At 71.6% G+C, this 115,343-nt stretch carries 89 protein-coding genes and 4 pseudogenes (2 of these 93 only partly in view); 38 read left to right on the forward strand and 55 right to left on the reverse strand.

Annotation, left to right across the window (positions count from 1 at the left end):
• The 5 genes from O7595_RS06580 to O7595_RS06600 form a co-directional block, all read left to right on the forward strand.
• Positions 1 to 730: the 3' portion of a sulfate adenylyltransferase subunit 1 gene (locus O7595_RS06580; RefSeq protein WP_269727788.1), read on the forward strand. It extends 611 nt beyond the left edge of the window; the window shows 730 of its 1,341 coding nt (coding positions 612-1,341); the start codon falls outside the window, past its left edge; the stop codon is at positions 728 to 730.
• 226 nt (positions 731 to 956) lie between these two features.
• Entirely contained in the window at positions 957 to 2,066 is a 1,110-nt protein-coding gene (locus O7595_RS06585; protein ID WP_269727789.1) for an aliphatic sulfonate ABC transporter substrate-binding protein, read from the forward strand.
• Positions 2,067 to 2,109: 43 nt separating this feature from the next.
• A complete protein-coding gene (locus tag O7595_RS06590; protein WP_269727790.1) occupies positions 2,110 to 2,901 on the forward strand; it encodes an ABC transporter ATP-binding protein in 792 nt (263 codons plus the stop codon).
• Positions 2,888 to 3,802 (forward strand): ABC transporter permease, encoded by a 915-nt coding sequence (locus O7595_RS06595; RefSeq protein ID WP_269727791.1) that lies wholly within the window; start codon positions 2,888 to 2,890, stop codon positions 3,800 to 3,802. The genes O7595_RS06590 and O7595_RS06595 overlap by 14 nt, the downstream gene beginning before the upstream one ends.
• 10 nt (positions 3,803 to 3,812) lie before the next feature.
• On the forward strand, positions 3,813 to 4,616 hold the full coding sequence (locus O7595_RS06600) for a sirohydrochlorin chelatase (RefSeq protein WP_269727792.1): 804 nt from the start codon (positions 3,813 to 3,815) through the stop codon (positions 4,614 to 4,616).
• 270 nt (positions 4,617 to 4,886) lie between these two features.
• Here O7595_RS06600 and O7595_RS06605 read toward each other — a convergent pair whose 3' ends face one another.
• Positions 4,887 to 5,351, reverse strand: coding sequence for a hypothetical protein (locus O7595_RS06605; RefSeq protein WP_269727793.1), 465 nt, complete (start codon positions 5,349 to 5,351; stop codon positions 4,887 to 4,889).
• A 188-nt stretch (positions 5,352 to 5,539) separates the two neighbouring features.
• On the opposite strand from O7595_RS06605, the gene O7595_RS06610 reads away from it, so the two are divergent.
• A complete protein-coding gene (locus tag O7595_RS06610) occupies positions 5,540 to 5,731 on the forward strand; it encodes a DUF4236 domain-containing protein (protein ID WP_269727794.1) in 192 nt (63 codons plus the stop codon).
• Positions 5,732 to 5,880: 149 nt separating this feature from the next.
• Here O7595_RS06610 and O7595_RS06615 read toward each other — a convergent pair whose 3' ends face one another.
• The 3 genes from O7595_RS06615 to mgt form a co-directional block, all read right to left on the reverse strand.
• Positions 5,881 to 6,447, reverse strand: coding sequence for a DUF1697 domain-containing protein (locus O7595_RS06615; protein ID WP_269727795.1), 567 nt, complete (start codon positions 6,445 to 6,447; stop codon positions 5,881 to 5,883).
• Between the two features lie 77 nt (positions 6,448 to 6,524).
• Complete coding sequence (locus O7595_RS06620; RefSeq protein ID WP_269727796.1) at positions 6,525 to 7,727, reverse strand: S8 family peptidase; 1,203 nt, start codon at positions 7,725 to 7,727, stop codon at positions 6,525 to 6,527.
• Between the two features lie 480 nt (positions 7,728 to 8,207).
• Positions 8,208 to 9,407, reverse strand: coding sequence for a macrolide-inactivating glycosyltransferase (mgt, locus tag O7595_RS06625; RefSeq protein ID WP_269727797.1), 1,200 nt, complete (start codon positions 9,405 to 9,407; stop codon positions 8,208 to 8,210).
• A gap of 172 nt (positions 9,408 to 9,579) precedes the next feature.
• On the opposite strand from mgt, the gene O7595_RS06630 reads away from it, so the two are divergent.
• Positions 9,580 to 10,431 carry a phosphotransferase enzyme family protein gene (locus tag O7595_RS06630; RefSeq protein ID WP_269727798.1) on the forward strand — a complete coding sequence of 284 codons (852 nt, stop codon included), beginning with the start codon at positions 9,580 to 9,582 and terminating at the stop codon, positions 10,429 to 10,431.
• Positions 10,432 to 10,494: 63 nt separating this feature from the next.
• On the opposite strand, the gene O7595_RS06635 is transcribed toward O7595_RS06630, so the two are convergent.
• The 4 genes from O7595_RS06635 to O7595_RS06655 all read right to left on the reverse strand — a co-directional run bounded on the left by O7595_RS06635 (position 10,495) and on the right by O7595_RS06655 (position 15,230).
• The gene (locus O7595_RS06635; RefSeq protein WP_269727799.1) at positions 10,495 to 11,208 is read right to left on the reverse strand and encodes an exonuclease domain-containing protein; all 714 of its coding nucleotides are present in this window, start codon (positions 11,206 to 11,208) and stop codon (positions 10,495 to 10,497) included.
• 313 nt (positions 11,209 to 11,521) lie between these two features.
• On the reverse strand, positions 11,522 to 12,766 hold the full coding sequence (locus tag O7595_RS06645; protein ID WP_269727800.1) for an SAV2148 family HEPN domain-containing protein: 1,245 nt from the start codon (positions 12,764 to 12,766) through the stop codon (positions 11,522 to 11,524).
• A gap of 99 nt (positions 12,767 to 12,865) precedes the next feature.
• Positions 12,866 to 14,416 carry a copper amine oxidase gene (locus O7595_RS06650; RefSeq protein WP_269727801.1) on the reverse strand — a complete coding sequence of 517 codons (1,551 nt, stop codon included), beginning with the start codon at positions 14,414 to 14,416 and terminating at the stop codon, positions 12,866 to 12,868.
• 10 nt (positions 14,417 to 14,426) lie between these two features.
• A complete protein-coding gene (locus O7595_RS06655) occupies positions 14,427 to 15,230 on the reverse strand; it encodes a Tat pathway signal sequence domain protein (protein ID WP_269727802.1) in 804 nt (267 codons plus the stop codon).
• 140 nt (positions 15,231 to 15,370) lie between these two features.
• Here O7595_RS06655 and glgX point away from each other — a divergent pair, with 140 nt between their 5' ends.
• Both glgX and treY read left to right on the forward strand, forming a co-directional pair.
• Positions 15,371 to 17,491 (forward strand): glycogen debranching protein GlgX, encoded by a 2,121-nt coding sequence (glgX, locus tag O7595_RS06660; RefSeq protein ID WP_269727803.1) that lies wholly within the window; start codon positions 15,371 to 15,373, stop codon positions 17,489 to 17,491.
• A 145-nt stretch (positions 17,492 to 17,636) separates the two neighbouring features.
• Positions 17,637 to 19,952, forward strand: a complete 2,316-nt coding sequence (gene treY, locus O7595_RS06665; protein ID WP_269727804.1) for a malto-oligosyltrehalose synthase — start codon at positions 17,637 to 17,639, stop codon at positions 19,950 to 19,952.
• 214 nt (positions 19,953 to 20,166) lie between these two features.
• On the opposite strand, the gene O7595_RS06670 is transcribed toward treY, so the two are convergent.
• The 11 genes from O7595_RS06670 to O7595_RS06720 form a co-directional block, all read right to left on the reverse strand.
• Positions 20,167 to 22,563 carry a glycoside hydrolase family 65 protein gene (locus O7595_RS06670; protein WP_269727805.1) on the reverse strand — a complete coding sequence of 799 codons (2,397 nt, stop codon included), beginning with the start codon at positions 22,561 to 22,563 and terminating at the stop codon, positions 20,167 to 20,169.
• The gene (locus O7595_RS06675) at positions 22,560 to 23,303 is read right to left on the reverse strand and encodes an HAD family hydrolase (RefSeq protein ID WP_269727806.1); all 744 of its coding nucleotides are present in this window, start codon (positions 23,301 to 23,303) and stop codon (positions 22,560 to 22,562) included. Before O7595_RS06675 ends, O7595_RS06670 begins: the two co-directional genes overlap by 4 nt.
• A 188-nt stretch (positions 23,304 to 23,491) precedes the next feature.
• Positions 23,492 to 24,943: a glucose-6-phosphate dehydrogenase gene (zwf, locus tag O7595_RS06680; RefSeq protein ID WP_269727807.1), complete on the reverse strand. Its 1,452-nt coding sequence runs from the start codon at positions 24,941 to 24,943 to the stop codon at positions 23,492 to 23,494.
• Positions 24,944 to 24,946: 3 nt separating this feature from the next.
• The gene (gene gnd, locus O7595_RS06685) at positions 24,947 to 25,978 is read right to left on the reverse strand and encodes a phosphogluconate dehydrogenase (NAD(+)-dependent, decarboxylating) (protein ID WP_443071577.1); all 1,032 of its coding nucleotides are present in this window, start codon (positions 25,976 to 25,978) and stop codon (positions 24,947 to 24,949) included.
• Positions 25,979 to 26,039: 61 nt separating this feature from the next.
• Positions 26,040 to 28,106 carry a transketolase gene (gene tkt / locus O7595_RS06690; RefSeq protein ID WP_269727808.1) on the reverse strand — a complete coding sequence of 689 codons (2,067 nt, stop codon included), beginning with the start codon at positions 28,104 to 28,106 and terminating at the stop codon, positions 26,040 to 26,042.
• A 443-nt stretch (positions 28,107 to 28,549) separates the two neighbouring features.
• On the reverse strand, positions 28,550 to 29,416 hold the full coding sequence (locus O7595_RS06695; protein WP_269727809.1) for a universal stress protein: 867 nt from the start codon (positions 29,414 to 29,416) through the stop codon (positions 28,550 to 28,552).
• A 186-nt stretch (positions 29,417 to 29,602) separates the two neighbouring features.
• The gene (locus tag O7595_RS06700) at positions 29,603 to 30,238 is read right to left on the reverse strand and encodes an acyltransferase (RefSeq protein WP_269727810.1); all 636 of its coding nucleotides are present in this window, start codon (positions 30,236 to 30,238) and stop codon (positions 29,603 to 29,605) included.
• A 4-nt stretch (positions 30,239 to 30,242) separates the two neighbouring features.
• Positions 30,243 to 30,821 (reverse strand): histidine phosphatase family protein, encoded by a 579-nt coding sequence (locus tag O7595_RS06705; RefSeq protein ID WP_269727811.1) that lies wholly within the window; start codon positions 30,819 to 30,821, stop codon positions 30,243 to 30,245.
• A 5-nt stretch (positions 30,822 to 30,826) separates the two neighbouring features.
• Positions 30,827 to 31,774 carry an alpha/beta hydrolase gene (locus O7595_RS06710; protein WP_269727812.1) on the reverse strand — a complete coding sequence of 316 codons (948 nt, stop codon included), beginning with the start codon at positions 31,772 to 31,774 and terminating at the stop codon, positions 30,827 to 30,829.
• Positions 31,771 to 32,880, reverse strand: a complete 1,110-nt coding sequence (locus tag O7595_RS06715; protein ID WP_269727813.1) for a hypothetical protein — start codon at positions 32,878 to 32,880, stop codon at positions 31,771 to 31,773. Before O7595_RS06715 ends, O7595_RS06710 begins: the two co-directional genes overlap by 4 nt.
• On the reverse strand, positions 32,877 to 35,627 hold the full coding sequence (locus tag O7595_RS06720; RefSeq protein ID WP_269727814.1) for an AfsR/SARP family transcriptional regulator: 2,751 nt from the start codon (positions 35,625 to 35,627) through the stop codon (positions 32,877 to 32,879). The genes O7595_RS06715 and O7595_RS06720 overlap by 4 nt, the downstream gene beginning before the upstream one ends.
• Positions 35,628 to 35,949: 322 nt before the next feature.
• Here O7595_RS06720 and O7595_RS06725 point away from each other — a divergent pair, with 322 nt between their 5' ends.
• A complete protein-coding gene (locus O7595_RS06725) occupies positions 35,950 to 36,237 on the forward strand; it encodes a hypothetical protein (RefSeq protein ID WP_269727815.1) in 288 nt (95 codons plus the stop codon).
• A 155-nt stretch (positions 36,238 to 36,392) separates the two neighbouring features.
• Here O7595_RS06725 and O7595_RS06730 read toward each other — a convergent pair whose 3' ends face one another.
• Both O7595_RS06730 and O7595_RS06735 read right to left on the reverse strand, forming a co-directional pair.
• Complete coding sequence (locus O7595_RS06730) at positions 36,393 to 36,944, reverse strand: DUF1707 and FHA domain-containing protein (RefSeq protein ID WP_269727816.1); 552 nt, start codon at positions 36,942 to 36,944, stop codon at positions 36,393 to 36,395.
• Between the two features lie 221 nt (positions 36,945 to 37,165).
• On the reverse strand, positions 37,166 to 37,447 hold the full coding sequence (locus tag O7595_RS06735; RefSeq protein ID WP_269727817.1) for a hypothetical protein: 282 nt from the start codon (positions 37,445 to 37,447) through the stop codon (positions 37,166 to 37,168).
• A 504-nt stretch (positions 37,448 to 37,951) separates the two neighbouring features.
• On the opposite strand from O7595_RS06735, the gene O7595_RS06740 reads away from it, so the two are divergent.
• Entirely contained in the window at positions 37,952 to 38,842 is an 891-nt protein-coding gene (locus O7595_RS06740; RefSeq protein ID WP_269727818.1) for a GNAT family N-acetyltransferase, read from the forward strand.
• Positions 38,843 to 38,897: 55 nt separating this feature from the next.
• Here O7595_RS06740 and O7595_RS06745 read toward each other — a convergent pair whose 3' ends face one another.
• On the reverse strand, positions 38,898 to 40,274 hold the full coding sequence (locus tag O7595_RS06745; protein ID WP_269727819.1) for a GH1 family beta-glucosidase: 1,377 nt from the start codon (positions 40,272 to 40,274) through the stop codon (positions 38,898 to 38,900).
• A gap of 179 nt (positions 40,275 to 40,453) precedes the next feature.
• On the opposite strand from O7595_RS06745, the gene treZ reads away from it, so the two are divergent.
• Both treZ and O7595_RS06755 read left to right on the forward strand, forming a co-directional pair.
• On the forward strand, positions 40,454 to 42,205 hold the full coding sequence (gene treZ / locus O7595_RS06750) for a malto-oligosyltrehalose trehalohydrolase (RefSeq protein WP_269727820.1): 1,752 nt from the start codon (positions 40,454 to 40,456) through the stop codon (positions 42,203 to 42,205).
• A gap of 154 nt (positions 42,206 to 42,359) precedes the next feature.
• The gene (locus tag O7595_RS06755) at positions 42,360 to 42,557 is read left to right on the forward strand and encodes a hypothetical protein (protein WP_269727821.1); all 198 of its coding nucleotides are present in this window, start codon (positions 42,360 to 42,362) and stop codon (positions 42,555 to 42,557) included.
• A gap of 49 nt (positions 42,558 to 42,606) precedes the next feature.
• Here O7595_RS06755 and O7595_RS06760 read toward each other — a convergent pair.
• From O7595_RS06760 to O7595_RS06775, 4 genes and pseudogenes are all read right to left on the reverse strand, one after another.
• Positions 42,607 to 43,512 (reverse strand): annotated as a pseudogene (locus O7595_RS06760) (RNA-guided endonuclease InsQ/TnpB family protein); the annotation flags it as partial.
• A 314-nt stretch (positions 43,513 to 43,826) separates the two neighbouring features.
• A complete protein-coding gene (locus tag O7595_RS06765; protein ID WP_269727822.1) occupies positions 43,827 to 44,963 on the reverse strand; it encodes an aminopeptidase P family protein in 1,137 nt (378 codons plus the stop codon).
• Between the two features lie 195 nt (positions 44,964 to 45,158).
• Positions 45,159 to 46,118: a hypothetical protein gene (locus tag O7595_RS06770; RefSeq protein ID WP_269727823.1), complete on the reverse strand. Its 960-nt coding sequence runs from the start codon at positions 46,116 to 46,118 to the stop codon at positions 45,159 to 45,161.
• Positions 46,119 to 46,371: 253 nt separating this feature from the next.
• Positions 46,372 to 46,953, reverse strand: a complete 582-nt coding sequence (locus O7595_RS06775; protein WP_269727824.1) for a TetR/AcrR family transcriptional regulator — start codon at positions 46,951 to 46,953, stop codon at positions 46,372 to 46,374.
• 191 nt (positions 46,954 to 47,144) lie between these two features.
• Here O7595_RS06775 and O7595_RS06780 point away from each other — a divergent pair, with 191 nt between their 5' ends.
• Both O7595_RS06780 and O7595_RS06785 read left to right on the forward strand, forming a co-directional pair.
• Positions 47,145 to 47,978, forward strand: coding sequence for an oxidoreductase (locus O7595_RS06780; RefSeq protein ID WP_269727825.1), 834 nt, complete (start codon positions 47,145 to 47,147; stop codon positions 47,976 to 47,978).
• Between the two features lie 50 nt (positions 47,979 to 48,028).
• Positions 48,029 to 48,565, forward strand: coding sequence for an SMI1/KNR4 family protein (locus O7595_RS06785; RefSeq protein ID WP_269727826.1), 537 nt, complete (start codon positions 48,029 to 48,031; stop codon positions 48,563 to 48,565).
• A 37-nt stretch (positions 48,566 to 48,602) separates the two neighbouring features.
• On the opposite strand, the gene O7595_RS06790 is transcribed toward O7595_RS06785, so the two are convergent.
• Positions 48,603 to 49,238 (reverse strand): nucleoside/nucleotide kinase family protein, encoded by a 636-nt coding sequence (locus O7595_RS06790; protein ID WP_269727827.1) that lies wholly within the window; start codon positions 49,236 to 49,238, stop codon positions 48,603 to 48,605.
• Between the two features lie 78 nt (positions 49,239 to 49,316).
• On the opposite strand from O7595_RS06790, the gene O7595_RS06795 reads away from it, so the two are divergent.
• On the forward strand, positions 49,317 to 49,706 hold the full coding sequence (locus tag O7595_RS06795) for a VOC family protein (RefSeq protein ID WP_269732397.1): 390 nt from the start codon (positions 49,317 to 49,319) through the stop codon (positions 49,704 to 49,706).
• 189 nt (positions 49,707 to 49,895) lie between these two features.
• Here the strand turns inward: O7595_RS06795 and O7595_RS06800 are convergent, their stop codons facing one another.
• A complete protein-coding gene (locus O7595_RS06800; RefSeq protein WP_269727828.1) occupies positions 49,896 to 50,372 on the reverse strand; it encodes an ATP-binding protein in 477 nt (158 codons plus the stop codon).
• Positions 50,373 to 50,488: 116 nt separating this feature from the next.
• Here O7595_RS06800 and O7595_RS06805 point away from each other — a divergent pair, with 116 nt between their 5' ends.
• The gene (locus O7595_RS06805) at positions 50,489 to 51,337 is read left to right on the forward strand and encodes a helix-turn-helix domain-containing protein (RefSeq protein ID WP_269727829.1); all 849 of its coding nucleotides are present in this window, start codon (positions 50,489 to 50,491) and stop codon (positions 51,335 to 51,337) included.
• Positions 51,334 to 51,582 carry a DUF397 domain-containing protein gene (locus O7595_RS06810; protein ID WP_269727830.1) on the forward strand — a complete coding sequence of 83 codons (249 nt, stop codon included), beginning with the start codon at positions 51,334 to 51,336 and terminating at the stop codon, positions 51,580 to 51,582. Before O7595_RS06805 ends, O7595_RS06810 begins: the two co-directional genes overlap by 4 nt.
• Before the next feature lie 57 nt (positions 51,583 to 51,639).
• Here the strand turns inward: O7595_RS06810 and O7595_RS06815 are convergent, their stop codons facing one another.
• The gene (locus tag O7595_RS06815) at positions 51,640 to 52,440 is read right to left on the reverse strand and encodes an alpha/beta fold hydrolase (RefSeq protein WP_269727831.1); all 801 of its coding nucleotides are present in this window, start codon (positions 52,438 to 52,440) and stop codon (positions 51,640 to 51,642) included.
• Between the two features lie 114 nt (positions 52,441 to 52,554).
• On the opposite strand from O7595_RS06815, the pseudogene O7595_RS06820 reads away from it, so the two are divergent.
• Positions 52,555 to 53,103: pseudogene (locus O7595_RS06820) on the forward strand (MerR family transcriptional regulator); the annotation flags it as partial.
• A gap of 4 nt (positions 53,104 to 53,107) precedes the next feature.
• Here the strand turns inward: O7595_RS06820 and O7595_RS06825 are convergent.
• The 8 genes and pseudogenes from O7595_RS06825 to O7595_RS06860 form a co-directional block, all read right to left on the reverse strand.
• Positions 53,108 to 53,635, reverse strand: coding sequence for an SMI1/KNR4 family protein (locus tag O7595_RS06825; RefSeq protein ID WP_269727832.1), 528 nt, complete (start codon positions 53,633 to 53,635; stop codon positions 53,108 to 53,110).
• Positions 53,636 to 53,920: 285 nt separating this feature from the next.
• Positions 53,921 to 56,721, reverse strand: a pseudogene (locus O7595_RS33820) (DNRLRE domain-containing protein); the annotation flags it as partial.
• A 417-nt stretch (positions 56,722 to 57,138) separates the two neighbouring features.
• Positions 57,139 to 58,311 carry an acyltransferase family protein gene (locus tag O7595_RS06835; RefSeq protein WP_269727833.1) on the reverse strand — a complete coding sequence of 391 codons (1,173 nt, stop codon included), beginning with the start codon at positions 58,309 to 58,311 and terminating at the stop codon, positions 57,139 to 57,141.
• A 138-nt stretch (positions 58,312 to 58,449) separates the two neighbouring features.
• Positions 58,450 to 58,788 (reverse strand): XRE family transcriptional regulator, encoded by a 339-nt coding sequence (locus tag O7595_RS06840; protein WP_269727834.1) that lies wholly within the window; start codon positions 58,786 to 58,788, stop codon positions 58,450 to 58,452.
• A gap of 46 nt (positions 58,789 to 58,834) precedes the next feature.
• On the reverse strand, positions 58,835 to 59,242 hold the full coding sequence (msrB, locus tag O7595_RS06845; protein ID WP_269727835.1) for a peptide-methionine (R)-S-oxide reductase MsrB: 408 nt from the start codon (positions 59,240 to 59,242) through the stop codon (positions 58,835 to 58,837).
• 36 nt (positions 59,243 to 59,278) lie between these two features.
• On the reverse strand, positions 59,279 to 60,673 hold the full coding sequence (gene murC / locus O7595_RS06850; RefSeq protein WP_269727836.1) for a UDP-N-acetylmuramate--L-alanine ligase: 1,395 nt from the start codon (positions 60,671 to 60,673) through the stop codon (positions 59,279 to 59,281).
• 42 nt (positions 60,674 to 60,715) lie between these two features.
• On the reverse strand, positions 60,716 to 61,186 hold the full coding sequence (locus tag O7595_RS06855) for an indole-3-glycerol phosphate synthase (protein ID WP_269727837.1): 471 nt from the start codon (positions 61,184 to 61,186) through the stop codon (positions 60,716 to 60,718).
• A 102-nt stretch (positions 61,187 to 61,288) separates the two neighbouring features.
• Entirely contained in the window at positions 61,289 to 62,068 is a 780-nt protein-coding gene (locus O7595_RS06860) for a pyrimidine reductase family protein (RefSeq protein ID WP_269727838.1), read from the reverse strand.
• Positions 62,069 to 62,677: 609 nt separating this feature from the next.
• On the opposite strand from O7595_RS06860, the gene zapE reads away from it, so the two are divergent.
• The 4 genes from zapE (at position 62,678) to O7595_RS06880 (ending at position 67,368) form a co-directional block, all read left to right on the forward strand.
• The gene (gene zapE, locus O7595_RS06865) at positions 62,678 to 63,733 is read left to right on the forward strand and encodes a cell division protein ZapE (protein WP_269732398.1); all 1,056 of its coding nucleotides are present in this window, start codon (positions 62,678 to 62,680) and stop codon (positions 63,731 to 63,733) included.
• A 61-nt stretch (positions 63,734 to 63,794) separates the two neighbouring features.
• Positions 63,795 to 64,220: an OsmC family protein gene (locus tag O7595_RS06870; protein ID WP_269727839.1), complete on the forward strand. Its 426-nt coding sequence runs from the start codon at positions 63,795 to 63,797 to the stop codon at positions 64,218 to 64,220.
• A 263-nt stretch (positions 64,221 to 64,483) separates the two neighbouring features.
• Positions 64,484 to 65,920, forward strand: a complete 1,437-nt coding sequence (locus O7595_RS06875; RefSeq protein ID WP_269727840.1) for an alkaline phosphatase PhoX — start codon at positions 64,484 to 64,486, stop codon at positions 65,918 to 65,920.
• Between the two features lie 458 nt (positions 65,921 to 66,378).
• Positions 66,379 to 67,368 (forward strand): PPK2 family polyphosphate kinase, encoded by a 990-nt coding sequence (locus O7595_RS06880; protein ID WP_269727841.1) that lies wholly within the window; start codon positions 66,379 to 66,381, stop codon positions 67,366 to 67,368.
• A 216-nt stretch (positions 67,369 to 67,584) separates the two neighbouring features.
• On the opposite strand, the gene O7595_RS06885 is transcribed toward O7595_RS06880, so the two are convergent.
• Entirely contained in the window at positions 67,585 to 68,697 is a 1,113-nt protein-coding gene (locus O7595_RS06885) for a S1 family peptidase (protein WP_443071578.1), read from the reverse strand.
• Between the two features lie 281 nt (positions 68,698 to 68,978).
• Between O7595_RS06885 and O7595_RS06890 the strand changes: the two genes are divergently transcribed.
• The 5 genes and pseudogenes from O7595_RS06890 to O7595_RS06910 all read left to right on the forward strand — a co-directional run.
• Positions 68,979 to 69,767, forward strand: a complete 789-nt coding sequence (locus O7595_RS06890) for a peptidyl-tRNA hydrolase (RefSeq protein WP_269727842.1) — start codon at positions 68,979 to 68,981, stop codon at positions 69,765 to 69,767.
• Between the two features lie 109 nt (positions 69,768 to 69,876).
• Positions 69,877 to 70,656: a DUF4142 domain-containing protein gene (locus O7595_RS06895; RefSeq protein ID WP_269732400.1), complete on the forward strand. Its 780-nt coding sequence runs from the start codon at positions 69,877 to 69,879 to the stop codon at positions 70,654 to 70,656.
• A 148-nt stretch (positions 70,657 to 70,804) separates the two neighbouring features.
• Positions 70,805 to 72,319, forward strand: coding sequence for a DUF692 domain-containing protein (locus O7595_RS06900; protein WP_269727843.1), 1,515 nt, complete (start codon positions 70,805 to 70,807; stop codon positions 72,317 to 72,319).
• 6 nt (positions 72,320 to 72,325) lie between these two features.
• Positions 72,326 to 73,408 carry a TIGR04222 domain-containing membrane protein gene (locus O7595_RS06905; protein WP_269727844.1) on the forward strand — a complete coding sequence of 361 codons (1,083 nt, stop codon included), beginning with the start codon at positions 72,326 to 72,328 and terminating at the stop codon, positions 73,406 to 73,408.
• A 445-nt stretch (positions 73,409 to 73,853) separates the two neighbouring features.
• Positions 73,854 to 75,383: pseudogene (locus O7595_RS06910) on the forward strand (alpha/beta hydrolase); the annotation flags it as partial.
• 114 nt (positions 75,384 to 75,497) lie between these two features.
• Here O7595_RS06910 and hemQ read toward each other — a convergent pair.
• Together hemQ and hemG are read right to left on the reverse strand one after the other, a co-directional pair.
• Positions 75,498 to 76,217: a hydrogen peroxide-dependent heme synthase gene (gene hemQ / locus O7595_RS06915; protein WP_138052550.1), complete on the reverse strand. Its 720-nt coding sequence runs from the start codon at positions 76,215 to 76,217 to the stop codon at positions 75,498 to 75,500.
• Between the two features lie 4 nt (positions 76,218 to 76,221).
• Positions 76,222 to 77,667: a protoporphyrinogen oxidase gene (hemG, locus tag O7595_RS06920; RefSeq protein ID WP_269727845.1), complete on the reverse strand. Its 1,446-nt coding sequence runs from the start codon at positions 77,665 to 77,667 to the stop codon at positions 76,222 to 76,224.
• 78 nt (positions 77,668 to 77,745) lie between these two features.
• Here hemG and O7595_RS06925 point away from each other — a divergent pair, with 78 nt between their 5' ends.
• Both O7595_RS06925 and O7595_RS06930 read left to right on the forward strand, forming a co-directional pair.
• Positions 77,746 to 78,060: a DUF4349 domain-containing protein gene (locus O7595_RS06925; RefSeq protein WP_269732401.1), complete on the forward strand. Its 315-nt coding sequence runs from the start codon at positions 77,746 to 77,748 to the stop codon at positions 78,058 to 78,060.
• A 28-nt stretch (positions 78,061 to 78,088) separates the two neighbouring features.
• On the forward strand, positions 78,089 to 79,492 hold the full coding sequence (locus O7595_RS06930) for an FAD-dependent oxidoreductase (protein WP_269727846.1): 1,404 nt from the start codon (positions 78,089 to 78,091) through the stop codon (positions 79,490 to 79,492).
• Positions 79,493 to 79,564: 72 nt separating this feature from the next.
• Here O7595_RS06930 and hemE read toward each other — a convergent pair whose 3' ends face one another.
• Positions 79,565 to 80,677, reverse strand: a complete 1,113-nt coding sequence (gene hemE / locus O7595_RS06935) for a uroporphyrinogen decarboxylase (protein WP_443071579.1) — start codon at positions 80,675 to 80,677, stop codon at positions 79,565 to 79,567.
• A 90-nt stretch (positions 80,678 to 80,767) separates the two neighbouring features.
• On the opposite strand from hemE, the gene O7595_RS06940 reads away from it, so the two are divergent.
• From O7595_RS06940 to O7595_RS06960, 5 genes are all read left to right on the forward strand, one after another.
• Positions 80,768 to 81,436 (forward strand): DUF3000 domain-containing protein, encoded by a 669-nt coding sequence (locus O7595_RS06940; RefSeq protein ID WP_269727847.1) that lies wholly within the window; start codon positions 80,768 to 80,770, stop codon positions 81,434 to 81,436.
• 457 nt (positions 81,437 to 81,893) lie between these two features.
• Positions 81,894 to 82,556, forward strand: coding sequence for a helix-turn-helix transcriptional regulator (locus tag O7595_RS06945; protein ID WP_093651875.1), 663 nt, complete (start codon positions 81,894 to 81,896; stop codon positions 82,554 to 82,556).
• An 80-nt stretch (positions 82,557 to 82,636) separates the two neighbouring features.
• On the forward strand, positions 82,637 to 83,920 hold the full coding sequence (locus O7595_RS06950; RefSeq protein ID WP_269727848.1) for a ribonuclease D: 1,284 nt from the start codon (positions 82,637 to 82,639) through the stop codon (positions 83,918 to 83,920).
• 565 nt (positions 83,921 to 84,485) lie between these two features.
• Complete coding sequence (locus O7595_RS06955; protein WP_269727849.1) at positions 84,486 to 85,736, forward strand: acetyl-CoA C-acyltransferase; 1,251 nt, start codon at positions 84,486 to 84,488, stop codon at positions 85,734 to 85,736.
• Entirely contained in the window at positions 85,733 to 87,862 is a 2,130-nt protein-coding gene (locus O7595_RS06960) for a 3-hydroxyacyl-CoA dehydrogenase NAD-binding domain-containing protein (RefSeq protein WP_269727850.1), read from the forward strand. The genes O7595_RS06955 and O7595_RS06960 overlap by 4 nt, the downstream gene beginning before the upstream one ends.
• A gap of 141 nt (positions 87,863 to 88,003) precedes the next feature.
• On the opposite strand, the gene O7595_RS06965 is transcribed toward O7595_RS06960, so the two are convergent.
• Positions 88,004 to 89,110, reverse strand: coding sequence for a hypothetical protein (locus O7595_RS06965; protein ID WP_269732403.1), 1,107 nt, complete (start codon positions 89,108 to 89,110; stop codon positions 88,004 to 88,006).
• A 172-nt stretch (positions 89,111 to 89,282) separates the two neighbouring features.
• Here O7595_RS06965 and O7595_RS06970 point away from each other — a divergent pair, with 172 nt between their 5' ends.
• Entirely contained in the window at positions 89,283 to 89,654 is a 372-nt protein-coding gene (locus O7595_RS06970) for an NTP pyrophosphohydrolase (RefSeq protein ID WP_269727851.1), read from the forward strand.
• An 18-nt stretch (positions 89,655 to 89,672) separates the two neighbouring features.
• Here the strand turns inward: O7595_RS06970 and O7595_RS06975 are convergent, their stop codons facing one another.
• The 10 genes from O7595_RS06975 to ngcE all read right to left on the reverse strand — a co-directional run bounded on the left by O7595_RS06975 (position 89,673) and on the right by ngcE (position 103,422).
• Positions 89,673 to 91,163 (reverse strand): ArnT family glycosyltransferase, encoded by a 1,491-nt coding sequence (locus O7595_RS06975; RefSeq protein ID WP_269727852.1) that lies wholly within the window; start codon positions 91,161 to 91,163, stop codon positions 89,673 to 89,675.
• Between the two features lie 135 nt (positions 91,164 to 91,298).
• Positions 91,299 to 92,810, reverse strand: a complete 1,512-nt coding sequence (locus O7595_RS06980) for an amino acid permease (RefSeq protein ID WP_269727853.1) — start codon at positions 92,808 to 92,810, stop codon at positions 91,299 to 91,301.
• Between the two features lie 170 nt (positions 92,811 to 92,980).
• Positions 92,981 to 94,936 carry a 1-deoxy-D-xylulose-5-phosphate synthase gene (dxs, locus tag O7595_RS06985; protein WP_269727854.1) on the reverse strand — a complete coding sequence of 652 codons (1,956 nt, stop codon included), beginning with the start codon at positions 94,934 to 94,936 and terminating at the stop codon, positions 92,981 to 92,983.
• A gap of 206 nt (positions 94,937 to 95,142) precedes the next feature.
• The gene (locus O7595_RS06990) at positions 95,143 to 96,438 is read right to left on the reverse strand and encodes a sugar ABC transporter permease (RefSeq protein WP_269727855.1); all 1,296 of its coding nucleotides are present in this window, start codon (positions 96,436 to 96,438) and stop codon (positions 95,143 to 95,145) included.
• Positions 96,435 to 97,223 carry an ATP-binding cassette domain-containing protein gene (locus O7595_RS06995; RefSeq protein ID WP_269727856.1) on the reverse strand — a complete coding sequence of 263 codons (789 nt, stop codon included), beginning with the start codon at positions 97,221 to 97,223 and terminating at the stop codon, positions 96,435 to 96,437. Before O7595_RS06995 ends, O7595_RS06990 begins: the two co-directional genes overlap by 4 nt.
• Positions 97,224 to 97,390: 167 nt before the next feature.
• Positions 97,391 to 98,503, reverse strand: a complete 1,113-nt coding sequence (locus O7595_RS07000; protein WP_269727857.1) for a substrate-binding domain-containing protein — start codon at positions 98,501 to 98,503, stop codon at positions 97,391 to 97,393.
• 120 nt (positions 98,504 to 98,623) lie between these two features.
• Entirely contained in the window at positions 98,624 to 99,823 is a 1,200-nt protein-coding gene (locus O7595_RS07005; RefSeq protein ID WP_269727858.1) for an ROK family transcriptional regulator, read from the reverse strand.
• Between the two features lie 213 nt (positions 99,824 to 100,036).
• A complete protein-coding gene (locus tag O7595_RS07010; RefSeq protein ID WP_269727859.1) occupies positions 100,037 to 100,963 on the reverse strand; it encodes a carbohydrate ABC transporter permease in 927 nt (308 codons plus the stop codon).
• Between the two features lies 1 nt (position 100,964).
• Complete coding sequence (locus tag O7595_RS07015; protein ID WP_269727860.1) at positions 100,965 to 101,888, reverse strand: carbohydrate ABC transporter permease; 924 nt, start codon at positions 101,886 to 101,888, stop codon at positions 100,965 to 100,967.
• Positions 101,889 to 101,970: 82 nt separating this feature from the next.
• The gene (gene ngcE / locus O7595_RS07020; protein ID WP_269727861.1) at positions 101,971 to 103,422 is read right to left on the reverse strand and encodes an N-acetylglucosamine/diacetylchitobiose ABC transporter substrate-binding protein; all 1,452 of its coding nucleotides are present in this window, start codon (positions 103,420 to 103,422) and stop codon (positions 101,971 to 101,973) included.
• A gap of 472 nt (positions 103,423 to 103,894) precedes the next feature.
• Here ngcE and O7595_RS07025 point away from each other — a divergent pair, with 472 nt between their 5' ends.
• A complete protein-coding gene (locus tag O7595_RS07025) occupies positions 103,895 to 107,725 on the forward strand; it encodes a GH92 family glycosyl hydrolase (RefSeq protein ID WP_269727862.1) in 3,831 nt (1,276 codons plus the stop codon).
• Positions 107,726 to 108,326: 601 nt separating this feature from the next.
• On the opposite strand, the gene acnA is transcribed toward O7595_RS07025, so the two are convergent.
• Positions 108,327 to 111,056 (reverse strand): aconitate hydratase AcnA, encoded by a 2,730-nt coding sequence (gene acnA / locus O7595_RS07030; protein ID WP_269727863.1) that lies wholly within the window; start codon positions 111,054 to 111,056, stop codon positions 108,327 to 108,329.
• Positions 111,057 to 111,549: 493 nt separating this feature from the next.
• Between acnA and O7595_RS07035 the strand changes: the two genes are divergently transcribed.
• Positions 111,550 to 113,079, forward strand: a complete 1,530-nt coding sequence (locus O7595_RS07035; protein ID WP_269727864.1) for a helix-turn-helix domain-containing protein — start codon at positions 111,550 to 111,552, stop codon at positions 113,077 to 113,079.
• Positions 113,080 to 113,356: 277 nt separating this feature from the next.
• Here O7595_RS07035 and O7595_RS07040 read toward each other — a convergent pair whose 3' ends face one another.
• Positions 113,357 to 114,337: a DUF5996 family protein gene (locus O7595_RS07040; protein ID WP_269727865.1), complete on the reverse strand. Its 981-nt coding sequence runs from the start codon at positions 114,335 to 114,337 to the stop codon at positions 113,357 to 113,359.
• A 608-nt stretch (positions 114,338 to 114,945) separates the two neighbouring features.
• A protein-coding gene (locus tag O7595_RS07045) for an MFS transporter (RefSeq protein WP_269732404.1) crosses the window boundary here: on the reverse strand, positions 114,946 to 115,343 show its 3' end. It continues 1,150 nt past the right edge of the window; only the last 398 of its 1,548 coding nucleotides appear in the window; the start codon falls outside the window, past its right edge; it ends in the stop codon at positions 114,946 to 114,948.

Here is a 115,343-nt window from a genome sequence, read left to right on the forward strand (position 1 = left end):
CGCGAACATGGACTGGTACGGCGGCCCGACGGTGCTGGAGCATCTGGAGTCCGTGCCGGTGAGCCACGATCTGACCAGCTGCCACGCACGCTTCCCGGTGCAGTACGTGATCCGTCCGCAGACCGCCGAGCACCCGGACTACCGCGGCTACGCGGGCCAGATCGCCGCCGGCACGTTCCGCGTCGGCGAGGGCGTGACCGTGCTGCCGTCGGGCCGCACGTCGAGGATCGCGGGGATCGACCTGCTGGGCGAGCCGGTGGACGTCGCCTGGACCCCGCAGTCGGTGACGCTGTTGCTGGAGGACGACGTCGACGTCTCCCGCGGCGACATCGTCGTGCCGAGCGACGACGCGCCCGCCACGACGCAGGACGTCGAGGCCACGGTCTGCCATGTCGCCGACACCCCGCTCACGGTGGGCGCGCGGGTGCTGCTGAAGCACACCACCCGCACGGTGAAGGCGATCGTGAAGGAGATCCCGTCGCGGCTGACGCTCGACGACCTGTCCCAGCATCCGGCTCCCGGGCAGCTGGTGGCCAACGACATCGGCAGGGTCCGGGTCCGCACCGCCGAGCCGCTGGCGCTCGACGCGTACGCGGACTCCCGCCGTACCGGGTCCTTCCTGCTGATCGACCCCGCGGACGGTACGACCCTGGCGGCCGGTATGGCGGGCGAGTCCTTCGCCACCGCCGATGCCGCGCCGGTCCAGGACGACGAGGGGTGGGACTTCTGATGACGATCGACGCGTACGCGACCTTCGCCAAGGAGGGCGGCCGCGTGGGCAGCGGTGTGCTCGGCGCGGGTTCGGGAGGTGTCACGCGATGTGTCCGATGACCGGCGCGACACCCCGACCGCGCCCCGGACGAAGACACAGACCTGCCGATCTCCCGGCCGCGTCCCGCACCACCCGGCACCACCGGGGGACGTGAGCACCGGGCCCCCGAGAGGAAACGCCTCCCGTGCCTGCATCCCGTACGACCCTGCGCCGCGGTCTCGCCGCCGCCGCGGCGCTCCCCCTGCTGGCCGTCGCGTCCACCGCCTGCGGCTACGGCTCCCAGGCAAAGGACGACGAGAGGCCCGTGGTGGCCGCCGAGGGCAGGAAGCTCTCCGCAGACACCGTCCGCGTCGGCTACCTCCCGAACCTGACCCACGCCACCGCCCTCGTCGGCGTCCAGGAGGGGATCATCCAGAAGGAGCTCGGCGGCACCAGGCTCACGCCGCAGGCCTTCAACGCGGGCCCGTCCGCGATCGAGGCCCTCAACGGCGGCTCCCTCGACATCGGCTTCATCGGCCCCTCGCCGTCCGTCAACGGGTACGTGAAGTCCAAGGGCAAGAACCTGCGGATCGTCTCCGGTTCCGCGTCCGGTGGCGTGAAACTCGTCGTCGACCCGGACCGGATCAAGACCCTGGACGACGTCAGGGGCAAGCGGATCGCCACCCCGCAGAAGGGCAACACCCAGGACGTCGCGTTCCTGAACTGGGCCTCCGGCAAGGGCTGGAAGGTCGACGCGGAGAGCGGCGAGGGCGACGTCTCGGTGGTTCGCACGGACAACAAGATCACCCCGGGCGCCTACAAGTCCGGCTCGATCGACGGCGCCTGGGTGCCGGAGCCGACCGCGTCCCAGCTGGTCTCCGAGGGCGCGAGGGTCCTCCTCGACGAGACGGCGCTGTGGCCCGGCGGGAAGTTCGTGATCACCAACGTCATCGTGTCGCAGACGTTCCTGAAGGAGCACCCGGACGTCGTCGAGGCCGTGCTCCGCGGCACGGTGAGGACGAACGCCTGGATCAACGCCAACCCGGAGAAGGCCAAGGCGTCCGCCAACGCGGCCCTGAAGGCCGAGACCGGCAAGGCGCTCGCCCCGGAGGTCATCGACCCGGCCTGGCCGAGCATCCGGGTCACGGACGACCCGCTGGCCGCCACGCTCAGGACGCAGTCCGAGTGGGCGGTGAAGGCCGAGCTCATCGACGAGCCCGACCTGAACGGCATCTACGACCTGACTCTGCTGAACAAGGTGCTGAAGGCCGAAGGAAGGCCCGGGGTCGCCGACGCCGGCCTCGGCGCGAAGTAGGCACGCGAGTCCCCGAACCGAAAGTTCCCAGGAGGTGACGACCATGGCCACCACGCTTGCCGAGGCCGCCGTGGACACCACAGCGGTGTCGCACGCCGCCAGGATCGAGCACGTCTCGAAGTCCTTCTCCGGTCCGGCCGGATCGCAGCTCGTCCTCGACGACATCAGTCTCGATGTCGCCGCCGGCGAGTTCGTCACCATCCTCGGGGCGTCGGGATGCGGCAAGTCCACGCTGCTCAACCTGGTCGCGGGGCTGGACCGGCCGAGCACCGGGTCCATCGAGACGCCCGGCGGACGGCCCGCCCTGATGTTCCAGGAGCACGCCCTCTTCCCGTGGCTGACCGCGGGCAAGAACATCGAACTCGCCCTGCGGCTGCGCGGGGTCCCCAAGGCCGGGCGCCGGGCCGAGGCCGAGCGGCTGCTGGAGCTGGTCCGACTCGGCGGCGCGCACGGCAAGCGCGTCCACGAGCTGTCCGGCGGCATGCGCCAGCGGGTCGCCCTGGCGCGGGCGCTCGCGCAGGACAGCGATCTGCTGCTGATGGACGAGCCGTTCGCGGCGCTCGACGCCATCACGCGTGACGTGCTGCACGGCGAGCTGACCCGGATCTGGCGCGAGACGAACGTGTCGGTCCTGTTCGTCACGCACAACGTCCGCGAGGCGGTGCGGCTCGCCCAGCGCGTGGTCCTGCTGTCCTCACGGCCCGGCCGGGTGGCCCGCGAGTGGGCCGTGGACATCCCGCAGCCGCGCCGTATCGAGGACGCCGCAGTGGCGGAGCTGTCCGTCGAGATCACTGAACAACTGCGTGGGGAGATCCGCCGACATGGCCAGCACTGAAGTCCGCGACGGCGTCACGAAGGCGGGCACGTCCCCCGCCGGGCGCGACGACCTCGCCGGTCTCGAGGCCGGCCTGGACGCGCTCGACGCCGTCGAGATCCGCCGCACGCCGGTGCGCGAGCTCCTCGTGAAGAAGGTCGTGCCGCCGGTCGTGGCGGTCGCCCTCGTCCTCGTGGTGTGGCAGGTCCTGGTCTCGGCACAGGTCACGACCGAGGACAAGCTGCCCGCGCCGTCCGCGGTGTGGACGGGTCTGTCCGACATGTGGCTGCAGGGCACCCTGTTCGACGTCATCTGGACCAGCGTGTCGCGCGGTCTCTTCGGCTTCCTGCTGGCCCTCGCCATCGGCACCCCGCTCGGTCTGCTCGTGGCACGGGTGAAGTTCGTCCGTGCCGCGATCGGACCGATCCTGTCCGGTCTGCAGTCGCTGCCGTCGGTGGCGTGGGTGCCGCCGGCCGTCATCTGGCTGGGCCTGAACGACTCGATGATGTACGCGGTGATCCTGCTCGGCGCGGTGCCGTCGATCGCGAACGGACTCGTGTCCGGCGTCGACCAGGTGCCGCCGCTGTTCCTGCGGGCCGGACGGACGCTCGGCGCCACCGGCCTGAAGGGCACCTGGCACATCGTCATGCCGGCCGCCCTGCCGGGCTATCTGGCGGGTCTGAAGCAGGGCTGGGCCTTCTCCTGGCGCTCGCTGATGGCGGCGGAGATCATCGCCTCCTCCCCCGACCTGGGTCTCGGCCTCGGCCAGCTGCTGGAGAACGGCCGCAACAACATCGACATGCCCGGAGTGTTCCTCGCGATCCTCCTGATCCTGATCGTCGGCATCGCCGTCGATCTGCTCGTCTTCAGCCCGCTGGAGCGCTGGGTACTCCGCAGTCGCGGGCTTCTCGTCAAGAGCTGAGCTGATCACCGTGTACGGCCCTCACCGCCCCTCCCGCCCCGCCGCCCCTCACCGGCCGGCGCTTCTCGTCGTCGCCCACGGGAGCCGCGATCCGCGGCACGCGGCGACCGTGCACGCCCTCGTACGGCACATCCGTTCGCAGGAGCCCGCGCTGCGGGTCGGCACGGCGTTCCTGGACTTCAACGCGCCGTCCGTGCCGCAGGTCCTGGAGCGGATGGCGAACGACGGGGTGGAGGACGTGGTCGCGCTGCCGCTGCTGCTGACCCGCGCCTTCCACGCCAAGGCGGACATCCCGTCCGTGCTGAACGAGGCACGGGCGCGGCATCCGCGGCTCCGGATCACCCAGGCGGAGGTCCTCGGCCCGTCCCCGCTGCTCCTGGACGCGGTCGAACAGCGGCTCTACGAGGCCGGGCTGACCCCGGCCGACAAGCGCTCGACCGGGGTCGTCCTGGCCTCGGCGGGCTCCTCCGACCCGGAGGCGATCGCAGTGGTCGCTGACATGGCGCGGGAGCTGCGGCACACCGGTTGGTGCGCCGTGCGGCCTGCGTTCGCCTCCGCCGTCACGGCCGCGAGCCCGCCCCGTCCCGAGGACGCGGTGCGGGCACTGCGCGCCGGAGGCGTGGCCCGGGTGGCGGTGGCACCGTACGTCATCGCCCCGGGCCGACTGCCCGACCGGATCGCGGACGGCGCCCGGTCGGCGGGCGCCGAGGTACTGGCCGGCGTCCTCGGCCCGTCTCCCGAGCTGGCCCGGCTGATGCTGCGACGGTACGACGAGGCCCGGCGGCCGGCACACCGCCTCGCCGCAGCGGGCTGAGCGTCCGCTCCCGACGGTGGTGCGGTGCGCGTCGGCGCGGTGGCCGCGATCGCGGTGGGTGTTCGTCCCGGGCGTGTTCGTCCCGGGCGTATTCGTCCCGGGCGTATTCGTCCCGTGCTCGTTGATCCCGGGCGCCTTCGTCCCGTGCTCGTCCACGCTGCGCTCGATGGGCTTGGTCATGCCTGTGAAGCCTGGGACCGGGGCGTCCCGTCCGCCCGGGCCAATGGACGCCGGTTCTCCTGAGCCATTCACCGCTACCGGCCCGGCCTTTCAGCCCTGAGGGTGCGGCGGACGGACCTCCAGGAAGCGGCGCCGGCTCCGCCCCCGGTACAACAGGGCGTCCCAGCCGAGGCGTTGCAGGACCCCGGCGCAGTCGGCGAGGGCGCCTTCCTCCTCGCCGGCGGCCCCGCTGCCGTGGGGTCCGAGCCACTCGACCGTGACCGTGCCCGGTTCGTCCGGGACCGGGCCCACCCGGTATCCGGTGGCCACCCGCTGCCCGGAATCGGCGTCGACGGCGGAGGGGGCGATGCCGGCCGCCTCCAGTGCGAGCGCCACGGCACGGACCATCCGGCCCCGTTCCCAGGGTGCGGGCACCGACTCGGGGTCGGGAGCGCCGGTGTTGGTCAGCCGCCGTATCTGCAGCATGCCTTCGAACGCGACCCGCACCTCGGCGGCCCGTGCCCGTGCCTCACGCGTACCGCCCGGGCGGGGCGGTCCGTCACCGTCGTCGTACATGGGACCGACGATAGGGCGAGGCACCGACAGGCACCTGCCTGCCCGCTTGCCCGGTGTCCGGCCGGTGTGCGCCGGGCGCCCGGTCGGGGCCGGTAGGACGACCGGACGGTCCCGAGGTGACACGACCGTGGCGCCGTCGTGACGGAGACGACGAGCCGGCGGTGCATGATGGCTGCGAGGAGGCCCACATGTCGCTCTACTACCACAAGCGGATCACGATCGTCCCGAAGCTGCTGCACCTGAACATCGGTACGCACGGCTGGTCCCTGAGCCTCGGCACGCGCCGGGCCCACATCACCCGGGGCAGCGGCGGCCACGGCAGGGCGTCGGTGCGGCTGCCGGGGGGCTTCAGCTGGCACCGGAACTTCCGGCGGCGCTGAGGCCGAAGGCGTGCCCGTGAGGCCGGGGCGACCGCCCGGCGGGCGGGACCGGAAGGGGCGGCCCCGCGGGTCCTCAAGTCGCGGCACACCACGGACGGTGGCCGGTCGGGGCCGGAGTCCGGGGGCGGCGAGGGCGGTCGCCTCCCGGCTCAGGCGGGGTTCCCGGTCCCGGTCATCTCCGCGAGCTTGACGACGGTGTTCCAGTTGCGGGTCGTGGCGACGAGTCCTTTGCTCACGCTCGACCGCGCCAGCACGTCGGCCAGCTTGGAGCGGCCGATTCCACCGGGTGTGTACAGGTACAGCGCACGGTCCCCCAGCCGGAAGTCCTCCGGCAGATGGGCGTCCCTGTCGACGCCTGCGAACCGGTCCGGGTCGACCCGCTCCGAGAAGTACGTGACGTGCAGCTGCCTCCCCTCGAGCCGGCTGGCCGGGAAGGGGCACTCCTCGACGACGGAGGCGAGGTACGGGCCGCCGCGGACGAGGCAGTCCACGGTGAAGCCGAAGCGCTCCTCGACGGCCCGTTCGATGCCGCGGGCGAGCGTGTCCTCGTCGTCCGTCTCGCTGGTGAACACGGCGTTGCCGCTCTGCAGGTAGGTGCGTACGTGGCCGTGGCCGAGATCCGTCACCAGGCTGTGCAGGTCGGCCATCGCGACCTTGCGGTGGCCGCCGACGTTGATGCCGCGCAGCAGCGCGGCGTACGCGTGGGTCTTCGCCATGCGCACACCATAGGACGGCCGCCGTGCCCCGTGGGGGAGGGCACGGCGGCCGCCGGATCGTGCTGTCGGCCGGTCGGCTACTCGACGACCTTCAGCAGCTTGTTGGGCGTGCCCTCGCTCGGGTTGCCGATCTTGTCGGGCGTGGCACCGTCCGTCAGGGCCTTGGCGACCTGGTCCGGCGTGGCGTCCTTGTGCGCGGCGAGGTACACCGCGGCGGCGCCGACGACGTGCGGGGTCGCCATGGACGTGCCGGAGATGGTCTTGGTGCCCTCGTCGCTGTCGTTCCAGGCCGAGGTGACGTCCGAGCCCGGGGCGTAGATGTCCACGACCGCGCCGAAGTTGGAGAAGTCGGACTGCTTGTCGTCCTTGGTCGAGGAGGCGACGGTGATGGCCTCCTCGACGCGGGAGGGCGAACCCTGACCGGCGTCACCGGACTCGTTGCCCGCGGCGACACCGAAGGTGACGCCCGCGGCGACGGCCTTCTGCACGGCCTCGTCGAGCGCGGGGTCGGCTCCGCCGCCGAGGCTCATGTTGGCCACGGACGGGCCCTGGTGGTTCTTGGTGACCCAGTCGATGCCGGCGACGACCTGCTCGGTGGTGCCGGAGCCGCTGTCGTCGAGCACGCGCACGGCGACGATCTTCGCCTTCTTGGCGACGCCGTGGGAGGCCCCGGCGATGGTGCCCGCCACGTGGGTACCGTGGCCGTTGCCGTCGTCGGCGGTCTCGTCGTCGTCGACGGCGTCGAAGCCGTGGGTGGCCCGGCCCTCGAAGTCCTTGTGCGTGATCCGGACCCCGGTGTCGATGACGTACGCCGTGACGCCCTCGCCGGCGCTGTCGGGGTAGGTGTACTTGCTGTCCCCGGCGGTGTCGGTCTGGTCGACGCGGTCCAGGCCCCACGAGGGGGGGTTGTCCTGGGTGGCGTTGGCCGTGAACTTCTTGTTCTGGACGACCTTGTCGACGGCCGGGTCGGCGGCGAGGCGCTTGGCTTCGGTCTCCGAAAGGCCGCTGGCGGAGAAGCCGTTCACCGCTGAGCTGTAATTGCGCTGAAGCGAGCCGCCGTACTCCTCGGCGAGCTTCTTCTTGTCCGTCTTCCCGTCCAGCAGAACGATGTAGCTGCCGGCGACGGCGCCTTCGGCGTTCGCACCGTAGATCTTGCCCTCGACGGGCGCGGGAGCCGCGCCGGCGAACGAGGTGTTGAGGACGGTCACTCCGGCGGCGGCCGCAACGGCGGTTATTGCCGCGGTCAGCTTCATCCTGTTGGTGCGCTTGTGAGATGCCATGAAGAGGGGGTCTCCTCGTCATCATTTGTGGGGGGATTCGCTCCCGGAAGGAAAATCTCCGGGGGCTGAGTCGAAACCCTGACCGATTGACGGGCTCAGATCAAGCCCTTCACCCAGGTGTGACTTGGTCAACAGGAGTTCGTAATACGAATTCGGCCAGGACTTCACAAGTCGGACCACTGGTCGAACTTCCCTCACAGGCAGGGAAGTTCTGTCGAGGAAATGTGCTCATGCGGTAATCGTGGCGTGCTCCCGCGGAATACGGGTATACACCGCCGCGCACACCGGAGCGCAGGGGAATCGCGCGCCGGAAGACGGGCGGCACGCCATCGGGGAAGCGTGCACCGCCTTTGCCCGGCGGGAGGATCGGCTTGATCCGCAAGGGAGGTTTGACGCCTCCTCAGACGCGTGGAGCGAGTACCGCGAGCACGAACGCACGGCGGGCGTGGCGGCCGGGTGCCGCCGCGCCGCCACCCGCCCTCAGGTCTGCGGCAGTTCCGCCTCGATGAGGTCGGCGGCGCGGCGCGTGCCGCCCTCCAGGCGCATCGAGCGGCGGATCTCCTCCAGACGGCGGGCCACCTCGGGGTCTCCCGACAGGGTGAGCACGGCCTCCCGGAGGTTGTCCGCGGTGGCCTCCTCCATCGGCAGACGGCGGGCCACACCGAGTGAGGCGAGCATGTCGGCGTTGCCGAACTGGTCGACCGCCTGGGGGACCGCGACCATGGGCGTGGCGGTGGCCAGCCCCTCCTGGCTGCCGCCCGCACCGGCATGCGTGACGAAGGCGTCCGCCTGCCTGAGGATCGCCTGCTGCGGCACCCAGCCGCGCACCTCGATGTTCGCGGGCACACGGCCCAGTTCCGCCGGGTCCACGAACTTGCCGATCTGCAGCACCACATGCCACCCGGGCAGTTCACCGAACGCCTTCACGCACCCGCGGTAGAAGCCGGGCTGCTTGGTGAAGGCCGAGCCGAGGGAGACCAGCAGCACCTTTCCGGCGTCCGTGGGCCGTCGCCACTCCCCCTGCTCCGTGCGGTCGCCCTGGCAGGCACCGACGAAGGAGTGGACGCCCTCGTCGACCCGGTCGGCGTGCGGCTGCAGCACCCTGGGGATCAGCACCAGGGAGCGGGCCGGGCGGCCGACGAAGGGGTCGGGGTGGACGCCGATCCCGTTCTCCGACAGCCAGGACGCGAACCGGGCGTAGTAGGCCCTGCCTCGCTCGGTGGCCCTGATCGCGGCGGTCATCGGCTCGCCGACCTCCTCCTCGTACCCCTCCCAGGCGACGAGGTTCGGCGAGAGGGAGATCGCGGGCACGCCCCAGCGATGGGCGAGGACGCGCGCAGGATAGGAGGTGATGTCGTGCAGGACGAGGTCCGGCTCGTCCCCCGCGAACGCCTCGGCGAGCTGCGGCAGCGCCTGGATCGCGTCGCTCAGGAACGGCTCGACGTGGTCGATCGGTTCGGTGCCCCAGGCCTCCGGCTCGTCGTCGGTCGGCAGCGTGGAGTTCCAGAGCACCGGTTCCGCGCCCGTCACGGCGACCTTCCCGGCGAAGGACGGCGGGATCGCGTAACTGACACGGTGTCCGCGGGCCACGAGCTCCCGGATCACTTCGATGCTCGGGTTCACGTGCCCGTGGGCGGCGATGGAGAACATGGCGATGTGGGCCCGCTTCACTTCGGTCATGCCCTCACACTAAACGAGACGATACGTCTCGTGCAATCCTGTTCCCGGCCACCGCCTGACACGGCATCAGTCGCGCTGGGGGCGGGCGGGGACCGGGGACACCTTCCTCGTCCAGCCGTTTCCTCAGTTCCTCCCTACCGACCCCACCTGCGAGGATGCAAGAATTCGCGCCATGGACGAGACACGTGCGCGGGAGGTGCTGGCGGCGGCCGGACTGCCCTGGACCGCGGAGCTGCTGGGGCTCGGCGAGAACGCGGTGTTCGCGACCGGCGGCATCGTGGTGAGGATCGGGCGGAGCGCCGAACTGCTGGAACGCGCGGAGCGCGAGCTGGCGGTGTCCGGGTGGCTGGAAGCCGAGGGTGTCCCGGCGGTACGGGCCGCGGAGCCGGAGGCACGACTGGTCGAGGGCCATCCGGTGACGGTGTGGCACCGGCTGCCCGAGGCCGTGCGCCCTGCGGAACCACGTGATCTGGCTCCGTTGCTGCGCCGGGTGCACGGGCTGCCGGAGGCGCCGTTCGCACTGCCGGGGCGGCAACTGCTCGGGGGTGTGGAGCGCTGGCTGCGTCTGGCGGGCGACGCGATCGACCCGGCGGACGCGGCCTATCTGCGGGAGCGCCGGGACGGCTTCGCGGCCGCGGCCGCCGCCCTGACGCCGCACCTGCCGCGCGGGCCGATCCACGGCGACGCGCTCCCCCGCAACGTGCTCGTGGGGCCCGACGGTCCGGTCCTCGTCGACCTGGAGACCTTCTCCTCCGACCTGCGCGAGCACGACCTGGTCGTCCTGGCTCTCTCGCGCGACCGCTACGGGCTCGACCCGGCGGCGTACGACGCGTTCATCGACGCCTACGGGTGGGACGTCCGGGCGTGGGGCGGCTGCGCGGTCCTGCGCGGCGCCCGGGAGACGGCGAGCTGCGCCTGGGTGGCGCAGCACGCGCCCACGAACCCCCGTGCCCTCGCCGAGTTCCGCCGCCGTGTCGCGTCGCTGCGCGCGGACGACCCCGAGGTGCGCTGGCACCCGTTCTGACGCTCCCCGCTCCCGCTCCTCGGCCGCGGGCCGGCCGGCACGGCAGCCCTCGACCCGCCCCGGTCATCGGCTCCGCGGAATGACCGGCCAGGCCGACTCGACGACCGCCGTCGGGTTCGTGGTCCGCCGCAGGTACTCCTGCAGTGAGGCGGACTGCGCGGCAGCCGCACGCACTTGGAGGTCGTGCAAGGCCGTCAGGGACATCTTCCCGACGGGCCGGTGCCGCTCGCCCATGCGCCGCACCACGCGGGCCGCAGCCACCGCGTCCGCCCTGGCATCGTGCGCGTCCTCGAGCGGAACGCCGTAGTGCGCGCACAAGGCGTGCAGGGCGCGTTTGCCCTTCCGGTACTTGTCGACGTGCTTGTCGATCACCAGGGGGTCGACGACCGGCACGGGCACGGTCCCCAGTCGCTCGGTGATCGACTCCAACCCGTGGCGGCGGCACTCGCGGTCCAGCAGCGACAGGTCGTAGCGCGCGTTCATCACGACCAACGGGGTCCCCGAGCGCAGGACCCCGGCGACGGTCTCCACGATGTCCTCGATCGCGGACGCGGCCGGAACTCCGTGCTCGCGGGCATGGGCCGTGGAGACGCCGTGGATCGCGGAGGCCTGTTCGGGTATCACGACCCCTGGATCGAGCAGCCAGATGCGTTCCTCCGAGACGTCCCCGCCCGGCTCCAGCCGCACGACCGCCGCGGTGACGATACGGTCGGTCTCGACGTCCGTACCGGTGGTCTCCAGGTCGAAGGCCGCCAGGGGCCCGGTGATCCAGCTCATCCCGCGGCACCCGCTCCGGCGCGGGCCCCGGCCCGGCGCCCGGCCCCGGGACGAGACGTCCGGGACACGTCGTCCGTACCGACCGCCGCCGTCACGGTCCGCGCCGGCAGCGGGTCCGTGCCCGTCGTCTCCGGAGCGAAGCCCACCAGTGGCTCGCGGTGCCAGGTCATCGTCCCCCCTCGTCCGTCCTGCTGACGGGAGAACTCTCGCACGCGGCACTGACATTCCTTGCACGGGGCCGTCCGCGACGTGCCGCCCCGTGGACGTTCCCCCCGGACCACCGGCGCACCCGGTCGGCCCGGGCGCCGCCTGTTCAGGACACCGGCCGGGAGTCCGCCCAGACCGACTCGAACTCCTCACGGTAGGTCTGGAACAGCCCGTGCTCGGTCTCCTGCCCGGATCTCACCACCGACCGGCCTCCGCCGCGCAGGACGAGCACCGGCGCCTCCATGCCGCGGGCCCGCCGGAGATACGTCTGGACGACGGCGAGCCCGTCCGCCCCGTCCCCGTCGACGAGATAGGCGGTGAAGCGCGGGGTCTCGTCGAAGACGTGGATCTCGAACGCCCCGGGGTCGCGGAGCCGTGACCGCACCCGCCGCATGTGCAGGATGTTCATCTCCACCGCACGGCTCAGCTCCCCCTTGCGCAGGCCGAGTTCGCGTTCGCGGCGCTTCACCGCGCTGCTCGCCGGATTGAGGAAGAGCAGCCGCACCCGGCAGCCGGATTCCGCGAGCCGCACCAGGCGGCGTCCGGAGAAGTTCTGCACCAGCAGATTGAGGCCTATGCCGACGGCGTCGAGGCGCCGTGCGCCGCCGAACAGGTCCTCCGCCGGAAGCTGCCGTTGCAACCGCACGCGGTCGGGGTGGATCGAGACCACGTCCGCGTACCGGTCCCCCACCAGGTCCTCGACCGCGTCGACCGGGAGCCGGTCGGCGGAGGGCACGCCGGCGCCGCTGCCGAGGATCTCCAGCAGCCGCGCCGAGGCCCGTTCGGCCTGGGCCAGCACCGTCTCGTTGAGCGCCCGGTTGCGGGAGACGACGTTTCGCGCGACCTCCAGCTCGTCCAGCGCCAGTTCCACGTCGCGCCGGTCGTCGAAGTACGGTTCGAAGCAGGGCCAGTGCTGGACCATCAGCTCCCGCAACTGCGGCAGCGTGAGGAAGCTGAGGACGTTGTCGTCGGCGGGATCGAGGAGATAGCCCTTGCGCCGGCTGACCTCCCGTACCGCGACGGCGCGCTGCACCCACTCCTGCCCGGCCGGTCCGGCCGCGGCGACGACCCACTCCTCGCCGTGCACGGGTTCGTAGATGGGCCTCAGCACGGCTGCAACCACCGCACGCAGCCGCTGTTCGACCAGATTCAGCCAGATGTACGCCCGTCCTGCCCGCTGGGCCCGGGTGCGCACCTCGCTCCAGGCGTCCGCGCTCCAGTCCAGTTCGGGCCCGATCTCGGATCCCATGTCCACCGGCCGGGCGAGGGAGACGGCGCCCGGCGGCGCGTCGGAGGAGTCCCCGTCGTGACCCGTGTCACCTGGGGGTAGCTCAAGCCCTCCCGAGCTCACCCGCGCACCGCCTTCTGCTCCCGCACACCCGTCTTCAACGATCAAGGAAGGGTACTCCGGGAGCGGGACGCGGTGCAGCAGGATCCACAGGCTCTTCGCTCAACTCCCCTCCCGCGGCGCACCGTTCTGGTCGGCGAGGTCGGCCGGGGTGAGCGGATTCATAGCCGTGACGTCCCTGGGTGCCAGCTGGAAGCCCTGCCAGTGGACGGGCATCGGCTGCTGGTCCTCGTCCCGGGCGATGTGGTGGAAGCCGATGTGGACCCACACGACCGGGTTGGCGAGCGTCTCGCCGTTGACCCATCCGTCCACGCTGTCGGGCGCGTCCCGGCCGCAGTCGAGGGTGTTGTTGCTGGCGAACTGCTCACAGGCGCGGTGCTGGGTGAAGTAGACGTCGTGACGGGTGTAGGGACGTCCGGCGTGCTTGGCGGTCGGGCCGGGCACGATCTCGTAACTGCGGGCGTGGCCGTCGGCGTTGCGGCCCTTCGCACTGACCACGCGCCACCAGCGCATGGCTCGGGCGTCCCCGGCCAGCTCCTTGGTGACGGGGGTCCGGGTGGTCCTGGTCGTGGGGCTGCCCTGGGCGGGGGGCGGGGTGACCGCGGAGTCGTACTGCTCGATCCGGTCCCCGGCCCCGCCGCCGAGTCCGAAATTCAGGCGCCAGAAGACGTTGTGGCTGTGGCTGACGGCGTGGTCCTTCGCGCCCTTGCCGACGGGCCAGCCCCGGCCGTCGCCGGCGTCGTAGTCCCCGGGGGAGAGGCTGCCGGTGGCGCCCACGTTCGCCGACACGGTGCCGTCGGAGGAGAAGCGCCACTCGGTGATGTACTCGTACCAGGAGACCTTGTTGACGGTGTAGAGGAGCAGGTCCCTGCCCTCCTCGTGCCAGACGCCGGTGCCGTCGTCCTTCGCCATCCGGTAGGCGTGGCCGCGGGAGCGGGTGGTGAGGCAGAGCCCGTCGACCCGGCCGGTGTCGGGGACCTTGACGGAGCGGATGGTCCCGCCGGGGCACTCCTCGGGCTTCAGGCCCTGCAGTCCGTAGCCGAAGCCGAAGCCGGTGAGGTCGTCGTACTCGGCCCGCCCGTCGTCGTAGGGGACGTGGACCTGCGCGAGCTTGGCGCTGGTCAGCACCCGGATCGGCCGGGCCTCACCGCGCGGCTGGTAGCTGACGTCGTCCAGGACGAGCCCGGCGGAGGAGTCGTAGCGCCAGCACATCCGCCAGGTGGTTCCGCCGGCGAGCTTCTGCGTGACCCGGTAGGGCGCACTGCAGCCCGGGGCGGGCGGCGGGGTGGGGCCCGCCGGCGGTGCCGCCCCGGCCGCGGTGGGGCCGGCCGCCGTCAGCGCGCCGCCGAGCAGCACGGAGGCGGCCACCACGGAGGCGGCCCTCCGGGCGCGCACCCGGGCTCGGCGCTCCGGGGCGGATGCGATTCCGGCCGCGGGGGCGCACCGGGTGTCCGTGGGGCAGGTGCCCCCTTCCGGGCCGGTACCGTCCTCCGGGCCGGCGACGGCCGTCGCCGCGGTCCGGGCACGGACCGCCGGCAGGGTCCTCTCTCCGGCCGAAGGGGCGGCGGCACCGCCCGGCGTCCCGGTTCCCGCGCCGTCGGCCAGGCGGCTCCGCCTGCGGGCATCCGGATGTCCGTTCCTGTCCATGCGCATGCGAACCCCCTCAGCCGGACGGCGCGACGACGACGGTGCGGGCGCTCAGGTCGACGGCGAGGTCCCTCGTGTCGATCCACGGCCCGCCGGTGATCCTGGCGATGACCCGCACGCACCGGTGCACGCCGCAGGAGCGGAGTCCGGGCGGCACCCGGGCCTCGCGCTCCCTGCGGTACGCGTAGCCGCTGAGCGTGAGCGGCGCCGGCGTGGTCAGATCCGCGCCGGTGGCGGCCCGGTAGTCCGCGCGGAGCCCGGCGCCGTGCGGACTCGCGAGGATCAGCTCGACCGCCTCCCGGAGCTCCGCCCGGACCGGGGAGGGCTGCACGCCCTGTCGGGCGCTGCGGCTCTCGACCCTCCCGCCGGTGACGTCGACGGTCGTCGTGACGAGCCGGTCGGTGCGGTAGTCGTAGTACGAGACGACCGCGCGGCGCGGCGCCGCGGCGGACCCGGCCTCGGACGGCAGGGATTCGGCCAGATCGGTGGTGAGGTGCTGCGGGCCCCGGCCGCCGGCCGCGTTCAGTGCGGTGCGCGCCGCGGGAGCGGCGGCGAGCCGCCGGGCGCGCTCCAGTTCGTCGTCGGTGAGCGGATCGCGTCCAGTGCCCCGCTTCCCCTCCGCGGGGGCCGCCGCGACGACCCCGGGCCCGGGTGGGGGCGGCAGGCCCGGCTCCCCGGACGCCCGCTCCCCGGCGGCGGCCCGAGCAATGGGGCCCGCCTGGGCTCCCGCCGTGTCCGGCAGGGTGACGGCGACCATCGCGGCCGTGCCCGTCACCGCAATGGCGGTGCCTGCCACCAGCTTCCCCAGGTGGCGGCGCATCAATGTGCGCACATTTCCCCCCTCGTACCCGTGGTCACCCGGTAGGACCGTGGTAAGTCCTAGGAGGTTGCCCAACTTTCGGGGAGGATCTGGCCGAAGAGGTCCCCAGCACCCGGATCAGAAGTGGAAGAGTCTTATCTATGCAGGTCTGGCCGGGACAGGCGTATCCACTCGGTGCCACGTACGACGGCGCCGGCACCAATTTCGCGGTCTACTCAGAGGCCGCGCACCGAATCGAGCTGTGTCTGCTCCACGACGACGGCTCCGAGACCGCGGTCGAGCTCCGCGAGACCGACGCGTTCGTGCGCCATGCCTACCTGCCGGGCGTGATGCCCGGACAGCGTTACGGCTTCCGCGTGCACGGACCGTACGACCCGGAGCACGGGCAGCGGTGCAACTCCGCGAAACTGCTCCTCGACCCGTACGCGCGGGCGATGAGCGGCCGTGTCGACTGGGGGGAGGCGGTCTACGGATACCACTTCGGCAGACCGGACTCGCGCAACGATCTCGACTCCGCGCCGCACACGATGGCGTCGGTCGTCGTCAACCCGTACTTCGACTGGGGAGACGACCGCCCGCCGCGCACCGACTACCACCGCACGGTCATCTACGAGGCCCACGTCAAGGGCCTGACGATGCTGCACCCCGCGCTGCCGGAGGAGCTGCGCGGGACGTACGCCGGGCTCGCCCATCCCGAGGTGATCTCGCATCTGACGGAACTTGGCGTCACGGCACTGGAGTTGATGCCGGTGCACCAGTTCGTCAACGACCACCGCCTGGTCGACGCGGGGCTGAACAACTACTGGGGCTACAACACCATCGGCTTCTTCGCCCCGCACAACAGCTACGCCTCCTGGGGCGACCGGGGCCAGCAGGTCCTGGAGTTCAAGTCCGCGGTGCGGGCGCTGCACCAGGCGGGCATCGAGGTCATCCTCGACGTCGTCTACAACCACACAGCCGAGGGGAACCACCTCGGCCCGACGCTGTCGTTCCGCGGTATCGACAACGCCTCGTACTACCGGCTCACCGAGGACCGGCGGTACTACATGGACACGACCGGCACCGGCAACTCGATGCTGATGCGCTCCCCGCACGTCCTCCAGCTGATCATGGACTCGCTGCGGTACTGGGTCACCGAGATGCACGTCGACGGCTTCCGCTTCGACCTGGCGGCGACCCTCGCACGGCAGTTCCACGAGGTGGACCGGCTGTCGTCGTTCTTCGACCTGGTCCAGCAGGACCCGGTGGTCAGCCAGGTGAAGCTGATCGCCGAGCCGTGGGACCTCGGCGAGGGCGGCTACCAGGTGGGCCGGTTCCCGCCGCTGTGGACGGAGTGGAACGGCATGTACCGGGACACGGTGCGGGACCTGTGGCGCGGGGAGCCTCGCACCCTCGCCGAGTTCGCGTCCCGGCTGACCGGCTCCTCCGACCTGTACCAGGACGACGGCCGGCGTCCGCTCGCCTCCGTCAACTTCGTCACCTGCCACGACGGGTTCACCCTGCACGACCTCGTCTCGTACAACGAGAAGCACAACGAGGCCAACGGCGAGGGCAACCGCGACGGGGAGAGCCACAACCGGTCCTGGAACTGCGGCGCGGAGGGGGAGACTGAGGACGGCGGGGTCCGGGAGCTGCGCAACCGCCAGATGCGCAACTTCATCGCGACCCTGATGCTGTCGCAGGGCGTGCCGATGCTCAGCCACGGCGACGAGTTCGCCCGCACCCAGCAGGGCAACAACAACGCGTACTGCCAGGACAACGAGCTGTCCTGGGTGCGCTGGCCGGAGTCGACGGCGGACCAGGACGGCACACTGCTCGCGTTCACGCGCGCGATGGTGTGGCTGCGCCGCGACCACCAGGTGTTCCGGCGGCGGCGCTTCTTCCACGGCCGGCCGGTGGAGGGCACGCACGACGAGCTGTCCGACATCGCCTGGTTCACGCCGGAGGGCTCGGAGATGACGTCGCGGGACTGGCAGGCGGCCCACGCGAAGGCCCTGACGGTCTTCCTGAACGGCCACGCCATCTCGGAGCCGGGCCCGCGCGGCGAGCGGATCTCCGACGACTCGTTCCTGCTGATGTTCAACGCGAGCGACGAGGACCTGGACTTCGCCGTGCCGGTCGACCACGGCCGGCAGTGGCAGGTCGTGGTGGACACCGCACGGCCCGAGGGCGTCCCTCCGGGGCAGGGGCCGAAGGTGGACGCGGGCGAGCGGATCAGGATGATCAGCCGGAGTCTGACGGTGCTGCGGCGGCCGGCGTAGTCCCTGACGGGCGTGGCGCGCCCCGGCCCGGGTCGTCCCCGGGGCCGGGGCGCGTTCGCCGTATCAGGTGAACGTTCGGGCGGTGACCGCCGCCGGTGCGGCGGCCGATGACACAGAGGGCCGCGATCCGGGTACGTACGTTCGCATGACGCCCACCGCCACGTACCGGCTCCAGCTGCAACCGGACTTCCCCTTCCGGGCCGCCGAGGAGGCGGTCCCCTACCTCGCCGGCCTCGGCGTCTCCCATCTGCACCTCTCCCCCGTCCTGGAGGCGGTGCCCGGCTCCCCGCACGGGTACGACGTCGTCGACCACGACCGGGTGCGGGAGGAGCTCGGCGGCGAGGAGGGGCTGCGCGCGCTGGCCCGCACGGCACGCGAGCACGGCCTCGGACTGGTGATCGACATCGTGCCCAACCACATGGCCGCCGTCCCCCGGTACAACCGGGCCCTCCGGGAGGTCCTGCGGGAGGGACCCCGGTCGCCGTTCGCCCGCTGGTTCGACATCGACTGGGACGCGGGCGGCGGGAAGGTGCTGATGCCGGTGCTGGGCGAGCGGCTGGGCGAGGACCTCGGAGCACTGCGGGTGGAGGGGCGGACCCTCCACTACGGCGAGCACGTGTTCCCGGTGCGGGAGGGCACGGAGGAGCTGCCGCTGCCGGAGCTGCTGGACGCGCAGTGGTACCGGCTCGGCTGGTGGCGGCTGGCCCGCACCGAGCTGAACTACCGGCGGTTCTTCACCATCTCCGATCTGATCGGGGTCCGGGTGGAGGACCCGGAGGTGTTCGCCGCCACGCACGCCAAGATCCTGGAGCTGGTGCGGGACGGGGTGGTGGAGGGCCTGCGGATCGACCACCCGGACGGGCTCGCCGACCCGGAGGGCTATCTGCTGCGGCTGGACGAGGCGGCGGGCGGCTGCTGGACGGTCGTCGAGAAGATCCTCACCGGCGACGAGCGGCTGCCGGCGTCCTGGCCGGTCGCCGGCACCACCGGGTACGACGCGCTGTACCGGATCGACGGGCTGTTCACCGACCCGGACGGGGCCGGGGAACTGCTCCGGCAGTACCGGGACCACGCGGCTCCCGCCGGGGACCGCGGCGGCTACTGGGGGGCGACCGTGCGGCGTGCCGCCCACAAGGTGGTGACGCACGAGCTGGCGGCCGAGACCGAGGCCCTGGCCCGGCTGGCCGAGCGGGTCTGCGCGGCGGACACGGCGCTGCGCGACCACGCGCCCTGGGCGCTGCGCACCGCGATCCGCGAACTGCTGGTGCGCGTGCCCGTCTACCGCCCGTACCGCACCGGCGGCGAGTCGGTGGTGACGGCGGACGCGGCACTGCGGGCGAAGGCGGTGTTCGCGGTGGCCCGGGAGGGCGACGCGGTCGACGTGATCCGGGACCTGGCGCTGGGCCGGCTCGGCGACGGCCCGGACCAGCGGGCGTTCCGGGCGCGCTTCGCGCAGACGTCGTCGGCGCTGCGGGCGAAGTCGGTGGAGGACACGGCCTTCTACCGCTACGTACCGCTGCTGTCGGCCAACGAGGTGGGCGGCGACCCCGGCCGGCCGGCGGTGTCCCCGGAGGAGTTCCATGCCTACTGCGCCCGGCTCGCCCGGGACTGGCCGGCCACGGGGACCGTGCTCTCCACGCACGACACCAAGCGCAGCGCGGACGTACGGGCCCGGATCGCGGTGCTGTCGGAGTGCCCGGAGCGGTGGGAGCGGCTGCTGACGAGCCTGGCCTGGGCTCCGGCACCGGACCGGCACTTCGCGTGGGTGGCGTGGCAGACGGCGTCCGGTTTCGGCTTCCCCTACCCGGAGCGGCTCGGTCCGGCGCTGCTGAAGTCGGTGCGGGAGGCGGGGCTGCACACCAGCTGGACCGAGCCGGACGAGGGGTACGAGCAGGCCGTGGAGGAGTTCGTGGAGGCGGGGCCCGCGGGGCCGCCCATGTACCAGGTGGCCCTGTTCGCCCGGGAACTCGACCCGTACGTACGGGCCAACTCGCTGGGCGCGGCACTGGTGCACCTGACGATGCCGGGGGTGCCCGATCTGTACCAGGGCACGGAGGGCGAGTACCTCGCGCTGGTGGACCCGGACAACCGGCGGCCGTTCCGGGAGCGGGGCGAGGACCGGAAGACGGCGGTGACGAAGGCGGCGCTGGGCCTGCGCCGGCGGCGCCCGGGCGTCTTCGGCGAGTCGGGCACGTACGCCCCGCTGACGGCGGAGGGGCCCGCGGCAGGGCACTGCCTGGCGTTCTCCCGCTCTGGCGAGGTGATCACGGCGGTGACCCGGCTGGCGCTGCGGCTGGAGGAGTCGGGCGGCTGGCGGGACACCGCGCTGCCCCTACCGGCCGGGCGGTGGACGGATCTGCTGTCCCCCGGCCGGGAGTTCACGGGCGGCGGTCCCGTGCCGCTGGCGGAGCTGTTCGCCGAGGGTCCGGTCGCCCTGCTGGAGCGCACGGCGGCCGGCTGAGCGGCGTACGGCGCCCCGGGCCGGGTCCGGGGTGCCGTACGGGCACTGAACTGCGGCCGGGCCCACCCCGCCTGAGCGCGCCGGGGCGCAGTCCGCCCCAGTGGGCGACGACCTCGACCCCGGAGATCTCGGGGCGCGCCCGGGCGCAGCGGCGGACGGCGCCTCGGTCGGGTCAGCGCCCCGGCGGGGCCCGGGATACCGCCGGACGACCGGGTCAGCCGTCCGCGCACTCGTCGTCGGCGGGACCGGCGAACGCCCGGTCCGCCGGACGGCGACCCTTGGGCTGCTGCGGCTCGGGGAGCACCGGCACCGCCGGAACGGGGCGCTCCGTGGGACTGCCCGCGGAGAGCCCGACCGGTTCGCCGTGGTGCAGGATCTGCAGCGGGTCCCCGTCCTCCAGGGTGTAGCGGACCGCCTGGGGGCGGACGTCCACCCGCAGTCGGCGCCCCCGCATCAGCACGGTGAACCTCAGGCCGGACAGCTTCTCCGGCAGCCGGGGGGCGAAGCCCAGCCGGCGCACCCCCTCCTCGTCCTGGTGCTGGCGCATGCCGCCGAGGCCGACGACCAGGGCCATCCAGGTGCCGGCGAGCGAGGCGATGTGCAGCCCGTCGCGGGTGTTGTGCTCCAGGTTCTCCAGGTCCATCAGGGCCGCCTCGCCCAGATAGGCGTAAGCGAGCCGCATGTGCCCGGTCTCGGCGGCCATGACGGCCTGGCAGCACGCCGAGAGCGACGAGTCACGCACCGTCAGCGCCTCGTAGTACGCGAAGTTGCGGGCCTTCTCCTCCGCCGTGAAGTCGTCCGGGCAGGTCACCATGGCGAGGACCAGGTCGGCCTGCTTGACGACCTGCTTGCGGTAGAGGTCGAAGTAGGGGAAGTGCAGCAGCAGCGGGTACCGGTCGGGAGAGGTGTTCGCGAAGTCCCAGTGCTGGAACGTGGTGAACCCGGCCGACTGCTCGTGCACGCCGAGGGCCTCGTTGTACGGCACGGCCGTCCGGGCGGCGGCGTCCCGCCAGGCCGCGGTCTCCTCGTCGTCGACGCCCAGTTGCTCGGCCTGGTCGGCGTGCCGGGCCGCCACCTCCGCGGCGGCCAGCAGGTTCCATCGCGCCATCAGGTTGGTGTAGAGGTTGTCGCGGGCGATGGCGCTGTACTCGTCGGGGCCGGTCACCCCGTCGATGTGGAAGACGCCGTCCTGGTCGTGGTGTCCGAGCGAGTGCCACAGCCGTGCCGTGTGCACCAGGAGTTCGAGTCCGGGCCCGCGCTCGAACTCCTCGTCCCCGGTGGCCGCCACGTACCGCGCCACGGCTCGCGCGATGTCCGCGTTGACGTGGAAGGCGGCCGTGCCGGCGGGCCAGTAGGCGGAGCACTCGGCGCCGCTGATGGTCCGCCACGGGAACGCAGCCCCGGCCAGCCCGAGCTGGTGGGCCCGGTCCCGTGCCGCGGGCAGGGTCGCGTGCCGCCAGCGCAGCACCGGGGCGACGGCCCGGGGCGCCGTGAAGGTCAGCATCGGGAGGACGAAGGACTCCACGTCCCAGAACGAGTGCCCGTCGTAACCCGTACCGGTCAGCCCCTTGGCGGGAATGGCCCGCTCCTCGCTGCGGGCCGCCGCCTGGAGCACGTGGAACAGCGAGAATCGCACGGCCTGCTGGATCTGCGCGTCGCCCTGCACCTCGACGTCGGCGCACGACCAGAAGTGGTCCAGGAACGCCCTCTGCTCGGCGAGCAGCCCCTCCCAGCCCGTGCTGCGGGCGGCGGCGACGGCCGCGTCGGCCTGGTCGTGCATGGCCGGCAGCGACCTCTCGGCCGACCACCCGTACCCGACGAACTTCACCAGTCTCAGCCGCTCTCCCCGCTTCAGCGTGGCGGTGACGGTGAGCCGGCTGACGTCCGGCTCGCTCTCCGCGGACCAGGCCGTCCCCTCCGGGCCCTCGACGAGGTGGTCGGCCGCGGCCGCCACCCGCTGACCGCTGCGCCGGGTGCGGTGGACCAGCCGCAGCCCGGTGTCCCGGGCGAAGTGCTCCTCCGGCTCCAGTGGCGCGTCGACGGCGGCGGCGACGCGCGGGTCGCCGGGTTCGCGGGGCATCTGCTCGTTGGCGACCAGTTCGGACTGGACCGCGGCGTGGACGGGCCCGTCCAGCGGCTCGACCTCGTAGGCGATCGCGGCGATCGCACGCTGGGTGAGCGACACCAGCCGCTCGGAGGTGATGCGCACGGAGCGCCCGCCCGGCGAGGTCCACTCCACCGTGCGGCGCAGGACTCCGGTGCGGAAGTCCAGTAGCCGCTCGTGGGAGTCGAGTGCGCCGTAGCGCAGGTCGAAGGGATGGTCGTCGACGAGCAATCTGATGATCTTGCCGTCGGTGACGTTGATCATCGTCTCGCCGGACTCCGGATAGCCGTATCCGGCCTCGGCGTACGGCAGCGGATGGAGTTCGTGGACGCCGTTGAGGTAGGAGCCGGGCAGCCCGTGCGGCTCGCCCTCGTCGAGGTTGCCGCGCCAGCCGATGTGGCCGTTGGCGAGGGCGAAGACGGACTCGCTCTGGGCGAGGACGCCGAGGTCGAGCCCGGTCTCGCGCAGACACCACGGTTCGACCGTGTAGCCGGAGTGGGTGATCATCGCGACTCCATCAGTTCGGCCAGGTCGTCCACCACCACGTCCGCCCCGTGGCGCCGCAGCTCCGCGGCCTGTCCGGTGCGGTCGACGCCCACGACGAGGCCGAAGCTCCCCGCCCGGCCGGCCTCCACCCCGGCGAGCGCGTCCTCGAACACGGCCGCGGCCGCCGGTGCGACGCCGAGGGCGCGGGCCGCGGCCAGATAGGTGTCGGGCGCCGGCTTGCCGTGGAGTCCCTGCTCCCGGGCGACGATCCCGTCGACGCGTTCGTCGAACAGGCCCTCGATACCGGCGGCGGCGAGCACGTCGCGGCAGTTGGCGCTCGAGGAGACGACGGCGGTACGGAGCCCGGCGCGGCGGACGGCGTGCACATAGGCGACGGAGCCCTCGTACGCCTCCACGCCGTCCTCGTGGATCCGGCGGAGGACCAGCTGGTTCTTGCGGGTGCCCAGGCCGCCCACGGTCTCGCGCTCCGGCGGGTCGTCGGGCGTCCCTTCGGGCAGCTCGACGCCGCGGGAGGCGAGGAAGGTGCGGACGCCGTCCTCGCGGGGGCGGCCGTCGACGTACTCGTCGTAGTCGCGGACGGCGTCGAACGGCACGAAGGCGGCGCCTTCGCGATCGGCCCGCCGGCGCAGGAAGTCGTCGAACATCTCCTTCCAGGCGGCGGCGTGGACCTTCGCCGTGCGGGTGAGGACGCCGTCGAGGTCGAACAGACAGGTGCGCACATGATCGGGAAGCCCCAGCATGCGGTCGAGGCTAGGAGGCGCCGGTGGCCGTCGGGGGCGACAGCGGACTCCCGCCGCACCGCGCGTACCCCGAGGGGATGACGTGCCCGGTGCCATCCGGAGCAGCCCGCCCCCCGGGTGTCCGCCGGCCTGCGCGCCCGGAAGCCGGTACGCGCTCGCCGTCGGGCGCGTACCGGCTTCCGGGCGCGTCACCGGCGGCCGGGCAGGCTCCAGTGGTACGGCGCGACGAGGCGGTCGATGCTCTCCGGCCCCCAGGATCCGGGGGCGTAGGGCTCGACCGGCGGCGGGTTCTCCAGCAGCGGGGTGGACACCTCCCAGAGCCGTTCGATGCCGTCGGAACGGGTGAACAGGGACTGGTCGCCGAGCATCGCGTCCAGGATGAGGCGTTCGTACCCCTCGAGCGCGTACATCGTGTTGAACGACTCGGCGTAGCTGAAGACCATCTCCGCGTCGCTCAGCCGCATCGCGGGCCCGGGGTCCTTCACCAGGAAGCGGGCGGCGATCGTGCCCGGGTCGTCGAAGTCGATCACCAGCTCGTTGGTGCGGGAACAGTGGCGTGCGGAGTCGGGGAACATCCGCAGCGCGGGCTCCCGGAAGCCGAGCGTCACGACGTGCCGCCCCGCCCCCAGCGACTTGCCGGAGCGCAGATGGAACGGCACACCCGCCCAGCGCCAGTTGTCGAGTTCGACGCGCAGCGCGACGAAGGTCTCGGTGTCCGAGCGGGGGTCGACGCCGGGCTCCTCGCGGTAGCCCTCGTACTGCCCGCGCACCACGTGGGCCGGGTCCAGTGACCGCATGGACTGGAAGACCTTCTCCTTCTCGTCCCGCAGGGGCTTGGCGGCGAGCGTCGTCGGCGGTTCCATCGCCACGAAGCCCAGCAGCTGGAAGAGATGGGTGACGATCATGTCGCGGAAGGTGCCGGTCCCCTCGAAGAACTGGGCGCGGCCCTCGATACCGATCCTCTCCGGCACGTCGATCTGCACATGGCTGATGTGGTCGCGGTTCCAGACCGGCTCCAGCAGGCCGTTGGCGAACCTCAGCGCCAGGATGTTGTCGACCGACTCCTTGCCGAGGAAGTGGTCGATGCGGAAGACCCGCGACTCGTCGAAGACGGAGTGGATGGTCGCGTTGAGCGCCCGCGCGGAGGGCAGGTCCGTGCCGAACGGCTTCTCCACGATGACGCGTGCGCCGTCGGCGAGGCCCGTCGCACCGAGCATCTCGATGACGGAGGCGAACGCCTTCGGCGGCACGGCGAGGTGGAACAGCCGGCGGGGTCCGCCGCCCACGGCCTGCTCGGCGTCGCGCACGGCCGCCAGCAGCGGCTCCGGGTCCTCGGGGTCGGCGGCCCCGAAGGACAGTGACTCCTCGAACCTCCGCCACTCCTCGCCCTCGGGCCCGGACCTTCCGAACTCGGCGACCGACTCCCGCGCCCTCTTGCGGAACTCGTCGTCGCTGAGCGCCGCCCGGGCGGGCGCGGAGCCGACGATCCGGTAGCGGTCGGGCAGCAGTCCGGCCTTCGCCAGGTGGAAGAGCCCTGGCAGCAGTTTGCGCCGGGCCAGGTCGCCGGTGGCCCCGAACAGCACGATGACGTGGTCGTCCGGCACGGCATCGGGGTGCTCCGCGTGGTTTCCTCCGGTCACGGTTCACCCCGCCTTCTCGGCGTGCCCGCCGAACTCGCCGCGCATCGCGGACAGCACCTTGTCGGTGAACTGCCCCAGCCCGCGCGATTCGTAGCGCTCGATCAGCGCGTTGGTGATGACGGGCGCCGGCACGCTCTCGTCGACCGCCGCCAGGACCGTCCAGCGGCCCTCGCCGGAGTCGGAGACACGCCCGGAGTACGCGTCGAGCTCGGGCGAGCGGGCGAGCGCGTCGGCGACGAGGTCGACCAGCCAGGACCCGACGACCGAGCCCCGCCGCCACACCTCCGCGACCTCGGCCACGTCGATCTCGTACTGGTAGGCCTCCGGCTCGCGCAGCGGGGCGGTCTCGGCGTCGACCGTGCGCGAACGCAGACCCGCGTCGGCGTGCTTGATGATGCTGAGCCCTTCGCCGATGGCCGCCATCATCCCGTACTCGACACCGTTGTGGACCATCTTCACGAAGTGGCCGGCCCCGCTGGGCCCGCAGTGCAGATAGCCCTCCGGCGCGGTCCCGTCGGAACGGGTCCGGCCGGGTGTGGGGGCCGCGTCGCCGACGCCGGGGGCGATGGTGCGGAAGATCGGGCCGAGGCGGGCCACCGGCTCGTCCTCGCCGCCGATCATCAGGCAGTAGCCGCGTTCGAGGCCCCACACGCCGCCGGAGGTGCCGCAGTCCACGTAGTGGATGCCGCCGGGGGCGAGCTGCCGTGCACGGGTGATGTCGTCGCGGTAGTACGAGTTGCCGCCGTCGACGACGGTGTCGTCGGCCGCCAGCAGGGCCGCCAGTTGGTCCAGCGTGGGCTGCACGACACCGGCGGGCAGCATCAGCCAGACGTTCCTCGGCTGTTCCAGTCTGTCGACGAGGTCGTGGAGCGAGGAGGCGGCCGTCGCCCCCTCCTTCTCCATCTCCTTCACGGCGTCGGTGTCCAGGTCGTAGACGACGCAGCGGTGGCCGTCGCGCATCAGCCGGCGCACGATGTTGGCGCCCATCCGGCCGAGTCCGACCATGCCGAGCTGCATGGGTGTGTCCGTGGTCATGGTCGATCTCCCCGTTCTCGGTGGGTGCGGACGGTCTGCGGGACTGCTCGGCGGCGGCCCGTCACGGCGCCGCCTCCCGGCCGGCCGCCAGCAGTCCGCGGGCGGTCTCGGCCACCCGCTGGGCGGTGAAGCCGAACTTGCCGAGCAGTTGTTTCAGGGGCGCCGAAGCGCCGAACGTGTGCATGCCGACGAGGGCGCCCCGGTCGCCGACGTACCGGTCCCAGCCGAAGGTGGACGCCTGTTCGACGCCCACCCGGGCGGTCACGGCGGGCGGCAGCACCTCGTCCCGGTACGCCTGCGGCTGACGGTCGAACAGCTCCCAGCACGGCATGCTGACCACCCGGGCGCCGATGCCCTCGGCCGCGAGCTCGTCCCGCGCCGCCAGTGCCAGGGACACCTCGGACCCGGTGGCGAGCAGGATCACCTGCGGCGCGCCGGAGGGCGCGTCGGCCAGGACGTACGCTCCGCGCGCGACGCCCGACGCGGCCCCGAGCCGGGTGCGGTCGAGCGTGGGGAGCGCCTGACGGGAGAGCACCAGCGCCGCCGGCTCGTGGCGCAGCGCGGCGACGTACCGCCAGGTCTCGGTGACCTCGCCGGCGTCCGCGGGACGGAAGACCAGCAGACCGGGCATCGCCCGCAGTCCCGCGATCTGCTCGACGGGCTGGTGGGTCGGTCCGTCCTCGCCGACGCCGATGGAGTCGTGGGTGAAGATGTGCACGACGGGCAGCTCCATCAGCGCCGACAGCCGGATGGCACCCTTGGCGTAGTCGGAGAAGATGAGGAAGCCGGACCAGTAGGGCCGCAGTTTCGTCAGGGCGATCCCGTTCGAGATGGCGGCGGCCGCGTGCTCGCGGATGCCGAAGTGCAGATTGCGTCCGCCCGGATCGTCGGGTTCCTGGTCCCCCGCGCCGTCGAACGTGAGCCTGGTCTTCGTGGACGGGGCCAGGTCGGCCGAGCCGCCGAGGAGCCAGGGGACGTTCCGCGCCAGGTCGTTCAGCACCCGGCCCGAGGAGTCCCGGGTGGCGAGGCCCTTGGGGTCCGGAGGGAACTCGGGGAGCGCCCGGTCCCAGCCGTCCGGGAGTTCGCGGCGCTGTATGCGCTCCAGTTCGTCGGCCTCGGCGGGCCAGGCGGCACGGTAGTCCTCGAACCGCTTCTCCCACGCGGCGCGCAGTTCGGCGCCGCGGGTGCCGATGCCCTGGGCGAACCGTTCCCGCACCGCGTCGGGAACCCGGAACTCCTCGTCCTCGGGCAGGCCGAGGAAGCGTTTGGCCGCGCGGACCCCGTCGGGGCCGAGCGGTGAGCCGTGGGCCTTCGGGGAGTCCTCGACGGGCGAGCCGTAGCCGATGTGGCTGTGCACCAGCACCAGGGTGGGGCGTTCGGTCTCGGCCCGGAAGTCGTGGAAGGCCCGGGCGACGGCGTCGAGGTCGTTGGCGTCGGCGACGGTGGTCACGTTCCAGCCGTAGGCGAGGAACCGTGCCGCGACGTCCTCGGTGAAGGTGATGCCGGTGTGGCCCTCGATGGTGACCCGGTTCGAGTCGTAGATCCAGCACAGGTTGGACAGCCGCTGGTGGCCGGCGAACGAGGCGGCCTCGGAGGAGATGCCCTCCATCATGCAGCCGTCACCGGCGAGGGCGTACACGTCGAAGTCGAAGAGCGGGAAGTCCTCGCGGTTGTACGCGGCACCGAGCCACCGGCCGGAGAGCGCCATGCCGACGGACGTGGCGACTCCCTGGCCGAGCGGGCCGGTCGTGGTCTCCACCCCGCTCGTCCAGCGGTACTCGGGGTGGCCCGGGCAGCGGGAGTCCAGCTGGCGGAAGGACTTCAGGTCCTCCATCGTGACCGCCGGACGACCCAGCACCTCGTAGTCCGGGTCGACGGCGTGGACCCCGGCCAGGTGCAGCAGGGACCACAGCAATGTCGAGGCGTGGCCCTCGGACAGCACGAAGCGGTCGCGGTTGGGCCAGATCGGGTCCCGGGGGTCGTACCTCAGGAACCGCTGCCAGAGCGTGTACGCGACGGGGGCCATGCCCATCGGTGTACCGGGGTGCCCGGACTCGGCGCGCTGGACGGCGTCCATGCACAGGCCGCGGATGGTGTTCACCGACAGGGTGTCCGGATCGTCGGTCATGAGCGTTCCCCGTTCTCGGCGTGCTCGGCGTGCTCGGCGTTCTCGGCGTGCTCGGCGTTCTCGGCGTTCTCGGCGTGCTGTTCTCTGCTCTCTGCCTGCCTCCTGCGATGGAGGCGGTGGTTTCCGCCTCCTGCGACGGAATCGGGCGGGGCGCGGCGTCCGGCCGGTGCGGGGCCTCGCGCGGCGGACGGACGGGGGATCCGCGGGCCCGGCGGGGTCGGGGTCCTTCTCGCATCGTGTCCACGGCGCCCGCGGGCGGGCCTCACCCGCACCGGGTGAGATGCGGGAGCCGTGGCCGAGGTGCCCGGGGCGGACGGCGCGTCCGGGCGTGGACCGCGCGGGGATGCACGGCGTGCCCGGGGCGGACGGGAACTCCGGACGGATGCCCCTCCCCTGCGCCCGGGTGCCCGGCACGGGCGTCCCCCGTCGGCCGCGCCGGCATGTCAGCCGTGCGGGACCACGGCCACCGGGCAGGCGGCGTGGTGGATGACGGCGTGGGTGATCGAGCCGATGTGCGAACCGGAGTCCGTCCGGCGCCGGCCGACGACGACCAGACGGGCGTCAGCGGCGGCCTCCACGAGCTGTCCGGCGGGCCGTCCGGGAGCCGACTCCTCCGTCACCTTCACGGTGGGGAACCTTTCGCGGAACGGACGTACGGCCCGGGCGAGCGCCGATGTCATTTCGGCCTGCACGCCCGAGTCCGCGTCGCCGCCGGCCCGGTGCCGGTGGAAGAACGGGGCGTTCCAGCCGTGCACGACGCGGAGCGGGGCGTCGCGCCGCGCCGCGTGCTCGAAGGCGTACTCCAGCAGCTCGTCGCGGGCATCGGTCACGTCGAGGCCGAGGACCACCCTGCGCCGAGCGCCGGCGGGCGAGCCGTGCGGGTCCTCGCGGTAGTCCGGCCGTACCAGCACCACCGGCTCCTTGGCCCCTGCGACGACCTCCTGGCCCACGGAACCGATGATGAAGCCGCCCACGCTGCCGAGTCCGTGAGACCCGACGACGAGCTCATCGGCCCGGGAAGCCGCCTCCAGCAGGACGTTCGTGGGCGAGTCCTCGATCTCCTCGGCGGTCATCGCGAGCTCCGGCCTGCGGGACCGTACGCGCTCCTCCATCGCGCCGAGGACGCCTTCGGCCTCACCGGCCCGGTCCTCGTGGGACATCCGCACGGCCTGCGGCTGGTGCGCGATCCATTGGGTCGCGTACACCAGCCGCAGCGCCGCGCCGCGCAGCGCGGCCTCGTCGGCGGCCCAGTCCACGGCCGCGAGACTTCCGTCGGAGCCGTCCACTCCCACGACGATGGGTCGGGACATGCCGTCCTCCTTGCCTCGGGCTCTTGCGAAGGGCCGGACCCGGTGGGCGCGGCCGTCGACGCGAGAGGACACCTGATCAAGAAAGTACCGACTCCGGCGGAACGGCGCGATTCAGGGGATTACGGACAGTGACGGGTCGCACCGGCGCACACGCGCGGGCAACCGCCACCGGCCGTGCCCCTCTCCCTATCCGTGCACGGTCCGGTCCGCGACGACCCGTGCGGGAACTCCGACAGCAACGGTGTACGCCGGTATGTCGCGCGTGACGACCGCTCCGGCACCCACCACCGCGCCGGCGCCGACGTTCACCCCTGCGAGGACGGTCACATGAGCACCGAGCCACACGTCGGACCCGACGACAATGGGACCCAGGTCGTGGCCCTGGTCCCGGATGCGGCGCCCGCCGTCCGAATAGCGGTGGTTACCGCTGTTCACCACGGTGTACGGCCCGATCAGTGCGTGGTCCCCGATCGTGACCGGGGCGGGAGCGGTGATGTTCACGCCTCGGTTGATGAACACTTCGGTGCCGATCCTGATGTTGTGCGGATAGTGCATCGTCACGTCCGGAAAGACGCACAGGAGCGGACCGCACTCGGCGAGGGTGCGACTGTAGAACCAGGAGCGCATCTCGAGGTCCACGCCGACGGACGACGTACGGGCGAGGCGGTCCTGCAGGACGTGCCACGTGTGGGAGCCCCTGGCGACCGAGGGGACCAGCATGCGCAGAGCACCGAACTGGGCCCGTCTCCAGGACTGATGCACTCGGTAGAGAGGCTGCGCGGGCGGCACGCCCCGTTCGTACGCGTCGATCTCCCGTCTCATGCCCCTACAACCGACCGGCCAGAAGCGGACGCAGGTCGAGTTCGATCGGCTGGAGGAAGGGAACTCCCTCGACGAAGATCTCCTCCGCCGTGAGGCGGCCGGTGAGGTACTGCGCGGTGCGGATCCATCCGTTGTGACTCACCGCGACCGGCGACCCGTTCCGACTCGCCTCCGCGGCGTCTCGGAGGAACGACCGGATGCGTTGGAGGAAGGTGTCCAGGTCCTCCCCGCCGGGAGGCGTGAACCGTGGATCCAGGACGCCGCCGAGCGAGAAGGCCCGGGGATGGCGCTCACGCACCAGGTCGTGCGGCTGGCCCTCCCACTCACCGAGGCTGCGCTCCGCGAGTCTGGGGTCGGCTGTGACGGTGCTGGTGGGGAACAGGGCGTGTGCCGTTGACAGGGCCCGCCGAAGCGGTGACGCGAAGACGGGTGCGTAGCCCGCCTCTCCCAACCCGTCCGCCCTGGCGGCCGCTTCCTCAAGGCCCTGTGCCGTGGCCGCGACGTCCTTGCCGCCCATGAAGACCCGGGCACCGTTCGACTCGGTGGGGGCGTGCCGGATGACGGTCAAACGGTTCACGACCATGGTCGTCACACTCCTTTCCCGTGGCCGAAGGCAGCGGCGATGTGCCTCGCCACGTCATGAACAGCCGTCCGAGCACGGGTGATGGTGCGGGTCTGCATGACGAAGCCGTGCATCTGGTCCTCGAAATGCCAGTGCTCGGTCGGCACCCCGGCGGTTCGGAGGCGTCGGGCGTAGGCCGTTCCCTCGTCCTTGAGGGGGTCGAACTCCGCCGTGACCACCAGCGCCGGCGGGAGGCCGCCGAGGTTGCGGGCCCGAAGGGGGAACAGGTACCCGTCGTCCCGTGACCAGGACTCCGGCAGGTAGTTCCGCCAGGACCACTCCATGAACGGGAGGTTGAGCGAGTAGCCGTTCGCATGCTCGACGTAGGAACCGGTGGGTGGATCGAGGTAGTCCGTCACCGGGTAGATGAGCACCTGCTGCACGAGGCGCGGGCCACCTCGGTCACGGGCGAGGAGTGCGAGGGCGGCGGCGATGGTGCCACCGGAACTGTCGCCGGCGACGGCGATCCTCGTCGCGTCGGCCTGCAGACGACCGGGGTTGTCCACCACCCATTCGAGCACCCTCCACGCGTCGTCCAGCGCAGCGGGGTACTTGTTCTCCGGAGCGCGGCGGTAGTCCACGGAGAGGAAGGCGCTGCGGGAGCCGTTGGCCAGCAGGGTGCAGAGCCTGTCGTGGGTGTCGAGGTCGTTGACGGTCCAGCCGCCTCCGTGGAAGAAGAGAACCAGTGGCAGCTCATCGCCTTTTGACGGATGGTAGAGACGGGCGGGGATGTCTCCGTGTCCTGCCGGGACGCACACGTCCCGGACGGTCTCGATGGGCTCGGAATCACCCTGGATGAAGGCGGTCCGCATGCGCTTGCGCGCTTCTTGGTGCGGAAGCGTGTAGACCGGCGGCAGACCACTGGCCGCGGCGGTGTCCAGAAGTGCTTGTGCTTGCGGATCGAGCGTGCTCATGGCCCCTCGTTGGTGCGGTGGTAGGAATACACCTGGTGGAGTTCCGCTTCGACCGTGCCGGGGCAGTCCGAGAGAATACCCGCAAGGTCGGCGTCGCGGTCGAAGTCGCGTATGGCAACGAAATCCCGCCCGGCCAGGGACTGGTCGAGGGAGATCCGCTGCCCGGCTATGCGGAGATGGTCTTCGCCGTAGGCGAGGTCGAGAGGCCGCAGGGAGCGCACTCCGAGGCCGTGCGGCGTCAGGACGACGGGACCTCGCGCGGTGGTTGTACGGTTGTTGCCGCCGCAGTGGGCCCGGATGAGGTAGAGCGGAGCACCCGGGCGCGTGAGCAGAAGCGACAACGGCCGCTCTCCGGGGAGCCACTGGCAACCGATGGCGATCGAGGCGGGGTCGGGCATACCGTAGTGGAGGACCGACAACACCTCGTCCGTGACGCGTGCCTCCGCCCCGAGGATGAGAGCGGCGCAGAGGCGCTGACGTTCACGCTGGTAGTCCTCGAGCATGGCCACCATGCGCGCGAAGCGTTCAGCCGGACTCCCGCTCAAATAGCGCAGATATCTTCCGTGGTGCCCCACGAAGACCCGGATCTCGTTGTGGTACCAGTTCCCGGGAGCGGGATACAGACCGTTGTACTGGTTCTTGAACTCTGCCGCCGAGGAATGCAGCACCAAGTAACGCCCTTCCGGCAGCACGCCGGCCGTACGGTTCTCGGCCAGAATCACGAAGTGGTTGCCGCTGGTGAAGTTCCATACGAAGCTCGACTTCTCGGTCAACGTCGTTCGGGCAGCCTCGATGCGCCTACGAAAGTCGCGCTCATCGACGAAGTCGTCCTCGATGCGGAACAGGGCCACACCGCAGAGGTTCACGGTGGCGTCGACAGGAATCATCGGAACGGTGCTGTCCCAATGATAGTAGGCACCGGTGAAGAATCCGCCGTGGATCCTGCGCACATTGTGCGGGAGCCCCAGGTCGGGCATCGGGATGATCTCCGCGTCGCAGTCGCGCCCGGAAACCAGACTCGCCACTTGGGAAAGGAGATGCTCGGTCGTGTGGAGCTGTGCGATGATCTCGCGTTGCGTGCTGTCCGGAGCGCGCAGCGTTCTCATGACTGCCTCCTGGAGGGAGTCGCGCAGGTTGCGTCCAGTGCCCGGGCGCGGGCGGCGCGGTCCGCGAGCCCGAGCTTACTGTAGAGTTCCGCCGCAATGCGCAGTACTTTACTGGCACTGCGGTATTCACCGAGTCGGTGGTGGGATTCGCCGAGCAACCAATGCAGATCCGCCTGATATCGCCGGTCGGCGATGCTGGCAATGGGCTCTGTTCGTTCGGCGAGATCACAGAGGACTTCATGTGCCGCCGCCGTCCCCGCATCCATGGACAAACGGAGTTCTGCCACCTGAAGGTCGATCAGGAGTTCCGCACGCCGGTAGCCGTGGTGTCTGGCGTGTTCGCGGGCTTGGGCGAAGAGCGTCAGCGCTTCCTCGTTGCGCGTCCCCGTTCGCGCGAGGCAGATCGCCAGCCATCGCAGGTTGGCGCTGTAGTTCGCAGGTCCCAGTGCTGCGGGATCCGTCAGGTTGGCTCGCCACTGCTCCTCCGCCTCCGACAGGCGGTTCTGCGCGAGCAGGTGCAGCGCGCGGGCATGCCGGTACTCTCCGAGCTGCCTCTCGCCGATGCCGCCGGAGCCGTCGGACAGAATGGCTTCGAGACGGGTCAGAATCTCCTGGGTGCCGTCCTGGTTCTCCTGCTTGGCGGAAATGTTCAGGTGGTAGACGAGAGCGTCGAACTCCTCGTTGTCGTCCCCGATGCGTCGAGCGGCGTCGGCACGCATGAGGTGGACGTTCGGCTGTGTCGCCCATAAACCACGCACGTAGTAGTAGTAGCGGGCCTCACGGGAGATGTCGATCAGCTCACGCCGGCGTCCCGTCTCGGCTGCCCAGGTGAGGGCGTATTCCAGATTGCGCCGGAGGCCGGGCACGTCGAGCCTTCGGAGGCGGCTGACGTCGTCCGGGCAGAACCCGACGGCGGCGGTCAGGTCGACGTAGTACCGCAGCCACCTGTCACGGATCGCCGCCATTTCCGCGACCGGGAGAAGCGATCGCCGATTGACCGCCAGCGGGTACGCGAGGTACCGCGTCGACGCGGTGTCGCTTCCCTCCTGGCGGGACACGAAGCAATAGTCCGTCAGCTCCGCCAGCGCGTCCTCCAGCCCGTCCCCGCAACCCGACACCCTTCGGAGCGTGTCCCGGTCCGTGCCGTAGGGGAAGCAGGCCAGCGCACCCAGGACTCGACGGGCCGACCCGGTCAGTGAGGTCCAGCTCTCACGGAACAGGTCCCTGAGGACGACGTCGCCGCTCCGGTCGCTGCTCGGTGCGTTGCTGATCTCCTCCGCGACCTCCGCGATCGTGCGTCCCCGACGCTTCACCTGGCCGATGCCCCATTCGATGAGCCGAGGATTGCCCTGGGCCACGCTTCGGAGTTCGTCGAGTTCCTCGCGCTTGGCCAGGAGGTCCTGCAGACCCAGACGGTTGAGGCACTGGGCGTAGAAGTCCCGCGCCTCGTCCTCGTTGAGGCCCGCCACCTCGACCTGGAACGAGTGGGGTGCCAGGGTGCCGGCATGCGTGATGCTGGTCACCAGAACCTTGCTCGGTTCGGGTACGGTGATGAGCCATTCGTCGATCGCACGGTCCTCGATGGTCTCGTGGTTGTCCACGACGAGGAGGACCGGCGTCCTGCGGAGCAGACGGCGGACTTGGAGCTTCTTCCTGTCGAAGTCGAGAGCGACCAGACCCGGGTAGTCCAGAGTCAGGGCGACGGTGTCGAGGAGCGTCGTCAGGGTCGTCGTCCCGGCCTGCTCCCGGTCGGACACCCACACCCCCGATCGGAAGCGCGCGCCCTCCCTCAGCTGCCGGACCGTGAACTCGCGAGCCAGCGTGGACTTTCCCGATCCCCCGATGCCGATCAGGCTGATCACGGGAAGGGCCTGTTCGACGGCCTCCTCCAGCCTCGCCCACGGCCGGGGGCGCATGACGAACCGCGCATAGGCGGCCGGGGGAATGTTGTCGAGGGGCGGCACCGCCCCCGTGTGCGTCTCCGGTGCGGGTTCGGACGGCCTCGCCCCCGCGCTTGCCGCTACGGAGGGCACCACGGGCAGCTCATGGTTGAGCACCTGCCTGGCGAGCACGTTCCATTCGGGGGAAGGGTCCAGCCCCTGTTGGGCCAGGCTCTCGCTGAACTGCCGCATGAGGGCCGAGGCGGCATGGCCGCCCTGTGTCTGGTACAGCGCTCGGACCTTGATGCGAAGGACCTCCTCCCAGTAGGGGTCCTCGACGAGCAGCTGGTCCGCCGCTCCCAGTACCTCGCCGTGCGCACCCAGCACCAGGAGCGTCCGCAGACGGCTCAGGTGCGCGGCGCGGCGCTGGTGCTCAAGGGCGGTGATCTCGCTGCGCACAAGCTGATCGGTCAGGTCGGGGAGTACGTCTCCACGCCAGAGCTCCAGGGCCTCGGTGTAGGCCTCGGCGGCACCGCGCAGTTCGGCTCCGGCCCGGCTGTCCGCCAGCCTGACCAGGTCGTGGAAGCGCTGGACGTCCGTGTCGGCCTCCAGGCCGTAGGCCGACCCGCGCGTCACGATCACTTCGTTGGCGCCGAGCGCGAGTTTGGACCGCACCACGCGGATCTTGCCTTCCACCACATTGAGTCCGCCCTGCCCGGCCCAAATGATCTCGTGGAGTCGCTGCTTCTCCACCGGACGCGGCGCCTGGAGGGCGAGCACGCCCACCAGAGCCGCGGTCTTCCCCGCCATGGGGACGGTCCCGCTCTCCCCGCTCACCTCCACCGACCCGAGGATTCGGAACTCCACCAGCGCTGCCCTCTCTCTGCCCCCCGGGCGTTTCACATAGCGCGCGGTGCCCCCTGACGCTCCCTGCTTTCTAGGGTGCGGAGCTGTTGTTCTGCTGACGATCAGCTGACGCCGCCCGCAGTCGCGCTCGCATGTTACCGACCATGACCGGTCCCACACAGGTTGTAGCCGAAAGCGCCCATCGGCCGTCCGAATCCTGCCCGAGGTGTTCCGCGCCCCCGGGTCAGCCGTGCGTCAGCCCCACCGCAGTCGCGGCACGGCTTCGCGAAAGCGGGCCTCGGCATGCTGACCGGACCCTCGAAGTTCGGTTCCAGGAGGAACGATGTCCCCCAAGCGCGCGGGCCTCAAAGGCGAGAGCTCGCCCCATGACAGCGACCGGCATCACCGCAGGGAAGTGCGCATCCATCTACCCGTTCCCAACATTCGCCTCCCGCTCAACACGGGGGCGGTCCTGGCCAGTTCCCTGAGCTGCGCACTGATCCAGGGAGGGATCCCCGGCGACTCGCCCATCGTGTGGCCCCTGGTGGCGCTCGTACTGGGCAGCATGGCGTACGACGTGGCAGTCGCCGCCGTGAAACGCGGCGGGAAGGCAAAGCCCTCGAACCGCTAGGACTCCGTCGGTGCGGTGGCTCGGCCGGCTGCCACCGGTCAGGCCACCGCGACCGGTTGCGCTCGCCGCGGCGCGCCGGCGAACCCGCTCGCCGCGGACGGGCGCCCCCCGCGCGTCATGCCGCGGCGCCCGTCCGCACCGCCCGCGTACGTGCCTCAGCGCGCGTCGAGGCGGAAGCTCATACGGCCGAAGCCGACCATGTCGCCGGCCCGGACCACCACGGAGCCGGTCACACGACGGCCGTTGACGGTCGTGCCGTTGGTCGAACCGAGGTCGCGCAGGACCCACAGCCCGCCGCGCAGCTCCAGTTCGGCGTGCAGCCGCGACACCGTCTCATGGCTGAGCCGCAGCCCGTTGGACGGGTCACGGCCGATGCGCAGCGGGTACGGACCCGGCTCCGGCAGCAGCAGCGGAGGCAGCCGCTCCGCTCGCCAGGCGCGACCGAGCCTCATCGAGAACGCCGAGATCCTCCCCACCGCGCCGAACAGCTTCTCGGACAGTCGGCCGCCGTCGGGCCGCAGGTCCGCGGTGAGCGCCCGGAGTTCATCGGGCCCGCGGGCGGCCAGGGCGAGCTCCATGCGCCGCACGAACGTGTCGTGCGACAACCGGCCCTGGACGGCGCCCTCCCGGAGCACTCCGAGGACGCGCTCCCGCTCGGCGTCGGAGGGCCGCGCGGGATACGTCTGGAACTCGAAGGAGGACGTCACAGACGTGATTGTCCGGCCGGTCGCCCCGGGTGTCCAGAAGGAACCGTGAAGATCACTTCCGTTCCGGTACGGCGGGCCCTGTGCCGGCGGGCCGGAACCGCGGCGTCCGCCGTACTGCGAACGCCCCCGGCTGCGCGGACCGGTCGATCTGCTGTCCCACCGTCTCTACTCGAGCCCTCGGGTGTACGTGCGCGAGTTGCTGCGGAACGCCGTGGACGCGGTCACCGCTCGCCGGGCGGGACCGGCGAGGACGACGGGACCGACGGGACCTGGCACGGGCGTACGCGGTCGCCGACCGCACCGCCGAGGCGGCCGAGCTGCTCCAGTCGGCGCTGCCCGATCTGCTGGAGCACGGCGGGGAGGAGGGCGTGCGGGCCCGGAGGACGCTGGGCCGGCTGCTGCCGGAGCTGCGCGATCCGCGCGCCGCCGCCGAGCAGTTCCTGCAGGCCGCCGAGACGGTGAAGGGCTGGGGCGAGCCCGGCCCCGAGGCCCGTCTCGCGCACTCGGCCGCCGAGGCCCTCGGCCGGGCCGGGCTCAGGAAGGAGTCCGAGTCCGCGTACGCCCGTGCCCTGGAGCTCTGCCGGCTCACGGGCGACACCCCCGTCGGTGAGGTACGGGCGCTGGGTTCCCTCGCCTGGATGTCCGTCGACGACGAGGACGAGTACGGGGAGGGCACGACGGGAGGGGCTGTCCCGGCGACAGCCCCCCGGGCACGGTCCGCAGTGATCGCCCCGCCTGAACGACCGCCGGGACCGGTGCCTCGGCACGGTGCCGCACCCCGCGGCATCCCGTGCCGCTCCCCCGGCCGCCACTCCCCCAGCCCGCCGGCGGAAAAGCGAGGGAGGACTCCCCCAGGGGCGTCTAGCATGCTGCCGACGCCCATGGCCGCTGGAAGGAGGCGAGTGCAGTGCAGACCAGATCATTCCCGCGCTCCCGCCCCGACCGCCCGGCGTCCGTCGTCTGACCGGGAGCGCAGCACACGTTCCGCAGTCCCGGAGGACCTCACCATGACCGCTTCGACCGGTCCGCTCATCCGCGCGCTCTCCGAGAGCGACGCGTACCTCTTCGACACCCTGACCGATCCGCTCGGCGTGGGCCGTGCCCTGGCCCGCGCCGCCCACCGCCCCGAGTGGAAGCGGGTCGCCCTGCGCGACGGGAAGGTCGTCGCACGTGCCGCCTGGTGGGGCGGCCCCGATGACACGGCACCCGTCAATCTCAACTGGTTCGACGTCGCGGACGGCGAGGAGGAGGCGGGCGCCGAACTACTGCGCACCTCCCCGTTCCGGGTCGAGTACGAGCTGATCCTCCCCTCCGGCTGGCGCGAGGACCCCGTGTCCCGGGCCGCAGCCGAGGTGCGGATACGGGCAGCGCGGGCGGCGGGGATGAGCGTCCTCGTGGAACGCTTCCAGTACCGGTGGACGCCCGAGTGCGGACTGCCGGAGCGGCCCGGACGGCTGGAGTTCCGGCCCGAACCCGACGACGCCGTGTTCCTCGGCGTGCTGCGCCGCGTTCACAAGGGCACCCTCGACGCCCATGCGCTGCGCGCCATCGCCGAGGGCGGGCTGGACCAGGCGGCCCGGGAGGAGTTGGACTTCTTCCACTGGTGCCCGTCGCCGCGGGCATGGTGGCGGCTGGCGTACCGGGACGGTGAACTCGTCGGTCTGCACGTCCCGGCGCACAACCCGTCGGGCCCGTGCATCGGCTTCATCGGCGTCGTTCCGGAGCACCGCGGCAACGGCTACGCCTACGACCTGCTCGCCGAGTGCACGCACTTCCTGGCGGAGCGGGGCGCGGAGTTCATCGCCGGCGCCACGGACCAGGGCAACGTACCCATGGCAGGCGCCTTCGCCAGGGCCGGGCACCCGGTGGCGCAGGAGCGCGTCCACCTCGGTTTCTGACCCGGTGCGCGCGGAGCGGGTGCCGCTCCGCGCGCGGGGCCGCGCCCAGGGACGGTCAGCGCGACGGCGGCCGCGCGGCCCGCTGGGCGCGAATGACGTCGCGGTACCACCCGTACGACGCCTTCGGGGTGCGTTCCAGGGTGTCGTAGTCGACGTGGACCAGGCCGAAGCGCTGAGAGGCTCCCTCCACCCACTCGATGTTGTCGGTGAGCGACCAAACGAAGTAGCCACGGATGTCGACGCCCTCCTCGACCGCCCGGTGCAGGGCGCGCAGATGGCCGTCGAGGAACGCGATCCGGGAGTGGTCGTCGAGTCCGTCGTAGGAGCAGCCGTTTTCCGTGATGTGGACGGGCGGCAGGCGGTCGCCGTAGCGCGCCCTGAGGGTGACGAGCAGTTCCCGCAGGCCGTCCGGGACGACCGGCCAGCCGAACCGGGTGCGCTCGGCTCCCTCGATCTCCCTGAGTCCGAAGGGGAGTTCGGCGGGCATGCCCAGTCCGGCGTAGGAGTCGAGCGCGTCGGTCGCGGGTGCGCCGACCAGCATGGGGCTGTAGTAGTTGACCCCGTACCAGTCCAGTCGCTCGGAGATGACCGCGAGGTCGTCGGCGACGGGCCCCGGCATCAGTCCGTCGAATCCGTCCGGGTAGCGGCCCGTCAGCAGCGGGTCGGAGAAGAGCCGGTTGGTGAGCGTGTCGTAGAGCTCGGCGGCGGAGCGGTCCTCGTCGCTGTCGCTGGACGGGTGGACGGGCGAGTGGGACACCGCGAGACCGATGTTGCCGGCACCCGCGGCTCGCAGGGCGCGGACGGCGAGGCCGTGGGCGAGGAGCTGGTGGTGGGCGGCGGGCAGGGCGTCGAAGAGGAGCCGCTTGCCGGGGGCGTGCTCGCCGAGCGCGTAGCCGAGCATGGTGACCTCGGCGGGCTCGTTGACGGTGATCCACATGGGGACGCGGTCCGCGAGCCGGTCGGCGACGACTGCCGCGTAGTCGGCGAACCGGGCGGCGGTGTCGCGGTTGAGCCACCCCCCGGCCACCTCCAGGGGCAGCGGGGTGTCCCAGTGGTAGAGGGTCGGTGCGGGGGTGATGCCGTGCTCGCACAGTTCGTCGACGAGCCGGTCGTAGAAACCGAGCCCGGCGGGATTCACCGGACCGCTGCCGCCGGGTACCACCCGGGGCCAGCTGACGGAGAAGCGGAAGGCGTCGGCGCCCAGCCCGGCGAGCAGGGCCACGTCCTCGCGGTAGCGCTCGTGGAAGCCGGTTCCGCGGGAGGCGTCCGCGCCGTCCTTGATCCGTCCGGGTTCCGCCGCGAACACGTCCCAGCCGGAGGGGCCCTTGCCGTCGGTGTCGGCGGCGCCCTCCGTCTGGAACGCGGACGCCGAGGCACCCCACAGGAATCCGGGCGGGAAGAAGGGCAGCGGTGTCGCGGACGGCGATGTCATGGCGCGGACCCTAGTACCGGCGAGTACGGCGCCTCCAGAGGGCGAAGTTGCCAGGATGGGGAGAACTGCCGCCGACGACACGACTCCGCCGGCGCCGGCGTGACGGACGACCGGACGACGGGCGCCCGCATGACGATGCCGGCATCACCGACGCCGAGATGACAGGGGATCGATCACCAGTGCTGTTCGAGGTATGGGCACCGCGGGCGCAGGACCGGGTCGACTTGTGGCTGGAGGACACCGAACAGGGGATGGAGCGCGATCCGTCGCGGGAGGACTGGTGGACGGCCGAGGCGGACGCGGGTGACGGGGACCGCTACGGCTTCCGGCTCGACGGCGGCCCGGTCCTGCCCGACCCGCGCTCGCGCCGTCAGCCCGAGGGCCCGGACGGGCCGAGCGCGGTGGTCGCTCCCGACACGTACGTGTGGCGCAGCGACGAGTGGCGTGGCCGGGACCTCGCGGGCGCGATCCTGTACGAGCTGCACATCGGCACCTACACGCCCGAGGGCACGCTCGACGCCGCGGCAGCCGCGCTCGGCGAGCTGGCGGAGCTCGGCATCACCCATGTGGAGCTGATGCCGCTGTGCCCCTTCCCGGGGACGCACGGCTGGGGCTACGACGGGGTGGCGCCCTGGGCCGTGCACGAACCGTACGGCGGCCCCGGGGCGCTGAGGCGTTTCGTGGACACGGCCCACGGTCTCGGGCTCGGTGTCGTCCTGGACGTCGTCCACAACCACCTGGGGCCGTCCGGCAACCATCTGCCCGCGTTCGGACCGTATCTGACGGACATTCACCACACCCCCTGGGGCTCGGCGATCAACCTGGACGCGCCCGGCTCGGACGAGGTGCGCGCGTACCTGATCGGTAGCGCGCTGGCATGGTTGCGGGACTACCGCGTCGACGGGCTGCGGCTGGACGCGGTCCACGCCCTCGTCGACACCCGGGCGCTGACGTTCCTGGAGGAACTGTCCGCGGCGGTGGACCGGTTCGGCGCGGACGTACACCGGCCGGTGTTCCTGATCGCCGAGTCCGACCGGTGCGACCCGAGGACGACCACCCCGCGCGAGGACGGCGGCCTCGGGGTCCACACCCAGTGGAACGACGACTTCCATCATGCCCTGCACGCCTCGCTGACCGGTGAATCGCAGGGCTACTACGCCGACTTCGCACGCGCGCCGCTCGGCGCGCTCGCCAAGACCCTCGGCCATGTCTTCTTCCACGACGGCACGTACTCCGCGTTCCGCGGCCGTACGCACGGCCGTCCCGTCGATCTCGTCCGCACACCCGCGCACCGGTTCGTCGGCTACGCCCAGACGCACGACCAGATCGGCAACCGCGCGACCGGCGACCGGCTCTCGTCGGCCCTCTCGCCCGGACTACTGGCCTGCGCGGCGGTTCTGGTGCTGACGGGGCCGTTCGTCCCGATGCTGTTCATGGGCGAGGAGTGGGGCGCCCGTACGCCGTGGCAGTTCTTCACCGACCACACGGACCCGGAGCTCGCGGAGGCGGTACGGCAGGGCAGGCGGCGGGAGTTCGCCGGGACCGGGTGGACGGCGCGGGACATCCCCGACCCGCAGGACCCCGCCACCAGGGAACGCTCGTGCCTGGACCGCTCCGAGCGGGATCGCGGACCCCATGCCCGACTCCTTGGCTGGTACCGGGAGCTGATCGCCCTGCGCCGGAGCGAGCCCGACCTGTCCGACCCGGACCTCGCGTCGGTGCGGGTCGCCTACGACGAGGAAGCGCGCTGGTTCGTCTTCCGCCGGGGCGACGTTCGGGTCGCGGTCAACCTCGGCGGGGAACCCGTCACGATCCCGCTGGGCGCGGGGGGCGGCCGGGTGCTCGCCGCCTGGGACGAGACCGGGCCGGCGGGGCCCGAGGGCGTGCTGGAACTGGCGGGCGAGTCGTGCGTGGTGCTGCACGACGCGTGACATGGCAGACCGCACGCGTCTCACAGCACTTGACACACGACGTCGCTCCGTTCCACCTGGACGAGGTGGAACGGACCGGGTTCACAGCACAAGGCCGCTTGTCACCAGGGTCTCGCAGGGATGGGCCCCTTCGAAGCCACGGTTTGCGGATCGGGTGGGTTGGTGGCTGGACAAGGGCCTCGAGGACATCAAGAAGGGCTGGGCCCACGGCGAACTTGATGACGACGGCTACCACGCACCGCGCGGCAACCAGGCGGAGAACAAGCAGTTCGAGGATGCACTCCGCGCAGTGGAGGGCAGTATCGGCCGCGCTGTGACCCCTGGTGAGCGGCGTGCCCAGGAGAAAAGGTGACGACCGTGTCCATGAGCATGGAAGACGCCCTCTTGACGTGCTCCCTGGCCTAAGGTCCAGGGGTTCCGGCCTGGGTCGTGTGACCCTTCCGGGGGCTTCCTGCTTCACCGCGCTGTGCGGGCACGGGTGCCCGTCTTACCGGCGCTCCACAGGCGTTTAGCGTCTCCGCCCGTCCGGCGGCGACGATTCGGCGTCCTTCGAAGAGGACGTTGCGGGCTGCGTTGTGGTCGCGGTCGTGCACGGTGCCACATTCGCCGCACGCCCACTCCCGGACGTGCAGGGGCTTGGGACCGTCCCGGAATCCGCAGGCCGAGCAGACCTGAGAGGACGGGAAAGCGCGGTCCACCTTGGCGAAGGTGCGACCGTGCAGAGCCGCCTTGTACTCCAGCATGCCGACGAACGCGGACCATCCCGCGTCGTGCACGGACTTGGCGAGCCGGGTGCGGCCGAGGCCGGAGACCGCGAGGTCTTCCACGTACACCGCTTGGTTGTCGCGAATGATCTGCGTGGATGCCTTATGGTGCCAGTCCCGACGCCGGTCGGCCACCTTGGCGTGCTGGCGTGCGACCTTGATGCAGGCCTTGGCCCGGTTCTTCGATCCCTTGGCCTTACGGGACAGCTCCCGCTGAAGACGCTTGAGTTTCTTCTCCGCCCGGCGCGGGAAGCGCGGGCTGTCGATCTTCCTACCGTCGGACAGGACGGCGAAGGCGGACAGGCCGAGGTCGATACCGGCGTCGGTCTCCAGCTCGGGCAGGCTGTCCGGCTCGGTGTCCACGACGAAGCTGACGAAGTACCGGCCGGAGCTGTCCTTGGTGACGGTCAGGGACGTGGGTGCGGCCGGAAGCCTGCGAGACCACTTGACCTTGAGTTTGCCGACCTTGGCCACGTACACCGTGCCGTCGTTCTGGAGGCAGAAGGCGTTGGTGTTGAGGCGGATCGACTGCCGGGGGTCCTTCTCCGCATCGTGCGGCGAAGCACCGCTGGCGATCGTCCGCCAGTACATCGAGCAGCAAAAACGTCCGCTCCAACATGCACGTCAGAGCAGTCTTGAGATGCATTCATCCCCGGCGTGAACACCGGGGCTCTCTGCAAGAGTCCCGGTAAGGGAGCGTCTGCTGTACGCCAGAGGCGACGATCGACGCCGTGCCGAAGGACCTCAGAGCCGGCGGGTTCGGCATGACCGACTGCATCAAGGCGGTCGGGGAGCTTCGGGCCTGTTCCCTCGCCGAGGCGAAGGGCGAAGGCCCGGCGCCCCCGCACGGCGCCTCCCTACTCGACGATCGCCAGCTCGCGCGGCGTGTTGTTCAGCCGCCTGCCGCCCGTCTCCGTGACCGTCACGATGTCCTCGATCCGCACCCCGAAGCGGCCGGGGAGATAGATGCCCGGCTCCACGGAGAAGCACATCCCCGGGACCAGCGGCTGCTCCTCCCCTTCGATCATGTACGGCGGCTCGTGCGTGGTGACGCCGATCCCGTGGCCGGTGCGGTGGACGAAGTACGCCCCGTAGCCGGCGTCGTCGATCACCGCGCGCGCCGCCCGGTCGACGTCCTGGCAGGTGGCACCCGGCCGGACCGCCTCGTACCCGGCCTGCTGCGCCTCGCGCACGATGTCGTGGACCCGCCGCTCCTCTTCGGTCGGCTCCCCGACATGGACGGTCCGGCTGGTGTCGGACCCGTAGCCGTGCTTGAGCCCGCCGAAGTCGAGGACGACCATGTCGCCTTCCTCGAGGGTGCGTTCACCGGCCTCGTGGTGCGGGTTCGCCCCGTTCGGGCCCGATCCGACGACGGTGAAGTCCACCTGTGAGTGCCCGAAACGCAGCAGCAGTGCGGCGAGGTCTGCTGCCACGTCGGCCTCCCTGCGGCCGGAGAAGCGCACCTTGAGGATCTCGCGGTACGTCTCGTCGGCGGCTGCCCCGGCCGCCGCCAGCCGGGCCAGCTCCCGCTCGTCCTTGACCGCGCGCAGCATGGGCAGGGCCCGGGTGAGTGAGGTGTACGTCGTGCCGGGCAGTTCGTGCTGCATGCCGAGCAGGTGCATGGCCCAGGCGTTGTCGCTGATCCCGTAGCGGCCGCGCCCTTCGAGCAGCGCGGCGGTGACGGCGTACGGATCCCTGCCGTCGGTCCAGTCGCGGAGTCTGAACGCGGGCCCTCCGGCGGCCTGCTGCGCGTCGGGCGCCTCCAGGGTCGGCACGACCAGCACCGGGTCCTGGCCCTCGACGAGGACCAGGAAGGTCAGGCGTTCGGTGGGCGCGGGCTGGTAGCCGGTGAGGTGGACCAGGTCCGGGCCGGGGGCCACGAGGAGACCGGAGAGCCCGGCCTCGGCGGCGGACCGGGCGGCCCGGGCCATCCGCCCCCGGTAGTCGTCGGCGGTGAAGGGCGCCGGCGGCGCGGACTCGGCGGTGCTGGGCATGGGCTCCTCCTGCTTTCGGTACTCGTCCCCGGCCGGCCGGCTCGTGGTCCCGTGCCGGGTCGGTCCGGAGCTCCCGGGTCGGGCGGGTGGCGTCCTCGCCGGGACGGGTTCCCGGGACGGCTTCCCGGGCTGCCGGGCCGGTGACCCTCGGAACGGCCGATCGCGGTACCCGGGCCGGGCCGGGTCAGGCCGGTGTCAGTCGTCGCCCGGGTGCCGTGCCACGAGACGCTGCAGCATGTCCTGGAAGTCCTCGCCGACCACGATCCTCAGTCCCTCGCCGCCCTCGTCGCGGTCGCTGAGCTGGGTCAGCGTCCCGGCCCGCCACCAGTAGACGTACGGAGTGATCGCCCCCGGTGTGTCGGCGTACCCGGACGCGGCGAAGGCGGCCAGCGCGTTCAGGGACGGGATGACGCCGGCGTCGCGGATGACGTGGAAGGCGATCTGGTGCCGGAAGGGCAGTGCTACCAGCGCGCCGTCCTCGGTGATCTGCTGCCCGGTCACCTGGCGGACGAGCGCGTCCAGCACGAGGACGCGGCTGGCCGTGTAGAAGGAGTCGCCGACCACCACCTCCAGGCGCATTCCCCCGGCGTCCTTGATGGTCTCGTGGCCCTCCACGGGGAGGTTCCGCAGATTGGCCATCGCACGCTCGCGCAGCACCGGCACGTCCCCGAGTGGCTCGAGGGCATCATCGGTCAGGATCATCACGCTCTCGGGCAGGTCGAGCGCGAGCACCTCGCTCAGTCCCGGTGCGAGCGCGCGGGCGTAGCGGAACGTTTCCCTGTCCAGGCCCTCGGAGCCGATCACCCGGGGGTACAGCTGGGACCGGATCTGGTCGGGCGGCAGGGTGTCGAGCGCGGACGGCGCGTCCATGGTGCGCAGCACCATGCCGACGTGGCCGCGGATGACCTTGGGCCAGACGCGGGGACCGCGCTCGTCGTTGTGGCAGACCGCGGCGAGGTTGCCGAGCCCGAACTGCCGTCCGGCGCTGTCGGTGACGACGTCGGAGTAGACGGTGACCTCCAGGCCGCGCTCGGCGAACGCCTCCCGGACCTGACCGCGGAAGCGTGAGCCCTCCGCCACCGAGAAGAAGGCGAACTCCGCGTCGCGGGGCGCGTCGTCCCCGTCCCGCTTCGGCCCTCGCCGGAACAGCCTCACGTCGGCCCCCGCTCATCCTGTGTCGGATCGGATCCTGATTGCTCGGGTGTTGTGTGTGCCCGGTTTTCCTCTGGGTGTGCTCAGGTTTCGAGCGTACCGACCGCACCACGGGCCCCGCTTGCCAGGCCCGGGCGACACCGCCGCGCCGCTCGGGGCCGCGGGGCCGCATGCCTGCCGGGTGCCGCAGCACGTCCTCGGGGTCCCCAGCAGGCGTCCACCGGCCGGGCCGGCCCGACGTGAAGGTGCGCGGCGGTCAGGCCCCGGCCTTCCCCTCGCGCGCGCGGACGGTGAAACCGGCCAGGAAGAGGGTGAGCCAGCGGGTCCGTACGGCGGGCTCCTGGTCGGTGGGGGCGGTGAGGATGAGCATCAGGAAGTCGTCGACGGTGACGTCGGGGTGCAGGTCCCCGTCGGACACGGCGGCGGCGATGATCCGCTCCATCGCGCCCCTGAACCGCTCCTCCTGCTGTTCGGTCCAGTGCGCGGCGCCCAGGGTCTGGGCCGCCGCCTTGACGCTGCGGTCCCGGGCCGAGGCCTCGACCGTGCGTTCGGCCAGGCGGGTGATCTCCGCCATCGCCCGGGCGCCCTCTCCGACCCGCGCCGCCGCGGCTTCGATCTCGCCGGTGATGATCTCGCTGTGCTCGGCGATGACGGCCCCCACCAGGTCCGTCTTGGTCGGGAAATGACGGTAGAGCGTACCCACGGCCACTCCCGCCGCCTCGGCGATGGCGTCCATCGGGACATCGGGCCCGTGGCGGGTGATCTGCTCGCGCGCGGCGGCCAGGATCCTCGTCCGGTTGCGGACGGCGTCGGCACGCAGGGGGCGGGAACCGGCCATCGGGTCCTCCAACTCGGCCAGGGGGGACGACCTCTCACGCCGGGGTGCGCGGCGCCGCGTCCACGAAGGAACATGAATTCTAGTTCAGGATCACATCCCCTCCGCTTGCGCGAACATGAACCAGCGCTCATGATGATGGTGAGCCTTGATTCACCTTATTGCCGTCGTCCCCCACCGGAGAGGACCCCGCCATGCCGAACACGGTCGCCCTGATCACCGGAGCTTCGTCCGGGATCGGCGAAGCCGCCGCCCTGGAACTGCACACCCGCGGATTCACCGTCTACGGCGCCGCCCGTCGTGTCGAGCGGATGTCCGCCCTGGCCGAGCGGGGGATCCGCACCATCGCCATGGACGTCACCGACGAGGACTCACTGCGCGCCGGAGTGGACCGGATCGTCGCCGACACCGGTCGCGTCGACGTCCTCGTCAACAACGCCGGATACGGCTCGTACGGCCCGGTCGAGGACGTGGCCCTGGACGAGGCACGCCGCCAGTTCGAGGTCAACGTCTTCGGCGCCGCCCGGCTGACCCAGCTCGTCCTGCCGCTCATGCGCTCCCAGCGCAGCGGCCGCATCATCAACATCACCTCGATGGGCGGCAAGATCCACACTCCGCTGGGCGCCTGGTACCACGGCACGAAGTTCGCCCTCGAAGGCTTCAGCGACTCCCTCCGGATGGAGGTCAGGCCCTTCGGCATCGACGTCGTCATCGTGGAGCCGGGTGCCATCCGCACCGAGTGGAGCGGGATCGCCGCGGACCAACTCCGCAAGGTGAGCGGCGACAGCGCGTACGCCGCGCAGATCGCGTCCATGGCCGGGGCGCTGGAGTCGGAGAGCAACGCGCGCCGGTCCTCGTCCCCGTCGGTCGTCGCCCGCGCCATCGGCCGGGCCGCCACCAGCCGCCGCCCCAGGACCCGTTACGCGGTGGGCATGGGCGCCAAGCCGCTGATCCTCACCCGTCGAGTCCTGCCCGACCGGGCGTACGACGCGCTCGTCTCACGCGCGATGGGCGGCCTCGGCGCATAGCGCGGCCGGGCACGGCCCGCAGTGTCAGTGGGGCCGGTTACGGTTCACGCATGACCGAGACGACCGTTGACGACCGTGCCTTCCCGCCTGCCCTGGCCGAGGTGGCCCGAGTGGGGTTCGTGTACGGAGAGGACGGCGACGGCGTCGACTTCGAGCCGTACGACGCCTTCGACTCCGCGGAGAAGACGACCCACTGGCTGCGCCACTGGACCGGCAACCACGAACTGGACGGGGACGCCTTCCGGCTCTTCGGCCAGGACGGTTCCGGCGGCCTCGCGGCCATATGGCTCGCCCGCCCCGGCCGGCCGCTCGCCGAACAGCCCGTGGTGTTCATGGGTTCGGAGGGCGAGCGCGGCGTCGTGGCGGGGAACCTGTCGGACTTCCTCTGGGTGCTGGCCGACGGCATGGGCCCCTTGGAGGCCGTCGAGTTCGGGGAGCGCGAGGCACGCCCGAACGCCGACCCGGAATTGACCGCAATCGCGGAGCGGCACACGACCACCCGGCGCCGGACCGCAGGGCAGATCATCGACGAGGCCGGGGCCGAATTCCCCACGTTCTCCGACGACATCGACGCGCTCTGCCGCTGAGAGGCAGGGCCGGCCGCGCGCACGGCAGCGGGGCGGCTCAGGCACCGGGCCCCATCAGCACCGTCAGATGGGCGCGGCGCCGACCGTGCGCCACCAGCCGGGCGTTCGGCTCGTCGGAGTCGCGGACCCAGCGTTCGGCGTGCGCGCGGTCCTTGCCGAAGCGGACGTGCCGGTCGACGAGCCGGGGCACCCGTACCGCGTCGGGCAGTTCCAGGTACCAGACCTCGTCGAGCAGCGCGCGGATCCGCGACCAGGGCCCCTCGTCGTACAGGAGGTAGTTGCCCTCGGTGACGACGAGCGGGACGTCCGGAGCGACCGCGACGCTGCCCGCGACCGGCTCCTCCAGCGTCCGGTCGAAGGCAGGCGCGTACACCGCCGCGCCCGCCTCGGGTCTGCGGAGGCGGGTCAGCAGCGACGCGTAGCCGGCCGCGTCGAAGGTGTCCGGAGCGCCCTTGCGCCCTGCCCTGCCGAGCCGCTCCAGCTCGGCCTGGGCGAGATGGAAGCCGTCCATGGGGACGAGCACGGCACACTCCGGGCCCAGTCGCGACACGAGCTCCGCGGCGAGCGTCGACTTGCCCGCCCCCGGCGGCCCGGCGATGCCGAGGAGGTGCCGTCCGCCCGGGTGGGCGAGGCCGCGGGCACGGTCGGTGAGCTGCTCGATCGACGGGTCCATGCGAGGCATTGTGCACAGCGTCGGTGATACTGGGGCGCCCCCGAGCAAGGAGTTCCGATCCCCGTGTCCACAGCACCACTGCCCCGCATCGCCCTCGTCACGCTCGTCGTCCGTGACTACGACGAGGCCGTCGCCTTCTACCGGGACGCCCTCGGCTTCACCCTCGTCGAGGACACCGACCGGGGCGACGGTTCGCGCTGGGTCGTGGTCCGGCCGGGTGGCGAAACGGGCGGCACGGACCTGCTGCTGGCGCGGGCGAAGGGCGACGAGCAGTCGGCGAGCGTCGGCGCGCAGACCGGCGGCCGGGTCGGCTTCTTCCTCCACACCGACGACTTCGCCCGCGACCACGCCCGGATGACGGCGGCGGGCGTCCGCTTCCTGGAGGAGCCCCGCCACGAGCCGTACGGTTCGGTCGCCGTCTTCGAGGACCTGTACGGCAACCGCTGGGACCTGTTGCAGCCCGCGTAGCAACCGCGAGGACCCGGATACTGTGCGCGCGGGCACCCGGGGCGTTCGCGTCGCACGGGCGCTCCGCACGCTCCCGTCCACGGGGCCCGCCGGCCCTGTTCGCACGGGCCGCCGGCGTTCGCGTCGCGCGGGCGCTCCGGGCGCTCCGGGCGCTCCGGGCGCTCGGGGCGCTCGGGGCGCTCGGGGCGCTCACCGCGGCAGGTCGAGTTCGGCGCGCACGGTCTTCCCGACCGGTACACGATCGAGGACCGACCACCGGTCGGCGAGCGCCGCGACGAGCACCAGGCCCCGGCCGGTCTCCGCGTCACCGGCCGCGCCGTCCGGGAGGCCGGTCGCTCCGGGCCCGGGCGGGCGGCGCTCGCCCCGCGCGTCCGACACGTCGACGGTGAGCATCCCCGGCGCGAGGGCGAGTCTCAGCTCGAAGTCCCGCCCCGGCAGCCGGCCGTGCGTGACCGCGTTCGCCGCCAGTTCGGCGACCAGCACGGCCGCGGTCTCGGACGTCTCCGTCCCGTGCGGAACGCCCCAGGAGTGGAGCTGGTGGAGCGCGAGGTGCCGGGCGAGCCGGGCGCCGCGCGGTGTGGAGCTGAAGCGCTGCGTGAACACACGTACGGTGACGGGTGGTTGGGGCGCGGCGGTGGCGGTCGGTGGGGTGGCCGGTGCGGTCATGGACCCCAACCTGGCGGCCGGACCAGGGGTTTCTCCAGAGGACGGCCGCGTACGCTGCGTCAGCGTACGCGCACTCCCGGTGGACGGTACGTGTCACCATCCGTGACCATGGTCCGATGGCGATGACGGACACCGGCGGAGCCGGTACGCACGCGACGGAACCGGAAGCCTCGGACAGTCTGAGGACGTTCGGGGCGGTGGTCCAGGCCCTACGCGAGCACGCGGGCCTCAGCCGGGGCGACTTCGCCCCGCTCGTCGGGTACTCCAAGCACACGGTGGCCTCGATCGAACTGGGCCGCCGGATGCCGGACGACGACTTCGTGGAACGGGCGGAGGCGGCGCTCGGGAACACGGGAGCGCTGCGGCGGGCCGCGCAGCACCTCTCGCGCCGACCGGGGCTGGCGGCGTGGTTCCGGAGGTGGGCGCGGCTGGAGGCGGTGGCGAGCAGTCTCTGCACCTACGAATGCCGGTTGGTTCCGGGCCTGTTGCAGACGGAGGCGTACGCCCGGACGCTGTTCGTCAACCAGCTTCCGCCGCTGGGGGACGAGCAGATCGAGGCGCAGATGGCGGCCCGGCTGGAACGGCAGCGGCTGCTGCGGGAGCGCCCGAACACGGCCTACGGCTTCATCCTCGAAGAGCATCTGCTCCTTCGGCGGACGGGGGGCGCGGCGGTGACCCGCGAGCTGGTGGGCCATATCCTCGACCTGGCCGAACTGCGCAACATCGAGCTCCAGATCATGCCGCTGGTACGGGAGAGCCATGCGGGACTCGGTGGTCCGATGCAGCTGCTGGAGACCCCCGACAACAAATGGTTCGGCTACTGCGAGGGGCAGGAGAGCGGCCAGTTCGTCTCCGACGCGAAAGTGGTCAGCATGCTCCAGATGCGGTATGCCAGGATGCGCTCACAGGCTCTTACCCTGGAGGACTCCCTGAGCCTGTTGCGGCGGATGCGAGGAGCGCTATGAGCGGCACGGCGGAACTGGCCTGGTTCAAGAGCAGCTACAGCAGCGGCTCCGGCGACGACTGCGTGGAGGTGGCGCTCTCCTGGCACAAGTCCTCCTACAGCAGCAGCGGTTCGGGCGACTGCGTCGAGGTCGCCGCCTGCCCCACCACCGTCCACGTCCGCGACTCCAAGGCCAAGCAGGGCCCCCGGCTCGCCCTCTCCCCCGCCGCCTGGACCGACTTCGTCGCCTACGCCGCCCAGGACTGAACCGGTCGGGCCCCGTGCGGGGCCCGACCGCACACTCCCGGAAGCCGGTCGCCGCGCTCAGCTGCGGTCGCCGAGCCGCCGCCCCTCCCCCGCCGCGGCCCGCAGCAGGATCTCCACCAGCTCGCCGGGGGTGGACAGCATCGGCCAGTGCCCGGTGGCGAGTTCGAAGAACCCCCAGCGCGGCGCGGTCAGTTGTTGGAAGAGCGGGTTGCCCGTGGCCACCAGCGCCTCGACTCCGGCGATGTCCATGGTGCCGCCGTCCGTACAGAAGACGCCCGTCATGGGCAGCTCGTCCACCACGCCCGTGAACCGGACCGGCGTGGTGAGGGTGCCCACCGGCTGCGGCGCGGCGAGGCAAGTCAAGCGCGCGATGCCGTCATCGGGGACGCCCGCCAGGTTCCCCCACTGCTGCCACTCCTCCTCGGTGGGCGCGGGCACGCGCCAGCCGTCCTCGGCCCGAGCGGGCTGCCCCAGCATCCGGTCGCGGACGGGGCCGTGCGGCATCTGCTCGCGTACCTGGTCGAGCACGGAGAGCCCGTCGCGGGGCAGGGGCGCGTCCACGTAAACGATCCCGGCGGTCCGGTCCAGGCGCCGGCCGGCGGCACCGAGCGCCGGGTAGATGCCGTAGCAGTGGCCGACGAGGACGACCTCCGGCTCGTCCACGTGGTCGATGAGCTGCACCAGGTCCTCGACATGGGTGTCCATGTCCGTTCCGGGACCGGCGAGATGGCGTCGGTCGCCCAGACCCGTCAGGGTCGCCGGGTGGGCCCCGGCTCCCGACTCCCGTAGCCCGGCGGCCACTTCCCGCCAGACCCATCCTCCGGTGTGGCCTCCCGACACCAGCACGAACGCCGTCATGGGTCCCTCCTCCACGGGGTCGTGTCCCGCCGGGCCGGCCCCCCGTAGGCCGGCCCGGTACGAGTACCGTAGGAACTCCCCCTGAGGGAGGTTCAAGCCTTGCCGCCGGATGCCATGTTGACCATCGGGGAGCTCGCGGAGCGTGCGGGCGTCACGGTCAAGACGGTCCGCTTCTACTCGGACCGCGGCCTGCTCCCCGAGTCCGGCCGGAGCGCGGGCGGGCACCGCCGCTACGGACCCGAAGCCCTGGACCGGCTGCGGCTGATCCGCTCGCTCCGGGAACTCGGCCTGCCGGTGCCCGAGGTGCGCCGGGTCATGGAGAGCCGGGACGACGACGGTACGAACGGCGATGCCCGTGCGAACGACGACGGCACGGGCGACGTACTCAAGTCCGTCATCACCACGCAGTTGCAGGAAGTGGACTCCCAACTGTCCGCTCTGCGCTGGCGGGAGGCGTCCCTGCGGCTGCTGCGGGACTGCGAGGCCGGCGAGCGCTCGGAGCGGCTGCGGCTGATCGGCGCGCTGTCCGCGCCGCCCAGCACGGCGCCGATGGCGCGGTTCTGGCGGTACTGGCTGCCGCCGCGACTGCCGACCCGGGTGATCTCGGCGTTCCTCGACCAGGCCGTGCCGCACCTCCCCGACGACCCGACGCCCGCGCAAGTGTGCACTAGGAGGGCATGAAGTAGGGAGCCTGCCCATTGGCCCCGAACGCGCCAAAGCCCTCAAACGACTCGTCCACCAAAAGGCGGTACACGAATTCACTCATCGACATATCGTAGCGCCGCCAGCCTCCTGTATCTTCTCGGGCCAGCACTAGCCATGTATCAGGCTTCTTCGAATCGTCGGCAAGCCATGCGAATTCGTCACCCTGACTGCTCGCTCCCCATTGGAGAATTCCAACCGGATGCCCTGGCCGATGAAGGCCATAAGGGCGGTAGCCGTTCATCACCACCGGATGCCGTTCAACGATCTGGCGATTCGCCTCCTGGGACTCTGCCAGCTCCGAGTCCACACCGCCCCCCGAGGCGTAGACGGTCAGATAGTCGCAGAACTCACCCCTGCCGAACGCTTCGCAGAACTCCCTGTAGTCGGCGGGCAGCGCACCCCCCAAACGGGACTCAATCCCTGGCCAATCGATGGCGAGGCTAAGTGGACGCTCATCGACAGCCGTCATGAGCCGATCAACCCAGGTCATCGCTTCCTCCCCTGGGGCACGTTGTTAATACGCACACCATCGGCACCGCCGATGCTACCGACCCACTTCAGATCCAGATACTCCGGCCTCAGACTGTTACCGCTCGATGGTGGTCTCGGTCAGGACGCGGCCCAGTTCGTCGTAGGTGGCCTCGGTGCGCGCGCCCGCGGAGTGTAGGCGGGCAGCGTGACGGCCACCTGGCGGCCGAGCTTGTCCACGTCGCTACGGGTCACCGAGCCCCGGGCGTCCCGGGACGCCGTCACCTCTCCGAAGGTGTTGTAGCCGACCGGCGACGGAGGGGGCGGAGCCGAGGGCGACGTCGCGGTAGATCGCCTCGTTGAGGCCGGTGCGCGACGGGGCCTCACTGCGGACGGCAGAGCCTTCGGACTCGCCCAGCCGCCAGTACGAGAGGGGATTGGAGTCGAGCACGGCGGCGCGGTAGAGGGACCCGCCTTCATAGGAGTAGGTCGTGCACTGGGTGGAGGAGGACGGCGGGCAGACCTTGGTCAGCCGATCGTCACTGTAGCTGTACGTCCAGGTCAGGCCCGGTGTGCCCGGTCCGGTAGCGCTGGTCGTCACAGACGAGACATGCTGCCCGGTCCAGGTGAATGACAGGCTGCGCCCGGACAGGTCGTCGATCACCTTGGTGAGCGGCCCGCCGTCTTCCTGCGCACGCACCAGGGTCTGGCCCCGCCCTGCTCCGTGGTACGTGGCGCCGGATCGGTCACGCACGACCCAGCCGTCGCCCTGGCGGGCGAGACGGCTGGTGGAGCCCGACGGTCCGGAGTACTCACCGTTCAGGTTCTCGCCGTACCGGGCCTGCGAGCCGTCAGCAGCTGTGATCACGACGGTACGGCTCAGCGGTTCTTCACGCAGCCGCGCGTCCCAGCGGGTGGACCAGCCGGCGCCGAAGGCACCGTCCGTGCGGGGGTCGAGCGAGTTGTAGGTGCGGGTGACGGCCAGTTCAGGACCGACTGTGGACACCGCCGCATCGGTGGCTGCGGTGCTGTAGTTGCCCGCACGAGCACCGAACTCGCGGCCGGAATCCGAGCCGCCCAGATGGCTGGTGACCCCGGGCTGCGGTACTTCGGTGCTGAACAGGGCAGGCCCTGGACGAGTCGAGGTGGCCGCACCGTCGTAGACGTACGCGTACCACGCATATGTCTTGCCCCAGGTGAGCCAGCCGTCCGGCACGGCCCACTGCTGGTTCGCGCCACGGGTGTTGGTGCGGCAGTTCTTCCGCGTGTCCTTGCCTTCGACCTCGCAGACTTCGAACTGGTACTGGAGAGCCTGGGGATAGCGGTCCTGATCGGTGCCACCGGCCCACAAGGTCGGGGTGAGCGTGTCGAGTACGACACCACTGGCCGGGGATTCGGCGGTCAGCTGCGGCGGGATGTTGGCCGACGAGAACTTGACCGCCGGTCCGGGAATGCCCTGGCTGCTGAAACGCGTGACACCGACCTCGTCCATGGTCCACAGGATCGTGTAGGTCGCCGGGGCCAAAGGAGCGATCGTGGCGTCCAGGGTCACGCTCTCACCGGGGGAGATGTCGCTGGGCATCGCGGTCCAGCGGATCTTCGCGGAGTCCGTGATCTCCTTCTTGCTCGCGTCGTACAGGTTGTAGCGGAGCTTGAAGTTGCCGCCCTTGGGCCAGGTCTGCCGGCCCTGGTTCGTGACGGTGACCTTCATCCTGCCTTCGGTGGTGGCGGTCACCGGGCTGGTGAACTGACCGAGTCCGTAAGTCGCGCCGTACTTGGTCCATGTGATGTCGAGGCTCGGCTTGGCACCCGGATAGTCGTCGGAGCCGAACTGCTTCCAGCTCTGGAGTCCGTGGTCGAAGCCTTGACGGCAAGGCCGTAGTTCTTCTTGCGGCCATGGGTCCAGTCGTCGACCAACCGGCGTCCTGCTCCACCGAGTTTGATGCTCTCCCAGGCCGGCCCACAGGACCAGCTGCTGGCACCTTCCGGTCGCCATCCGTGCGCGAAACTCCTTGAAGCGAGCGACGCACCCGTGGCCGGACCGGGATACTTCGTCGTAGTGGTCTCCGCCCAGTTGGACGTGATCGGGTGCACAGTCACCGGTCGGGCGGTGCACGAGCTTGACCATGTGTTGTACAAGGCGAGGTCCGCACTCAGAACCCATGCGTTCTTGAGCGTCGTCTCCACTCCGGTGAAGCGGAGGAAGGCGGCGGCCTCGTGCCCGCCACCATCGTACGTGCCGACCTTCAGAACCGTGTTCGTCGAGAAGTCGGTGTTGTAGGGGTGCTCGACGTAAGTGCCCGATGTGGCGTTGAACGACGTGACGGACGGGTCGACTCGGACGGGAAAGACCCGCTCGGGAGCGGCCAGCCACTCCTTGTCGAGGGAAACGGTCAGTACCTGGCGCCCGTTCTCGGTGGTGAGGCCATAGTCGACCTTCTCGGAGATGGCGCCCTCGTTGGCGTTCGCGGCGAGCTTGGAGTCCTCCATCCAGCCGCGCGGCATACGGGCACGCTCGTTGCCGGACCCGTCGACGAAGACCACTCCCCCTTGGCCGTCCAGCCGAGCGGTCACCCCCTGCAGTTCCAGCGGGAAGCGCCACTCGGTGGGAGCGCTCTTGTCCTTGAGGACCAGGACTTCCTTCACCGAGGTGCTGCCGGCGAGCAGTTCGAGGTCAGCGGACGGTCGCACTCCGGAGTAGGTGATGGTGCTGCCCTGCACCTCGCCGCGAGTGTGCGCGGCGCCCTCGACGGAGTAGCCGACTGCGACCCCGTCGGCCACGCTCATGCTGATCAGGGGGGCAGCATCGGCGAACACCGCGAACGTGACGTCCGACTCCGTCGAGAGCGGCTCCCAGACGTCATCAGAGGCACTCATGCCCCGCAGACCCGTCCGCCTCACGAGTGTGGCGTCGATCTCCGTCCAAGCGCCTTTGGTCTGCCGAAAGTTGACGGGTTCGTTGTAGAAGCGTGTGGTGTAGGAGCCGTCCCTGTTCAGGAACGTCCGAGCGCGCTCGGCACGTTGCCCGACGATCTCCTTGCTCGACTTCTCGTCGAAGCCGTGCGGGATTCCGGGCGCGGGCGTGGGAACAGGCTGGGCCTGGCCCATAGTCGGAGGCTTGGGCTTCCCGAGGTCCACCGGCGCCGACGCCCCCTGCTCGGGGGACAACTGTCCCGGAGCACGGAGGGCGCCGTTCCGGCCGCCGGATGTCGTGGCGTCCGTACGGTCCGGCAAAGCCCGGTTGCTGCGCCCGTCTGCAGTGCCCCAGTGTTGGTCCGGCCGCTCGCCTGCTTCCACGGCGGCGGGATCGCGCCAGGAGCCGACTGCGAGCGCGGCCTGCTCCGTTCCTGCAAGCGCAGCCATGGCAAAGGCTACGAAGACAACAAGAGGACGCGCAGCACCCACGAACCTGCCCCCCACACCGGTGATCACGTAGGGGGAAGTTGTAGGCTTCTTCACATGTAAGACACAACTGCCTCAGGGTCGTTGTGAGATTGAACACCGGCCATACCGGATGATCCCGGATCAGTTCTGCCGCACCGTCTCGCCCGCAGGCCGCTCCTCGCCGATGCGTCCGCCATCCGCCGGTACACGCGGACCGAAGCCGCGCAGCCGTCGCTCGAGGGGGTGCTCCACCCAGCGATAGGCGCACGCGGACAGGGCCAGACTCACCGCGACGACCACCAGCCACACCATGGCGGTGTCGGACAGTCCCTTGGGCCGGCCGTGGTTCGCCACCCACACCCGGATGACGATTTCGTGGATCAGGTACCAGGCGAACGACCAATGCCCAAGGTGTACGGCCCACTTTCCGCCGAGTCCCGTCTTCCGGCCGTTCAGGTCCGCGTGCGCGGCCGCGGCCACGAGGAGCGCGAAGAGCGGCGTGGAGAGAAGGTGCGAGGCGTGGTACGGGCCGTACCAAAGAGCGTCGGAGACGGCCCTCGACCAGGCAATCAACACGAGGTGCCAGCCGATCGCCAACGATATGGCGGACCACAGGCCGATGGGCGGCCGCCAACCGCGGGCCACCGCGAGCCCGGCCACCACGCCGAGCAGAAACTGCAGAGTACGGGTCAACGGCAAGTAGTCGAGCGCCCAGACGCGCGGCACCCCACTGGCGATCAGGGCACCGCCCAGCCACACCAGAACTACGCCCGCACAGACCATCACCCAGATCCAGCGCCGTCCTCGGATCGTGCGCACAGCCGGAAGGGCCATCAGCATGGGGAAAATCAGATAGAACCATGCCTCGTCGCTGAGCGACCACGCTGCGGGATTGCCGCCCTTCAGTATGACCTGGTCAGGTATCCAGGCGTTGACGAGCAGCAGCGTCGCGGCCACGGCCTTCGTCGACACGGCCATGCCGAGCGCGACCCACACCCCCACGGACAGCATCGTCGTGGCGGCGAGGAGCGGCCAGATACGGGCGAAGCGGCGCCAGAGGAAGACCTTCGCGGGTACCTGCCGGCCGTCGTACGTCCACGCAAGGACGAATCCGGACAGTACAAAGAAAAAGGTCACTCCGCTGCGGCCGTACCAGGCCAGCTCACTCGCCCCGGGTATCTCGCCGACCTGCCGCGAGAGGTGGTACGCGACCACCAGGAGCGCCGCCCAGAAACGCAGTCCTGTGAGGGACGGGAGGCGATCCCTGCTGGACGGGACGGCGGAGGCCCGGCGGCGGGGGGTTCTGTGTCGCATGAGGTGATTATCGGAGGGCGCGCAGGCCGCGATCGTACCCCGAGCCACTCGTGACGAGCGGGCAGGGCCCGGGAGCGTTTCGCCATCGCGCACCCGGACCCAGTCCCGGTCGGCTCCGCGGAGCACGCGAGGGAGGGATCAGGCGACGGTGTACTCCGTGTCGCCGAAGTCGGCCACCACACGGAGCCTGCCTCCCAGCGCCTCCACATAAGACCGCAGCGTCGCAACCTCCGTCCGGTCGGCGTTTCCGTGCTCGATCGCCGACACCCTGGGGGCAGAAACCCCCATCGTCTCGGCGACGTCCTTCTGGGTCAGCGCCTGCTCCCTCCGGATCTCCGCGAGCCGGTACGCACGGACCTCGGCCATCAGCCGGTCCATAGCCGCCTGCTTCTCCTCGGCAGAGCGGACCGGCAGCCCGGCAGCCTCCCGGCGCCCGCGCAGCTTGCGCTTCGTCTCCTCCCAACCGACAGTGCTCATTCGTACTCCCTGGTATCGAGACTGACCGGCGAACGGCGCGGACCCCTCAGTCCTCGGCCGGCTCCAGCCTCAGCGAGATCGAGTTGATGCAGTAGCGCTGGTCCGTGGGCGTCGGATAGCCCTCGCCCTCGAAGACGTGCCCGAGGTGCGAGCCGCAGCGCGCACACCGGACCTCCGTGCGGACCATGCCGTACGTCCGGTCCTCCAGCAGTTCCACCGCGTCCGAGTCCTTCGGGTCGTAGAAGGACGGCCAGCCGCAGTGCGACTCGAACTTCTCACCGGAGGTGAAGAGCTCGGCACCGCACGCCCGGCAGGAATACACACCCTTGGTCCTGGTGTCCGTGTACTCACCGGTGAAGGCGGGCTCGGTCCCGGCCTGCCGGAGCACGGCGTACTCCGCGGGGCTCAGCTCCGCGCGCCACTGCTCGTCCGGCTTGTCGACGTCGTAGGCCATGATCGGTCTCCCTCACCACTACGGCCCCGAAGGGCCTCAGTCCGACAGACGGGCCAGGATCTTCGGACCGAGGTCCGTCACATCGCCGGCCCCCATGGTGAGAACCAGATCCCCGGGTGCGGCCATTCCCGCGAGCACCTCCGGGACGCTCTCCTTGTCGTGGACGGGGGTCACCCGTGCGCCCGCCGCCTCCGCGGCATCGATGATCATCGCGCTGGTGACGCCGGGGATCGGGTCCTCGCGGGCCGGATAGATGTCGAGGACCACGGAGGCGTCGGCGAGCGCGAGGGCCCGGCCCATCTCGGCGCCGAGCTCCTGGGTGCGGGAGAACAGGTGCGGCTGGAAGACGACGAGCAGCCGCCGGTCACCCGCCGCGGCGCGCATGGCCTCCAGGTCCGCGGTCATCTCGGTGGGGTGGTGCGCGTAGGAGTCGATGACCTGGACGCCCTTCACCTCGCCCTTGAGCTGGAGGCGGCGGCCCACACCGGTGTAGGCCGTGAGGGCGCGGGCCAGCCCGGCCGGGTCCAGGCCCAGCCGGGCGCCGGCGGCGAGGGCGGCGGCGGCGTTGTGCGCGTAGTGGCGTCCGGGGACGGAGACGGTGAAGGTGATCTCCGCGGCGTCCGGAAGGACGACCGTGACCTCGCTGGTCATGCCGTGGGGCGTGATCGAGCGGATCCGGACGTCGGCACCCTCGTCCTCACCGACGGTGACGACGGTGAGGTCCGGGCGGCCGGATACCCGAGAGGCCAGCTCGCGGGCTCCGACGTGCTCGCCGACGACCAGTGTTCCGCCGGCCGGGATCTTGGCGACGAAGGCCTCGAAGGACTGGTGGATCTCGTCCATGGAGGCGTAGTTGGCGTGGTGGTCGAGCTCGACGTTGAGGACGATCGCGACGTCCGGGTCGTACTTCTGGAAGCTGCGGTCGCTCTCGTCGGCCTCGGCGACGAACAGGTCGCCGTCTCCGTGCCGGGCATTCGTGCCGGGCCCGGCCAGGTCGCCGCCGATGGCGTACGACGGATCGAGCCCCAGCTCCGTCAGGGCCACGGCCAGCATCGACGTGGTGGTGGTCTTGCCGTGCGTGCCTGCCACCGCGATGGTGCGCGAGGTGCGCATCAGCGCGGCGAGGGCGTCCGATCGGTGGACGACCGGTACGCCGAGCTCGGCGGCACGGGCCAGCTCGGGGTTGTCGGCGCGGATGGCGCTGGAGACGACGACGCAGGTCGCGTCGTCCGCGAGGTGCTCTGCGGCGTGCCCGATGTGCACGGTCGCGCCCAGCGCCCGCAGCGCCTCGGCCGTCGCGGACTCCCTGGCGTCACTGCCCGCGACCTTGGCGCCCCGCTGGGCGAGGATCTTGGCGATCCCGGACATTCCTGCGCCGCCGATGCCGATGAAGTGCGGCCGTTCCATGGCGTTGGGGATGCCGGATGCCATGCGCGTGTCTCCCAGGGTGCGACGTCGTACGAGGGCCCCAGCCTATTCGCTGTGCGCGAAGAGCTTCAGCACCGGTACGCCGACCTTGTGCCGGGCACGGGAGGCCCAGTCGCGGTGGAAGAACTCCTCGACGTAGTGGGGCGCGGTCAGGACGATCACCTCGTCGGCTCCGGCCTCCTCGACGACGGTCTTCATCTTGTCGATCGGGTGCTCCTCGACGACCTGGCCGACCGCCTCGGCCCCGGCGGCCCGCAGGGCGTTCAGGGAGTGCACGAGGGCGAGCTCCGCAGGCTGCCGGGCCTTCGCGCCCTCGGGCTCCTCGCCCTCGCGGACGGCTTCCTTGAGCTCGCCCATGGCCACGTCGTCGATGGCGCGCAACAGCAGATCGGCCTGGTCGCCGCGCGGCTGCATGAGCACGATGAACGACACGGGCTCGTCCCCGTGCAGCGTCGTGACGAATTCCACGTCGGTCGCCGTGAGGGGCTTCTCGATCATCAGTACGCTTGTGAACACGTCAGGAGCCCTTCTGCCGGAACCGTCCTTCCCCGTGTCCGTACGGGGTCTGCGAGTAGTGTGCCCGGCCGGAGCAAACCGGTACATAACCTGTCGCGAACGTCAAGTCCGACGGTATCGGGTGAAGAGGAACCCGGCCTCCTCCAGCAGGGACGCCAGCGCGAAACGCTCCGGCACCGCCCGGTCGGTTCCGTACGCGATCCGCTGGGCGGAGCCGGAGGTGAGCGTCGGCGACACCGTCAGGCACAGCTCGTCGAGTACCCCGGATCCGACGAATTGACCCAGGAGCCTCGGCCCCCCTTCTGTGAGCAGCCGCCGCAGGCCGCGTCCGGCCAGCACCTCGACGGCGCGGGCAGGGTCGACGCCCGTCCCGTCGCCCGCGACGAGGACCTCCGCCCCGGCCCCCTCCGCGGCGGCGACCCGCTCCGGCGGCGCGGAGGCCCCGGTGAGGACCAGCGTCGGCACCAGGGGGGAGGTGAAGAGCGGCAGGGAGAAGTCGAGGTCGAGGCTCGCGCTCACCACGGCGATCACGGGGGCGGGGGCCTGTCCGGCGGCCGCACGGCGGCCCGCGAAGGCGTCCCGGGCACGGGCGGGGCGGTAGCCCTCCTGCCGTACCGTCTGCGCACCGACGACCACGGCGTCGGCCAGCCCCCGCAGGGTGCCGAAGATCCGCATGTCCGAGTCGGACGACAGCGGCTGCGACTTCCCGTCGTGCTGGGCGGCCCCGTCGAGGGACGAGACCATGTTCGCCCGGAGCCAGGGGACCTCCGTGGCCGGATAGGCGTAGGCGTCGGCCAGCTCGTCCAGCCCCCACTCGCGGTCGGTCGCGGCACGGGCGCCGGCGGGGTCGCTGGGGTCGGGCAGGGGGAACAGACGTCGCATACCGAGCAGTCTGGCACGGCCGTGCGTCCACATGACGCGGCCGCCGGAGCAGGCACGCCGGCGGCGGCGACCTCGCGTCGAGGCTCCCGGTCGTGTACGCCCCGGTCGGGTACATCCCGGCATGTACGCTCCGCTCGCGCACGTCCGGGTCGTGTACGCCCCGCTCGCATACGTCCCCGCTCGCATACGTCCTCGGTCTCGTACGTCCCGCTCGCGTACCGCGGGCCGCGGGCACAGGTGCTCCGCCGCCGAGGGGCACGTGCGACGAGGGGCCCCACGGGGAGCCCCGGGAGCGACCCTCCTCCGGCTTAGCGGGCACGCGGCTCGGACGGCCGCTCCGAGGCCCCTTCCAAGAGCTCTTCCGACGGCACCTCCGAGATCCGTCCGAGGCCGGTGCGAGATCCGTCCGAGGCCGGTGCGAGATCCGTCCGAGGCCGGTCCGACGGCCGCTCCCGGGCACTCGCCGTTCCGGGAGCGTGGGACGCGGGGACGTGCGACTGCCCGGGGTGGCCCTGACGTGCGAGGACGCCTGCCGTCCCCGGGCGCTGGACGCGCGGGGCGGCCGTCCCTCCGGACTCAGTAGAGTGGGGGGTTGTGTCGACCACCCCCATGACCGAAGCCGTCCCGCTCTCGCTGTGCGCCCGCGAGCCCCGTGTCCCCGCCGACCGCCTGGTCGCGGAGATGGTGCCGCCGCCGCGCTTCGACTCGGTGCGCTTCGAGACGTACGTCCCCGATCGGAACCAGCCCAGCCAGGCCGAGGCGGTCACGGTGCTGGGCTCGTTCGCCGCGGGTCTGGGCGGTGCGCACGCCACCGGCAGCGGCAGGCGCCGCTGGTTCGCGAAGAGGCCCGCGGCGCCTGCCGCACCCAGGGGGGTCTACCTGGACGGCGGCTACGGCGTCGGCAAGACCCATCTCCTCGCCTCGCTCTGGCACGCCACACCCGCCGAGCCGTCCCTCAAGGCGTTCGGCACCTTCGTGGAGCTGACGAACCTGGTCGGCGCGCTCGGTTTCCAGCAGACGGTGAAGACCCTGAGCGGTCACCGGCTGCTGTGCATCGACGAGTTCGAGCTGGACGACCCGGGCGACACCGTTCTCGTGTCGACGCTGCTCGGCAAACTCGTCGAGGCGGGCGTCGCCCTCGCGGCGACCTCCAACACCCTGCCGGGCAAGCTCGGTGAGGGCCGCTTCGCCGCCGCCGACTTCCTCCGCGAGATCCAGGGTCTGTCCGCGCACTTCCGGCCGCTGCGGATCGACGGCGAGGACTACCGCCACCGCGGCCTGCCCGAGGCGCCCGCGCCGTTCTCGGACGAGCAGGTCACCCGGGCCGCGCACGCCACCGAGGGCGCCTCGCTCGACGACTTCCCGCAGCTGCTGGAGCATCTCGCACGGGTGCACCCCAGCCGTTACGGCGCGCTGACGGACGGCGTGCGCGCGGTCTGCCTCACCGACGTGCGGCCGGTGCCGGACCAGTCGACGGCACTGCGGCTCGTCGTGCTCGCGGACCGGCTCTACGACCGGGAGGTGCCGGTACTGGCCTCAGGCCTCCCCTTCGACCGGCTGTTCAGCGACGAGATGCTGAAGGGCGGGTACCGGAAGAAGTACTTCCGGGCCATCTCCCGGCTGACGGCACTCGCGCGGGACGCCAAAGGCCTCGTCGAACAGTAGGTTCCAGTAGGTTGGGCCCGGTTGGAACCGATTCATTGAATGCTTTGAGAAGGGATCCATCATGGCCACCACGCGCCAGGCCCACACCGTCTGGGACGGCGACCTGCTCTCCGGCTCCGGCGTCGTCACGTTCGACTCGTCCGGCATCGGCGACTTCCCCGTCTCCTGGCCGTCGCGAGCCGAGCAGGCGAACGGCAGGACCAGCCCGGAGGAGCTGATCGCCGGCGCCCACTCCAGCTGCTTCTCCATGGCCCTCTCGCACGGTCTCGCGGGTGCCGGCACACCGCCCACCCGCCTGGAGACCAAGGCCGACGTCACGTTCCAGCCGGGCGAGGGCATCACGGGCATCCACCTGACCGTCGAGGGCCAGGTTCCCGGGCTCGACCAGGAGGGCTTCCAGACGGCCGCCGAGGAGGCCAAGAAGAACTGCCCGGTGAGCCAGGCCCTTTCGGGTACGACGATCACGCTGACGGCGAAGCTCGCGTAGGCGAAGTTCCGTAGCACGGGGGGGGTTCGCGCGGCACGGCGATGTTCCGTGGCACGGCGAAGTTCGCACAGCACGGCGAAGTTCGCGCGGCAGCGCCTCACCGCCCGCGCGGGGCCCTCACCACTCGGGCGGCACCGCGCGGCCGTCGCTCACGCAGCACCGCGCGTCCCACGGGGCACGGTGACCCGCATGCTTCACGCGTGACCACACGCCTGGTACACACATGCGGGTCACATCTCTGTCCGCCAACAGGGAGTTGCCTCATGACCGCAGAACGCACGCAGGAATCACGAGGGGTTGCCGGGGGCGGGGCCTCCGAACCCCCGGGCGACCCCGGAGCCTCCTCCGCGACGCGGCGCCGGGTACTCGCCGGCACGGGTGCCGCAGTCGCCGGAATCGCCTTCGCCGGGGCCTTCTCGGAGCTCTTCGTGGGTACGGCCGCCGCCCGCGGCCACTCCGGCTACGGCCCGCTCGTCCCGGACCCGCACGGCCTCCTCGACCTGCCGAAAGGTTTCCGCTACCGGGTGCTCTCCCGCGAGGGCGAGCCGCTGCGCTCCGGCGAGGGCCCGGTGCCCGGCAACCACGACGGCATGGCCGCACTGCCGGGACGCCGGGGCAGGGTCCACCTCGTACGCAACCACGAGAACCGGCACAACGCCCGCATCGGCGTCCCCGTCGTCGACGGCCTCACCTACGACCCGGCGGCCGAGGGCGGCTGTACGGCGCTCACCCTCGACGGCCGCAACAACGTCCTCGACGAACGCGTCGCCATCGCCGGCACCGCGGTCAACTGCGCGGGTGGGCCCACCCCCTGGGGAACCTGGCTCACCTGCGAGGAGACCGAGGACAAGGCCGGCACCAACGGCTGCACCAAGGACCACGGTTTCGTCTTCGAGGTGGACGGCGCCGATCCGCGCCGGACCGGCGCCGTACCGCTGACCGCGATGGGCCGCTTCCAGCACGAGGCCGTCGCGGTCGATCCGCGCAGCGGGATCGTCTACGAGACGGAGGACGCCTTCGAGAGGCCGTTCGGGCTGTTCTACCGCTTCCTGCCGGAGAAACCGCTCGGCGGCAGGGGCTCGCTGCGGGCCGGGGGACGGCTTGAGGCGATGCGGGTCCCGGGGCTGCCGGACCTGTCCGCGATCCAGGAGACGGGCGCCCGGTTCGACGGCGTCGAGTGGGTCCCCGTGCCCGATCCGCAGGCCCGCCGGACGCCCATCCGGCTGCAGGACTTCGGCCCGAAGGGCATCACCCACGCCCAGAAGCTGGAGGGCTGCTACTGGGGCGGCTCGTCCGTCTACTTCGTCTCCAGTTTCGCCCGCAGCGCCGAGGGCTCGGCGGCCGACCACTTCGGGCAGGTGTGGCGGTACGAACCGCGGCGGCGGCGGCTGACCCTGGTCATCGTCTTCGGGCCGGCGACCGACGTGCAACTCCCCGGCGAATCCCCGGACAACATCTGTCTCGCCCCGGGCGGCGGGCTGATGGTGGCGGAGGACGGGAACGGCGCCCAGCACGTGTACGGGGTGACCAAGCGGGGCGAGGTGTACGCGATGGCGCGCAACCGCCAGGACATCGGCACCCCGGAGGAGCCCGAGTGGGGCGAGTTCGCGGGCGTCACGTTCTCGCCGGACGGCGGCACGATGTACGTCAACTGCTACACCCCGGGTACGACGTTCGCGGTGACCGGACCCTGGTGCTGATCCCCGCGACCCGGCCCTGGGACCGGCACGTCCGGGCCCTGATCGGGACCCCCAGGGCCGGGGCGGGGGCGTCCGGATCAGGGGCAGAGGCGTCCGGGCCCGCGGGCGTCCGGGGCCGGTGCCGGTGCCGGTGCCGGGGGTGCCACCGCCGACGGGCGCAGGGATCGCTTCCGTGCGCCGGTCGGCGCGCAGAGATCGCCGCCGCCGCTCCCCCGCCCCGCCGCTCCCCCTGCCGTGCCGTGGGCTCCGGGTGCCGCCGCGCCGGCGGACCGGGCGTCGCTCGCGCCGGTACCGGATCCGGTGGAGGATCGGAGGGCCGGACGGACCCGGGGAGACCCTCGGGAGCACCGGTGGCCGGCGCACGAAGCCCCTCCCCGGGAACGCCGGCGGTCGGACGAGACCGGTGGCCGGACGGGACCGGGGTCGGAGACGGCCGGGAGAGACCCGAGGTGACCAGGATGACCACGAAGAACGGCCGCAGCGGGCGTCTCCCCGACCCGCTTCCCGACTCGGTTCCGGACCCGGGCCGGGCTGCGGACCCGGACCCCGCCCCGCCTCCGCCTCCGGCTCCGGCTCCGGCTCCGGACGAGGTCGCCGACCGGTACCCCGGCCGGCTCCGTGACGTGCTGCGCGTCCCGGCGGGCGGTCGCCTCGACCTCTCCTCGTACGACCCGGGCGGGGTCCCGGCCGGTCCGCGGGACAAGGTCGCGGGCCTGGAGGCGGCCGCGGCGGCGGGCAGGCGCCTGGCGGACCTGCAGGAGCGGCTGTACGCGGCGGCGTCGGCGGGCGACCGGCGCCGGCTGCTGCTGATCCTCCAGGGCATGGACACCAGCGGCAAGGGCGGCACCGTCAAGCACGTCATCGGTCACTTCAATCCCGCCGGCTGCCGGATCAAGGCGTTCAAGGCCCCCACGACGGAGGAGCGGGACCACCACTTCCTCTGGCGGATCGCCCGGGAACTGCCGCGCTCAGGCGACATCGGGATCTTCGACCGCTCGCACTACGAGGACGTCCTTATCGCGAGGGTCCGCGACCTGGTGCCGCGCGAACGGATCCGCCGCCGCTACGACGAGATCAACGCCTTCGAGCGGGCCCTCGCGGAGGACGGCTTCACCATCGTGAAGGTCTTCCTCCACATCTCCCCCGAGGAGCAGCGGCGCCGGCTGCTGGCACGCCTCGACAACCCGGACAAGCACTGGAAGTTCAACCAGGGGGACATCCAGGAGCGGGCCCTGTGGCCGGCCTACCAGAAGGCGTACGAACGGGCCCTGCAGCGCTGCTCGCTTCCCGAGGCACCCTGGTACGTCGTGCCCGCCGACCGCAAGTGGTACCGCAATTGGGCAGTGAGCCGGCTGCTGCTGGAACACCTGGAGGAGCTCGACCCGCAGTACCCGAAGGGTGACTTCGACGTCGAGGCGAGCAGGAAGCTCCTGCTGGGGAGCGGCTGAGCCCTGGGGCCGAGGCCGGTGCCGGTTGCCCCGGCTCGCGGTCGCAGCGACAGGGAGTGGGACAGCGACAGCGGCCCCGGGCATCCGCCGATGCCCGGGGCCGCTGTCGCTGTCCCTCCCTCCTCCCCTCGCTCTCCGTCGTGGCCGCGTGCCGTCTCTCCACCTCGGCAGGCCATCCGGGCGCCGCGGACCGCCGCCCGGCCCGGCGGGTGGCGGTCAGCCGATCTGTGCGCCGACCGCCTCGAGCGCGGTCGTGACCGGCTGGAAGAAGGTCTCGCCGCCCGAGGTGCAGTCGCCGCTGCCGCCGGACGTCAGACCGATCGCGTTGCCGTCCCGGGTGAACAGCGCGCCGCCGCTGTCGCCCGGCTCGGCGCAGACGTTGGTCTGGATCAATCCGCTGACGGTGCCCTCGGGGTAGTTCACGGTGGCGTTCAGACCGGTCACCTGGCCGCCGTTGAGGCCGGTGGTGCTGCCCATGCGGAAGACCTCCTGGCCGACGGCCGCGTCGGCGGCCTGCCGGATCTCCAGGAGCTGTCCGTTGCCCAGGTCGACGGCGCTCGGCGCCTCGGTGTTCGGGTCGTCGTACGTCACGAGCGCGAAGTCGCCCTCACCGGGGAAGACGGACTCCTGGGCGGTGCCGACGGGCTGACCGCCCTGTTGCTCGGACCACTGTTCGGAGGCGGCGGTGCAGTGGCCGGCCGTGAGGAATCCGGGCTGCCCGTCCTGGGTCGTGACGTTGAAGCCGAGTGAGCAGCGCGAACCGCCGCTGAAGATGGCGTCCCCGCCCTCCAGGAGGGGCTTGAACTCGCCCTTCGACTTCTGGAGCCGGGCCACCCCGTCGCCGAGCGACTCGACGGCCGACTCGACGGTGTTCCAGCGGTCGCCGGTGACGGTGCGGTCGGCGGTCACCAGGATCTGGTTGTTCCTCGGGTCGATGGCCCAGGCCGTACCCGGGACGGCGGCCTCGCTCGAGAGCGAGCGGGTCGCGGACTTCAGCGTGGAGAAGCTGTTCTGCACGCTGCGGGCCACCGCACCGGCCCGCTTGATCTCGATGTTCACATCGTTGTCGTTGCCGACGACGTTCACGATGAGCTGCTGCTTCGACGCGTCGTAGTAGGCGCCGCCGTAGGAGTCGCCGAGCTGCTTGCCCAGCTGCTGGAGGAGATCCGCGGCCGAGGCGGCGCTCATCTTTCTGGGAGCGATCTTGTCGTCCTCGGAGCCGGACTGCGAAGCGTTGGCATTCGGCAGCAGTACGGCGGCTGCGGCTATGCCCACCGCTCCGGCTCCGGCGAGTATCGCCTTCCGCTTGGGTATACGCCTGTGACTCAACTCTTCGCCTCCTGCGGGGGAACGGACTCCGGTCGCCGAGGGGGACCGGGAGGGGGACGCGTCCGGCCCTTCATACGGGCGGCGCACCCGTGTTTGTTCATCGCCCCCGCAAAGAAAGTTTCTTGACGCATCGTCAGGCAACGGGCGGTGATGTGCCGCCGGCGCCGGCCGGGTGCCGAGGAGGAGCGGTGCGAGCAGCGCGTTCCCTCCGGCGGGCGGTTCCGCCGAACCGCAGGCCCCGGGCCCCCGGCCGCTCCCCCGCCGACTGGCAGACTGTGCGGGTGAACAGCACCGACCGCCCCGGCTGTCCCGACAGCCCCGACCATCCCGACTGCCCGGGCAGTCCCGACAGCCACGGCAGCCCCTTCCGGCAGGAGCCGACACCGCGCGACGAGGCCCCCCAGTTCGTCCTGCCGCTCGTCGTCCGGATCGAGAGGACCGCGCCGCCGTCCCGTACCGACGCGCTGGAGACCGCCGCCCGCGCGGTCGTGGTGATGCTCTCCGACGACCGGTCCTCCGGGGACGGCGAGTGGGCCGAGCGCGTACGGGACTGGCAGGACGGCCGGATCCGGAAGGTGGTGCGCAGGGCGCGCGGCGCCGAGTGGCGCAAGGCGTCCGAACTGCCGGGCATCACGGTGGCCGGGGCCGGGGCGGAGGTCCGGGTGTTCCCGCCGGTGCCGCTGGACGGCTGGCCCAGGGAACTGTCGAAGCTCCAGGTGTCGGGCACGGAGCTCGAGGACCCCGACGAACCGGTCGGTGACGTCGGCCCGGACCGCGCCCTGCTCTGGCTCAACCCGGAGCTGCGCATGTCCACGGGCAAGGAGATGGCCCAGGTCGGCCACGGCGCGCAACTGCTGTGGTGGGACATGGACGAGGCCGGACGCGCGGCGTGGCGCGACGCCGGGTTCCCCCTGGCCGTCCGGACAGCCGCCGCCGGCCGCTGGGCGGAACTCGCCACGAGCGGCCTGCCGACGGTCCGGGACGCCGGTTTCACGGAGATCGCCCCCGGCTCCGTGACGGTCGTCGCCGACCATCCGGTACGGAAACGAATCTTCCCCGAGCGGGGCTGAACGGATCAGGTCTCCCGAACGTACCTTCCGGTACTGCCAAGCAGTCTGAGTCGCCGGTTCCGTCACCGGCGGTTCCGCGGTACGCACATCGGATCGGGAGGCACACTTGCTGCGTCGCGTCAACGGGACAGCTCTCATCATCGCGGCACTGGTCGCCACAGTGGGCGCGCTCGCTTTCCCCGTATGGTCCTACGCCGACCGGTCCGGGACTGGCCAGGCCAATCTCAACGCCTCGTCCGTGTCCACCCAGTGGGGGCCGCTGACGGCGACCGACCGTGACTTCCTGGTCAAGGTGCGGCTCGCCGGCCTGTGGGAGCTCCCCGCCGGGCAGCAGGCGCTCGAACGCGCCCCGACACAGGCGATCAAGGACGCGGGCGACCACCTCATCGTCGGTCACACCGACCTCGACCAGCGCGCACGCGACGTGGCGGCGAAGCTCGGCGTGGAGCTGCCGAACGTGCCCAACGAGCAGCAGCAGGGCTGGCTGAGAGAACTGTCGGCGGCCAGCGGCCGCGAGTACGAGTACAAGTTCGCGAACCTGCTGCGCAATGCGCACGGCAAGGTCTTCTCCCTCATCGCCCAGGTCCGCCACACCACCCGAAACACCCTGATACGCCAGTTGGCGTCCGACGCCAACCAGACGGTGCTCGACCACATCACCATGCTGGAGAACACCGGCATGGTCGACTTCGACTCGATCGCCAACGAGGCGGCCGGCGGTGCCACGGCCAGCCCCACGGGCCCGCCGCCGCCGGACGGGAACCTGCCGCCCGCGCCGACCCCGGCCGTGCCGCCGGCCCAGACCGAGACCACCTCGCGTCCCTCGACCCAGCCGGGACCGCCGACGGCGGTCAACACCAACCGCCCGGCTCCCGGGGCGAGCAACTGACGACGGGGTCGCGGTCCCCCGGGGCCCCGGGCCGGGATTCCCCGGCCCGGGGCCCGCAACCTCAAATGAAGCTCTGAACGTCCCCTCCTCCGGATTGGGCAGGGCCCCACGGGGCCATGACCCTTGCACACGTGGAGGAGGGGGACCCATGAAGCAGCCCGACAGGCTCGGAATCGGTATCGGCTGGCGCCCGGAGATCGCCGCTGCCGTGGAACGGCTTCCCGGTCTCGACTGGGTCGAGGTCGTCGCGGAGAACGTCTGCCCCGGCCATCTCCCCGACTCGCTCGGGCGGCTGAGGGAGCGGGGCGTCACGGTCGTCCCGCACGGTGTCTCGCTGGGACTCGGCGGGGCGGAACGGCCGGACGCACGCAGGCTGGCCGATCTGGCCGCGCGCGCCGAGGCGCTGGGGGCGCCGCTCGTCACCGAGCACATCGCCTTCGTCCGCGCGGGCGGTCCGCTCACCGCCTCACCCCGGCTGGAGGCGGGGCATCTGCTCCCCGTCCCGCGCACCCGCGACGCGCTGGACGTCCTCTGCGAGAACGTCCGGATCGCCCAGGACGGCCTGCCGGTACCGCTCGCCCTGGAGAACATCGCCGCCCTGATCTCGTGGCCCGGCGAGGAGATGACGGAGGGCCAGTTCCTCGCGGAACTCGTCGAGCGCACGGGGGTACGGCTGCTGATCGACGTCGCCAATCTGCACACCAACCACGTCAACCGGGGCGAGGACCCGGTCCGGGCCCTGGACGAGCTACCCGTCGGGGCGATCGCGTACGTCCATGTCGCGGGCGGTCTGGAGCGGGACGGCGTCTGGCACGACACCCACGCCCACCCCGTGCCGCGGCCGGTCCTCGACATCCTCGCCGAGCTACGCTCGCGCACCGACCCACCCGGGGTGCTGCTGGAGCGGGACGACGACTTCCCGCCCGAGGAGGAACTGGCGGCGGAACTGGAGACCATCCGCGCGACCCTCGCCGCGCCCCCGCGACGGGCACCTCGCACACGGGTGCAGGGCGCTCCGGCCACGCGTACCCACGAAGCGGACGCGGCGGGTGCGACGGACGATCCGGCGTCCCGTACCCACGCGACGACAGCGGCTCCGGCGCCGAACCCGGATGCGGATGCGGATGCGGATGCTGGACCAAGCACGGTCGCAGGTACGGGGCCGAACCCGGTTGCGGGTACGGGTGCCGATCCACTCACGGGGCCGAGCCCGGGTACGGCTGCCGGTACGGATCCACTCACGGGTGCGTACGTGGCCGCGCGGGAGCGGCTCGGGCTCGCGCAGGCCGCTCTGCTGTCCGCGCTGGTCGCCGGGACGCCCGCGCCGGAGGGCTTCGACGCCCGGCGGCTGAGGGTGCAGATCCGTGCCCTCGCGGCCAAGCGGGCCGACGTCGTCGCCAAGGTGGCGCCCGAACTGCCGGAGATCCTCGGCGCCGGCTACCGGCCCGCGTACCTCGACTACGCCAAGACCCGCCCGATGCGCGACGGTTACCGCCGGGACGCGCTGGACTTCGCCGAGCATCTGCTGGTCGCGGCCCGGCCGGAGGACCCGGTCGCACGCCGAAGGCTCACCCACTGGTGGCAGGACCGGGCGGCGCCGCGCCCGCCGCGCCGCGCCACGCGCTTCGTCCGCGCGGCCCGCGCCGCTCTGGTCAGGAGGTGAACCCGGATGTCGCCGAACGTACTCGCCGTCATCGTGTATCTCGCCGTGGGTGTCTCCTCGGCCCTGGTCATCAGGGGCCTGGCGCGGGCTCGCAGAGGCCCCGGCGGCCCGGTGCACGACCTCATGGAGGCCGCGTTCCTCAACGGCGGGCCCGCCAGGGCGGTGGACACCGCGCTGACCGCCATGGTCACGGACGGGCGGCTGATGGTCGGAGGGCCGGGCATCGTCGCCGTCCGTCGGCCCGTCGCCCACGACCACGTCGAACGCGCCGTCCTGGACGAGCTGACACGGGCCCCGAGCGGGGCGCTGCACGACCTGCGGCTCGCGGTGATGCGCAATCCCGCCGTACAGGAGATCGGCGACGGGCTCGCGGCGCGGGGGCTGATGATCGCGCCCGGCGACGTCCGGCGCTGGAAGACCTGGTCCACCTGGCAGCTCGTACTGTCCCTGGTGCTGCTGCCGGTCTCGCTCGTCGCGACGTTCGTGCAGTACGCGTTCCACGAGGGCTTCTCCGACATACCGTTCCCGTTCGTCGTCAAGGTCCTTCCCGCGTGCCTCGCGGGGGTGGTCGTCGCGGCGGTCTGCTCCTCCCGGGCCCGCCGCCGCGTCGGCGCCGCGGGGCACCGCGCGGCCGCGGATTACCGGGCGGCGCACGCCCACCGCACCGACGCCGGCCATCTGGTGGCGTTCGGCGGGCTGCGCGCCGTTCCCGACCCCGTGCTCCAGGCGCAGTTGATCGCGGCGGCCAGGCTGGTGCGCACCGGCGGCGGGCGGCCTTCCCGGGCCGGTGCCCGCGCCGGACGCAGCGGCCACAGCGGTACGTCCGACACCGCGGCCTACGTCCCCGTCGCCGTGTGGTGCGCGGCCTCCGGCGGCTGCTCGGGCGGCGGAGGCTGCGGCGGGGCGGGCGGCAGTTCCTGCGGCTCGGGCGGTGGTTGCAGCGGCGGGTGCGGCGGATCGTCCGGCGGCGGCTCGAGTTGCGGAGGCGGTTCCGGCGGCGGCTCGAGTTGCGGAGGCGGTTCCGGCGGCGGCTCGAGTTGCGGAGGCGGTTCGGGCGGCGGCTCGAGTTGCGGAGGCGGTTCGACCTGACGGCCCGCCCCTCCGGGACGACCGCTGTGCCACGCCGACGCCCCTTCCGGGTCGAGGGCTTCCGGTACCGGGGCGCGCCGGCCCGGAGCCGGGGCGCGGTACGAACGGGCCCGCCGATGCTCCCGGCCCCGGGCCGGGAGCACGGCCCCGGGCGGGTCCTCGCCGCACCCGCCCCGGGTCGCGGCGGCCCCCGCCCGGAATTCCCGTGGCGCCCGGAGCCGATGTCACGCGCCGGACCCGGACCCGGCGCCGGAGGCGTGACGCCCGGCAGCGGACGCCAGACGGCCGACGGCCGACACCCCGGAGCGGACGCGTCCCGTCTGACATGTGAAACATCACGCGTGCCGCAAAAGGGTCATCGACCGCGACACCCGAACAAGATCCTTTACAAAGTCCGGTGTTCTGGTGACCTTCGAGCCACGACCGGTGGCGCGAAGGGAACGCGATGAGAGCAGCAGCCCTGTACGGAGCCGCCGGCTCCCTGATCCTCTCCGCACTCACGGCGGCCCCTGCCGCCGGTGCACCCCCGCACGGCACGCGGGAGGACCGCGGAACCGTGGTCGCCGCCGCCCGTGCCGTGGCCGCCGGCGTCACGTTCGGGGCCTGCCCCGCGGAGGAGGACCTGCCGCCCACCGTCGAGTGCGCCGTCGTCCGGGTCCCGCTCGACTACGCGGACCCGTGGGGCCGGCAGATCGGTCTCGCCGTCAGCCGGGTGAAGGCGACGGGCAGGCCGGCGGATCGGCAGGGCGCACTCCTCTACAACCCCGGCGGCCCCGGCGGTTCCGGCATGTACTTCCCCGCGCTCGCCAAGGAGCCCGCGTGGAAGCGCATCGCGGAGGCGTACGACATGGTGGGCTACGCGCCCCGCGGCGTGGGCCGCTCCGCGCCGATCTCCTGCCTCCACCCGGTGGAGTTCACCAAGGGCCCCACCGCCGCTCCCGTCCACCCCTCCGCCGCCGAGAAGCGGAGGGGCATCGCTCGGGCGCGGGCGTACGCACGCGGCTGCGCCCACAACGCCGGTCCCGCGCTGCGGCACTACCACTCGCTGAACAACGTCCGTGATCTGGAGGTGCTGAGGGCCGCCCTCGGCGAGCGGCGGCTCACCTTCCTGGGCGCCTCCTACGGCACCTACCTGGGTGCCCTGTACGCGGTGATGTTCCCCGAGCGGGTGCGGCGCATGGTGCTCGACTCGCCCGTCGACCCGGACCCGGCGAGGGTCTGGTACCGCAGCAACCTGGAGCAGTCGCTCGCGTTCGAGAGCCGCTGGGCGGACTTCCGCGCCTGGGTCGCCCGGCACCACGCCACGTACGGTCTCGGCTCGACTCCGCAGCAGGTGCAGGGCAGTTACGACCGGGCCCGCGCCCTGCTGGCGAGGAAACCGGCGGACGGCACCGTCGGGCCGGGCCAGTTGCACTCGGCGTTCACCCGGACCGTCTACAACGACCTGTACTGGCCGCGTCGCGCCCTCGCGCTGTCGGCGTATCTGAAGGGCGATCCGCGGCAACTCGTCAAGCAGGCGAAGCCACGTGCCTCGGCGGCGGCCGAGGAGGAGAACGGCAACGCCGTCTACACGGCCGTGCAGTGCAACGACGCGCCATGGCCGGCGGACTGGGCGGTGTGGGACCGGGACAACACCGCGTTGGCACGGCGGGCGCCGTTCGAGACCTGGGCCAATGTCTGGATGAATCTGCCGTGCGCGTACTGGCAGCCGCCGCGGCAGCGTCCGGTCGACGTGCGCACGGGGCCGGGGGACGTGCCGCCGCTGCTGATCCTCGCTGCCGAGCGGGACGCTGCCACCCCGTACGCGGGTGCCCTGAGGCTGCAGGAACGCCTCGCGGGTTCCGTGCTGGTCACGGAGCGGGGTGCGGGCACGCACGGCATCTCGGGCGGCGACAACGCCTGCGTCAACCGCCACATGGAGGCGTACCTGCTGACCGGCAGGACGCCGGTGCGGCGCACCCGCAGCCGGACCCGGTGTCGCTGGACCAGCGCGCGGTCGAGCGCGTGCTGCCGCCCGCTGTCTGATCTTCCGGGTCGAGGGGAGGCGGGCCGCCCGTGCGGGAGCCCGCCCCCAGGTCCTTCGAGGCCGTCAGGCCAGACCGGCCACCAGGTCCGCGACGCTCTTGCGGCGCCCGGTGAAGAAGGGGACCTCCTCGCGGACGTGCATCCGGGCCTCGGAGGCGCGGAGGTGACGCATGAGGTCGACGATCCGGTACAGCTCGTCGGCCTCGAAGGCGAGCAGCCACTCGTAGTCGCCGAGGGAGAAGGAGGCGACCGTGTTGGCACGAACGTCCGGGTAGCCGCGGGCCATCTTGCCGTGGTCGGCCAGCATGCGGCGGCGGTCCTCGTCGGGGAGCAGGTACCAGTCGTAGGAGCGCACGAACGGGTACACCGAGACGTAGTCGCGCGGCGTCTCGTCGGCGAGGAAGGCCGGGATGTGCGACTTGTTGAACTCGGCGGGGCGGTGCAGCGCCATGTTCGACCACACCGGCTCCAGCGCTCGGCCGAGGCGCGTGCGGCGGAACAGGTTGTACGCCTCCTGGAGCTGGTCCGCGGTCTCGGCGTGCCACCAGATCATCAGGTCGGCGTCGGCGCGCAGACCGGACAGGTCGTAGGTGCCGCGGACGGTGACGTCCTTCGCGGCGAGCTGGTCGAACAGCTCCTGGACCTCGTCCGCGTACCCGGCGCGGTCCGCGTCCTGCGGCAGCACGTCCCGCAGCCTGAAGACGGACCACAGGGTGTAGCGGATGACCTCGTTGAGGTCCTTCGCCTTCTTACCGGCGTTCGGGATCTTTTCGGGCGCACTCATGGGGCTATTCTCGCCCGCCGCGGACAGTGCCCTGCACCAGGGGGGCCGTGGCGATGATCTCGTCCGCCGCACGCTGTCCGCTGCCGACGCAGGCGGGGATGCCCACGCCGTCGTACGCCGCCCCGCAGATCCGCAGCCCGGGCAGCGCGGCCACGGCGTCCCTGATGCGGGCGACCCGGCCGAGGTGACCGACCGGGTACTGCGGCAGTCCGCCGATCCAGCGGGTGACCTCGGTGGCGACGGGGCGCGCGGTGAGTCCGGTGGCCTCGGCGAGGTCCTTGAGGGAGGCCGCGACGAGGTCCTCGTCCTCCCGGTCCAGCTGCTCCTCCTCGCCGTGGCGGCCGACGGAGGTGCGCAGCAGGAACAGCCCCGGGGCGCGGTCGGCGACCCAGCCCCACTTCTGCGCGGAGAAGGTGGACGCCTTGATCGTGCGGCCGTCCACCGGCGGTACGAGGAAGCCGGAGCCGGCGGGCAGTGCGCCCGTGTCGGCGCTGCGGTACGCGAGGGTGACGAGCGCCATCGACGCGTACTCGACCCGGGCGAGCTCGGCGGAGGCGGTCGGGGCGGCGTCGGCGAGCAGCGCGCAGGCCGACCAGGCGGGGGTGGCGAGGACGACGCCGTCCGCGGTGAGCTCGCGCTCGTCGGTGCGGATCCGCCAGCCGCCGGTGCCGCGGGCCAGGCCGAGTACGGGCGCCTCGGTGAGGATCTCCCCGCCGGCGGCCCGGACGGCGTCGGCGACCGCGGGCGGGAGGGTGCCGATACCGCCGTCGAGGCCCATGAACACGGGACCGGTCTCCTGCCGCTCGGCGGCCCGGCGCTGCACCTCGCGGACGCCCTCCAGCAGGCTGCCCCCGGCGGCCCTGGCCGCGTCGAAGAGGGCGGGGACGGCGGCCCGCATGGAGATGCGGTAGGCGTCGCCCGCGTACACGCCCCCGAGCAGCGGCTCGACGAGCCGGTCGACGACCTCGCGGCCGAGGCGTTCGGCGACGAAACCGCCGACGGCGACGTCGTCCCCGAGTTCGGCGGGGGGCAGTTCGCGCTCCCGCCCGATCCTGGCGATGCCCTCGGCGGACAGCAGCCCGGACAGTGCCTCGGGGCTGCCGGGGACGCCCATCACATGGCCTCGGGGCATGGGCCGAAGGGCGTCGCGGGTCCACACGGAGGCGGTGGTGGTGGCGGGGGCCTGCAGTCGGTCGCCGAGCCCGACGGCGCGTGCGAGGGCGACCGCCTCGGGCCGGCGGGCGAGCACCGACTCGGCGCCGAGGTCGACGGGGGCTCCGGCGATCTCTCCGGCCAGGAGCTTGCCGCCGAGCCGGTCGGTGGCCTCCAGCAGGGTCACCCGCACACCGGACGTGGCCAGTCGGTGGGCCGCCGCGAGGCCGGCGATCCCGCCGCCGATGACGACGACGCGGCCGGCGCCGGTCGGAGGGTGCTCTGACGAGGGCAGCATGCCTCCACTCTCTCAAACCCCTCCGGACCGGACGGCATCGGCTCGGACGGCCGGGCCGGTGTCGCGTCCCCCGAGTCCCTGCCGGCCCGCCGGGCGTCGCTGGCGGACCGGACGACGATGGCGACGGTCACGCTGCGGCTGCCCGAGCCCGAGGAGCGGGAACGGCCGGGTGAGGAGGGCGCTCCGGGCTTCCTGGACGCGCTGGCGGGCGGTTGGGACGCGCTGGCGTCGACCGCGCGGTGGGTGGTCGTGGAGGTGGCCGCGGTGTTCCCGTTCGGCGCGGCGCTCGGGCTGTTGTACGCGGTGTGGCGGTGGCTGGTCCGGCCGCTGCGGGCACGGCGGACCGCCCGGGATTCCGGAGTCCCGCCGGCGCAGGGGCCCGGGCAGGACTGAACGGCCGCTCCCCCGTAGCGTGTTCCGCATGGAACGCATGGTGGTCATCGGCGGCGACGCGGCGGGGATGTCCGCCGCGTCGCAGGCGCGCAGGCTCAGGGGTCCCGGGGAACTGGACATCGTCGCCTTCGAGCGGTCCCACTTCGCGTCGTACTCGGCCTGCGGCATCCCGTACTGGGTCGGCGGCGACGTGGCGGAGCGGGACTCGCTCATCGCTCGGACGCCGCAGGAGCACCGGAAGCGCGGCATCGATCTGCGCATGCGCACCGAGGTCGTCGAGCTCGACGTTCCGGGGCAGCGCGTCAGGGCCCGGGACCTGGAGTCGGGCACGGAGTCGTGGACGGGTTACGACAAGCTCGTCATCGCGACCGGGGCCCGTCCCGTGCGGCCGGGGCTGCCCGGTATCGACGCGCCGGGCGTGCACGGCGTGCAGACCCTCGACGACGGGCAGGCGCTGCTGGACACCCTGGCGGGGCTGGAGGGCCGCCGTGCCGTGGTGGTGGGCGCGGGCTACATCGGTGTGGAGATGGCCGAGGCGCTGCTGAAGCGGGGCTTCGAGGTCACCGTCGTCAACCGGGGCGAGCGGCCCATGGCGACGCTGGACCCCGACATGGGCCGCCTGGTGCACGAGGCGATGGACGGCCTGGGCATCAGCACCGTGAACGGCGCGGAGGTCACCAAGATCCTCACCGGGCCGGACGTGGGGGTGGCTGCCGGGCCCGGAGGGCCGCGGGGGCGCGTCCGGGCGGTCGCCACGGAGGACGGGGAGTTCCCGGCGGACGTGGTGGTGCTCGGCATCGGCGTCGAGCCCGAGACGGAGCTGGCACGCGCGGCGGGGCTCCCCCTCGGGACGCACGGTGGTCTGCTCACCGATCTGTCGATGCGGGTGCGCGGCTACGAGAACGTCTGGGCGGGCGGCGACTGCGTCGAGGTCCTGGACCTCGTCTCGGGCCGCGAGCGGCACATCCCGCTCGGCACCCACGCCAACAAGCACGGCCAGATCATCGGCGCGGGCGTCGGCGGCGGATACGCCGCCTTCCCCGGGGTGGTGGGCACCGCGGTGAGCAAGGTCTGCGACCTGGAGATCGCCCGCACGGGCCTGCTGGAGAAGGAGGCCCGCGCGGTGGGCCTGCGCTTCGTGACGGTCACGGTGGAGTCGACCAGCCGTGCCGGGTACTACCCGGACGCGGCCCCGATGACGGTCAAGATGCTCGCCGAGCGGCGTACGGGCCGGCTCCTCGGCGTCCAGATCGTGGGGCGCGAGGGCGCGGCCAAGCGTGTGGACGTCGCGGCGGTCGCGCTCACCGCCGGGATGACGGTGGAGCGGATGACGGCCCTGGACCTGGGCTACGCCCCGCCGTTCTCCCCCGTCTGGGATCCGGTGCTGGTGGCGGCTCGCAAGGCGACGGCGGCGGTGGCGAAGGCGGGCTGACGCCGTGGGCGGCGCCGTCGGCGGGCCCGCCCACGGGTGGGCCGGAGCGGGGGCGCGGCCCGCCGCGGGCGGTCAGCGTGCCGTCCGGGTGTGGACGTACTCGACGAGGCGGGTCAGGGCGTCGGGATCGGTGGTGGGCAGGACGCCGTGGCCGAGGTTGAAGACATGGCCCTCCAGGCCGCGTGCCGCGTCCAGGACCTCGCGGGTCTTGGCCTCGACGGCCTCCCGGGTGGAGAACAGCACCGCCGGGTCCAGGTTGCCCTGGAGCGCCTTGCCGGGCCCGACGCGGCGGGCCGCCTCGTCGAGCGGCACGCGCCAGTCGACGCCGACGACGTCCGCACCGGCCTCGCCCATCGGGCCGAGCAGTTCACCGGTCCCGACGCCGAAGTGGATGCGCGGCACGCCGTACCCCTCGACCGCGGCGAAGACCTTCGCGGACGCGGGCATGACGGAGCGGCGGTAGTCCTCGGGAGCCAGCGCGCCGACCCAGGAGTCGAAGAGCTGCACGGCGGAGGCACCGGCCTCGATCTGCACCTTCAGGAAGGCCGAGGTGATCCCGGCGAGCCGGTCGAGCAGGTCGGCCCACAGCTGCGGGTCGCCGTACATGAGTGCCTTGGTGTGCTCGTGGTTGCGGGACGGACCGCCCTCGACGAGGTAGCTGGCGAGGGTGAACGGGGCGCCGGCGAAGCCGATGAGCGGGGTGGCGCCGAGCTCGCCGGTGAGCATGCCGATCGCCTCGGTGACGTACGAGACGTCCTCGGGGGTCAGCTCGCGCAGCCGTGCGAGGTCCTCGCGGCGGCGGATCGGTTCGGCGACGACCGGGCCGACTCCGGGCTTGATGTCGAGGTCGATGCCGATGGCCTTGAGCGGCACGACGATGTCGCTGAAGTAGATCGCGGCGTCCACCTTGTGGCGGCGCACCGGCTGCAGAGTGATCTCGGTGACGAGCTCGGGCCGCATGCACGACTCCAGCATCGGGATGCCCTCGCGCACCTTCAGGTACTCGGGCAGCGACCGTCCCGCCTGCCGCATGAACCACACCGGTGTGTGCGGCACGGGTTCGCGTCGGCACGCCTTCAGGAAGGCGGAGTCCCGCAGGGCGTCGGTCGTCGTCTGCTGGCCCTCGGACGGGGCGCCCCCTGCGGGGGCGGTGCTCCGAGCCGGGGGAAGGTCGTTGGCGCTCACGCCCAGAATCTTCGCATGTGCGCGCACGGAGCAAGCGCGGGTGGGTGTCCCTCCCTGCGCCGGGCCCGCGTTCCGCCTACTCTTCCCCGCATGGCTGCGGCTCAGGGACAGTTCTCCGATCCATCCGACGGCGCCGAGGGCACGGACGGCGCCGAGCGGAACTCCGTGCCGCGGGCGTTCCGCCTCGCGGTCGACGCGCTCCGCGCAACACGGCCGCGGCCCGGGATCGAGGTGGACCCGGCCCGGCCGCCGCAGCGGCTCGCCCCGCACGCGTACGCCCTGGAGGCGGCGGTCGTCGACGACGACGAGGACCTGGCGGACGGCCGGCTGGTCCTGCTGCACGACCCGGCCGGGCACGACGCGTGGCGGGGCACGTTCCGGCTGGTGACGCTGGTGCGCGCCGAACTGGAGCCGGAGATGGCCGCGGACCCTCTGCTGCCGGAGGTGTGCTGGTCCTGGCTGACCGGCGCGCTGGAGGCGCGGAACCTCTCGTACGGGGAGCCGAGCGGCACCGTCACCCGGGCGGGGTCTCACTACTTCGGTGGACTCGCGGACCGCCGCCCGGCGACGCAGATCGAGATCCGGGCGTCCTGGACCCCGCGCGAGGGCCGCGACGGGGCGCCGGACGCCGCGGCGCACCTCGCGGCCTGGTGCGACCTGCTCTGCCAGATCGCCGGCCTGCCGCCCGCGGGCGTCCCCGACGGCACGACGGCGGGCGTCGTCACACTGCCGCAGCGCCGGGGCCCGCACGCGCCCTAGCCGCGGCGGGGCCGCGGGCCCGCGGCCCCGCCGAGCCGGAGTCCGGCGGCGCGAACGCGGGGAGCGGCGGCGCACGCGGTGGGGGGGAGGGAAGCGCCCGGAGGCCCGCCGGTTCGCCGGACGGCGCTGCTGCGGCGCGTGCGTCGCGACGCGGGTGCCCGGCCCGTCGGCCGATCCGTCGGCGCGGCGGGCGCGCCGGATGGGGGCCGCCGCCCGGGGTCCGCGAGGGCCGCGCCGGCCGCAAGTACGAGCCGTGGACGGGCACCTGGGATGTCCGGACAGGGTCGCAGCATGATCGATCACGCGTCCTAATTGCCGGAATTGTTACTCACCAAATCGTGATCTTTCTCTAAAGGCGACCAGGTTTGCTGCCGAAGAGGTGGTGACCCATCAAGCACGGTTCGCCCCGGCTTCATCCCCGAGCCGGCTCCGTCCCCCCACCTTCCCAGGAGGCCTGGTGTCCGTTCTCCTCGAGCAGCCCGCAAGCCTGGTCGCCTACCGCCCGAACAAGCCGACGGCCATGGTCGTCGTGGCCGACCCGCGCGTCCGCTCCACCGTCACCCGCCACCTGTGGGCGCTCGGGGTGCGCGATGTCATCGAGGCGTCGTCCATCGCGGAGGCCCGCCCCCGCGTCGGCAACCCGCGCGACATCTGCGTGGCCGACGTCCACCTGCCCGACGGCAGCGGGCTGACCCTGCTGTCCGAGACCCGCGCCGCGGGCTGGCCCAACGGCCTCGCCCTCTCCGCCGCCGACGACATCGGCGCGGTCCGCAACGCGCTGGCCGGCGGGGTCAAGGGCTACGTCGTGACCGGTACGCGCACCAACCTCGGCCACCCCACCCGCCCCGGAGCCGCCCCGATCGGCGCCGCGGCCGCCCGGCTGCACCGCCGTCCCCCCGGCGCCCCGAGCCACCCGGGCGGCTACCGCGAGCTGTCGGGCCGCGAGGTGGAGGTGCTCCGGCTGGTCGCCGAGGGCCAGTCGAACAAGGCGATCGGTGTCTCGATGGGCCTGTCCGCGCTGACGGTGAAGAGCCATCTGGCCCGCATCGCACGCAAACTGGGCACCGGTGACCGCGCCGGCATGGTGGCCGTGGCGCTGCGCACCGGCATCATCCACTGAACCTCCTTTACACCGGCCCGGTGCCCGTCGACGGAACGTTCCGTCGACGGGCGCTTGCCGTTGACGGATACCCTTGACAGGTGACCGACGCCCAAGAGACCGCAGCAGAGCCGGACCTGCGCACCACCGGGGGCGGCCCCCCGGACGACGGCGTCTCTGACGAAGGGGCGCCGATCCCCCTGCTGGAGCCGCGGGAGGGCATCCCTCCGGTGGCATCCACGCCCGAGGCACTGGCGTCCGTCGTCGCCGCCTTCACCGCCGGCACCGGCCCCGTCGCCGTCGACGCCGAACGCGCGTCCGGCTACCGCTACGGACAACGCGCGTACCTCGTCCAGCTGCGTCGCCAGGGCGCCGGCACGGCGCTCGTCGACCCGGTCGGCTGCCCCGACCTCTCCCCGCTCGGCGACGCCCTCACCGGCACCGAGTGGATCCTCCACGCGGCGACCCAGGACCTCCCGTGCCTGCGCGAAATAGGCATGCTGCCGACGAGGCTCTTCGACACCGAGCTCGCCGGACGGCTCGCGGGCTTCCCCCGGGTGGGCCTCGGGGCCATGGTCGAGTCGGTGCTCGGCTACGCCCTGGAGAAGGGCCACTCGGCGGTGGACTGGTCCACCCGCCCCCTCCCCGAGCCCTGGCTGCGGTACGCGGCGCTCGACGTCGAGCTGCTCGTGGACCTGCGGGACGCGCTGGAGAAGGAACTGGACCGGCAGGGGAAGCTGGAGTGGGCGCGGCAGGAGTTCGACGCCATCGCCTCGGCCCCGCCCGCACCCCCGCGCAAGGACCCGTGGCGGCGCACGTCGGGCATGCACAAGGTCCGCCGCCGCCGTCAGATGGCCGTCGTACGGGAACTGTGGACGGCCCGGGACAAGGTGGCGCAGCGCCGCGACGTGTCCCCCGGAAAGGTGCTCGGCGACGCGGCGATCATCGAGGCGGCGCTGGCGCTCCCGCTGAACGTGCACGCGCTCACGGCCCTGCCCGGCTTCGGGCACCGCATGGGCCGGCGGCAGCTGGAGCAGTGGCAGTCGGCGGTCGACCGGGCGCGTGCGCTGTCGGAGGCGGAGCTGCCGCAGCCGGGGCAGCCGGTGGCCGGACCGCCCCCGCCGCGCTCCTGGGCGGACAAGGACCCGGTGGCGGCGGCACGGCTGTCCGCGGCGCGGGCGGCGGTGTCCGCGCTGGCGGAGCAGCTGAACCTGCCCCAGGAGAACCTGATCACGCCGGACACGGTGCGGCGCCTGTGCTGGGAGCCGCCGGTGGAACCGACCCCGGAGGGGGTCGCCTCGGCACTGGCGGCGCTGGGTGCGCGGCCGTGGCAGGTCGACCAGGTGACGCCGCTCCTGACGAGGGCGCTCCAGGCGACTCCCTGACGCCGTGCCGCGCGGGCTGCGGGCGTCGCGCGTCGGTGCGCGGCGCCGCACGCGCGGGCGGCGTCCGTCGTGGTGCGCGGCCTCCGCGCCGGGTGCGGCACCCGGGGCCCTCCGCCCGCCTGCGGGACGGCATGGGGTACGGCTCCCGAACCTTCACCGGTGCGGCGCGGCACATCATGTGCCGGCGTCCCGGGCACGGCTCCTCCGCGCCCGGGCACCTTCCGCAGCCCCTGGGGCGCCGGTGGGAAACGCCGCAGCCATCGCGTACGACGGTCCCCACGGTGCGCGCGCCACGGAACCCGCGCACCGCTCGGTGCGCATGCCACCGGAAGCGCGCGGCGCCGAGGGACGGGCCGCGGGGCGCGGAACCCGGATGCGCGCCCCCGTCCGGTGTGCGTGCGGGGTGCCGACGCCGGTGACGCGGAGCCCCCCACGTGTGACGTTCGCCGCTCCCGCCGCGAGGGGTGGGCAACCCGGTTACCCGCAAGTAGCATGAGGACAGCAAGCGCACGCTTAGCCGCGCGCCACGCAGCAGTGCCATCCCGCACCCTGGAGGAGAGCCATCGTGCCTCGTACCGTCAGGGACGTCGTCTTCGTCGACGGCGTCCGCACCCCGTTCGGCAAGGCGGGCCCGAAGGGCATCTACCACGAGACCCGTGCCGACGATCTCGTCGTGAAGGCCATCCGGGAGCTGCTGCGCCGCAACCCGGAACTCGACCCCAAGAAGATCGACGAGGTCGCCATCGCCGCGACCACGCAGATCGGCGACCAGGGCCTGACCATCGGCCGCACCGCCGGCATCCTCGCGGGTCTGCCGCAGTCCGTCCCGGGCTACTCCATCGACCGCATGTGCGCGGGCGCGCTGACCGCCGTGACCTCGGTCGCCGGCTCGGTCGCCTTCGGCGCGTACGACGTCGCCGTCGCGGGTGGCGTGGAGCACATGGGCCGCCACCCGATGGGCGAGGGCGTGGACCCGAACCCGCGCTTCGTGTCGGAGAAGCTCGTCGACCAGTCGGCCCTCTTCATGGGCATGACCGCCGAGAACCTGCACGACCGCTACCCCACGATCACCAAGCAGCGCGCCGACGAGTACGCCGTGCGCTCGCAGGAGAAGGCCGCCAAGGCGTACGCCGACGGCAAGATCCAGCAGGACCTGGTGCCGGTGTCGGTGCGCCGCACCGCCGTAGCCGATGGCGGCTCCGCCGCGGGCGAGGCCGGCGAGACCGGCTGGGGCCTGGTCACCGCCGACGAGCCGATGCGCCCCGGCACCACGCTGGACAACCTGAAGGGCCTCAAGACGCCCTTCCGCGTCCACGGCCGCGTCACCGCCGGCAACGCCGCGGGCCTCAACGACGGCGCCACCGCCTCGCTGATCGCCTCCGAGGACTTCGCGCGGGAGAACAACCTCCCGGTGAAGATGCGCCTGGTCTCGTACTCCTTCGCCGGCGTCGAGCCCGAGGTCATGGGCTACGGCCCGATCCCCGCGACGGAGAAGGCCCTCGCCCAGGCGGGGCTGTCCATCGAGGACATCGGCCTGTTCGAGATCAACGAGGCCTTCGCCGTCCAGGTCCTGGCCTTCCTCGAGCACTACGGCATCGCCGACGACGACGCCCGGGTGAACCAGTACGGCGGCGCGATCGCCTTCGGCCACCCGCTGGCCTCCTCCGGTGTGCGTCTGATGACGCAGCTGGCCCGGCAGTTCGAGGAGCAGCCGGAGGTCCGTTACGGCCTCACCACGATGTGCGTCGGCTTCGGCATGGGCGCCACCGTCATCTGGGAGAACCCGCACCACAAGGACGCCGGAGGCAACAAGTGAGCACCACCGCTGAGCTCCTGAAGGGCGCGGCCGAGCTGTTCCCGGACGAGGTCGTCACCCAGGCGCACGTACGCCACCTCGACCTTCCCGGCGGCGCGGGCAGGTTCGCCCTCGTCACGCTGGACAACGGCCTGGACCACACCAAGCCGACGACCTTCGGCCCGCAGTCGCTGGCGAACCTCAACGCCGCGATCGACCAGGTCGAGAAGGAGGCGTCCGAGGGCGCCGTCGTCGGCGTCGGTATCACCGGCAAGCCGTTCATCTTCGCCGTCGGCGCCGACCTCAAGGGCGTCGAGCTGCTGAAGCGCCACGAGGACGCGCTCGCCATCGGCAAGGGCGGCCACGACGTCTTCAAGAGGCTTTCCTCGCTGGCCGTACCGACGTTCGCGTACTACAACGGCGCTGCGATGGGCGGCGGTGTCGAGGTCGGTCTGCACTGCTCCTACCGCACGGTCTCCCAGGCGCTCCCGGCCTTCTCGCTGCCCGAGGTCTTCCTCGGTCTGGTTCCCGGCTGGGGCGGCTGCACGATCCTGCCGAACCTGATCGGTGCGGACCGCGCCGTCTCGGTGATCATCGAGAACTCGCTCAACCAGAACAAGCAGCTCAAGGGCGCCCAGGTGCACGAGCTGGGCATCGCCGACGCGATCTTCGAGGGTGCCGACTTCCTGGAGCAGTCGCTCATCTGGACCGCGTCCGTCCTCAAGGGCGAGATCGTGGTCGAGCGCCCCGAGATCGACCGCGGTGAGGCCTGGGACCAGGCCGTCGCCAAGGGCCGGTCCATCGCCGACTCCAAGGTGCACGGCGCCGCCCCGGCCGCCTACCGCGCCCTCGACATCATCGAGGCCGCCAAGGACGGCGACCTGCAGAAGGGCTTCGACGCCGAGGACACCGCGCTCGCCGACCTCATCATGGGCGGCGAACTGCGCTCCGGCATCTACGCCTTCAACCTGGTCCAGAAGCGCGGCAAGCGCCCCGCCGGCGCCCCGGACAAGTCGCTGGCCCGCCCGGTCACCAAGGTCGGTGTCGTCGGCGCCGGTCTGATGGCCTCCCAGCTGGCGCTCCTGTTCCTGCGCCGCCTGGAGGTGCCGGTGGTCCTCACCGACATCGACCAGGAGCGCGTCGACAAGGGTGTGGGCTACGTCCACGCCGAGATCGAGAAGCTGCTGGGCAAGGGCCGTATCAACCAGGACAAGGCCAACCGCCTCAAGGCCCTGGTGACCGGTGTCCTGGACAAGGCCGAGGGCTTCGCCGACGCGGACTTCGTCATCGAGGCCGTCTTCGAGGAGATGACGGTCAAGCAGAAGGTGTTCGCGGAGGTCGAGGCCGTCGCCCCGGCGCACGCGATCCTCGCCACCAACACCTCCTCGCTGTCGGTGTCGGAGATGGCCTCCAAGCTCCGGAACCCGGAGCGCGTGGTCGGCTTCCACTTCTTCAACCCGGTCGCGATCCTGCCGCTGCTGGAGATCGTCCGCGGTGAGCAGACCGACGACGCCTCCCTGGCCACGGCCTTCGCCGTCGCCAAGAAGCTGAAGAAGACCGCGGTGCTCACCAAGGACGCCCCGGCGTTCGTCGTGAACCGCATCCTCACCCGCTTCATGGGCGAGATCCAGAACGTCATCGACGAGGGCACCCCGGTCGCCACCGCCGAGAAGGCGATCGAGCCGCTCGGCCTGCCGATGTCCCCGCTGGTGCTGCTGGAGCTGGTCGGCCCGGCGATCGGTCTGCACGTGTCCGAGACGCTGAACCGCGCCTTCCCGGAGCGCTTCACCGTCTCCCCGAACCTGAAGGCGGTCGTCGAGGCCGGCAAGCGCGGCTTCTACGTGTACGACAGCGGCAAGCCGGAGCTGGACCCGGAGGTCGCCGCGCTGCTGAAGCAGGGCGACAGCGTCCTGACGGAGGAGCAGGTCCGCGCCCGTGTCCTCGACGCGGTGGCGCAGGAGATCGGGCTGATGCTGGAGGAGGGTGTCGTCGCCGAGGCGCAGGACATCGACCTGTGCCTGATCACGGGCGCCGGCTGGCCCTTCCACCTGGGCGGCATCACGCCGTACCTGGACCGCGAGGGCGTCAGCGAGCGCGTCAACGGCAGGCGGTTCCTGGCGCAGGGCGTGGCGAGCGTCCCCGCGTGACCGTGTGACCGGGTGACCGCCGCGCCGGTGACGGTGCGGCGGTCACCCGGGCCGACGGGAACGGGCCGTACGGGAGGGATCCCGTACGGCCCGTTCTCTCTGCGTCCGTCCGCGGTGCGCCCCGGCCGGGGGGCGCGGGCCTCACACCCGCGTCCACGCCTCCATCGCCAGCCCCGACTCCGACTTCTGCCGGGTCACGCGGAGGGAGCCGTCGGCGCCGAGGGCGGCGAGGACGACACGGCCGGTGCCGTCGATGGCGAGCGCCGGGGCGCCGGCACAAGGGTCGCCCGTGGGCGTCCAGTTGAGGCCGGCGGACTCCTCCTCCGTCGGGTAGGCGGCGATGGCCGGGCGGCCGTCGGCGCCGCGCTGGGCGAGGATCGTGCAGTCCTGCCCGTCGACGGGAGTTCGGAGGACGGCGACCGGTCCGGTGCCGCCCTCGCCGCCGAGGGCCGCGGGCGCGGCCATGCCCTCGCGCCAGGCGTGGACGGCGCCCGTGGCCGCGTCGCGCCAGAAGTGGGTCAGCCGCTCGCGGCCGGTGCGCTCGGAGCTGACGGAGCCGTTGGCGGCGGAGAAGGCGATGTCGTCGGCGCGCTGGAACTTCACGCCCTGGGTCTCCTGGTTCCACCGCAGCACGGCGTCCTCCGTCGGGGCGAGGACCTCCATCAGCCCGTGGTCGGTGACCGTTGCGGCGGGCAGGCCGAGCGTGCCGCTGCCCTTGAGGTCGGCCCACTTGTTCCACTTGCCGTTGGGCACCTGCGCCCTGCCGCAGACACCACCGCCCGCGTTGCGCACGAAGACGTGGAGGGAGCCCTCCGAGTCCACGACGGCCGCGGGGAGCCCTATGGTGGCCGCGAGGGCCCGGTCCTGGTACGGGGTGCCGAGGGCGTACCAGTCCCGCAGGGGGCGCCCGGACTGGTACTGGATGGCCTGCACGACGTCCGTGGCGACCTCGCCGCCGGGGAGCGGGGTGCGCCGCAGCGCGACCAGCTGCACATAGCCGTCCGAGCCCTGGGCGATCGCCAGGTACGGCAGGATGCCGGGCGCGGGGAACAGCTCGGGGCCCGTCCACTCGGGCCCGCCGGGCCGCTTCTCCGTCCAGCGCAGCACACCGTCGGCGGCCGGCGTGTACGCGGAGAGCCGTCCGTCCTTGCCGCGCAGCAGCCAACCGGTGGTCGACGGGAGCGACGGGTCGGCGGGCAGCGAGGGCGTCGCCCGGGCCGCCCGGCGCTGCCGGCCTTCGGCGCCCACGGTGTCGGGCGGGGTGTCCGTCCGACGCTTCGACCGCCGCGCAGACCGCAATGACATGGCCCGTTGCCCACCTTCCCCGAGCGCCGTGCAAGCGCTTGATTCACGTGACGATAACACCCGGCGGCACACCGGTCCGCCCGCCCGCGGACCGGTCCTGTGACACGCTTCCGCCATGGTCCCTCTCCTGATCGTCGATGGCGCGAACGTGGTCGGTTCGGTACCGGACGGCTGGTGGCGCGACCGCCGGGGCGCGGCCGAGCGGCTTCGCGACGGGCTGGTCCCGCTCGCCGAGGAGGGTGTCCCCGGGCACCCCGGCCCGGTCGAGGTGGTCCTGGTCGTCGAGGGCCGCGCGAGGGGCGTCGGGCCCGTCCCGGGCGTACGGGTCGAGGCCGCGCCCGGCAGCGGTGACGACCGGGTCGTGGAACTGGTCCGGGAGAACGCCGGCCGTTCCGCCGTCGTGGTCACGGCCGACCGGGGGCTGCGGGAGCGGGTCGAGGCGCTCGGGGCACGGGTCGTCGGGCCGCGCACGGTCCGTCGCGGCTGACCCCGCCCGCTCGCCCCCTCACCGCCCCGCCGAGCGGACGTAGAGCACCGCTCCGCCGACGTCGCCCGGCAGCGGCTCGTAGTGGCGGGCGAGGAGCCGCCGCAGCGTGGGCAGGTGTTCGGGTGCGTACGGTCTGCCGCGCGAGTCGTCGACGATCAGCGCCGGCAGCCGGCCGCGGAGTTCGCCGGTGAGGGTCCGCCAGGAGCCCTCGACCGCGTACTCCTCCCCCACCCGGGGACCGTCGCGGCCGCCGCTGTAGTTGGTGAGCAGCCCGGCCGTGAGATAGCGGGTGGCGGGGGCGCGGTCGGCCAGCCAGTACGTCTCCGGGTGCATGCCCCACAGCAGCACCCGCTCCTGGGGTCCGGTGCGGTGCCGCACCTCCGTGGCGAGCCGCTGGGCGTGGGCGAGTTCCGGGCGGGGCGCCAGCAGGCCCCACACGAGGAAGAGGGCGCAGGCGGCCGCCGAGGCGAGCAGGGCGGAGGTCAGCCGGCCGCGCGGCAGCACCTGCAGCGCGGCGGTCGCGAGGAGGGCGAGGGGCGGCAGGAGCTGCAGGTAGTAGTGGCCGAAGAAGTGGAATCCGGCGAGGACGGCCGCGGCGGAGGCGGCCAGCCACAGCCACAGGTCGGTCACCCCGGTCCGGGCGATCCTGAGGACCCGCACGACGGGCGGGACCAGTCCCGCGCAGGCGGCGGCGAGCAGCGCGGAGTTCGCCAGGCCCCGGGAGAGCACGTGCAGCTCGGAGCCGGTGAACGCGGCGTAGGCGCCCGATCCCGTCACCGTCCAGAAGAGCAGCCCCGCGGGGTCCGTGAGCAGAGCTGCGGCCGCGACCGGCAGGACGAGCGCCGCGCACAGCCGCAGCACCTGGCCCCGCCGGGGACGGGAGTGCCAGAGCAGCCACAGCACGGGGACGAGGACCGCGCCCCCGGTCTGCTTCACCAGGACCGCCCCGGCGACGGCGAGGCCCGCGGCGGTCCAGCGGCGCCTGCCCGCGTACCGGACGGCCGCGGCGGTGAACGGCAGTATGAAGATCTCGAACGTGGCCGCCTGGGCGTCCTCGGGATTGAGGCCGATCGAGACCAGGAGGTACAGCACGCCGGCCGTGCGGCCCGCCCGGTCGCCCCAGCGTTCGCGGGCGGCGGCGGCCAGGAGGGCGGCGGTGACCAGCTGGGAGACGACGGCGAGCACCTTGAGGGGGCGGAGCGACTCGTCGCCGAAGACGGCGAAGCATGCCTCGTACAACCACGGCAGCAGGGGCGGTTTGCGGTCGACGACGGTGTCGTACAGGGCGCCGCCGTCGGCCAGTATCCGTGCCTGGACGGCGAGGTAGCCCTCGTCCGGGTTCCACACGGGGTGCCGGAACGAGGGCAGCCGGGTCACCGCGGCCAGGACGGCGAGGACCGGGAGCAGCCGCCGCCAGTAGCCGTCCGGCGGCGCTTCGGGGAGGGGCGGGGCGGGCAGGTCCGCGCGCGCCGGCGCGTACCGCGGTGACGGCGGTGGCTCGACGAGCATGCGCACACACTATTGACCCCCTATGTCATGCCATAGCGGGACATAGGGGGTGGCGCGGGTGCGGCATGGCGGGGGACCTGAACCTGGTGCGCACGCCGTCCGGTACCGGCGGGCCCTCCGGCCGCTGCGCGCCGCCTAGTACTGGGCGTCCTTGCCCAGCCTGCTGAGGCGGCTGTGGGAGCGGCCGTACAGGTAGTAGACGACCACGCCGATCGCCATCCACACGGCGAACCGCAGCCAGGTCTCCGCCGGGAGGTTCAGCATCAGCCAGAGCGACGCCGCGATCGACAGGATGGGCAGCACCGGCACCCAAGGGGTCCGGAACGCGCGGTGCAGGTCCGGCCGGGTGCTGCGGAGGATGATGACGCCGAGGGCCACGATGACGAAGGCGAAGAGCGTGCCGATGTTCACCAGGGCGGCGAGTGCCTCGAGGCTGGTGAAGCCCGCGATGATCGCGATCACCACGCCGAGCACGATGGTCGCCCGGTGGGGCGTGCGGAACTTCGGGTGGGTGACGGAGAAGAAGCGCGGCAGCAGTCCGTCGCGGCTCATCGCGAAGAACACACGGGTCTGGCCCAGCAGCAGGATCATGCAGACGGTGATGAGCCCCACGACCGCGCCGAGGCTGATGGCGCCGGCGAAGAAGGGCTGGTCGACCGCCTTGAAGGCGTCGGCGAGCGGTGCGGTCGCCGACATCTCCGAGTAGTGCTGCATACCGGTGACGACGATGGTCACGGCCACGTACAGCAGGGTGCAGATGAGGAGGGAGCCCAGGATGCCGCGCGGCATGTCCCGCTGGGGATTCCTGGTCTCCTCGGCGGCGGTGGCGACGACGTCGAAACCGATGAAGGCGAAGAAGACGATGGCGGCCGCGGTGAAGATGCCCATCACGCCGAAGTTGGTGGGCTCGTAGCCGAACAGCACCTGCACCAGCGGCGCCGCGAGGCCGCCGCCCGTTTCCTGCGGCTGGGCCGGGGGGATGAAGGGCACGTAGTTGTCGGCCTTGATGAAGAAGGCGCCGGCGACGATGACCAGCAGCACCACGGTGACCTTGACGGCGACGACGATCGCGGTGATGCGGGCGGACAGCTTCATGCCGATGACGAGTACGGCGGTCAGCGCCAGGATGAGCAGGAAGGCCAGCAGGTCGAAGTGGCCTCCCGCGTCGGGCCCGGAGAGCGCTGCGGGCATCTGCCAGCCCAGGTTGGTCTCCAGGAGGGCGCGTGCGTACCCGGACCAGCCGACCGCCACCACCGCCGTGCCGAGGGCGAACTCGAGGACCAGGTCCCACCCGATGATCCAGGCGGGGAGTTCGCCGATCGAGGCGTACGAGAAGGTGTACGCCGAACCGGCCACCGGCACGGTGGACGCGAACTCGGCGTAGCAGAGCGCGGCGAGGGCGCAGACGACGCCGGCGGCGACGAACGACAGGGACGTGGCGGGCCCGGCGTTCTCCTTCGCGGCGATGCCCGTCAGGACGAAGATGCCCGTACCGATGATGACACCGACACCGAAGACGGTGAGGTCCCAGGCGGAGAGCGACTTCTTGAGCGCGTGCTCCGGTTCCTCCGTGTCCCGGATCGACTGCTCGACCGTCTTGGTCCGGAACGCCCCGGCGCTCCTCGGGGGCTGCTGCTGTGTGCTCACCGGCGTACCTCCGTACCCATGGCCGTATGGCCATGATCGAGAGGGGTGCGGGACCTCGCCCGCCCACGGAGTGCGTTTCACACGAAAGGACCGGTCGGAAACCTCCTGCGGTACTCCGACCGGCCCAATCCGTCTCCGTCCGCCGGGTGCGCGCCGGGCGGCCCGCCCGCTCAGTCCCGCGCCGGCTCGGCGGTCCTGCTGGGCTCGTCGTCGAGCCTGCCGTCCAGCTTGGCGACGAGGCCGGTGACCTGGCGGGCGATGTCCGGGGCGGTCAGCCCGATCTCCGCCATGACCTCCTTGCGGGAGGCGTGGTCGAGGAAGCGCGGCGGGATGCCGAAGTCGCGCAGCGGCAGGTCCACTCCGGCGTCGCGCAGTGCCTGGGACACGGCGGCGCCGACACCGCCGACACGGCCGTTGTCCTCGACGGTGACGACGACCCGGTGCCGTTCGGCGAGCGGGGCGAGGGCCTCGTCGACCGGCTTGACCCAGCGGGGGTCGACGACGGTGGTGGAGATGCCCTGCTTGTCGAGGAGGTCGGCGATCTCCAGGCACATCGGCGCCAGGGCGCCGACGGAGACGAGGAGGACGTCGGGCCTGGGGGTACCTCCCGTGCCCGAGGGGCCATGGGGGGCGGTGCCCGGCTCGCGCAGGACGTCCATGCCGCCGACGCGGCCGACTGCCGGGACTGTGGGGCCGACCACGCCCTTGGAGTAACGGACCACGGTCGGCGCGTCCTCGACCTCGACGGCCTCGCGGAGCTGGGCGCGCAACTGCTCGGCGTCGCGCGGGGCGGCCATCCGCAGGGTCGGGACGACCTGGAGGATCGACATGTCCCACATGCCGTTGTGGGAGGCGCCGTCGTCGCCGGTGACGCCTGCGCGGTCCAGCACGAACGTCACACCGCACTTGTGCAGGGCGACGTCCATCAGCACCTGGTCGAAGGCGCGGTTGAGGAAGGTGGCGTAGACGGCGAAGACCGGGTGGAGCCCGCCGGTGGCGAGACCGGCGGCGGAGGTCGCGGCGTGCTGCTCGGCGATACCGACGTCGAACACACGCTCGGGGAAGGTGTCTGCGAACTGCTTCAGGCCGACGGGCTGGAGCATCGCCGCGGTGATGGCGACGACGTCCTCGCGCTCCCGGCCGAGCTTGACCATCTCGTCGCCGAAGACGGACGTCCAGCTGGCCGCCGCGGCCTTCACCGGCAGGCCGGTGTCGGGGTGGATCGGGCCGATCCCGTGGAAGCGGTCCGCCTCGTCCTGCTCCGCGTGCTGGTAGCCGCGGCCCTTCTCGGTGAGGCAGTGCACGATGACCGGGCCGCCGAACCGCTTGGCGCGGGTCAGCGCGGACTCCAGGGCCTCGATGTCGTGGCCGTCGATGGGGCCGACGTACTTCAGCCCGAGGTCCTCGAACATCCCCTGCGGGGCGATGAAGTCCTTCAGGCCCTTCTTGGCGCCGTGCAGGGTCTCGTAGAGCGGCTTCCCGACGACGGGGGTGCGCTCCAGGATGTCCTTGCCGCGGGCGAGGAACCGCTCGTAGCCGTCGGTGGTGCGCAGGGTGGCCAGGTGATTGGCGAGGCCGCCGATCGTCGGGGAGTAGGAGCGCTCGTTGTCGTTGACGACGATGACGAGGGGGCGGTCCTTGGCGTCCGCGATGTTGTTCAGCGCCTCCCAGGCCATACCGCCGGTGAGGGCCCCGTCACCGATGACCGCGACGACGTGGTCGTCCTTCTTCAGCACCTCGTTGGCCTTGGCGAGGCCGTCCGCCCAGCCGAGGACCGTCGAGGCGTGCGAGTTCTCGATGACGTCGTGCTCGGACTCGGCACGCGACGGGTAGCCGGACAGGCCCCCCTTGGCCCGGAGCCGGGAGAAGTCCTGGCGACCGGTCAGCAGCTTGTGGACGTAGCTCTGGTGACCGGTGTCGAAGAGGACCTTGTCGTTCGGTGAGTCGAAGACGCGGTGCAGGGCGATGGTCAGCTCGACCACGCCGAGGTTGGGACCGAGGTGTCCGCCGGTCTTCGAGACCGCGTCCACGAGGAAGGTGCGGATCTCTGCGGCCAGCTGGTCGAGCTGCTCCGGGCCGAGTCGGTCCAGATCGCGCGGTCCCCTGATACGGGTAAGCAATGCCACCCGTGCCTCCTTGCGTTTGAGCTGGTCGAGCTTGCCGATCTGCCGAGTCTAATGTTCCGCTCCCGGCCGCTGTCATCGGGCGGTGCGTTCCGCGTCACGCCATCGGAGGACACCGAGGTCCATCCGGGACGGGCCGCGGCCCCCCGGGGGAACACGCAGCAGTGCCCGGCGCCGGTTCCGGCGCCGGGCACTGCTGGCGGTGGCCGCTACGCGCGGCCGGCGGTCTTCTGCGTCTTGCGCGTGACCGAGTCGATGACGACGGTGGCGAGGAGCACACCACCGGTGATCATGAACTGGATCGGGGTGGCGATGCCCTCCAGCGCCAGACCGTACTGGATGGAGACGATCACCATGACGCCGAGCAGCGCGTTCCAGGTGCGACCGCGGCCGCCGAAGAGGCTGGTGCCGCCGATGACGGCCGCCGCGATGACGTTCATCAGCAGCTCACCGGCGCCGGCGCTCTGGTTGGCGGCGGCGATCTTGGAGGCCCAGAACAGGCCGCCGACGGCCGCGAAGGTGCCGGCGATGGCGAAGACCGAGATCCGGACCGCGGTGACGTTGATGCCCGCGCGGCGGGACGCCTCGACGCTGCCGCCGAGCGCGAAGATCTTCCGGCCGTAGGCGGTGCGCCGCAGGACGAAGTCGGTGATCACCAGGACCACGAGGAACAGCACCAGCGCCAGGGGCAGGCCCTTGTACTGGTTGAGCATGTACGCGGCGCCGAAGGACACGACGGCGAGCAGGACCGTGCGGAACACGATGTCGCCGAGCGGCCGGGACGGGATGCCGGCCGCGTCACGGCGGCGGCTGTCGAGGAACGCGGAGAGGAAGAACAGGGCCACGGCCAGCCCGGCGAGACCGTAGGCCGCCGCCACGTCGGAGAAGTAGTACGTGGTCAGCTTGGCGACGACGCCGTCGCCGTCCAGGTTGATCGTGCCCTGGGAGCCGAGGAGCTGGAGCATGAAGCCCTGCCAGAACAGCAGGCCCGCCAGCGTGACGGCGAAGGCGGGCGCGCCGATCCGGGCGAAGAAGAAGCCGTGGAGGGCTCCGATGACCGCTCCACCGGCGATCGCGACCACCAGGGCCAGCCACTCGTTCATCCCGTTCGTGACGCTGAGGACGGCCACGATCGCGCCCGAGACGCCACTGACCGCGCCGACGGACAGGTCGATCTCGCCGAGCAGCAGCACGAAGATGATGCCGACGGCCATCATGCCGGTGGCGACCATCGTGACCGCGATGTTGCTGAGGTTCTGCGCCGAGAGGAACTGCGAGTTCAGGCTCTGGAAGATCGCGCAGATCAGGATCAGGCCGATGACGACCGGGATGGAGCCCAGGTCACCGGCGTGCAGCTTGCGCTTGAACTCCGCGATGTAGCCGCCGAAGCCCTGCTCGCGCACGAGGAGGCGGGGGTCGACCGCGGTGACCGCGTCGTGGGCGGCGTCCGGGTTGACCACCCGGTGGCGGCCGCCGGCGGGTGCCGGAGTCTTTTCGATGCTCACTTCTGCGCCTCCGAGGTGCGCGCCGCACGACGGGTCACGGCGTTGTCCGTGGCGCCGGTGATGGCGGAGATGATCTCTTCCTGCGAGGTGGACTTGACGTCGAAGACGCCGTTGTTCCGGCCGAGCCGGAGCACCGCCACCTTGTCCGCGACGGCCTTCACATCGGCCATGTTGTGGCTGATGAGGATGACCGCGTGGCCGCGTTCCCGCAGCCGCTCCACCAGGTCGAGCACCTGCGCGGTCTGCTCGACGCCGAGCGCCGCGGTGGGCTCGTCGAGGATGACGAGCTTGGGCGCGCCGAGCATCGAGCGGGCGATGGCCACGGTCTGCCGCTGACCGCCCGAGAGCGAGGCGATCGGGATGCGGACGCTGGGGATGCGGATGGAGAGCGTGCTCAGCAGCTCCCGCGAGCGGCGCTCCATCTCGACCTCGTCGAGGACGCCGCGCTTGCGGAGCTCCCGGCCGAGGTACAGGTTGCCGACGACGTCGATGTTGTCGCACAGCGCGAGGTCCTGGTAGACGGTCGCGATGCCCAGGTTCTGGGCGTCGTGCGGCTTGCCGATCGACACGGACCTGCCTTCCCACTCGATGACGCCCTCATCGATGGGGTGCACGCCGGCGATCGTCTTGACCAGCGTGGACTTTCCGGCGCCGTTGTCGCCCACCAGGGCGACGACCTCACCGGCGTGGACCTCAAGCTCTACGTCGGTGAGCGCCTGAACGGCACCGAACCGCTTGGAGACCCCGCGCAACGCCAACACGGGCGTAGCGGACACGTGAACCATCTCCTTCGCCGCCTGACCGGCGGGATGCCGCGCCGGGAGGGGTGGCGCGGAGGTTGAGCAGAAGCGGGGAGAAGCGTTTCTGTCCGGTGCCCCGCCCCGGTAGCGGGGGCTGGAATGGGGCGGGGCACCGGCCAGGCTTCAGGGAGCGTCCCTCGGGGACGTGGTGCCTAGTTCAGGCCGATCGCGTCGCAGGCGGCCTTGAACTTCGGGGTGCAGATCTCGGCGGCGGTGTAGACGCCGTCCTTGATGACCGAGTCCTTGATGTTGTCCTTGGTCAGCGAGACGACCGGGACGAGCACCGACGGGATGCCCTTGGCGGTCGGGCTGTCGACCTTGGACGTGGCGATCGCGTCCAGGCTCTGGCCCTTGGCGAGCGCGACGGCCATCTCGGCGGCCGCGGCGGCCTCCGGGGCGTACGGCTTGTAGACGCTCATGAACTGCTCACCCGCGACGATGCGCTGCACACCGGCGAGCTCGGCGTCCTGGCCGGTGACCGGCGGGAGCTTGTCGAAACCGCCGGCCTTCAGGGCGGTGATGATGCCGCCCGCCATGCCGTCGTTCGCGGAGTAGACACCGACGATCTTGTCCTTGCCGAGGGCCGAGATCGCCGCCTCCATGTTGGCGTTGGCGTTCTCCGGCTTCCACTCCTTGGTGTCGTACTCCTTGCCGACGTTCACCTTGCCGTCGAGGACGCTGTGGGCGCCCTTCTTGAAGAGCGCGGCGTTCGGGTCGGTGATGGAGCCGTTCATCATGACGATCTGGCCGCTCTTGGCCTTGTCGCCCAGTGCCTTGAGGAGGGCCTCGCCCTGGACCTTGCCGACCTCTTCGTTGTCGAAGGAGGTGTAGGCGTCGATGGGGCCCTCGGCGAGACGGTCGAAGGCGACGACCGGGATGCCGGCCTCCTTCGCCTTCTTCACGCCGCCCGCGATGGCCTTGGAGTCCACCGCGTCCACGATCAGCGCGTCGACCTTGTTGGTGATCATCGTGTCGACCTGCTGCGTCTGCAGCGTCGCGTCCTGCTTGGCGTTGGCGTAGACGACCTTCGCCTTGCCGTTCGTCAGCTCGCTGATCTTCTTCTCGATGAGGGGCTTGTCGAACTTCTCGTAACGCGCGGTCTGGTTCTCGGGGAGCAGGAGACCGATGGTGAGGGCGTCACCCTTGGCGGCACCGGTCTTGGCGCCGTTCTCGCCGGACTCCTTGGCGCTGCCGCAGGCGGCGAGGGACACGGCCATCGCGGCGGCGCTCACTGCCACGGCGACGCGACGCATCTGCGTGTTCATTCAGAAACCTCCCTGACGAGGCCGCGTCCTTGCGGCCGAGGTGGCTGGAAGTCAACTCGGCCGCAACGCCAGCGTCAAGGAGTAAATCCTTAACGAGATGACAACGGTGCCATTCGTTATCTAAGTGAAGGCAGGCGTCCCGGCCGGTACCGAGCTGTCCAGAAGTGTCGAATCACCCATTTCGCTGAGTACGAGGGCCAGTGCCCCCAGCACCTCGGCCCGGCTCCCCAGCGCCCCCGGAAGGACGGAGAGCCTGCGGGCGGCGCTGGGGATGGCGTAACGGGAGACGGACTCGCGGATCGGCCCGAGGACCAGCTCCCCGGCCTCCGCCAGACCGCCCCCGAGGACCACCCTGCTGGGGTTCAGCAGATTGCACAGGTTGGCCACGCCGCTGCCGATGTGCCGGCCGACGTCGGCGACGACCCGGCGGCAGCCCGGATCGCCCTCCCGCGCCAACTGCACGACCCGTTCCATGGTCAGGTCCGGGCCGTGGCTCGGCCGGAGCAGCGGCAGCACGTAGCGGGCGGCCGCGAAGGTCTCGAGGCAGCCCCGGTTGCCGCAGCGGCAGACGGGTCCCGATTCGTCCAGTGTGATGTGCCCGATCTCCCCCGCGGTACCGCCGGGGCCCCGGTAGATCTGGCCCTCTATGACGAGTCCGGCGCCGACACCGCTGGCGACCTTGATGTAGGCCAGGTCCTTGACCCCGCGGCCGCTGCCCCAGACCAGCTCGCCCAGGGCTCCGAGGTTGGCGTCGTTGTCGACGTACACGGGCACGCCAAGCCGGCCGGAGAGCTCCTCGCTGGGATTGATGCCGCTCCAGCCCGGCAGGATGGCGGTGGAACCCAGCGTGCCGGTCTCCACGTCGATCGGCCCGGGCACGCCCAGACCCACTCCCACGATCTTGTCCTGGCCGATCCCGGTGGCCTCGATCAGCCGTTTGACCAGCTGTTCCGCCCGGTCGAAGCCCTGGGCGGAGGAGGCGTCCACGTCGAGCGGCTCGGACTCCTCGGCGAGGACCTGGTGGGCGAGGTTGCCGATGGCGACGCGCAGGTGGGTATGGCCGAAGTCGACGCCGACGACGATTCCGGCGTCCCCGCTGAGCGAGACGCTGCGGGCCCGGCGCCCGCCCGCGGAGGTGGGAGTGACCTCGACGGTCCCTCCGTCCTTCAGTTCGCGGACGATGTTGGAGACGGTGGCGGCGGACAGGCCCGTGCTCCTGGCGATCTCGGCCTGGGTGAGCGACCCGGCCAGCCGCACGGCACGTACGACCCGCTCGAGATTGGCCCGATGCAGAGATGTCTGCGACCCCGGAGTCTCCATCGACTCACACACTCCCGCTCTTCACTCCAACATGTGAACTCTAAGGGGAGCCTTTCGGGCCGCTCCCGTCAAGACCTGAGCGAAAGCCCGGCACGCACCGCACCGCCCCCGGCGGCTGCCGGCGGGCGGTACGGGTGCGGTGGCGGGACGGTGTGCGCGGGGCGGCCGGGCGGTACGGCGGGGTGCGGCCGGGGTGTACGGGCGCGGCGGACGCTACTTCAGGGCACCCGCCGTGAGGCCCGCGACGACCTGGCGCTGGAAGACGACGTACGCGGCCAGCACCGGCAGCATCGCCATCACCAGGCCCGCGAACAGGCCCGACCAGTCCCCCTTGTACCCCTGGCTGACGGCCAGCTGCACCAGGCCCTGGGACAGTACCTTGTTCTCCTGCTCGGTGTTCAGCACCGTCGGCAGCATGTACTGGTTCCACTGGCCCAGGAAGTTGAAGATCCCGACGCTGATCAGGCCGGGCTTGGCCATCGGCAGCATGACCTGGAAGAACGTCCGGGTGTGCGAGGCCCCGTCGATCAGCGCCGCCTCCGCCACCGAGGTCGGCAGCGTACGGAAGAAGGCGGTCAGGAAGAACACGGTGAACGGCAGCGAGTAGGCGATGTAGACCAGGATCAGGCCGTGGAGCGTGTTCAGGAGCTGGATGTTGTTCATGACGTAGAACAACGGGACCAGCGCGAGCATGATCGGGAAGCTCATCCCCCCGATGAAGAGGAAGTAGATGAAGCGGTTGCCCGGGAAGTCGAACCGGGCCAGGACGTAGGCCGCCATCGAGCCCAGCAGAAGGGTGCCCGCGAGGGAGCCGGCGACCACCAGGACGGTGTTCAGGAAGTAGTCGCTCATGTGCGCCTGGCCCCAGGCCCGGGACCAGTTCTCGAAGTGGAGGCGGTCCGGCAGCGACCACGGCGAGCTGAAGATCGCGTTGTCGTCCTTGAAGGACGTCATCACCGCCCACAGCAGCGGCATGACCACCATGAAGGCCCAGAGGACCAGCATGCCGTGCGAGAAGACGTTGAGGACCCTGCCTTCACCGCGCTTCCCCGCCTTCGGTCCCGTACCGGGCAGATCGGTCTTCACCACGTGCGGCAGCGGCTCCGCGGTGCCTGCGGGAGAGGTCTCGGTCGTCTTCATCTCAGTACTCCAGGCGCTCGCGCCGGCCCAGCCTCATCACGACGGCCGCGAAGGCCAGCGTGACGACCAGCAGGGCGACGCCGATCGTGGTCGCATAGGCCGCCGCACCGTCGCGGAACGCCGACTGGTACACGTACAGCACCATCACCGTGGTCGAGTAGTCGGGACCGCCGGGCCCCGTCGTCATGATCTGCACCACCGCGAAGGACTCGGCGCCGAGCGCGAGGATGCCCATGTAGACCCAGCCCGACTGGATGGTGTCCCACAGCAGCGGCAGAGTGATCCGGAAGAAGGTGGTGACCCTGCTCGCGCCGTCCAGCAGCGCCGCCTCGTAGAAGTCCTTCGGGATCGACGCCATGCCCGCGGAGAAGAGGACGACGAAGAAGCCGACCGTGGACCAGACGAGGACCGCCATCACACACCACAGGGCGAGGTCCGGGTCACCGAGCCACAGCGGCTGGACGTCGCCGAGCCCGATCGCCTCGAGCGCGGAGTTGATCGCTCCGCTCTCCGGGTTGTACGCGAACTGGAAGAGCAGGGCGACGATCGCGATCGACAGCACCTGTGGGAAGAAGTAGGCGATCTTGTAGAACGACGACCCCCGCACCCCGGAGACGGCGGCCCCCCTCCGGTGCCGCCCGCCGACGTTGATCATGAAGGCGAAGAACAGGGCGAGGCCGATCGTCACCACCGGCAGCAGCAGCGCGAAGAGCAGGCTGTGCTGGAGCGACTTCCAGAAGACGTCGTCGTCCCACAGCCGTGCGTAGTTGTCGAAGCCGACCACGGAGAAGTCCGGGCTCAGACCGGTCCAGTCCGTGAACGAGTAGTAGATGGACTGCACGAACGGCCAGAGCACGAAGAGCGCGTACAGCGCCAGGGGTGCCGCCAGGAACCCCACGATGAACCGGTACTTGCCGTGCTGCATGGTTACCGACCCCGATCTTCCGGAGTGTGCCGCCGCTGGTGCTGTGTGCTCCCGGGGGCGCGCCCCCGGGAGCACAGGCCGCTCACTGGTGCTTGTACTTCTTGACGGACGGGTCCTGGGCGGCCTTGTCGGCGAAGCCCTGGATCTTGCTGATGGCCTCGGCCGGGGTGAGTCGTCCGGCCATCATCTCGCCCAGACCGGCCACGCCGATCTGCTCCTTCTGGAGCTTGACGTACCAGTCCTGCAGTCGCGGGTTGACGACGTTCTCGCCGGCCTTCTCCAGCGCGGCTACGCCCGACTTCAGACCCGGCGTCAGCTCGATGCCGTCGGTTCCGCCGTTGAACGCGGTCAGCGACTTGACCTGCTTGGTGAAGTTCTTCGAGGACTCCTCGCCGAGCATGATGCGCAGCTGCTCCATGCCGCCCTCGACGTTCTTCGCCTTGGCCGGGACGATGAACGGCTCACCGCCGGAGGCCCAGAGGGTGCCGAAGGGCATCTTGTCCGAGGCGTCCAGGCCGGACGGCGCGGAGACGGCCAGATCGAAGTCCTTCGGCATGGTGCCGGCGGCCTCGTTCTCCACCCAGGAGCCGTTGGGGATGAACAACGCCTTGCCCTTGGTCCAGGCGGTCTGGGACTGGATGTGGTCCAGGCCCGGGGTGCCCTTGAGGATGTAGCCCTTCTTGTAGAGCTCGTAGTACGCCTCGAAAGCGGCCTTGACGGCCGGGTGCTTCCAGGCGTTGGGCTCCAGGTTGTCGATGGAGTCCAGGACCTCCCGGCCGCCGATCTTGGCGATGAACGGGTAGAGCGAGAAGGGGAGGTAGTAGGGGTGCTTGCCGGCGTACGTCCAGCCCGCGATGCCCTGCTTCTTGGCCTTCTCGCACAGGGCGAGCATCTCGTCCCAGGTCTCGGGGTACTGCGCGTCGAGCCGGTCGAGCGCGGTCCGCGAGTACCAGACGCCGTAGACGGTGTAGGCGTAGTAGAGGATCCACACGGGTGCGCCGTCGAACTGGCCCATCTCGACGATGCCGGGGCGCAGGGTGTCCCGGACCTTCTTGTTCGGGTCGTCGACGGAGGGCGCGTCCAGCAGCGGGGTGAGGTCGGCGAGCTGCTTCTTGCCGACGAGGACGCCCATGTCCATCTGCTCGGCGCCGGAGTTGTCGATGAGGTCCGGCGGGGTGCCTCCGTTGAAGCGGGGCTGGAGCTCGGACTGGATCTTCTGGGTGGCCTTGTGCTTGACCTTGGGGGCCTTGGGGAAGGCCGCGTTGTACTTCTTCTCCGCGTCGATGGCGTACTGCTGCCCGAACCCCCCGTCGAAGATGACGACTTCGAGGGGCGCGGTCTCGTTGACGCCGAGCGGGTTGGTCTTGGTGACCTTCCCCTTCTCGACCTTGGAGCCGCCGGCTCCGCCGTCGCCGCTCGCACAGGCGGACAGGAAGCTCATCGTGGGAATGGTGACCAGGCCGAGCGCCGCGGACCGCTTGATCAGGTCGCGGCGGCCGAGACCGCCGTTCGAGTGGCCGGAGGTGGATCCCATGCTCAAGTCCTCGCCTTCTCCAGGACTCAGGCGGTGAACCGGTCGCCCGCCTTCCTGGGATGAAGGGCCCCGCCACCGCGGTCAATTGCTGAAGCTGGTCGTGCAGGGGTAATACCGTGGCAGTGGGAACGGACTTCCGCCCGGGCCGCAGACGATACTTCGCCTGCCCGTTCCCCCCGGCCCTTCGCCGTGTCTTCCGGCGAGGCGGACGCCGACAGGTATAGTCCACTTCCCGCCGACGGAGCAAGATCGAAAGCAAGGTTGCGCGGCAGTCTTTCCCGAGTTGAGACCTCCCGCACACGGTAGCGGCGGGTGCCGGGAATCCGCCGCGGGAGACTCGCCGGACCGGCCGAAATCCAACCCGTCGCACCGTCAACACCCTTGACAGCATGCGGCACTTACCCCCTACTGGTGCCTGCGCATTACTCCTGACAACGTTGTCCATCGCTTCGGCGGGAGGAACGGCTTCGACATGCGGCCAAGATCCAGCCCCAGGCACCCCCACGCCCGCTCGGCCGCCCTGGTGGCGGCCGCTTCCCTGCTGGTGGTGACGGCGCAGTCGGCGGCCGTCGCCCTGCCCGCCCGGCCCCCGGCCCCCGCGCCGGAGTTCTCCAGCTCGTTCGAGGCGGACGAGGCCCAGCCCGACTGGCGCAACACCGTGGACACGGGACCGGACGGCGCGAAGCGGTCCGACGGGGTCGACGGCGGCTTCACCTCGGGCATACCGGGCAATGTCACCGACAAGGTCCTCGAACTGCGCGCCAGCGGCGAGAACGCCGGCGCCGGTGAGACCAAGGAGAACCTGGTCGACCTCCAGCCCTCCACCAAATGGCTCACGTTCGAACCGACGGGCTGGGTCGAGTTCGACACGGACAGCCCCGTCGAGGTCGTCACCTACGCACTGACCTCGGCCAACGACTTCGACGAGCGGGACCCGAAGGACTGGACGCTCAAGGGCTCGGAGAACGGCGAGGACTGGACGGTCCTGGACACCCGCGAGGGCCAGACGTTCGAGAAGCGCTTCCAGACGAAGACGTACGGCATCGCCCCGGGGAAGGCCGGTTCGTACGCGCACTACCGTCTGGAGATCACCCGCAACAACGGGGCCTCGGGCATCGTCCAGCTCGCCGACGTGCAGTTCTCCGACGGCGACACCGACAGCCCCGCGCCGCAGGACATGCGCAGCCACGTCGACCGCGGTCCGGCGGGCTCCCCCACCGCGAAGGCCAACGCCGGCTTCACCGGAAAGCGCGCCCTGCGGTACGCGGGCACGCACAAGCCGGACGGCCGCGCCTACTCGTACAACAAGGTCTTCGACGTCGACACGGCCGTGCGGCGGGACACCGAACTGTCGTACCGGATCTTCCCGTCGATGGCCGAGACCGATCCGAACTACCCGGCCACCAGCGTGGCGGTCGATCTCGCGTTCACCGACGGCACCCATCTGAGCGACCTCCGTGCGGTGGACTCGCACGGAGGGCGGTTGACGCCGCAGGGCCAGGGCGCCGCGAAGCGGCTCTACGTCAACCAGTGGAACCAGGTCGCGTCCCGGATCGGCTCGGTGGCCGCCGGCAAGACCGTGGACCGGATCCTCGTCGCGTACGACGCGCCCAAGGGCCCGGCGAAGTTCCAGGGGTGGATCGACGACGTCCGCATCGCCCCGAAGGCGCCGGAGAGGCGGCTCGCGCATCTGTCGGACTACGCCTCCACCGTGCGCGGCACCAACTCCAGCGGCTCGTTCTCGCGCGGCAACACCTTCCCGGCGACGGCCGTCCCGCACGGCTTCAACTTCTGGACGCCGGTGACCAACGCCGGCTCGCTGAGCTGGCTGTACGAGTACGCGCGCGCCAACAACGCCGACAACCTGCCCACGGTCCAGGCGTTCAGCGCCAGCCACGAGCCGAGCCCGTGGATGGGGGACCGGCAGACCTTCCAGCTGATGCCGTCCGTCGCCGAGGGCACTCCGGACACGGGCCGCGTCGCCCGCGCCCTGCCCTTCCGCCACGAGAAGGAGACCGCCCGCCCGCACTACTACGGCGTGACGTTCGAGAACGGGCTGAAGGCGGAGGTCACCCCCACCGACCACGCGGCGATGATGCGGTTCACCTACCCCGGCGACCACGCGTCGGTCGTCTTCGACAACGTCACGGAGCAGGCCGGGCTGACGCTCGATCCGCAGACCTGCTCCTTCACCGGCTGGTCCGACGTCAAGAGCGGACTGTCCACGGGCGCCACCCGGCTGTTCGTGTACGGCGTCTTCGACGCCCCCGTCACCTCGTCAGCGTCCCAGGGCGTCACGGGCCACCTCCGGTTCGACGCAGGTGAGGACCGCACGGTCACCCTGCGCATCGCCACCTCGCTGATCAGCGTCGACCAGGCCAGGAAGAACCTCGCGCAGGAGATCCCCGCGTCCGCGTCCTTCGGCCGCGTCAAGGACCGTGCGCAGGACGCCTGGGACGACCTGCTCGGCCGGGTCGAGGTCGAGGGCGCCACCCACGACCAGCTGGTGACCCTCTACTCCTCGCTCTACCGGCTGTACCTCTACCCGAACTCCGGGTTCGAGAAGGTCGACGGCAAGGACAAGTACGCCAGCCCGTTCTCGCCGCAGACCGGCCCGGACACCCCGACCCACACCGGCGCGAAGATCGTCGACGGCCGGGTGTACGTCAACAACGGCTTCTGGGACACCTACCGGACGACCTGGCCGGCCTACTCCTTCCTCACCCCCGAGAAGGCGGGGGAACTGGTCGACGGATTCGTCCAGCAGTACCGGGACGGCGGCTGGATCTCCCGCTGGTCCTCCCCCGGCTACGCCGATCTGATGACCGGCACCTCCTCCGACGTCGCGTTCGCCGACGCCTATGTGAAGGGCGTCCGCGGCTTCGACGCGGAGAAGGCCTACGAGGCGGCGCTGAAGAACGCGACGGTCACCCCGCCGCACCGGGGCGTGGGGCGCAAGGGCATGGAGACCTCGCCGTTCCTCGGCTACGCCTCCACCGAGACGCACGAGGGCCTGTCGTGGTCGCTGGAGGGCCATCTCAACGACTACGGCCTGTCGAAGATGGCCGACGCACTCTGGGCGAAGACGAAGAAGGCGCGCTACAAGGAAGAGTCCGCGTACTTCCGGAACCGGGCCCGGAACTACGTAACGCTGTTCGACGAGAAGGCGGGATTCTTCCAGGGGCGCGATCTCAAGGGCGACTGGCGGGTTCCGTCGAAGGAGTACGACCCCCGGGTCTGGGGCTACGACTACACCGAGACCAACGGCTGGGGTTATGCGTTCACGGCGCCGCAGGACAGCCGCGGTCTGGCGAACCTCTACGGCGGCCGGCCGGCCCTCGGCAAGAAGCTGGACACCTATTTCGCCACCCCGGAGACGGCGTCACCGGAGTTCGTCGGCTCGTACGGCAGCGTGATCCACGAGATGACCGAGGCCCGTGACGTGCGGATGGGCATGTACGGGCATTCCAACCAGGTCGCCCACCACGTCACCTACATGTACAACGCGGCCTCGCAGCCGTGGAAGACGCAGGAGAAGGTGCGCGAGGTCCTGTCCCGCCTCTACACCGGCAGCGAGATCGGGCAGGGCTACCACGGCGACGAGGACAACGGCGAGCAGTCGGCCTGGTTCCTGTTCTCCGTGCTCGGCTTCTATCCGCTGGTGATGGGCAGCGGGGAGTACGCGGTCGGCTCGCCGCTGTTCACCAAGGCGACGATCCACCTGGAGAACGGCCGTGAACTCGTGGTGGAGGCGCCCCGGAACAGCACCCGCAACATCTACGTCCAGGGCCTGAAGGTGAACGGGAGGAGCTGGAACTCCACCGCTCTGCCGCACTCGCTGCTGGCGCGGGGCGGCACGCTGGAGTTCGCCATGGGGCCGAAGCCGTCGCGCTGGGGCACGGGCAGGGGCGCCGCGCCCGTCTCGGTCACCGAGGACGACGAGGTGCCCTCGCCCCGCCGAGACGCGACCAGCGGCACCGGCGCGCTCTTCGACGACACCTCCGGTACGGAGACGGCGCTGGAGGCGGCCGTGGACCTGCCGGTCGCGAAGGGCACACGGGCCGTGCAGTACACACTCACCTCGGCGGCCCGCGACAAGGCGCCGGCAGGCTGGGTGCTGCAGGGCTCCCGGGACGGCACGGCCTGGACGGATCTGGACAGGCGGTCCGGTGAGTCGTTCGCGTGGGACCGGCAGACACGGGTCTTCACGGTCGCGCGCCCCGGCACGTACCAGCGGTACCGGCTGGTCCCCGCCGCCGGTGCGGCGCAGCCGGTGCTCGCGGAGGTCGAACTGATCTCCTGACCGCTCCTCCGCCCCGTGTCCGAGGCCGCAGTCCCCTCCGGGGCTGCGGCCTCCGCGCTGCTCCACCACCGTGGCGCAGGCGAGGATTCGCCGCCGTGGCGGAGGAGAGTAAGGGAGGCCGGCCGCGCATCGGAGCGGCTGTTCGTGCCGCGGCCCGCACCGATCGAGCCGGTCCGGCAGTCGGCGGCCTGCCCGCCGTGGGGCCGTTCAGGCGCTTCCGGGCCGGTACGGTGCTCGGCGAGTTCCGGGTCGTCGGCAGGCACCCGGCTCTCGCCGGACGCGACGGAGGCGGAGCCGTGGATCCCGGTGGAGCGGAGCGCGGCGGACTGAGCCGACGCTCCCGGCGGACGGGAGGACGCACGGGAAGACGCGCCGCGGAGCCGGACGACGGCGCAGGACGGGGCGATGGCCGGGCGCCGGGAGTGGCGGAGGTCCGGGCCGCGAAGGGACGACAGAGGGCCGCACCCTCGGGGTGCGGCCCTTCGCCGTACTGCCGGACCCCCCGTACCGCGGGTGGCCGCACGGCGGTACCGCCGTGCGGATGCCGGTACCGCCGTGCCGGCGGCGCCCCGGTCGGGGGGCCGGACCGCCGCCGGGGCGCCTACTTGCGGATCAGGCTCCGGAGCACGTACTGCATGATGCCGCCGTTGCGGTAGTAGTCCGCCTCACCGGGGGTGTCGATGCGGACGACCGCGTCGAACTCCACACCGGTGTCGGTGGTCACCTTCACCGTGCGGGGCGTCGTGCCCTCGTTGAGCTCGGTGACACCGGCGATGGAGAACGTCTCCTCGCCCGTCAGGCCGAGGGACTCGGCCGAGGCACCCTCGGGGAACTGCAGCGGGAGGACGCCCATGCCGATGAGGTTCGAGCGGTGGATGCGCTCGTACGACTCGGCGATGACGGCCTTGACGCCGAGGAGCGCGGTGCCCTTGGCGGCCCAGTCGCGGGACGAGCCGGAGCCGTACTCCTTTCCGGCGAGCACGACCAGGGGGATGCCCTGCTCGATGTAGTTGCGCGAGGCGTCGTAGATGAACGACACGGGAGCCGCGTCAGCAGTAGCGGACTGCGTGAAGTCGCGGGTGTAGCCGCCCTCGGTGCCCGGCGCGATCTGGTTGCGCAGGCGGATGTTGGCGAACGTACCGCGGATCATGACCTCGTGGTTGCCACGGCGCGAGCCGTAGGAGTTGAAGTCGCGGCGCTCCACACCGTGCTCGGTGAGGTACTTGCCGGCCGGGGTGTCGGCCTTGATGGCACCGGCCGGGGAGATGTGGTCGGTGGTGACCGAGTCGCCGAGCTTGGCGAGGACGCGGGCTCCCTCGATGTCGGTGACCGGGGTGGTCTCCATCGTCATGCCCTCGAAGTACGGGGGCTTGCGGACGTAGGTCGACTCGGCGTCCCACTCGAAGGTGTTGCCGGTCGGGATCGGCAGCGCCTGCCACTGGGCGTCGCCCGCGAAGACGTCCTGGTAGGACTTGTTGAACATGTCCTCACCGATGGCGTTGGCCACGACGTCGTTGACCTCGGCCTCGGAGGGCCAGATGTCCTTGAGGTAGACCGGGTTGCCCTCGGTGTCGGTGCCGAGCGCCTCGCGGGTGATGTCCACCTTCATGGAGCCCGCGAGGGCGTAGGCGACGACCAGCGGCGGGGACGCCAGGTAGTTCATCTTGACGTCGGGGTTGATCCGGCCCTCGAAGTTGCGGTTGCCGGAGAGCACCGAGGTGACGGCCAGGTCGTGGTCGTTGACGGCCTTGGAGACCTCCTCCGGCAGCGGGCCGGAGTTGCCGATGCAGGTGGTGCAGCCGTAGCCGACGAGGTTGAAGCCGACCTTGTCGAGGTACGGGGTCAGGCCCGCCTTGTCGAAGTAGTCGGTGACGACCTTGGAGCCCGGGGCGAGGGTGGTCTTGACCCACGGCTTGCGGGTCAGGCCCTTCTCGACCGCCTTCTTGGCCACCAGCGCGGCGGCGACCATGACGTACGGGTTCGAGGTGTTGGTGCAGGAGGTGATCGCGGCGACGGTGACGGCGCCGTGGTCGATCTCGTACGTCGAGCCGTCGGGGGCGGTCACCGTGGTCGGCTTCGACGGGGCGCCGTTCGGGGAGATCGCCGGGGCGTCGGAGGCCGGGAAGGACTCCTTGCCGGCCTCGTCGACATCGTCGACGTAGTTGCGGACGTCCAGTGCGAACTGCTGGGCGGCGCCTGCGAGGACGATGCGGTCCTGCGGGCGCTTCGGGCCGGCGATGGAGGGGACGACCGTGGCGAGGTCGAGCTCCAGCTTCTCGGAGAAGTCGGGCTCGGCGGCCGGGTCCAGCCAGAGGCCCTGCTCCTTGGCGTACGCCTCGACGAGCGCGACCTGCTGCTCGCTGCGTCCGGTGAGCTTGAGGTAGTTCAGGGTCTCGTCGTCGATCGGGAAGATCGCGGCGGTGGAGCCGAACTCCGGCGACATGTTGCCGATGGTGGCGCGGTTGGCGAGGGAGGTGGCGGCGACGCCCTCGCCGTAGAACTCGACGAACTTGCCGACGACGCCGTGCTTGCGCAGCATCTCGGTGATCGTGAGGACGAGGTCGGTGGCGGTGGTGCCGGGCTGCAGCTCGCCGGTGAGCTTGAAGCCGACGACGCGCGGGATGAGCATCGAGACGGGCTGGCCGAGCATGGCGGCCTCGGCCTCGATGCCGCCGACGCCCCAGCCGAGCACGCCGAGGCCGTTGACCATGGTGGTGTGCGAGTCGGTGCCGACGAGGGTGTCGGGGTAGGCCTGGCCGTTCCGGACCATGACGGTGCGGGCCAGGTGCTCGATGTTCACCTGGTGGACGATGCCGGTGCCGGGCGGGACGACCTTGAACTCGTCGAAGGCGGTCTGGCCCCAGCGCAGGAACTGGTAGCGCTCCTTGTTGCGGCCGTACTCCAGCTCCACGTTCTGCGCGAAGGAGTCGGGGGTGCCGAACTTGTCGGCGATGACGGAGTGGTCGATGACCAGCTCGGCGGGGGCGAGCGGGTTGATCTTCGCCGGGTCGCCGCCGAGCGCCTTGACGGCTTCGCGCATGGTGGCGAGGTCCACGACGCAGGGCACGCCGGTGAAGTCCTGCATGATCACGCGGGCCGGCGTGAACTGGATCTCCTGGCTCGGCTGCGCCTGCGAGTCCCAGCCGCCGAGCGCCCGGATGTGGTCGGCGGTGATGTTCGCGCCGTCCTCGGTGCGGAGCAGGTTCTCCAGGAGGACCTTGAGGCTGTAGGGGAGGCGCGCGGAGCCCTCGACCTTGTCCAGCCTGAAGATCTCGTACGACTCGTCACCCACGCTCAGCGTGCTGCGGGCGTCGAAGCTGTTCGCCGACACGACAGTCTCCTTCATCAATGTGCGCGTACTGACCGCATCCTGCCGCCTGCGACTCCCCGGGATCCGCTAAGGTGAGACTTAGTTAGGTCACCCTTACCCGACGACCCGGCGGAAAGTGGCTGCGGTGCGCTTTCTGCAGATATCTCGATGTCGAGATAACTCTAGTACATGACCGCTGACGGGTCATGTCCGGACGCGAGTGACGGACGCCGCACCGCAGCCCGCGGGACGGCACCGCTATGCCCCGAACCGGACGGATGGCGGCGGGTATGCACCCGCGCGTCCCGGGCGACAGCCGGACCGTGCCGCCGGGGCCGCGGTCGGACGGCCGCACGCGCCACCCCTCGGAGCGCCGGGCACGCGGGACCCGCCCCACGAACGGCCCAGCCCGCTTTGCCCTAGTTGGACGGATGATGGACCATCAGAACCAGGCATCACCCGTATGGTCCACCCCATCGAGCACCTCATCTCATATCTGAGATAGCCTGCCTCCATGGCAGACGACTACCTCGTACGCATCGGCAAGCTCATCCGTGACGCCCGTCAGCATCGGGGCTGGACACAGTCGCAGCTCGCCGACGCACTCGGCACCAGCCAGAGCGCCGTCAACCGCATCGAACGCGGCAATCAGAACATCAGTCTTGAGATGATCGCCCGGATCGGCGAGGCGCTCGACAGCGAGATCGTGTCCCTGGGCTACGCCGGTCCCATGCATCTGCGGGTCGTCGGCCGGCGCCGCCTCTCCGGCTCCATCGACGTCAAGACGAGCAAGAACGCCTGCGTCGCGCTGCTGTGCGGATCGCTGCTCAACAAGGGACGGACCGTCCTGCGCCGGGTCGCGCGGATCGAGGAGGTCTACCGACTGCTGGAAGTGCTGCACTCCATCGGCGTGCGCACCCGCTGGATCAACGACGGCACCGACCTCGAGATCGTCCCCCCGGCCAGGCTCGACATGGACGCCATCGACGCGGAGGCCGCGCGCCGGACCCGTTCGATCATCATGTTCCTCGGCCCGCTGCTGCACCGCCTGGACCGCTTCCGACTGCCGTACGCCGGCGGCTGCGACCTCGGCACCCGCACCATCGAGCCGCACATGATCGCGCTGCGCCGCTTCGGTCTGGACATCACCGCGACCGAGGGCCAGTACCACGCGGTCGTCGAGGGTTCGGTCGCCCCGGACCGCCCGATCGTGCTGACCGAACGCGGCGACACCGTGACCGAGAACGCGCTGCTGGCGGCCGCGCGCCACGACGGCGTCACCGTGATCCGCAACGCCTCCTCCAACTACATGGTCCAGGACCTGTGCTTCTTCCTGGAGGCCCTGGGAGTACGCGTCGACGGCATCGGCACGACCACGCTGACCGTCCACGGCGTCCCCGAGATCGACGTGGACGTCGACTACTCCCCGTCCGAGGACCCGGTCGAGGCGATGAGTCTGATCGCGGCCGCCGTCGTCACCGAGTCCCAGCTGACGATCCGCCGCGTGCCGATCGAGTTCCTGGAGATCGAACTCGCGGTGCTGGAGGAAATGGGCCTCGACCACGACCGCACGCCCGAGTACACCGCCGACAACGGGCGGACCCGGCTGGTCGACCTGACCGTGCGCCCCTCCAAACTGGAGGCGCCGATCGACAAGATCCACCCGATGCCGTTCCCCGGCCTGAACATCGACAACGTGCCGTTCTTCGCGGCGATCGCGGCCGTCGCCCAGGGCCAGACCCTCATCCACGACTGGGTCTACGACAACCGCGCCATCTACCTCACCGACCTCAACCGCCTCGGCGGCCGGCTCCAGCTCCTCGACCCGCACCGCGTCCTCGTCGAGGGCCCGACCCGCTGGCGGGCCGCCGAGATGATGTGCCCGCCGGCCCTGCGCCCGGCCGTGGTCGTCCTGCTCGCGATGATGGCGGCCGAGGGGACCTCGGTGCTGCGCAACGTCTACGTCATCAACCGCGGTTACGAGGACCTGGCGGAGCGCCTCAACTCGGTGGGCGCGCAGATCGAGATCTTCCGGGACATCTGAAGGCCCTCGGACGGAACGCCGCCATACCCCTCCTGACCTGCATGAAGGAGGCGAGAGGGGCTTGGCGGAGCCCCCCGTTGCCACAATCTCTCGTGACCGATTCGACGACCCGTCCGCGTACGTGGTCAGGCTGGCCCCATCGGCGTGGCTGATCGGCTGGCGCCGACCCTCGTCCGTCCCCACGCGCTCGCCAGGACGCGGACTCACCAACGGAGAAGCCGAGTGCGTCAGGAGCAGTCCTGTCTCCGGCGCCGGGAGAACGGGCAGGTCGGGCAGGTCAGCCCCCTCGGCGTTGGCGTCGGTGGTGGCGTGGCCGCTGCAGGGCCCACCGGTCGGGATCGTCCTCCAGTGCCGCCCGGTCCCACCCTCCGTGCTCGGCCGCCGCCTCGTAGGTCGTGTGCAGGAACTCGGCGAGGGCGCGGTCGGGGTCGTCGGCGGTGCGGACCGCCTCGTACGGCAGGAGGAACTGGCCGTTGTCCTTGCTGTAGAACGCGGCCCCGGGCGCGACCGCGTGGTCGGCGAAGCCGTCGGGTTCGGGATAGGCGTACGCGTAGAAGGCGCCCTCCTCCCCACCACCCGGCCAGAAGCCGCAGCTGCTCAGCTCGCGGGAGTAGCCCTCCTTCATCACCCAGTCGCCGCAGTTCGGCGCCCCGCCCGGGTGGGGCGGTGCCGGCCTACCGGAGAAGCGGGTGCAGGCCAGGTCCATCGCGCCCCAGAAGAAGTGCACCGGGCTGACCTTGCCGACGTAGTACGAGCGGAACTCGCCCAGCACCCGGTCCGCCTGCAGCAACTGCCGCCAGAACAGGTGTGCGGCGGCGGGGTCGTAGGCGTCGTGCCGGTCGTCCTCGGCGAAGGGGATCGCCACTTCGACCTCGTTCGGGGCCGGCTGGATCCTCGTCGGAATCCCGAGTTCGCCGAGGGCCTGCATCGTCTCGCGATAGAAGTCCGCCACCGGTTTGGGCTCCAGTGCGATGGTGCGGACGTCGCCCTCACTGGTGCGGACGACCAGCCGGTGATCGACGAAGTCGAACTCGATGTCGAAGACACCCGACCGGTAGGGGATCGCGGACGTCGTCAGACCGCGGGGACTGACGTACGAGGTGACCTGCCACCAGTGGTTGAGCAGTGGGGCGTGCGCCAGCCTGATCTTGCCCACGATCTGCATCCACATGTGGAGCGTGTCCCGTGTCGCGGTCCAGTCGGCCACGCGCAGCGCGGGCCATGCGGTCGGCGCGTCGGTTGTGCGGTCCCCCGTCATACCGCCTCCCTCCGTCGGAACGGGGCGATGCCGACAACGCTGCCACTGAGGGAGGTACCGGGCAACCGCGCGGGCGGGAACTGGAGGGCAATGGTCCGGGAACTGGAGCGCAGGGGCCCGGGGGGGACGGTCCGCCGGGGCGCGCTCCACGGAATGCGGAGCACGGTACGCGCTGCACGGGGTGCGCAGCCCGGAATGCGCATCTTGCGGCCACTCGGCCACCGTACGGCGCGCCCTCCGACGCGGTCGTTCGGGAGGACCCGAGGCCGGGCGCGGCAGGGGCACGGGAACGGGGAACCACGGGCGGACAGGCGGCCGAGGCGGGGTGGCGCCGGCCGGCCGGCGCGGCGGCGCGCCCAGCCGGGCCGGAGCCCTCTCCTGTGTCACTTCCGCCACTTCCTGTGCGGACGATCGGCATGCGGAACGGGGCCTCGCCTGCCGCAGCCGGGATGTACGGCGCCGCGCGGTCCGCGACGGAGTCGGGGACCGGCCTGGACCTGGTGGAGGCCTCGGCGGCGTCCTGGGGCGCGGCCACGGTGGGTGATCGCGGCAAGTGGGTGTGGTTCCAGCTGCCGGCGGCAGGAGAGCGGCGGTGGGCGCGGTGCGCGTCAGCGCCCTCCCGGCCCTGCCGTGCCCTTCAGTCGCGCGATGTCCGAGGGCCGCACCTGGATGACGAGCAGCGCGATCAGCGCGGCGACTGCGGTGAAGACCGCGGCCAGTACGAACGCGGCGCTGGTCCCGGCCGCGAGCACCTGGTCGCCCCAGGGCGGCGGCAGCTGCCCGGTGCGCTCGTGGAGCAGCCGCTGCGGCGGGGTCGCCCGGGCGAGGAACTCCGGCGCCAGCCGGGCCGCCTCGTGCGCGGCAGCCGCACCGAACACCGTGACCAGGACGGACAGACCGAGCGACCCGCCGAGCTGCTGGCTGGTGTTGAGCAGTCCCGAGGCCGCGCCCGACTCGTGCGGCGGGACGTGGGAGAGCGCCATGAGGGTGAGCGAGACGAACTGCA

The sequence above is a fragment of the Streptomyces sp. WMMC940 genome (assembly GCF_027460265.1).
Lineage (GTDB): Bacteria > Actinomycetota > Actinomycetes > Streptomycetales > Streptomycetaceae > Streptomyces.

Excerpts from the sequence above, each read along its gene's own strand:
- O7595_RS06590 (WP_269727790.1), top strand. The coding sequence starts at position 2,110 with ATGGCCACCACGCTTGCCGAGGCCGCCGTGGACACCACAGCGGTGTCG.
- O7595_RS06595 (WP_269727791.1), top strand. The coding sequence starts at position 2,888 with ATGGCCAGCACTGAAGTCCGCGACGGCGTCACGAAGGCGGGCACGTCC.
- O7595_RS06605 (WP_269727793.1), bottom strand. The coding sequence starts at position 5,351 with ATGTACGACGACGGTGACGGACCGCCCCGCCCGGGCGGTACGCGTGAG.
- O7595_RS06610 (WP_269727794.1), top strand. The coding sequence starts at position 5,540 with ATGTCGCTCTACTACCACAAGCGGATCACGATCGTCCCGAAGCTGCTG.
- O7595_RS06615 (WP_269727795.1), bottom strand. The coding sequence starts at position 6,447 with ATGGCGAAGACCCACGCGTACGCCGCGCTGCTGCGCGGCATCAACGTC.
- O7595_RS06620 (WP_269727796.1), bottom strand. The coding sequence starts at position 7,727 with ATGGCATCTCACAAGCGCACCAACAGGATGAAGCTGACCGCGGCAATA.
- mgt (WP_269727797.1), bottom strand. The coding sequence starts at position 9,407 with ATGACCGAAGTGAAGCGGGCCCACATCGCCATGTTCTCCATCGCCGCC.
- O7595_RS06630 (WP_269727798.1), top strand. The coding sequence starts at position 9,580 with ATGGACGAGACACGTGCGCGGGAGGTGCTGGCGGCGGCCGGACTGCCC.
- O7595_RS06635 (WP_269727799.1), bottom strand. The coding sequence starts at position 11,208 with ATGAGCTGGATCACCGGGCCCCTGGCGGCCTTCGACCTGGAGACCACC.
- O7595_RS06650 (WP_269727801.1), bottom strand. The coding sequence starts at position 14,416 with ATGCGCATGGACAGGAACGGACATCCGGATGCCCGCAGGCGGAGCCGC.
- O7595_RS06655 (WP_269727802.1), bottom strand. The coding sequence starts at position 15,230 with ATGCGCCGCCACCTGGGGAAGCTGGTGGCAGGCACCGCCATTGCGGTG.
- glgX (WP_269727803.1), top strand. The coding sequence starts at position 15,371 with ATGCAGGTCTGGCCGGGACAGGCGTATCCACTCGGTGCCACGTACGAC.
- treY (WP_269727804.1), top strand. The coding sequence starts at position 17,637 with ATGACGCCCACCGCCACGTACCGGCTCCAGCTGCAACCGGACTTCCCC.
- O7595_RS06670 (WP_269727805.1), bottom strand. The coding sequence starts at position 22,563 with ATGATCACCCACTCCGGCTACACGGTCGAACCGTGGTGTCTGCGCGAG.
- O7595_RS06675 (WP_269727806.1), bottom strand. The coding sequence starts at position 23,303 with ATGCTGGGGCTTCCCGATCATGTGCGCACCTGTCTGTTCGACCTCGAC.
- gnd (WP_443071577.1), bottom strand. The coding sequence starts at position 25,978 with ATGACCACGGACACACCCATGCAGCTCGGCATGGTCGGACTCGGCCGG.
- tkt (WP_269727808.1), bottom strand. The coding sequence starts at position 28,106 with ATGACCGACGATCCGGACACCCTGTCGGTGAACACCATCCGCGGCCTG.
- O7595_RS06695 (WP_269727809.1), bottom strand. The coding sequence starts at position 29,416 with ATGTCCCGACCCATCGTCGTGGGAGTGGACGGCTCCGACGGAAGTCTC.
- O7595_RS06700 (WP_269727810.1), bottom strand. The coding sequence starts at position 30,238 with ATGAGACGGGAGATCGACGCGTACGAACGGGGCGTGCCGCCCGCGCAG.
- O7595_RS06705 (WP_269727811.1), bottom strand. The coding sequence starts at position 30,821 with ATGGTCGTGAACCGTTTGACCGTCATCCGGCACGCCCCCACCGAGTCG.
- O7595_RS06710 (WP_269727812.1), bottom strand. The coding sequence starts at position 31,774 with ATGAGCACGCTCGATCCGCAAGCACAAGCACTTCTGGACACCGCCGCG.
- O7595_RS06715 (WP_269727813.1), bottom strand. The coding sequence starts at position 32,880 with ATGAGAACGCTGCGCGCTCCGGACAGCACGCAACGCGAGATCATCGCA.
- O7595_RS06725 (WP_269727815.1), top strand. The coding sequence starts at position 35,950 with ATGTCCCCCAAGCGCGCGGGCCTCAAAGGCGAGAGCTCGCCCCATGAC.
- O7595_RS06740 (WP_269727818.1), top strand. The coding sequence starts at position 37,952 with ATGACCGCTTCGACCGGTCCGCTCATCCGCGCGCTCTCCGAGAGCGAC.
- O7595_RS06745 (WP_269727819.1), bottom strand. The coding sequence starts at position 40,274 with ATGACATCGCCGTCCGCGACACCGCTGCCCTTCTTCCCGCCCGGATTC.
- O7595_RS06765 (WP_269727822.1), bottom strand. The coding sequence starts at position 44,963 with ATGCCCAGCACCGCCGAGTCCGCGCCGCCGGCGCCCTTCACCGCCGAC.
- O7595_RS06775 (WP_269727824.1), bottom strand. The coding sequence starts at position 46,953 with ATGGCCGGTTCCCGCCCCCTGCGTGCCGACGCCGTCCGCAACCGGACG.
- O7595_RS06780 (WP_269727825.1), top strand. The coding sequence starts at position 47,145 with ATGCCGAACACGGTCGCCCTGATCACCGGAGCTTCGTCCGGGATCGGC.
- O7595_RS06785 (WP_269727826.1), top strand. The coding sequence starts at position 48,029 with ATGACCGAGACGACCGTTGACGACCGTGCCTTCCCGCCTGCCCTGGCC.
- O7595_RS06790 (WP_269727827.1), bottom strand. The coding sequence starts at position 49,238 with ATGGACCCGTCGATCGAGCAGCTCACCGACCGTGCCCGCGGCCTCGCC.
- O7595_RS06800 (WP_269727828.1), bottom strand. The coding sequence starts at position 50,372 with ATGACCGCACCGGCCACCCCACCGACCGCCACCGCCGCGCCCCAACCA.
- O7595_RS06805 (WP_269727829.1), top strand. The coding sequence starts at position 50,489 with ATGGCGATGACGGACACCGGCGGAGCCGGTACGCACGCGACGGAACCG.
- O7595_RS06810 (WP_269727830.1), top strand. The coding sequence starts at position 51,334 with ATGAGCGGCACGGCGGAACTGGCCTGGTTCAAGAGCAGCTACAGCAGC.
- O7595_RS06815 (WP_269727831.1), bottom strand. The coding sequence starts at position 52,440 with ATGACGGCGTTCGTGCTGGTGTCGGGAGGCCACACCGGAGGATGGGTC.
- O7595_RS06825 (WP_269727832.1), bottom strand. The coding sequence starts at position 53,635 with ATGACCTGGGTTGATCGGCTCATGACGGCTGTCGATGAGCGTCCACTT.
- O7595_RS06835 (WP_269727833.1), bottom strand. The coding sequence starts at position 58,311 with ATGCGACACAGAACCCCCCGCCGCCGGGCCTCCGCCGTCCCGTCCAGC.
- O7595_RS06840 (WP_269727834.1), bottom strand. The coding sequence starts at position 58,788 with ATGAGCACTGTCGGTTGGGAGGAGACGAAGCGCAAGCTGCGCGGGCGC.
- msrB (WP_269727835.1), bottom strand. The coding sequence starts at position 59,242 with ATGGCCTACGACGTCGACAAGCCGGACGAGCAGTGGCGCGCGGAGCTG.
- murC (WP_269727836.1), bottom strand. The coding sequence starts at position 60,673 with ATGGCATCCGGCATCCCCAACGCCATGGAACGGCCGCACTTCATCGGC.
- O7595_RS06860 (WP_269727838.1), bottom strand. The coding sequence starts at position 62,068 with ATGCGACGTCTGTTCCCCCTGCCCGACCCCAGCGACCCCGCCGGCGCC.
- zapE (WP_269732398.1), top strand. The coding sequence starts at position 62,678 with ATGACCGAAGCCGTCCCGCTCTCGCTGTGCGCCCGCGAGCCCCGTGTC.
- O7595_RS06870 (WP_269727839.1), top strand. The coding sequence starts at position 63,795 with ATGGCCACCACGCGCCAGGCCCACACCGTCTGGGACGGCGACCTGCTC.
- O7595_RS06875 (WP_269727840.1), top strand. The coding sequence starts at position 64,484 with ATGACCGCAGAACGCACGCAGGAATCACGAGGGGTTGCCGGGGGCGGG.
- O7595_RS06880 (WP_269727841.1), top strand. The coding sequence starts at position 66,379 with ATGACCACGAAGAACGGCCGCAGCGGGCGTCTCCCCGACCCGCTTCCC.
- O7595_RS06900 (WP_269727843.1), top strand. The coding sequence starts at position 70,805 with ATGAAGCAGCCCGACAGGCTCGGAATCGGTATCGGCTGGCGCCCGGAG.
- O7595_RS06905 (WP_269727844.1), top strand. The coding sequence starts at position 72,326 with ATGTCGCCGAACGTACTCGCCGTCATCGTGTATCTCGCCGTGGGTGTC.
- hemQ (WP_138052550.1), bottom strand. The coding sequence starts at position 76,217 with ATGAGTGCGCCCGAAAAGATCCCGAACGCCGGTAAGAAGGCGAAGGAC.
- hemG (WP_269727845.1), bottom strand. The coding sequence starts at position 77,667 with ATGCTGCCCTCGTCAGAGCACCCTCCGACCGGCGCCGGCCGCGTCGTC.
- O7595_RS06930 (WP_269727846.1), top strand. The coding sequence starts at position 78,089 with ATGGAACGCATGGTGGTCATCGGCGGCGACGCGGCGGGGATGTCCGCC.
- O7595_RS06940 (WP_269727847.1), top strand. The coding sequence starts at position 80,768 with ATGGCTGCGGCTCAGGGACAGTTCTCCGATCCATCCGACGGCGCCGAG.
- O7595_RS06970 (WP_269727851.1), top strand. The coding sequence starts at position 89,283 with ATGGTCCCTCTCCTGATCGTCGATGGCGCGAACGTGGTCGGTTCGGTA.
- O7595_RS06975 (WP_269727852.1), bottom strand. The coding sequence starts at position 91,163 with ATGCTCGTCGAGCCACCGCCGTCACCGCGGTACGCGCCGGCGCGCGCG.
- O7595_RS06995 (WP_269727856.1), bottom strand. The coding sequence starts at position 97,223 with ATGGTTCACGTGTCCGCTACGCCCGTGTTGGCGTTGCGCGGGGTCTCC.
- O7595_RS07000 (WP_269727857.1), bottom strand. The coding sequence starts at position 98,503 with ATGAACACGCAGATGCGTCGCGTCGCCGTGGCAGTGAGCGCCGCCGCG.
- O7595_RS07005 (WP_269727858.1), bottom strand. The coding sequence starts at position 99,823 with ATGGAGACTCCGGGGTCGCAGACATCTCTGCATCGGGCCAATCTCGAG.
- O7595_RS07010 (WP_269727859.1), bottom strand. The coding sequence starts at position 100,963 with ATGAAGACGACCGAGACCTCTCCCGCAGGCACCGCGGAGCCGCTGCCG.
- O7595_RS07015 (WP_269727860.1), bottom strand. The coding sequence starts at position 101,888 with ATGCAGCACGGCAAGTACCGGTTCATCGTGGGGTTCCTGGCGGCACCC.
- ngcE (WP_269727861.1), bottom strand. The coding sequence starts at position 103,422 with ATGGGATCCACCTCCGGCCACTCGAACGGCGGTCTCGGCCGCCGCGAC.
- O7595_RS07025 (WP_269727862.1), top strand. The coding sequence starts at position 103,895 with ATGCGGCCAAGATCCAGCCCCAGGCACCCCCACGCCCGCTCGGCCGCC.
- O7595_RS07035 (WP_269727864.1), top strand. The coding sequence starts at position 111,550 with ATGGCAGACGACTACCTCGTACGCATCGGCAAGCTCATCCGTGACGCC.
- O7595_RS07040 (WP_269727865.1), bottom strand. The coding sequence starts at position 114,337 with ATGACGGGGGACCGCACAACCGACGCGCCGACCGCATGGCCCGCGCTG.